Annotated in this window: 105 protein-coding genes, 3 tRNA genes, 1 other RNA gene and 6 pseudogenes (2 of these 115 only partly in view); 43 read left to right on the forward strand and 72 right to left on the reverse strand. The window is 70.0% G+C overall.

Going from position 1 to position 111,491, the window contains the following annotated elements:
• Positions 1-226: the 3' portion of a hypothetical protein gene (locus PGN25_15125; protein ID MEH3118876.1), read on the forward strand. Its footprint begins 35 nt before the window's first position; only the last 226 of its 261 coding nucleotides appear in the window; its start codon lies beyond the left edge, outside the window; it ends in the stop codon at positions 224-226.
• Positions 227-338: 112 nt separating this feature from the next.
• Here PGN25_15125 and PGN25_15130 read toward each other — a convergent pair whose 3' ends face one another.
• The 8 genes from PGN25_15130 to PGN25_15165 form a co-directional block, all read right to left on the reverse strand.
• Positions 339-662, reverse strand: a complete 324-nt coding sequence (locus PGN25_15130) for a hypothetical protein (protein ID MEH3118877.1) — start codon at positions 660-662, stop codon at positions 339-341.
• On the reverse strand, positions 659-1,036 hold the full coding sequence (locus tag PGN25_15135; GenBank protein ID MEH3118878.1) for a tyrosine-type recombinase/integrase: 378 nt from the start codon (positions 1,034-1,036) through the stop codon (positions 659-661). The genes PGN25_15130 and PGN25_15135 overlap by 4 nt, the downstream gene beginning before the upstream one ends.
• Positions 1,036-1,602 carry an Arm DNA-binding domain-containing protein gene (locus PGN25_15140; GenBank protein MEH3118879.1) on the reverse strand — a complete coding sequence of 189 codons (567 nt, stop codon included), beginning with the start codon at positions 1,600-1,602 and terminating at the stop codon, positions 1,036-1,038. The genes PGN25_15135 and PGN25_15140 overlap by 1 nt, the downstream gene beginning before the upstream one ends.
• 919 nt (positions 1,603-2,521) lie before the next feature.
• Positions 2,522-3,913 carry an L-serine ammonia-lyase gene (locus PGN25_15145; protein ID MEH3118880.1) on the reverse strand — a complete coding sequence of 464 codons (1,392 nt, stop codon included), beginning with the start codon at positions 3,911-3,913 and terminating at the stop codon, positions 2,522-2,524.
• A gap of 365 nt (positions 3,914-4,278) precedes the next feature.
• Entirely contained in the window at positions 4,279-4,833 is a 555-nt protein-coding gene (locus PGN25_15150; GenBank protein ID MEH3118881.1) for a sarcosine oxidase, read from the reverse strand.
• Positions 4,834-4,846: 13 nt separating this feature from the next.
• Entirely contained in the window at positions 4,847-7,921 is a 3,075-nt protein-coding gene (locus PGN25_15155; GenBank protein MEH3118882.1) for a sarcosine oxidase subunit alpha, read from the reverse strand.
• Positions 7,918-8,220: a sarcosine oxidase subunit delta gene (locus tag PGN25_15160; protein ID MEH3118883.1), complete on the reverse strand. Its 303-nt coding sequence runs from the start codon at positions 8,218-8,220 to the stop codon at positions 7,918-7,920. Before PGN25_15160 ends, PGN25_15155 begins: the two co-directional genes overlap by 4 nt.
• Positions 8,221-8,233: 13 nt before the next feature.
• The gene (locus PGN25_15165) at positions 8,234-9,487 is read right to left on the reverse strand and encodes a sarcosine oxidase subunit beta family protein (protein ID MEH3118884.1); all 1,254 of its coding nucleotides are present in this window, start codon (positions 9,485-9,487) and stop codon (positions 8,234-8,236) included.
• A gap of 183 nt (positions 9,488-9,670) precedes the next feature.
• On the opposite strand from PGN25_15165, the gene PGN25_15170 reads away from it, so the two are divergent.
• On the forward strand, positions 9,671-10,690 hold the full coding sequence (locus tag PGN25_15170) for a GlxA family transcriptional regulator (GenBank protein ID MEH3118885.1): 1,020 nt from the start codon (positions 9,671-9,673) through the stop codon (positions 10,688-10,690).
• 148 nt (positions 10,691-10,838) lie between these two features.
• On the opposite strand, the gene PGN25_15175 is transcribed toward PGN25_15170, so the two are convergent.
• A complete protein-coding gene (locus tag PGN25_15175) occupies positions 10,839-11,675 on the reverse strand; it encodes a 3-keto-5-aminohexanoate cleavage protein (GenBank protein MEH3118886.1) in 837 nt (278 codons plus the stop codon).
• A gap of 242 nt (positions 11,676-11,917) precedes the next feature.
• Here PGN25_15175 and PGN25_15180 point away from each other — a divergent pair.
• Positions 11,918-12,256 (forward strand): annotated as a pseudogene (locus PGN25_15180) (carbohydrate porin).
• A gap of 63 nt (positions 12,257-12,319) precedes the next feature.
• Here the strand turns inward: PGN25_15180 and PGN25_15185 are convergent.
• The 3 genes and pseudogenes from PGN25_15185 to guaA all read right to left on the reverse strand — a co-directional run bounded on the left by PGN25_15185 (position 12,320) and on the right by guaA (position 14,525).
• A pseudogene (locus tag PGN25_15185) lies at positions 12,320-12,454 on the reverse strand (IS630 family transposase).
• A pseudogene (locus PGN25_15190) lies at positions 12,443-12,739 on the reverse strand (Arm DNA-binding domain-containing protein). The pseudogenes PGN25_15185 and PGN25_15190 overlap by 12 nt, the downstream one beginning before the upstream one ends.
• Positions 12,740-12,959: 220 nt before the next feature.
• Complete coding sequence (guaA, locus tag PGN25_15195) at positions 12,960-14,525, reverse strand: glutamine-hydrolyzing GMP synthase (protein MEH3118887.1); 1,566 nt, start codon at positions 14,523-14,525, stop codon at positions 12,960-12,962.
• 170 nt (positions 14,526-14,695) lie between these two features.
• On the opposite strand from guaA, the gene PGN25_15200 reads away from it, so the two are divergent.
• Entirely contained in the window at positions 14,696-14,923 is a 228-nt protein-coding gene (locus tag PGN25_15200) for a hypothetical protein (GenBank protein ID MEH3118888.1), read from the forward strand.
• Positions 14,924-14,980: 57 nt separating this feature from the next.
• On the opposite strand, the gene PGN25_15205 is transcribed toward PGN25_15200, so the two are convergent.
• Positions 14,981-16,012 (reverse strand): alpha/beta hydrolase, encoded by a 1,032-nt coding sequence (locus PGN25_15205; GenBank protein ID MEH3118889.1) that lies wholly within the window; start codon positions 16,010-16,012, stop codon positions 14,981-14,983.
• Positions 16,013-16,126: 114 nt separating this feature from the next.
• Complete coding sequence (locus PGN25_15210) at positions 16,127-17,422, reverse strand: RsmB/NOP family class I SAM-dependent RNA methyltransferase (GenBank protein ID MEH3118890.1); 1,296 nt, start codon at positions 17,420-17,422, stop codon at positions 16,127-16,129.
• Positions 17,423-17,585: 163 nt separating this feature from the next.
• On the opposite strand from PGN25_15210, the gene PGN25_15215 reads away from it, so the two are divergent.
• Positions 17,586-17,774, forward strand: a complete 189-nt coding sequence (locus PGN25_15215; protein ID MEH3118891.1) for a hypothetical protein — start codon at positions 17,586-17,588, stop codon at positions 17,772-17,774.
• A gap of 478 nt (positions 17,775-18,252) precedes the next feature.
• Here PGN25_15215 and PGN25_15220 read toward each other — a convergent pair whose 3' ends face one another.
• From PGN25_15220 to recQ, 8 genes are all read right to left on the reverse strand, one after another.
• Complete coding sequence (locus tag PGN25_15220) at positions 18,253-19,155, reverse strand: NAD(P)/FAD-dependent oxidoreductase (protein ID MEH3118892.1); 903 nt, start codon at positions 19,153-19,155, stop codon at positions 18,253-18,255.
• A 73-nt stretch (positions 19,156-19,228) separates the two neighbouring features.
• Positions 19,229-19,564: a Grx4 family monothiol glutaredoxin gene (grxD, locus tag PGN25_15225; protein MEH3118893.1), complete on the reverse strand. Its 336-nt coding sequence runs from the start codon at positions 19,562-19,564 to the stop codon at positions 19,229-19,231.
• A gap of 41 nt (positions 19,565-19,605) precedes the next feature.
• Positions 19,606-20,115, reverse strand: coding sequence for a DUF29 domain-containing protein (locus PGN25_15230; protein MEH3118894.1), 510 nt, complete (start codon positions 20,113-20,115; stop codon positions 19,606-19,608).
• Between the two features lie 29 nt (positions 20,116-20,144).
• A complete protein-coding gene (locus PGN25_15235; GenBank protein ID MEH3118895.1) occupies positions 20,145-20,381 on the reverse strand; it encodes a BolA family transcriptional regulator in 237 nt (78 codons plus the stop codon).
• A gap of 25 nt (positions 20,382-20,406) precedes the next feature.
• Entirely contained in the window at positions 20,407-22,632 is a 2,226-nt protein-coding gene (purL, locus tag PGN25_15240) for a phosphoribosylformylglycinamidine synthase subunit PurL (protein ID MEH3118896.1), read from the reverse strand.
• 183 nt (positions 22,633-22,815) lie between these two features.
• Positions 22,816-24,027, reverse strand: a complete 1,212-nt coding sequence (locus PGN25_15245) for a hydrolase (GenBank protein MEH3118897.1) — start codon at positions 24,025-24,027, stop codon at positions 22,816-22,818.
• 164 nt (positions 24,028-24,191) lie between these two features.
• Positions 24,192-24,356 (reverse strand): hypothetical protein, encoded by a 165-nt coding sequence (locus PGN25_15250; protein ID MEH3118898.1) that lies wholly within the window; start codon positions 24,354-24,356, stop codon positions 24,192-24,194.
• 198 nt (positions 24,357-24,554) lie between these two features.
• Positions 24,555-26,402, reverse strand: coding sequence for a DNA helicase RecQ (recQ, locus tag PGN25_15255; protein MEH3118899.1), 1,848 nt, complete (start codon positions 26,400-26,402; stop codon positions 24,555-24,557).
• 110 nt (positions 26,403-26,512) lie between these two features.
• Between recQ and PGN25_15260 the strand changes: the two genes are divergently transcribed.
• On the forward strand, positions 26,513-26,746 hold the full coding sequence (locus PGN25_15260) for a type II toxin-antitoxin system VapB family antitoxin (GenBank protein ID MEH3118900.1): 234 nt from the start codon (positions 26,513-26,515) through the stop codon (positions 26,744-26,746).
• A 3-nt stretch (positions 26,747-26,749) separates the two neighbouring features.
• Here the strand turns inward: PGN25_15260 and PGN25_15265 are convergent, their stop codons facing one another.
• From PGN25_15265 to rpsT, 6 genes are all read right to left on the reverse strand, one after another.
• Complete coding sequence (locus PGN25_15265) at positions 26,750-27,361, reverse strand: LysE family translocator (GenBank protein ID MEH3118901.1); 612 nt, start codon at positions 27,359-27,361, stop codon at positions 26,750-26,752.
• A gap of 8 nt (positions 27,362-27,369) precedes the next feature.
• Positions 27,370-28,530: a DNA replication/repair protein RecF gene (recF, locus tag PGN25_15270; protein MEH3118902.1), complete on the reverse strand. Its 1,161-nt coding sequence runs from the start codon at positions 28,528-28,530 to the stop codon at positions 27,370-27,372.
• 219 nt (positions 28,531-28,749) lie between these two features.
• The gene (locus tag PGN25_15275; GenBank protein ID MEH3118903.1) at positions 28,750-28,986 is read right to left on the reverse strand and encodes a hypothetical protein; all 237 of its coding nucleotides are present in this window, start codon (positions 28,984-28,986) and stop codon (positions 28,750-28,752) included.
• 68 nt (positions 28,987-29,054) lie between these two features.
• Complete coding sequence (gene dnaN / locus PGN25_15280) at positions 29,055-30,176, reverse strand: DNA polymerase III subunit beta (GenBank protein ID MEH3118904.1); 1,122 nt, start codon at positions 30,174-30,176, stop codon at positions 29,055-29,057.
• A gap of 255 nt (positions 30,177-30,431) precedes the next feature.
• On the reverse strand, positions 30,432-31,937 hold the full coding sequence (gene dnaA / locus PGN25_15285) for a chromosomal replication initiator protein DnaA (protein MEH3118905.1): 1,506 nt from the start codon (positions 31,935-31,937) through the stop codon (positions 30,432-30,434).
• A gap of 722 nt (positions 31,938-32,659) precedes the next feature.
• Complete coding sequence (gene rpsT / locus PGN25_15290; GenBank protein ID MEH3118906.1) at positions 32,660-32,926, reverse strand: 30S ribosomal protein S20; 267 nt, start codon at positions 32,924-32,926, stop codon at positions 32,660-32,662.
• A 284-nt stretch (positions 32,927-33,210) separates the two neighbouring features.
• On the opposite strand from rpsT, the gene PGN25_15295 reads away from it, so the two are divergent.
• Together PGN25_15295 and PGN25_15300 are read left to right on the forward strand one after the other, a co-directional pair.
• A tRNA-Thr gene (locus PGN25_15295) sits at positions 33,211-33,285 on the forward strand.
• A 270-nt stretch (positions 33,286-33,555) separates the two neighbouring features.
• Positions 33,556-34,369, forward strand: a pseudogene (locus PGN25_15300) (IS5 family transposase).
• Between the two features lie 430 nt (positions 34,370-34,799).
• Here the strand turns inward: PGN25_15300 and PGN25_15305 are convergent.
• The gene (locus PGN25_15305) at positions 34,800-35,990 is read right to left on the reverse strand and encodes an acetyl-CoA C-acyltransferase (protein ID MEH3118907.1); all 1,191 of its coding nucleotides are present in this window, start codon (positions 35,988-35,990) and stop codon (positions 34,800-34,802) included.
• Entirely contained in the window at positions 35,990-37,117 is a 1,128-nt protein-coding gene (locus PGN25_15310; protein ID MEH3118908.1) for an acyl-CoA dehydrogenase family protein, read from the reverse strand. The genes PGN25_15305 and PGN25_15310 overlap by 1 nt, the downstream gene beginning before the upstream one ends.
• A gap of 215 nt (positions 37,118-37,332) precedes the next feature.
• Between PGN25_15310 and PGN25_15315 the strand changes: the two genes are divergently transcribed.
• Entirely contained in the window at positions 37,333-38,046 is a 714-nt protein-coding gene (locus PGN25_15315) for an outer membrane beta-barrel protein (GenBank protein ID MEH3118909.1), read from the forward strand.
• A gap of 51 nt (positions 38,047-38,097) precedes the next feature.
• Positions 38,098-39,033 carry a nitronate monooxygenase gene (locus PGN25_15320; protein ID MEH3118910.1) on the forward strand — a complete coding sequence of 312 codons (936 nt, stop codon included), beginning with the start codon at positions 38,098-38,100 and terminating at the stop codon, positions 39,031-39,033.
• 208 nt (positions 39,034-39,241) lie between these two features.
• Here PGN25_15320 and PGN25_15325 read toward each other — a convergent pair whose 3' ends face one another.
• Together PGN25_15325 and PGN25_15330 are read right to left on the reverse strand one after the other, a co-directional pair.
• Complete coding sequence (locus PGN25_15325; GenBank protein MEH3118911.1) at positions 39,242-40,642, reverse strand: aldehyde dehydrogenase family protein; 1,401 nt, start codon at positions 40,640-40,642, stop codon at positions 39,242-39,244.
• Positions 40,643-40,721: 79 nt separating this feature from the next.
• Positions 40,722-41,828, reverse strand: coding sequence for an NAD(P)-dependent alcohol dehydrogenase (locus tag PGN25_15330; GenBank protein ID MEH3118912.1), 1,107 nt, complete (start codon positions 41,826-41,828; stop codon positions 40,722-40,724).
• A gap of 263 nt (positions 41,829-42,091) precedes the next feature.
• Here PGN25_15330 and PGN25_15335 point away from each other — a divergent pair, with 263 nt between their 5' ends.
• From PGN25_15335 to PGN25_15375, 9 genes are all read left to right on the forward strand, one after another.
• Entirely contained in the window at positions 42,092-43,213 is a 1,122-nt protein-coding gene (locus tag PGN25_15335) for a fatty acid desaturase (protein ID MEH3118913.1), read from the forward strand.
• Between the two features lie 23 nt (positions 43,214-43,236).
• Positions 43,237-44,316, forward strand: a complete 1,080-nt coding sequence (locus PGN25_15340) for a 2Fe-2S iron-sulfur cluster binding domain-containing protein (protein ID MEH3118914.1) — start codon at positions 43,237-43,239, stop codon at positions 44,314-44,316.
• A 58-nt stretch (positions 44,317-44,374) separates the two neighbouring features.
• On the forward strand, positions 44,375-45,583 hold the full coding sequence (locus tag PGN25_15345; GenBank protein MEH3118915.1) for an acetyl-CoA C-acetyltransferase: 1,209 nt from the start codon (positions 44,375-44,377) through the stop codon (positions 45,581-45,583).
• 2 nt (positions 45,584-45,585) lie between these two features.
• Positions 45,586-47,769, forward strand: a complete 2,184-nt coding sequence (locus tag PGN25_15350; GenBank protein MEH3118916.1) for a 3-hydroxyacyl-CoA dehydrogenase NAD-binding domain-containing protein — start codon at positions 45,586-45,588, stop codon at positions 47,767-47,769.
• Complete coding sequence (locus PGN25_15355; GenBank protein MEH3118917.1) at positions 47,766-48,548, forward strand: enoyl-CoA hydratase-related protein; 783 nt, start codon at positions 47,766-47,768, stop codon at positions 48,546-48,548. The genes PGN25_15350 and PGN25_15355 overlap by 4 nt, the downstream gene beginning before the upstream one ends.
• A 13-nt stretch (positions 48,549-48,561) precedes the next feature.
• Positions 48,562-48,915, forward strand: coding sequence for a hypothetical protein (locus PGN25_15360; protein MEH3118918.1), 354 nt, complete (start codon positions 48,562-48,564; stop codon positions 48,913-48,915).
• A gap of 13 nt (positions 48,916-48,928) precedes the next feature.
• A complete protein-coding gene (locus PGN25_15365) occupies positions 48,929-50,674 on the forward strand; it encodes a long-chain fatty acid--CoA ligase (GenBank protein ID MEH3118919.1) in 1,746 nt (581 codons plus the stop codon).
• Between the two features lie 226 nt (positions 50,675-50,900).
• Positions 50,901-53,642, forward strand: coding sequence for a LuxR C-terminal-related transcriptional regulator (locus PGN25_15370; GenBank protein ID MEH3118920.1), 2,742 nt, complete (start codon positions 50,901-50,903; stop codon positions 53,640-53,642).
• Positions 53,552-54,142 (forward strand): sensor histidine kinase, encoded by a 591-nt coding sequence (locus tag PGN25_15375; GenBank protein ID MEH3118921.1) that lies wholly within the window; start codon positions 53,552-53,554, stop codon positions 54,140-54,142. The genes PGN25_15370 and PGN25_15375 overlap by 91 nt, the downstream gene beginning before the upstream one ends.
• Positions 54,143-54,408: 266 nt before the next feature.
• Here PGN25_15375 and PGN25_15380 read toward each other — a convergent pair whose 3' ends face one another.
• Positions 54,409-54,678 (reverse strand): hypothetical protein, encoded by a 270-nt coding sequence (locus tag PGN25_15380; GenBank protein MEH3118922.1) that lies wholly within the window; start codon positions 54,676-54,678, stop codon positions 54,409-54,411.
• 657 nt (positions 54,679-55,335) lie between these two features.
• On the opposite strand from PGN25_15380, the gene PGN25_15385 reads away from it, so the two are divergent.
• The gene (locus PGN25_15385) at positions 55,336-56,079 is read left to right on the forward strand and encodes a sigma-70 family RNA polymerase sigma factor (GenBank protein MEH3118923.1); all 744 of its coding nucleotides are present in this window, start codon (positions 55,336-55,338) and stop codon (positions 56,077-56,079) included.
• A 34-nt stretch (positions 56,080-56,113) separates the two neighbouring features.
• Here the strand turns inward: PGN25_15385 and PGN25_15390 are convergent, their stop codons facing one another.
• The 3 genes from PGN25_15390 to ilvN all read right to left on the reverse strand — a co-directional run bounded on the left by PGN25_15390 (position 56,114) and on the right by ilvN (position 59,623).
• Positions 56,114-56,953, reverse strand: a complete 840-nt coding sequence (locus PGN25_15390) for a class II glutamine amidotransferase (GenBank protein ID MEH3118924.1) — start codon at positions 56,951-56,953, stop codon at positions 56,114-56,116.
• 143 nt (positions 56,954-57,096) lie between these two features.
• Positions 57,097-58,866 (reverse strand): N-acetylglutaminylglutamine amidotransferase, encoded by a 1,770-nt coding sequence (locus PGN25_15395; GenBank protein MEH3118925.1) that lies wholly within the window; start codon positions 58,864-58,866, stop codon positions 57,097-57,099.
• A gap of 214 nt (positions 58,867-59,080) precedes the next feature.
• Positions 59,081-59,623 carry an acetolactate synthase small subunit gene (gene ilvN / locus PGN25_15400; protein MEH3118926.1) on the reverse strand — a complete coding sequence of 181 codons (543 nt, stop codon included), beginning with the start codon at positions 59,621-59,623 and terminating at the stop codon, positions 59,081-59,083.
• 116 nt (positions 59,624-59,739) lie between these two features.
• Between ilvN and PGN25_15405 the strand changes: the two genes are divergently transcribed.
• Positions 59,740-60,606, forward strand: a complete 867-nt coding sequence (locus PGN25_15405) for a methyltransferase domain-containing protein (GenBank protein MEH3118927.1) — start codon at positions 59,740-59,742, stop codon at positions 60,604-60,606.
• 58 nt (positions 60,607-60,664) lie between these two features.
• Here PGN25_15405 and PGN25_15410 read toward each other — a convergent pair whose 3' ends face one another.
• From PGN25_15410 to PGN25_15450, 9 genes are all read right to left on the reverse strand, one after another.
• The gene (locus tag PGN25_15410) at positions 60,665-62,440 is read right to left on the reverse strand and encodes an acetolactate synthase 3 large subunit (protein ID MEH3118928.1); all 1,776 of its coding nucleotides are present in this window, start codon (positions 62,438-62,440) and stop codon (positions 60,665-60,667) included.
• A gap of 252 nt (positions 62,441-62,692) precedes the next feature.
• The gene (locus PGN25_15415) at positions 62,693-62,962 is read right to left on the reverse strand and encodes a hypothetical protein (protein ID MEH3118929.1); all 270 of its coding nucleotides are present in this window, start codon (positions 62,960-62,962) and stop codon (positions 62,693-62,695) included.
• 232 nt (positions 62,963-63,194) lie between these two features.
• Complete coding sequence (locus PGN25_15420) at positions 63,195-64,697, reverse strand: YdiU family protein (protein MEH3118930.1); 1,503 nt, start codon at positions 64,695-64,697, stop codon at positions 63,195-63,197.
• A gap of 493 nt (positions 64,698-65,190) precedes the next feature.
• Positions 65,191-65,544 (reverse strand): HigA family addiction module antitoxin, encoded by a 354-nt coding sequence (locus PGN25_15425; protein MEH3118931.1) that lies wholly within the window; start codon positions 65,542-65,544, stop codon positions 65,191-65,193.
• A 12-nt stretch (positions 65,545-65,556) separates the two neighbouring features.
• On the reverse strand, positions 65,557-65,838 hold the full coding sequence (locus tag PGN25_15430; GenBank protein ID MEH3118932.1) for a type II toxin-antitoxin system RelE/ParE family toxin: 282 nt from the start codon (positions 65,836-65,838) through the stop codon (positions 65,557-65,559).
• 596 nt (positions 65,839-66,434) lie between these two features.
• Positions 66,435-66,524 (reverse strand) — tRNA-Ser (locus tag PGN25_15435).
• Positions 66,525-66,674: 150 nt separating this feature from the next.
• Entirely contained in the window at positions 66,675-68,180 is a 1,506-nt protein-coding gene (locus PGN25_15440) for a heme biosynthesis protein HemY (protein MEH3118933.1), read from the reverse strand.
• A 117-nt stretch (positions 68,181-68,297) separates the two neighbouring features.
• Complete coding sequence (locus PGN25_15445; GenBank protein ID MEH3118934.1) at positions 68,298-70,598, reverse strand: hypothetical protein; 2,301 nt, start codon at positions 70,596-70,598, stop codon at positions 68,298-68,300.
• A gap of 119 nt (positions 70,599-70,717) precedes the next feature.
• A complete protein-coding gene (locus tag PGN25_15450; GenBank protein MEH3118935.1) occupies positions 70,718-71,476 on the reverse strand; it encodes a uroporphyrinogen-III synthase in 759 nt (252 codons plus the stop codon).
• Between the two features lie 192 nt (positions 71,477-71,668).
• On the opposite strand from PGN25_15450, the gene tsaD reads away from it, so the two are divergent.
• From tsaD to PGN25_15470, 4 genes are all read left to right on the forward strand, one after another.
• The gene (gene tsaD / locus PGN25_15455; protein ID MEH3118936.1) at positions 71,669-72,712 is read left to right on the forward strand and encodes a tRNA (adenosine(37)-N6)-threonylcarbamoyltransferase complex transferase subunit TsaD; all 1,044 of its coding nucleotides are present in this window, start codon (positions 71,669-71,671) and stop codon (positions 72,710-72,712) included.
• 104 nt (positions 72,713-72,816) lie between these two features.
• Positions 72,817-73,842: an NAD(P)-dependent glycerol-3-phosphate dehydrogenase gene (locus PGN25_15460; GenBank protein ID MEH3118937.1), complete on the forward strand. Its 1,026-nt coding sequence runs from the start codon at positions 72,817-72,819 to the stop codon at positions 73,840-73,842.
• A 218-nt stretch (positions 73,843-74,060) separates the two neighbouring features.
• On the forward strand, positions 74,061-74,483 hold the full coding sequence (locus tag PGN25_15465) for an EVE domain-containing protein (protein MEH3118938.1): 423 nt from the start codon (positions 74,061-74,063) through the stop codon (positions 74,481-74,483).
• 106 nt (positions 74,484-74,589) lie between these two features.
• Positions 74,590-75,207 (forward strand): ParB-like protein, encoded by a 618-nt coding sequence (locus PGN25_15470; GenBank protein MEH3118939.1) that lies wholly within the window; start codon positions 74,590-74,592, stop codon positions 75,205-75,207.
• Here the strand turns inward: PGN25_15470 and PGN25_15475 are convergent.
• The gene (locus PGN25_15475) at positions 75,171-75,698 is read right to left on the reverse strand and encodes a disulfide bond formation protein B (GenBank protein ID MEH3118940.1); all 528 of its coding nucleotides are present in this window, start codon (positions 75,696-75,698) and stop codon (positions 75,171-75,173) included. The two genes, PGN25_15470 and PGN25_15475, sit on opposite strands and share 37 nt — an antisense overlap.
• Positions 75,695-76,276, reverse strand: a complete 582-nt coding sequence (locus PGN25_15480; protein ID MEH3118941.1) for a DedA family protein — start codon at positions 76,274-76,276, stop codon at positions 75,695-75,697. The genes PGN25_15475 and PGN25_15480 overlap by 4 nt, the downstream gene beginning before the upstream one ends.
• A gap of 299 nt (positions 76,277-76,575) precedes the next feature.
• On the opposite strand from PGN25_15480, the gene PGN25_15485 reads away from it, so the two are divergent.
• Positions 76,576-76,662: transfer RNA gene (locus PGN25_15485), tRNA-Leu, on the forward strand.
• A 115-nt stretch (positions 76,663-76,777) separates the two neighbouring features.
• Here PGN25_15485 and PGN25_15490 read toward each other — a convergent pair.
• Complete coding sequence (locus PGN25_15490; protein MEH3118942.1) at positions 76,778-77,500, reverse strand: YafY family protein; 723 nt, start codon at positions 77,498-77,500, stop codon at positions 76,778-76,780.
• A 70-nt stretch (positions 77,501-77,570) separates the two neighbouring features.
• Between PGN25_15490 and PGN25_15495 the strand changes: the two genes are divergently transcribed.
• The 6 genes from PGN25_15495 (at position 77,571) to PGN25_15520 (ending at position 81,223) form a co-directional block, all read left to right on the forward strand.
• On the forward strand, positions 77,571-78,143 hold the full coding sequence (locus PGN25_15495) for a glutathione S-transferase family protein (protein ID MEH3118943.1): 573 nt from the start codon (positions 77,571-77,573) through the stop codon (positions 78,141-78,143).
• A 251-nt stretch (positions 78,144-78,394) separates the two neighbouring features.
• Positions 78,395-78,751, forward strand: a complete 357-nt coding sequence (locus tag PGN25_15500; GenBank protein ID MEH3118944.1) for a hypothetical protein — start codon at positions 78,395-78,397, stop codon at positions 78,749-78,751.
• 533 nt (positions 78,752-79,284) lie between these two features.
• Positions 79,285-79,689, forward strand: coding sequence for a GFA family protein (locus PGN25_15505; GenBank protein MEH3118945.1), 405 nt, complete (start codon positions 79,285-79,287; stop codon positions 79,687-79,689).
• 256 nt (positions 79,690-79,945) lie between these two features.
• A complete protein-coding gene (locus PGN25_15510; GenBank protein ID MEH3118946.1) occupies positions 79,946-80,353 on the forward strand; it encodes a helix-turn-helix transcriptional regulator in 408 nt (135 codons plus the stop codon).
• A gap of 15 nt (positions 80,354-80,368) precedes the next feature.
• Positions 80,369-80,773: a VOC family protein gene (locus tag PGN25_15515; protein MEH3118947.1), complete on the forward strand. Its 405-nt coding sequence runs from the start codon at positions 80,369-80,371 to the stop codon at positions 80,771-80,773.
• 69 nt (positions 80,774-80,842) lie between these two features.
• On the forward strand, positions 80,843-81,223 hold the full coding sequence (locus PGN25_15520; protein MEH3118948.1) for a DUF1801 domain-containing protein: 381 nt from the start codon (positions 80,843-80,845) through the stop codon (positions 81,221-81,223).
• A 138-nt stretch (positions 81,224-81,361) separates the two neighbouring features.
• On the opposite strand, the gene PGN25_15525 is transcribed toward PGN25_15520, so the two are convergent.
• From PGN25_15525 to PGN25_15545, 5 genes and pseudogenes are all read right to left on the reverse strand, one after another.
• A complete protein-coding gene (locus PGN25_15525) occupies positions 81,362-82,318 on the reverse strand; it encodes a prolyl oligopeptidase family serine peptidase (protein MEH3118949.1) in 957 nt (318 codons plus the stop codon).
• Positions 82,319-82,463: 145 nt separating this feature from the next.
• A pseudogene (locus PGN25_15530) lies at positions 82,464-82,778 on the reverse strand (putative quinol monooxygenase).
• A complete protein-coding gene (locus tag PGN25_15535) occupies positions 82,775-83,188 on the reverse strand; it encodes a PaaI family thioesterase (GenBank protein MEH3118950.1) in 414 nt (137 codons plus the stop codon). The pseudogene PGN25_15530 and the gene PGN25_15535 overlap by 4 nt, the downstream one beginning before the upstream one ends.
• Positions 83,185-83,979, reverse strand: coding sequence for an alpha/beta hydrolase (locus PGN25_15540; GenBank protein MEH3118951.1), 795 nt, complete (start codon positions 83,977-83,979; stop codon positions 83,185-83,187). The genes PGN25_15535 and PGN25_15540 overlap by 4 nt, the downstream gene beginning before the upstream one ends.
• Entirely contained in the window at positions 83,976-84,338 is a 363-nt protein-coding gene (locus tag PGN25_15545; protein ID MEH3118952.1) for a nuclear transport factor 2 family protein, read from the reverse strand. The genes PGN25_15540 and PGN25_15545 overlap by 4 nt, the downstream gene beginning before the upstream one ends.
• Positions 84,339-84,444: 106 nt before the next feature.
• Here PGN25_15545 and PGN25_15550 point away from each other — a divergent pair, with 106 nt between their 5' ends.
• Positions 84,445-85,239 (forward strand): helix-turn-helix transcriptional regulator, encoded by a 795-nt coding sequence (locus tag PGN25_15550; protein ID MEH3118953.1) that lies wholly within the window; start codon positions 84,445-84,447, stop codon positions 85,237-85,239.
• Here PGN25_15550 and PGN25_15555 read toward each other — a convergent pair.
• From PGN25_15555 to PGN25_15585, 7 genes and pseudogenes are all read right to left on the reverse strand, one after another.
• Positions 85,220-85,924: a hypothetical protein gene (locus PGN25_15555; protein MEH3118954.1), complete on the reverse strand. Its 705-nt coding sequence runs from the start codon at positions 85,922-85,924 to the stop codon at positions 85,220-85,222. The genes PGN25_15550 and PGN25_15555 overlap by 20 nt on opposite strands.
• Before the next feature lie 84 nt (positions 85,925-86,008).
• Positions 86,009-86,620 (reverse strand): M23 family metallopeptidase, encoded by a 612-nt coding sequence (locus PGN25_15560; protein ID MEH3118955.1) that lies wholly within the window; start codon positions 86,618-86,620, stop codon positions 86,009-86,011.
• Between the two features lie 748 nt (positions 86,621-87,368).
• Positions 87,369-87,941: a hypothetical protein gene (locus PGN25_15565; GenBank protein ID MEH3118956.1), complete on the reverse strand. Its 573-nt coding sequence runs from the start codon at positions 87,939-87,941 to the stop codon at positions 87,369-87,371.
• A gap of 71 nt (positions 87,942-88,012) precedes the next feature.
• On the reverse strand, positions 88,013-89,518 hold the full coding sequence (locus PGN25_15570; GenBank protein ID MEH3118957.1) for an IS66 family transposase: 1,506 nt from the start codon (positions 89,516-89,518) through the stop codon (positions 88,013-88,015).
• A 102-nt stretch (positions 89,519-89,620) separates the two neighbouring features.
• Positions 89,621-89,968, reverse strand: coding sequence for an IS66 family insertion sequence element accessory protein TnpB (gene tnpB, locus PGN25_15575; protein MEH3118958.1), 348 nt, complete (start codon positions 89,966-89,968; stop codon positions 89,621-89,623).
• Positions 89,965-90,354, reverse strand: coding sequence for a transposase (locus PGN25_15580; GenBank protein MEH3118959.1), 390 nt, complete (start codon positions 90,352-90,354; stop codon positions 89,965-89,967). Before PGN25_15580 ends, tnpB begins: the two co-directional genes overlap by 4 nt.
• A 155-nt stretch (positions 90,355-90,509) precedes the next feature.
• A pseudogene (locus PGN25_15585) lies at positions 90,510-91,674 on the reverse strand (ISAs1 family transposase).
• 284 nt (positions 91,675-91,958) lie between these two features.
• On the opposite strand from PGN25_15585, the gene rpsD reads away from it, so the two are divergent.
• On the forward strand, positions 91,959-92,576 hold the full coding sequence (gene rpsD, locus PGN25_15590) for a 30S ribosomal protein S4 (protein MEH3118960.1): 618 nt from the start codon (positions 91,959-91,961) through the stop codon (positions 92,574-92,576).
• A 66-nt stretch (positions 92,577-92,642) separates the two neighbouring features.
• Here rpsD and PGN25_15595 read toward each other — a convergent pair whose 3' ends face one another.
• The 7 genes from PGN25_15595 to PGN25_15625 all read right to left on the reverse strand — a co-directional run bounded on the left by PGN25_15595 (position 92,643) and on the right by PGN25_15625 (position 100,900).
• Entirely contained in the window at positions 92,643-93,695 is a 1,053-nt protein-coding gene (locus PGN25_15595; protein MEH3118961.1) for a nitronate monooxygenase, read from the reverse strand.
• Between the two features lie 324 nt (positions 93,696-94,019).
• Positions 94,020-94,982: an IS110 family transposase gene (locus tag PGN25_15600; protein ID MEH3118962.1), complete on the reverse strand. Its 963-nt coding sequence runs from the start codon at positions 94,980-94,982 to the stop codon at positions 94,020-94,022.
• A gap of 535 nt (positions 94,983-95,517) precedes the next feature.
• On the reverse strand, positions 95,518-97,053 hold the full coding sequence (locus PGN25_15605) for a DegQ family serine endoprotease (protein ID MEH3118963.1): 1,536 nt from the start codon (positions 97,051-97,053) through the stop codon (positions 95,518-95,520).
• Positions 97,054-97,168: 115 nt separating this feature from the next.
• On the reverse strand, positions 97,169-98,116 hold the full coding sequence (locus PGN25_15610; protein ID MEH3118964.1) for a protease modulator HflC: 948 nt from the start codon (positions 98,114-98,116) through the stop codon (positions 97,169-97,171).
• Complete coding sequence (gene hflK, locus PGN25_15615) at positions 98,113-99,252, reverse strand: FtsH protease activity modulator HflK (protein ID MEH3118965.1); 1,140 nt, start codon at positions 99,250-99,252, stop codon at positions 98,113-98,115. The genes PGN25_15610 and hflK overlap by 4 nt, the downstream gene beginning before the upstream one ends.
• Before the next feature lie 353 nt (positions 99,253-99,605).
• Positions 99,606-100,106, reverse strand: a complete 501-nt coding sequence (locus tag PGN25_15620; GenBank protein MEH3118966.1) for a dihydrofolate reductase — start codon at positions 100,104-100,106, stop codon at positions 99,606-99,608.
• Positions 100,106-100,900: a thymidylate synthase gene (locus tag PGN25_15625; GenBank protein ID MEH3118967.1), complete on the reverse strand. Its 795-nt coding sequence runs from the start codon at positions 100,898-100,900 to the stop codon at positions 100,106-100,108. The genes PGN25_15620 and PGN25_15625 overlap by 1 nt, the downstream gene beginning before the upstream one ends.
• A 194-nt stretch (positions 100,901-101,094) precedes the next feature.
• Here PGN25_15625 and ssrA point away from each other — a divergent pair.
• Both ssrA and PGN25_15635 read left to right on the forward strand, forming a co-directional pair.
• Positions 101,095-101,470: a transfer-messenger RNA gene (gene ssrA, locus PGN25_15630) on the forward strand.
• 57 nt (positions 101,471-101,527) lie between these two features.
• Positions 101,528-102,178, forward strand: coding sequence for a ClpXP protease specificity-enhancing factor SspB (locus tag PGN25_15635; protein ID MEH3118968.1), 651 nt, complete (start codon positions 101,528-101,530; stop codon positions 102,176-102,178).
• 45 nt (positions 102,179-102,223) lie between these two features.
• Here PGN25_15635 and PGN25_15640 read toward each other — a convergent pair whose 3' ends face one another.
• Positions 102,224-103,627 carry a cytochrome P450 gene (locus PGN25_15640; GenBank protein MEH3118969.1) on the reverse strand — a complete coding sequence of 468 codons (1,404 nt, stop codon included), beginning with the start codon at positions 103,625-103,627 and terminating at the stop codon, positions 102,224-102,226.
• Positions 103,628-103,767: 140 nt separating this feature from the next.
• Here PGN25_15640 and fumC point away from each other — a divergent pair, with 140 nt between their 5' ends.
• The 3 genes from fumC to PGN25_15655 all read left to right on the forward strand — a co-directional run bounded on the left by fumC (position 103,768) and on the right by PGN25_15655 (position 105,881).
• Positions 103,768-105,186: a class II fumarate hydratase gene (gene fumC / locus PGN25_15645; protein ID MEH3118970.1), complete on the forward strand. Its 1,419-nt coding sequence runs from the start codon at positions 103,768-103,770 to the stop codon at positions 105,184-105,186.
• A 162-nt stretch (positions 105,187-105,348) separates the two neighbouring features.
• Positions 105,349-105,537 carry a DUF4169 family protein gene (locus tag PGN25_15650; protein MEH3118971.1) on the forward strand — a complete coding sequence of 63 codons (189 nt, stop codon included), beginning with the start codon at positions 105,349-105,351 and terminating at the stop codon, positions 105,535-105,537.
• Complete coding sequence (locus tag PGN25_15655; GenBank protein ID MEH3118972.1) at positions 105,534-105,881, forward strand: ribbon-helix-helix domain-containing protein; 348 nt, start codon at positions 105,534-105,536, stop codon at positions 105,879-105,881. Before PGN25_15650 ends, PGN25_15655 begins: the two co-directional genes overlap by 4 nt.
• A gap of 85 nt (positions 105,882-105,966) precedes the next feature.
• On the opposite strand, the gene PGN25_15660 is transcribed toward PGN25_15655, so the two are convergent.
• The 3 genes from PGN25_15660 to PGN25_15670 form a co-directional block, all read right to left on the reverse strand.
• Positions 105,967-106,452, reverse strand: coding sequence for an MmcB family DNA repair protein (locus tag PGN25_15660; protein MEH3118973.1), 486 nt, complete (start codon positions 106,450-106,452; stop codon positions 105,967-105,969).
• Positions 106,453-106,521: 69 nt separating this feature from the next.
• Positions 106,522-107,316 (reverse strand): cobalamin-binding protein, encoded by a 795-nt coding sequence (locus tag PGN25_15665; GenBank protein MEH3118974.1) that lies wholly within the window; start codon positions 107,314-107,316, stop codon positions 106,522-106,524.
• Between the two features lie 7 nt (positions 107,317-107,323).
• A complete protein-coding gene (locus PGN25_15670) occupies positions 107,324-107,845 on the reverse strand; it encodes a DedA family protein (GenBank protein ID MEH3118975.1) in 522 nt (173 codons plus the stop codon).
• Between the two features lie 115 nt (positions 107,846-107,960).
• Here PGN25_15670 and pdxY point away from each other — a divergent pair, with 115 nt between their 5' ends.
• The 3 genes from pdxY to PGN25_15685 are packed head-to-tail and all read left to right on the forward strand — an operon-like array spanning position 107,961 to position 110,509.
• Positions 107,961-108,812 carry a pyridoxal kinase PdxY gene (gene pdxY, locus PGN25_15675; GenBank protein ID MEH3118976.1) on the forward strand — a complete coding sequence of 284 codons (852 nt, stop codon included), beginning with the start codon at positions 107,961-107,963 and terminating at the stop codon, positions 108,810-108,812.
• Positions 108,813-108,861: 49 nt separating this feature from the next.
• The gene (locus tag PGN25_15680) at positions 108,862-109,791 is read left to right on the forward strand and encodes a PhzF family phenazine biosynthesis protein (GenBank protein MEH3118977.1); all 930 of its coding nucleotides are present in this window, start codon (positions 108,862-108,864) and stop codon (positions 109,789-109,791) included.
• Positions 109,781-110,509, forward strand: a complete 729-nt coding sequence (locus tag PGN25_15685; protein ID MEH3118978.1) for an NUDIX hydrolase — start codon at positions 109,781-109,783, stop codon at positions 110,507-110,509. Before PGN25_15680 ends, PGN25_15685 begins: the two co-directional genes overlap by 11 nt.
• A 127-nt stretch (positions 110,510-110,636) precedes the next feature.
• On the opposite strand, the gene PGN25_15690 is transcribed toward PGN25_15685, so the two are convergent.
• The gene (locus PGN25_15690) at positions 110,637-110,966 is read right to left on the reverse strand and encodes a hypothetical protein (GenBank protein MEH3118979.1); all 330 of its coding nucleotides are present in this window, start codon (positions 110,964-110,966) and stop codon (positions 110,637-110,639) included.
• A 410-nt stretch (positions 110,967-111,376) separates the two neighbouring features.
• Between PGN25_15690 and PGN25_15695 the strand changes: the two genes are divergently transcribed.
• Positions 111,377-111,491 carry the 5' portion of a 2-isopropylmalate synthase gene (locus PGN25_15695; protein ID MEH3118980.1) on the forward strand. The gene runs 1,448 nt beyond the window's last position, so only the first 115 of its 1,563 coding nucleotides appear in the window; its start codon is at positions 111,377-111,379; the stop codon falls past the right edge of the window.

A 111,491-nucleotide genomic window follows, 5' to 3' on the forward strand; every position in this document is an offset into this window, starting at 1 on the left:
CGCCAGCATCGGGGTCGCCAGCCTGCGCGATCCCGACTTCATCCGCTGGCTGACCCGGGACGCCAGCGAGAGTGAGCACGCGGATTTCCGCAACATCTTCGGCATCGTCGGCGATGCCTTTGCGGAACTGGCTCGGCGGCAAGGCATGCTGCCGACCTTCCGCGTGCCGGCGGCCGGACGCTCGGAGCCGACCCTATCCACCACCGCACGAGGCCGAGATGCGTAGCGCCAACAGCGATCGCCGGGCGCACGAGCCCTCTTCATCCGACAGGAGCATGGCAATGCCGCAGACTGACCCGGCACGACGCGTTGTGCCGTTCCAGGCGGCCGCCCGCGAGTTAGGACTGAGCGCGGCGACGCTTCGCCGGATGTGCAACGACGGGAAGGGGCCGACCCTCCTCCGTCTCAGCGAGGGCCGGCTCGGCGTCCGTCGCGGCGACCTCGACGCGTGGCTCAAGACCCGTGAGATAGGCGCCAAGCAGGTCTAGCGCCTCGCGCTTCTCCGCAGCGTAGAGCGCCCGGTTGTAGATGCCGGCCACGCCCGCCTTGTGGCCGGAGATGTGGTTCAGCACCGCCTCGACCACGTGCGGCAGCACCTTGAGGCGGTCGGCCATGACGGTGGCGGCCGTGCGGCGCAGGTCGTGGAGCCGCCAGCCCGTCACGCCGGACCGTTTGTCGAGCGAGGCCTTGGCCCGCGAGAACCCCTGGAATCCGCCCTCGCCTTGGCCGAACACGAGCGACCGCCCTCGACCCGCTCGATAGACGTGAGCACCTGCAGGGCCGGCTTCGACAGCGGCACGTCATGCCCTTGCCCGTTCTTCACCCGAGGGTCCGGCAGGGACCACACCGCGCTCGCGAGATCCACCTCCGCCCAGGCCATGTCGGCGACCTCGTCGCGGCGCTGCCCGGTCATCAGCAGCAGCCGGACGATGCGGCCGAAGTCGTCGTCTCGGCAGGCCTTCAGCACCCGCGCGATCTCATCCTCGCTCAGCACCCGCGTGCGCCGCACCTCCGGCGCCGGCTTCGGCACGCCCATCACAGGGTTGATCTCGGCCGCGCCGGTCCCGACGAGCCACGCGAAATGCGCCGACAGCGCCGCTCGGGCACGGTTGGCCGCGTGCGGGCCGGTCTCGCGGCGGATCTTGGCCAGAGCTCGGTGATCTCCTGCCGGCCGACCGTGTGCAGCGGGAGCTTGTGCAACGGCTTCCAGACGGTGCGCAGGTAGCGGCCCGCCTCTGCAAGGTAGGTCGGGCGCAGATGCGGCGCGACCGCCTCAAGGTACGGCTCGACGACGGCGCCGAAGGTGATCGCGGCACGCGCCTTCGCCTTCACCTTCTCGGCGTGCGGATCTTCGCCGAGCTTGGCCCGCGCCAGCCGCTCGCCGGCCGCGCGTCGGGCATCGGTCGCCGACAGGAGCCCGACCTTACCCAGCGATTCCCGTTTCGATTGGCCGAGCGCGTTTCGGTACTGGACGACCCACATGCGGGAGCCGCCCTTGCTCACGCTGACCCCGAAGCCGGGCAGGTCGTCGTCGAACACCACGATCCTGTCGCGCCCGGCCGGGATCTGCACCGCGGCGGCTGTCTGGTTCGTGAGGCGCATCGCCATCCCGGTAAGCACATAGTAAGCGGATGGGCGGTTCTCCACGAGAGTCCCGCCCGTATGATGAGGAGGGTACACATGCGCAAACCTCTCACAGCCCAGCGCTTCTGCGGCCCGGTAAGCAGTCCTGTCAACTGATGTATTGTATAACCCGTGTTTCGTAATGAGGGGGTCGGGGGTTCGAATCCCTCTTGCGGCGCCAATCCACAACCGATCAGAACAGAACAACGAACGTGCCGGCTGGGCTTGAGCCGTCGCGGCTCGGCGTTGAAAATAGCGGCTCCCGGCGAACGGCGTGGGCCGGATCGCTGCGAGCCGAGGCTCGATGCCGCTCCTTCGTCATCTGCCGGACGACGCGTTCCTGATCTTCTCCCGGCGACATCGCTTCGCCTATGAGGCGGCGCTCCTCGAAGTTCGCGACCGATTCTTCTCGACGGGCATCGCCTCAACCAGGATTGCCGGACCTTCTCCCGCCGCGTGGCCGGCGACAGCAAGGCGCTGGAGAGGCCGAGGCGACGGTCGTGACGCTGCTCCGCGCGACGCTCGCGATCGAGCGGTTCGGGCAACCGCTTCTCCTGTCGGGGCCATTCCTCGTCGATGGCGTCGGCTCGGGGGCCGTGCTACCCGATCTCGGCCTTCCGCCGACCGGGATCGGCCAGTTCCGCGCGACGATCGTCGGGCCGAAGGGGCTCGAGGATCGGCGCGACCTGACCGTCGGCGTGTCCCTGCCGCTGTCGCCTGGCCGCTTCCGGCACGGCGACTCGGACCGGTTCACCCCCGGCACGGGCGGGAGGCTGTACAACCCGCCGAACATCCTGCACGCCACGGCCTCGGATGCGCCGCCGCTGCTGGCGTTCTGGTGCCTCTGGATGGGAAGGCGCCGCAGCCGGGTCCGGCGCCCTCCGGCACAGAGGGCGCCTCAGCACTCCGGAAGGTTCACCGCCAGGCCGCCGAGGCTGGTTTCCTTGTACTTGTGGCTCATCTCCTCGCCGGTCTGGCGCATCGCGGCGATGCAGTTGTCCAGCGGCATGAAGTGCGTGCCGTCCCCGCGCAGGGCCAGGGACGCGGCCGCCACCGCCTTGGTGGCGCCGATGCCGTTGCGCTCGATGCACGGCACCTGCACCAGGCCGGCGACCGGATCGCAGGTCATGCCGAGATGGTGCTCCAGGGCGATCTCGGCGGCGTTCTCGACCTGGGCCGGCGTCCCGCCGAGCACGGCGCAGAGGCCGGCGGCCGCCATGGCGCTGGCCGAGCCCACCTCGCCCTGGCAGCCGGCTTCCGCCCCGGAGATGGAGGCGTTGTGCTTGATCAGCCCGCCGATGGCGGCGGCGGTCAGCAGGAATTCGGGGATCCGGGCCGCGTCGGCGCCGATGCAATGGTCGAGATAGTACCGGGCGACCGCCGGGACGACGCCCGCGGCCCCGTTGGTCGGCGCGGTGACGACCTTGCCCCCGGCCGCGTTCTCCTCGTTGACGGCCATGGCATAGACGCTGAGCCAGTCCGCCATCACGTGCGGCTGTGCCGTGTTGGAGCCGTGCTCGCGCTCGAGTTGCTCGCGGATGCGCTTCGCCCGCCGCCTGACGCGCAGGCCCCCGGGCAGCTCGCCGTCCTGAGAGAGGCCGCGCTCGACGCAGCCGTTCATCGTCTGCCAGATCCGCGCGATGCCGGCATCGACCTCCGCGGCGGAGCGGCCGACCGCCTCGTTCGCGCGCTTCATCGCGGCGATCGACAGGCCGCTCTCGCACGCCATCCGCAGCATGGCGGCCGAGGTCTCGAAGGGGTAGGGCCAGAGGATCGGGTCGGCCGCCGCGGTGGGGGGCGGCTCGTCGGCCGCGCGCTGCGCCGCCGTGACCACGAAGCCGCCGCCGATCGAGTAGTAGGTCTCGGAGAGGACGGGGGCGCCCGTGGCATCCGAGGCCGTGAGGATCAGCCCGTTCGCGTGCCCGGGCAGCGGCGGCCCGTAATCGAACACGATGTCGGCCGTGGGGTCGAAGGCGATTTCCGGCAGGTCCGCCGGCCGAAGGCTCCTGCGGTCCGCCAGTTCCGCGAGGCCGCGCTCCGCCTCGTCCATCTCGATCTCGGCCGGCCGGAAGCCGAGGAGGCCCAGCACCACCGCGCGGTCGGTGGCGTGGCCGCGGCCGGTGAAGGCGAGCGAGCCGTGCAGGCTCACCCGGATCGCGGCCGCGCGGCGGCCGGCCTCGCTGCCGCGCAGGAGATCGAGGAAGTCGGCCGCCGCCGTCATCGGTCCCATCGTGTGGGACGACGAGGGGCCGATTCCCGGCTTGAAGACATCGAACACGCTGAGGAACATCGCACACCGTCCGCCGCCGCGACTTGGGTCCGACGCGGCCTTCTCCTTGAATGCCCGAGCCCCAGGGCGGCCGCCGGCTCGGAGGCCGGAGCCCCGCCGGTGGATCGGAAAGCGGCGGCAGAGGCCGCGAACCTCATGCAAGACTGCGGCCTCCACGGCCGGATCGCCCTCCGACCCGGCCGCGGCCAGGGCGCGTACGACCTTCAGGACCAGCGCGCCGATGGCCGCGAACGCGGCCTCGCCGAACCCGCGCGTCGTCCCGGCCGGCCGATCGCGTCGGCGATCTCGGTATCCGCGAACGGGGCGTCGAGGTCGAAGCCGATCACGGGAGCGTCCGGCGCAGTGTGGTTGTCGGCAGGCCGCGGTCAGATGTCGAGTGCGATCTCGTGCGAGACCGCCGCGAGCAGGGTCCAGACGTGGTCGGCGAAGGATTGCCAGACCTCGATGCGGTAGCGGTTCGCGTCGTGCTTGATCAGCACGGCCTGGGCCTTGTCGAGGATCGTGCGGGTCGCCGAGCCCGCCGGCATGGCGTCGAGGTCGAGGGCGCAGAGGGAGGACAGGGCGAGCGTCGCGGCCGGCCCGTCCACCGCGATGCCGATCTCCCGGTGGCTGACGTCCACGAGGCTGAACGGTGCGGCCATCGCGGCCGTCAGGCGCTCGCCCGCGGCCCCGGCCTCGCCCTCGGGCGACAGCAGGAACCACTCGTCCGGGCCGAGGCGGACGGCGAGGCTCCCGCCGGCCTCGGTCACAGCGCCGATCCGCTCAGGCAGCGCGAGGCCGAGGGCCGTGCCCGCCGCCGCGCGGTCGTCGGGCCGCAGCCGCAGGACGAGGCGGGCGCAGTCCGGTGCCGGCGCCACCGTGAGACGGCCGGCGATGCCGGGGATCGCGGTGCCCCGCAGGGTCTTCCATTCCTGGATCATGTCCGCACCTCACCTATACCGCGAGCCGCTTGCCTTCGGGGTCGAGGAACACCGTGCCGCCGACCGTCGCCGCGTGGACGGTCTCGGGCATCGGCACGTGGATCGTCTGCCCCTGGAGGGACTTGCCCCCCTCGATCACCGCCATGGCGATCGACCGGCCGAGCGTCTCGCTCCAGTAGGCGGAGGTGACGTGGCCGATCATCCGGCGCGGGATCGGCCCGTCGCGCTCGGCGACGATCTGCGCGCCCTCTTCGAGCACGACCTTCGGATCCTGCGTCAGCAGGCCGACGAGGTGCTTGCGGTCGGGCTTGAGCATGTCGGGCCGGGTGAGCGAGCGCTTGCCGACGAAGTCGGGCTTGGCCTTGCCGACCGCCCAGCCGATGCCGGCATCGTCCGGCGTCAGGGTGCCGTCCGTGTCCTGGCCGACGATGATGTAGCCCTTCTCGGCGCGCAGGACGTGCATCGTCTCCGTGCCGTAGGGCACGATGTCGTAGGGGCGTCCGCTCTCGTGGATCGCCTCCCAGACCGCCCGGCCGTAGCGGGCCGGGACGTTGATCTCGAAGCCGAGCTCGCCCGTGAAGCTGACCCGGAACAGGCGCGTCGGCACCCCGCAGATGCGGCCTTCCGCCACCGCCATGTGGGGGAAGCGCTCAGGGGAGAGGTCGATCCCCTCGACGAGCGGCGCGATCACCTTGCGGGCGCTCGGCCCCTGCACCGCGATCACCGCCCATTGCTCGGTGGTCGAGGTCAGCCAGACGTTCAGCTCCGGCCACTCGGTCTGGAGGTAGTCCTCCATCATGTTGAGCACCCGCGCCGCTCCGCCCGTCGTCGTCGTGACGTGGAAGCGGTCGGGGGCCATGCGCCCGATCACGCCGTCGTCGCGGATGAAGCCGTCCTCGCCGAGCAACAGGCCGTAGCGGCAGCGCCCCGGCTCCAGCTTCGTCCAGGCGTTGGTGTACATCCGGTTCATGAAGGTCGCGGCGTCCGGGCCGACGACCTCGATCTTGCCCAGCGTCGAGGCGTCGAACATGCCGACGCTGGCGCGAGTGCCGCGGCACTCGCGGGCGACGGCCGCGTGCATGTCCTCCCCGGCCTTCGGGAAGTAGCGGGCGCGCCGCCACAGGGAGACCGGCTCGTAGACGGCGCCGTGGGCCTCGGCCCAGGCGTCGATCGGCGTGCGCCGGGTGACCTCGAACAGTCTGCCGCGGTTGTAGCCCGCGAAGGCCCCGAAGGTGGTCGGCGTGTAGGGCGGCCGGAAGGTCGTCAGGCCGACGCTCGGCGCGGCGCGCTCCAGCGCGTTCGCGGCGATCTGGAGGCCGTTGATGTTCGAGGTCTTGCCCTGGTCGGTCGCCATGCCGTTGGTGGTGTAGCGCTTGATGTGCTCCACCGAGCGGAAGCCCTCGCGGACGGCGAGGCGGATGTCCTTGGCCAGCACGTCGTTCTGGAAGTCGACGAAGGCCTTGGCGAAGCCGGCGTCGCGGTCGGTCGGCAGGTCGCGGCAGGCGATGCCGGACATCGACGCCTCGCCCCGCACCGCGAAGCTCCGGGCCTGCGCGGAAAACCCCGCATCGGTCGCCGCCGCGGCGCCGGCCGCGGCCCCGTCGGCGAGCGCCGCGTCGAGACCGAAGCGGCCGGTGCCGGCGCCCGCGCAGCGGCAGGCCTCGGTGGCCTGACCGGGGAGGAAGATCTGGTTCTCCTCGTCCCAGGTCAGCTTGCCGCCGGTATGCGAGAACAGGTGCAGGCTCGGCGTCCAGCCGCCGGACATCAGCAGCACGTCGCAGGCGACCCAGCGGCCGTTCCCGACCCTGCCGGACGCCTCGACCGGGTTCACCCGGACGCCGGAGACCCGCAGCCGCCCCTTCGTATCCGTCACGGTGCCGCCGCACAGGGTCTCGATCCCCAAGGCCCGCGCCTCGGCGAGAAGATCCGGGGACACGCTCCGCCGCAGGTCGACGATCAGCGGCACCGCGGTGCCGGCGCGGGCGAGGTCGAAGGCGGCCGCCCAGGCCGAATCGTGCGAGGTCACGACCACGGCGCGCTCGCCGACGCGGACGCCGTAGCGGTTGAGGAAGCTGCGCGCGGCGCCCGCCAGCATCACGCCCGGCCGGTCGTTGCCCGCGAAGACCAGCGGCTTCTCGATCGCGCCCTGCGCCAGCACGACCTGCTTGGCACGGACCTTCCAGAGCCGCTCCCGCGGCGCCCCCTCCGGCACGTCGGCCAGATGGTCGGTCAGCCGCTGGCACAACCCCAGGAAGTTCTGGTGATAGTAGCCGATCGCGGTGGTGCGGGTCAGGACCGTGACGTTCGGCATCCCGGACAGGGTCCGCAGCGTCTCCGAGAGCCAGGTCCAGGCGGGGCGGCCGTCGATGGTCACCGCCGGCTCGGACAGGAGCCAGCCGCCGGCCTCCGCCTGCTCGTCGACGAGGATCACCCGGGCGCCGCCGCGGGCGCCCGCGAGCGCCGCCGCGAGCCCGCCGGCGCCGGCGCCGACGACCAGGAGGTCGCAATGGGCGTAGCGGGCGGCGTAGGTGTCGGGGTCGCGTTCGGTCGGCGGCTTGCCGAGGCCGGCCGCGCCCCGGATGACCGGCTCGTAGACCTTGTTCCAGAAGGACTTCGGCCACATGAAGGTCTTGTAGTAGAAGCCCGCCGAGAACAGCATGGAGAGGCGGTCGTTGACCGCGCCGACATCGGTCCGCAGCGACGGCCAGCGGTTCTGGCTCGTGGTGCGGAAACCCTCGAAGATCTCCGCGGTCGTCGCCCGGGTGTTGGGCTCGTAGCGCCCGTTGCCGCGATCCGTGCCGACGAGGGCGTTCGGCTCCTCGCAGCCGGCCGAGAGGATGCCGCGCGGGCGGTGGTACTTGAAGGAGCGGCCGACGAGGTGGATGCCGTTGGCCAGCAGCGCCGCGGCCAGGGTGTCGCCCGCCCGTCCCGTCAGGCTGCGGCCGTCGAAGCTGAAGCGGACCGGCGCGCCGGCGGCGTTGCGGCCCCGGCCCGGCACGCGCAGGCTCTTCCCGGCGGAGCCCGTCGCCGGGGCCGCGGACGGCCGGGCTGCGGTGTCCGCGGTGTCGATCGCGCGGGAGCTGGTCATCGCCGGGCACCTTCGGGCGCGAGGGCGGAGGGGCGCGCTTCGCCGGCCTTGTAGGTCGCGGCGAACTTGTCCGTGACGGTGTCGCGGGCGGCGTTGAAGAAGCGCCCGCAGCCGTTGATGTGGCGCCAGCGCTCGAAGTGCAGGCCGCGGGTGTTGCTGCGGATGTAGAGGTGGTCGCGCCATGCCTCGTCGCCGAGGGCGGCGGGGTCGGCCGGGCGGGCGATGTGGGCCTCGCCCGCGTAGGCGAACTCGATCTCGGGGCGCGCCGCGGCGCAGTAGGGGCAGGTGATGAGGAGCACGGATGAGTCCCTCTCAGTGTGCGACGGCCGCGGCCGCCGCCTCGTCGATGAGGCGGCCGGTGGTGAAGCGCTCGATCGTGAAGGGGGCGTTGATCGGGTGCGGCTCGTCGCGCGCGATCGTATGGGCGAAGACGTTGGCGGCGCCCGGCGTCGCCTTGAAGCCGCCGGTGCCCCAGCCGCAATTGACGTAGAGGCCCGGCACGGGGGTCCTGGCCACGATCGGCGAGCGGTCGGGGGTCACGTCGACGATGCCGCCCCATTTGCGCAGCATGCGCATGCGCGTGAAGATCGGGAACACCTCGCAGATCGCCGCGAGGGTGTGCTCGATCAGCGGCAGGCCGCCGCGCTGGCTGTAGGAGACGTACTGGTCCGTGCCGGAGCCGATGACGAGCTCGCCCTTGTCGGACTGGCTCATGTAGGCGTGGACCGTGTTGGACATGACCACGCAGGGGAAGGCCGGCTTGACCGGCTCCGAGACCAGCGCCTGGAGCGGATAGCTCTCCAGCGGCAGCCGCACGTCGGCGGTTCCCATCACCACCGAGGTGCTGCCGGCGGCCGAGACCGCGACCTTCTTCGCCTTGATGAAGCCGCGCGCGGTCTCGACCCCGCTGACGTGGCCCGAAGCGTCGCGCCGGATGCCGATCACCGGGCAGTTCTGGACGATGTCGACGCCGCGCGCCGCCGCGCCGCGGGCGTAGCCCCAGGCCACCGCGTCGTGGCGGGCGACGCCGCCGCGCCGCTGCAGCGCGGCGCCGACCACAGGGTAGCGCGCGTCGGGCGCGATGTTGAGGGCGGGGCAGAAGTCCTTGGCCTGCTGCGCGCTCAGCCACTCGTTGTCGATGCCGTTGAGGCGGTTCGAGTGGATGTGGCGCCGGAAGCTCTGCTCGTCGTGCACCGTGTGCGCGAGCATCATGACGCCGCGCTGCGAGAACATGACGTTGTAGTTGAGTTCCTGGCTGAGACCCTCCCACAGCTTCATGGCGTGCTCGTACAGGCGCGCGCTCTCGTCGTAGAGGTAGTTCGAGCGGATGATGGTGGTGTTGCGGCCCGTGTTGCCGCCGCCGAGCCAGCCCTTGTCGATGACGGCGACGTTGGTGATGCCGTGCTCCTTGGCGAGGTAGTAGGCGGCGCCCAGGCCGTGGCCGCCCGCGCCCACGACGACGACGTCGTACTCGGCCTTCGGCTCGGCATCCGGCCATTGCGGCTGCCAGCCCTTGTTGCCGGTCAGCGCCTTCGCAAGCAGGGCGGGGAACGAGAAGTGGCTCATGACGGGGTCCTTGGCCGGATCGGACATCCCTAATCTCCGGCTGTCCCGCGAGACAGAACGATTGCGTCAAGTTAGGCTGATGTTCGCGACAGCCCGGACGACACCCGACCGCGTCGCGATCACAGGCTCGGTTTCCGAGCCGGTGTCCACCGTCGCCGAGGTTCCGGGAGGAGGTCTTCCGCCATGCAGCCCGACCGGCAACCCGCCGCCGGCACGCCGCCCCGCGTCCGCCTGCGCGTCGGCTTCATCCTGGCGCGGCGCTTCACCCTGTGCGCCTTCGCGAATTTCGTGGACGTGCTGCGTCTCGCGGCGGACGAGGGCGACCGCAGCCGGCCGATCCTGTGCGAATGGGTAATCCTGTCCGACAGCATGGAGCCGGTGACGTCGAGCTGCGGCGTCGTCGTCCAGCCCGATACCCGCCTCGACCGCGCGCCCCCCTTCGACTACGTCGTCGTCGTCGGCGGGCTGATCAACGAGATCCCGAATCTCGGGCTCGGCCTCGTCCGCTTCCTGCGGACGGCCGCGGCCGATCGCGTCCCGCTGGTCGGCGTCTGCACGGGCGCATTCATCCTGCACCGCGCCGGGCTGATGGACGGGTATCGCTGCTGCGTGAACTGGTTCCACCACGCCGATTTCCTGGAGCAGTTCGACGGGCTCCTGCCGGTCTCCGACCGGATCTTCGTCATCGATCGCGACCGCCTGACCTGCTCCGGCGGCGCCAGTTCGGCCCATCTCGCGGCCCATCTCGTGGAGAAGCACGTCGGCATCGCCCCGGCGCGCAAGAGCCTGCAGATCATGATCATCGACGAGGGGGCGCGGGCGGACAAGGCGCAGCCCGGGATTCCCCTGGACCTCGTGTCGGGCGACGACGCGATCAAGCGCGCGCTGCTCCACATGCGCCAGAACATCGAGACGCCGCTCACCGTCGCCGAGATCGCGCGCCGCGTCGGGATCGCGCGGCGCAGCCTGGAGCGCCGGTTCGAGCGGCTTCTCGGTCGTTCCCCGAGCGACTGCTACGTGGCCATGCGCCTGGATCAGGCCGATCTTCTTCTGAAGAACACCGATCGGACGGTCGCGGCGATCGCGGCGGCGACGGGCTTCTGCGACACCTCGCATTTCACCCGGACCTACCGCCAGCATCGCGGCTCGGTGCCCTCGCGCGACCGAAGGCGTTCGCGCGCGCCGGAGGCGGCGGCCCCGTGACGATGCGCCGGCCGGTCCACGTCCGGGATCGGTGGGAACGGGCTTCCGGGCATCCTCCCCGCCCGGTCGCCGAAGGCCGCGCGCATCGGCTCGGTCGCGAAGAGCGGGCCGAGCAGGCCCGAATCGAGGGAAGAGAGGCTCATCGCCGTCAGGCCGGAAGGCCGAGAACGGCGCGGGCTTCGGTGGGCGTCGCGATGCGGCGGCCGTGCCGGTCGGCCGCCTCGACGGCCAGGCCCACCAGTTCGGCGTTGCTGCCCGCCAGCCGCTCCCGCGTGATCCGGATGTTGTCCTCCAGCCCGGTGCGCACCGCGTCGGCGCCGCGGGCGAGCGCCCATTCCATCACGCGCGCCTGCTCGCGCCCGATCCCGGCCGCCGTCCAGGTCGCCTGCGGCAGCACTCGGCGCAATTCGCCGAGCAGGATATCGAGCAGGTGCTCCTGCGCCGGCATCGCGTTCCGCACGCCCATCACGAACTGCACGTGGGGCCGCGCGTCCATCAGCCCGGCCTCGACCAGACGCTTGGCTCCGTGCAGGTGCGACAGGTCGAAGATCTCGATCTCCGGTCGGATCGCGTACGCCTTCATCCGGGTGGCGAGGTCGGTCACCAGGGTGGTGTGGTTCTCGTAGACGATGCTCGGGAAGTTGACCGAGCCGGTCGAGAGCGAGGCCATGTCGGGCCGGTGCGCCAGGGACAGGCCGCGGCTCGCCGGATCGCGCCCGCGTCCGCCGGTGGAGAACTGGACGATCATGCCGGGGCAGTGCCGGCGCAGCCCCTCCTGTACGGCGGCGAACTTTTCCGGGTCGGACGAGGGTGTCTCGTCGTCGTTGCGCACGTGGATGTGGGCGAGCGTGGCGCCCGCCTCGAAGGCCTGATGCGTCGATTCGATCTGCTCGGAGACCGTGATCGGCACCGCCGGATTGTCCGCCTTGCGCGGCACCGAACCGGTGATGGCCACCGCGATCACGAGGGGAGCGGAGTTGGTCATGGCAAACGCCTCACAGATCGAAGAAGACGGTCTCGTCACGTCCGCGAAGGACGATGTCGAAACGGTATCGGCGGCGCATCGGCGACGCGCTGTGCGATCAGCGTCGCGCACCGCGCCTCGGGCATCGGCGAAGTAGAGCCGCGTCGCGAGCCGCTTCAGCGACCCGCGAGCGAACACCCCGACGGCGATGTGCGGAGCCTGCGGGGCGTCGCCGCCGATCCTGGCCGGAACCCGCGGCCGGGATGCAGGATGCGGAAACGGAATTCCCCCTCTGCGCTCACCGCCGCCCGGCCGAAGCCGATGAAGCCGGCTACAAGGGCTTCTGGAAGGAGCGGCCGAACGACTGGATCGGCCTCGGCTTCGGCCGGACGATCGCCAACCCGCGCCGCGTGAGAGCCTCATCCTCGCCCGACGCCTTCCTCGGCGCAGCGAACGCGATCCCGACCCAGGAGCGTTTTCTCGAAGCCTTCTACAACATCGCCCTCACCCCCGACGTCGTGGTGCGGCCCAACGTCCAGTACATCAACCACTCGAGCGGAACGACCATTCGGCCCGACGTGGTGGTGCTCTGCGTGAAATCGGCGATCGCTTTCCGAGGCCGCCGCCTCACGCCGCATTCCGCTCATACCAATCGGCATGGCTCATCACCGATAGGCCCAGTCGCGCCGTGCGAGGGACATGATCGTCCAGGCTCGTGCGATCAGCTCGTTCCAGGCCTCGCAACACGGATCGAGGATGTCCGCGTAGAAGGCGACGATCCGGTCGCCGAGCCACTTTTCGCCGAATTCCCCGAAGCTCTTGGCTTCCTTCAGCCGCCGCTTCTCGATCGCAGGGGACCGCCCTTCGCTGACGGCCCGCCTTGCATCGATGCAAAGTTCGCGAGCCCGGGCGAGTGAGATTCCGTTGCGTCCGTACTTCCCGAGATAGACGGTCTCGCGCTGCCCGTTGAGGCGAAACGACATCGCTCCCGAAGGCATGATGCGCACGTACATGCCGTCCCGATCGGCAACTTTGTACATTTTACTCTGCTGCTTCAGTGGCTTGATCGCAGCATTCGCCAGCATTTCCGCGTCACCTCCAAAAAGTACCGTCAAGGACCTTGTCTGCCCTGACCGTACTTTTGATTTCGGGGCGGATCAATATGGGCGAGACCGTTACGCGGGCCGCCAAGCCCGATCTCTGTCCACCGATAGTAGCCGATAGGCACAGGGATAATTTTTATTATTTGTCAGCGTGTTATATATTAATGTGGCGTAGTTTCGGATACTCCCAGAGGGGCAAAAATCATTCCCACTCGATCGTGCCGGGCGGCTTCGAGGTGATGTCGTACGTCACCCGGTTGATGCCCTTCACCTCGTTGATGATCCGCGTGGCGACGCGGCCGAGGAAGGCCATGTCGAAGGGGTAGAAGTCGGCGGTCATGCCGTCGACCGAGGTCACGGCGCGCAACGCGCAGACGTGGTCGTAGGTACGCCCGTCGCCCATCACGCCGACCGTCTTCACCGGCAGGATCACCGCGAAGGCCTGCCAGATCGTGTCGTAGAGCCCGGCCTGCCGGATCTCGTCGAGATAGATCGCGTCGGCCTTGCGCAGGGCCTCCAGCTTCTCGCGGGTGATGACACCGGGGCAGCGGATGGCGAGGCCCGGGCCGGGGAAGGGGTGGCGGCCGACGAAGGTCTCGGGCAGGCCGAGTTCACGCCCGAGCAGCCGCACCTCGTCCTTGAACAATTCGCGCAGCGGCTCGACGAGCCGCATGTTCATGCGCTCGGGCAGGCCGCCGACATTGTGGTGGCTCTTGATCGTCACCGAGGGGCCGCCGGAGAACGACACGCTCTCGATCACGTCCGGGTAGAGCGTGCCCTGCGCCAGGAACGCCGCGCCGCCGATCTTCTTGGCTTCGGTCTCGAACACGTCGATGAACAGCCGGCCGATGGTCTTGCGCTTCACCTCCGGGTCGTCGACGCCTTCCAGCGCGCCGATGAACAGATCCTGCGCCTGAACATGGACGAGGGGGATGTTGTAGTGGTCGCGGAACAGGCGGACCACCTCGTCGCCTTCGCCGAAACGCATCAGGCCGTGATCGACGAAGACGCAGGTGAGCTGGTCGCCGATCGCCTCGTGGATCAGCACCGCCGCCACCGAGGAATCGACGCCGCCGGACAGGCCGCAGATCACCCTCTCGGTGCCGACCTGCTCGCGGATCTTGGCGATCGCCTCCTCGCGATAGGTCCCCATGGTCCAGTCGCCGGAGCAGCCGGCGATGTCGCGCACGAAGTTGCGGATCAGGAGCGCGCCATGGGGCGTATGGTGCACCTCCGGGTGGAACTGGACGGCGTAGTAGTGCCGCGCCTCGTCCGCGACCGCGGCGAAGGGCGCGTTGCGCGAGAGCGCGATGGTGGTGAAGCCGTCGGGCAGCTTGGTGACCCGGTCGCCGTGGCTCATCCAGACCGGATATTTCTCACCCGTGTGCCAGACGCCCTTGAACAGCGGCGAGTCGGAAAGAATCTCGACCTCGGCCCGGCCGAACTCGGCGTGGTGGCCGCCTTCGACCTCGCCGCCGAGCTGAGCCGCCATGGTCTGCTGGCCGTAGCAGATGCCGAAGACCGGCACGCCGGATTCGAAGATTTTCTGAGGCGCGCGCGGGGAGAGGTCCGTGGTGACGGATTCAGGGCCGCCCGAGAGGATCACGCCCTTGGGCCGGTGCGCGTCGAAGGCGGCCTCGGCCTTGGTGAAGGGCACGATCTCGCAATAGACGCCCTCCTCGCGCACGCGGCGGGCGATGAGCTGCGTCACCTGGGAGCCGAAATCGACGATCAGGATCTTGTCGTGGTGGGAGGTGTCGATGGTCATGCTGTCTCGGGCCCTGTCCCACACCGGTTAGACGAGGGTTCGGGGCGGCGCAACGCGCGCGGTGATCGGAGGGCACATGCGGCAAGCCCGCGATCGAGGCCGTTAACCTCGCGTTCACCGGATCGAGGCGACACGGCACGCCCCTCGAAACGGACAGGAGTCATCCGACCATGAGAGCTGCCCTCTTCGGAATCGCCGTCACGATCGCAGGTCTCGGCGCCGTCGCGCCGGCCCAGGCCCTTCCCCTGGCGGGCGCCGCCCCGGCGTCGGACGGATTGTTTCAGCAGGCCCAGTACAGCCGCCGGGTCATCCGCGGCCCGCGCTGCAGGACCGTCGTCACCAAGCGCCGCGGCCGCTTCGGCCGGGTGGTCGTGACGCGCGAGCGCCGCTGCTTCTGATCCGGCTCTTCCCGACGGACGACGATGGGCGGCCCCCGGACACAGGGGCCGCCTTTTTCATGACTTCAGCATGCCGTGGCCGCGCATCCATGCCATGAACAGGGCGGGCCACGCCGCCGCGGGGCTTCCCGGCACGCCGAGGCCGAAGCCGTGGCCGCCGCGCTCGAACAGGTGCATCTCGGCGGGCACCTTCGCCGCTCGCAGGGCCGCGTACATCAGCAGCGGATGGTCGGTCACCGCGATGCGATCGTCGGAGGCCTGGACCAGGAAGACCGGCGGCGTGCGCGCATTGACCTGCACCTCCACCGAATAGGCCCGCCGCCGCGCGTCGGGCGGATCGTCGCCGACCAGAACCTTCCGGCTGGTCATGGTCCGGTCGAACGGCGCGCGCATGGTGACGATCGGATAGATCAGCCCGGCGAAGGAGGGGCGGGCGCTCAGGCCGTCGGCATCGTCCTGATCGTCGTAGAGATCCTGCTCGGCATCGGTCGCGGTCACGCCCATCAGGTGGCCGCCGGCCGAGAAGCCGAGCACGCCGATCCGGTCGGGATCGAGGCCGTACGCCTCCGCCCTCCAGCGCACCAGCCGCATCGCCCGCTGCGCATCCTGCCGCGGAGCGTCGGGGCCGTCGCGCCATTCCTCGCTCGGCAGGCGGTAGACCAGAACGAAGGCGGTGATGCCGGCCCGCGCCAGCCAATGGCCGACGGGCAGCCCCTCGTTGCCGATGTCGATGCGCAGGTATCCGCCCCCCGCCGCGATCACGACGCCCGCGCCGTTCGGCTGCGCGGGGCGGATCACCAGCAGGCAGGGCCGCACCACGCCGGTGACGACGCCGGTCAAGGTCTCGTCGAAGCGGTATTCCGAGCGGTACGGGCCGCCGCCGCCCGGCGGCAGGTCCGGCCACAGGTCGATGATTTCGAGATCCGCGCCCGGGGCCGATTGCGGCAGGGGCTGGACGACGTCGCCGGTCTGGGGGCGGACCGGAAGCCGGGTGGCGGGCGGCTGCGCCGGCTGCTGCGCCCGGGCCGCCTCGCTTCCGGTCAGCATCGCCGCCGTCCCCGCGAGCAGGGCGCGCCGGTGCAGCGTCATGGTGTCGGCCTCGCCGTCATCGGGACTCCCGCAGCTTCGCCGCGCGGGAAAATGGTCCGGGGCGAGGATCTTGATCCCCATTCCAACGAGGCAGGCGGCCTCCCGATCCAGGGTTCAAGCGGAATTGCGTGTCATCGTCGCGACATAGAAGCCATCGGTGCCGGTAAGCGCCGGGCTCATCTGGATGCCGCGGGCGGTCCTGCGGACCTTCTCGGCGAGGCCGGGAACGGACGAGAGATCGGTCGCGACGGCGTGAATCGCGCCGCTGCCGCGCCGGAGCAGGCCGTCGACCGCCGCGTCGTTCTCCTCGGGCAGGAGCGAGCAGGTGACGTAGACGAGGGTGCCGCCCGGCCGCAGCAGGCGGGCCGCCCGGTCGAGCACCTCGGCCTGCTCGGCGATCCGGCCCGAGAGGCTGCCGGGCCGCAGGCGCCACTTGGCGTCCGGGTTGCGCCGCCACGTGCCGGTGCCGGTGCAGGGCGCATCGACCAGCACGCGATCGACCGTGCCGTCGAGGTCGGCCAGAACGTCGGCCCGCGCCCGGCCGGTGCGGGGCGTGCGCACCTCGACCGTCGCCCCCGAGCGGCGCAGGCGTTCGTGGATCGGGGCGAGGCGGCGCGGATCGGCGTCGGTGGCGATCAGGCGCGCGGCGTTGCCGGTGATCGCCGCGAGCGCGAGCGACTTGCCGCCGCCGCCGGCGCAGAGATCGACCACGGTCTCGCCCGGCTTGGCGCCCGCGAGCAGGCTCGCGATCTGCGAGCCCTCGTCCTGGATCTCGAACCCGCCCTCCAGGAACAGCGGATCGACGTGGAGGGCCGGACCGCGCCCGTCCTCGCCGAGCGGCAGCCGCAGGCCGAGGGCCGAGAGCGGCGTCGCCTCCGGCCCGAGGTCGGCGAGCGCTTGCGCCGCAGCCTCGCGGCTCAGCTTCAGGGTGTTGGCACGGATGTCGAGCGGCGCCCGGCGGCCGAGCGCGCGCAGCTCCGGCAGAAGCGCGTCGCCGAACAGCTCGGTGAGCGAGGGCAGCACGAAGGCCGGCGCATCGCCCGCCACCTCCGGCGGAGCGTCCGCGAGGCTGCCCTCGGCGAGCCGCCTGCGCTCGCCATCGGCGAGGGGAGGGGGGGCGAAGCGGGCGCCGTCGAACAGCGAGGCGATGCTGGGCTCGGCCAGCCCCCGCTGCAGGCGCAGCATGCCGATGAGGATCGCGCGGCCGGTCTCCTCGCCCATGATCCAGGCGGCGGAGGCGCGCCGCCGCAGCCCGTCGTAGACGAGGCTCGCGATCGCCGCCCGATCGCCGGAGCCGGCGAAGCGGTGGGCGAGGCCCCAATCCTTCAGCGCGTCGGCGGCCGGACGGCGGCGCGCGGCGATGTCGTCCAGGATTTCGATGGCGGCGGAGAGGCGGGCGGAGGGGGTCAGGGTCGGCTCCGGAAACGTTTCGTTGAACTTGCCGCCGTGCGGCCACGCTTGGACCCGCGGTCCGTCACGATGCGGCCGAGCTTCCGGCTCTTTGCGCGCTCAGAACGGCACGATGGTCCCGTCCGTCAAGGATCATTGCAAGGACATTGCAAGAGAGAACCGCATGTCGTCCCCGAAGCCCTCCGTGAAGCCCCTCGTCAGTGCCGGTCTGCTGGCGCTGACGCTTGCCGCCTGCTCCACCGCGCCGGCCGCACCCGCCCTTGATCCGGTGCCGCCGCCCGCGCCCCGGCCCGACGCCAAGACGCAGCTCGAATACGGCAACCCGCCCCCGCCGCCGCCCGGCCGCTACTGAGTGTCTCTCAGCCCCAGCCCTTATCAAGGTGAGATTTTTTCACTAGCTCCTTGTGCTGTCGAAGGAATCACAAGGTCGTGGATCGATCTGGTCCGCGGTTGTGGACCGGTTTGAGCCTTGGGCGCCGGCGAGCGTGAGGGCACGTCCGGCGCTGGAGCAGGTCCTGCCCGCCGTGGAGCGATCCGGCTGTGGAGCAACTTGCCGGCCGAGGTGGAGGACATCCTCGATCCGTGCTGCGAGGCCTGGAACGAGCTGATCGCACGAGCCTGGACGATCATGTCCCTCGCACGGCGCGACTGGGCCTATCGGTGATGAGCCATGCCAATTGGTGTATACCAAGCGGCGCTGATCCCGACCGATGGTCGGGATCAGCGCATCCGGTGGATGGCCGCCGTCCCGCGGTCGCGGGGGCGGCCGACGATGAGTGATCCGCATCGCCGGCTGGTATCAATGTCCGCCGCCGCCTTTGCGGACGGCCTTATCGCGTCGCCTCGGCGACGAACTCCGCATTGATCGCGAACGCCGCCATCGCGCCCTCCGCCGCGGCGACGACGGCGAACTGAACCCGGCGCGAGGCGTCTCCGGCCACGTAGAGGCCGGGCACGTTGGTCTTCTCGTACTCGCGGGTCGGCACGACGCTGCGGGTCTCGTCGAGTTCGCAGCCGAGTTGGGCGATGAGCGGTGAGGGGCTGCAGGCGAACGGCATGAGGAAGAGCGCCGCGCAAGGGGTGGCGGTGCCGTCGTGAAAGCGCAGGCGGGAAGGACGCGCTCCGTCGCCCTCCAGCCGCGCGATCCTCGCCTCGATCACCCGGACGCCGTTGCGGGAAAGACGGTCGCGGTCCCCGTCGGACAGGTCGCCGTCGCCGCCGCCGGTGCAGAGCGTGACGTCGCGGCTCCAGCCGGTGAGTTCGAGGGCGAGGCCGCGGCCGCCGTGGCCGCGACCGTAGACGACCAGGGGCCGATCACGGACTTCGAAGCCGTCGCAATAGGGGCAGGAATGCACGCCCGTGCCCCAGTAGGTGTCGAAACCCTCGATTGGCGGGATGTCCTGCGCCAGCCCGGTCGCCAGGATCAGGCGCCGCGCCCGCTCGCACCGCCCATCGGCCTGGACGATGGTGAAGCCGTCGCCGTCGCGATGCGCCTCCGTCACCGCGACCTCGCGGCACTCGACCGTCTCGTAGCGGGCGAGATCCGAGCGGCCCTGCCGGCGCAGGTCGAAGGGCGGGGTGCCGTCGCGGGTGAACAGGCCCCAGGTGCGGGGCGTCGCGGCGTTGCGCGGCGCGCCGGCGTCGCAGAGCAGGACGCCGCGCCGCGCCCGGCCGAGGATCAGGGCGGCATTGAGCCCGGCCGGGCCGCCGCCAACGATGATGACGTCACGCATGTGCCTCTCCCGGCCGACCCGCCGGGAGACAAGTGCGATGAACGGGGAAGGGGTTCCCGAAGAAGGAGCGCGGTCAGGCGGCGCTCTTCACCGGAACGCCCTTCTCGGACAGGAACTGCTGCAGCTCGCCCGACTGGAACATCTCGCGGGCGATGTCGCAGCCGCCGACGAACTCGCCCTTCACATAGATCTGCGGAATGGTCGGCCAGTTGGAGAAGGCCTTGATGCCCTCCCGGACCGCCATGTCGTCGAGGACGTTCACGCCCTTGAACGGCACGCCGAGGTAGTTGAGAATCTGGACGACCTGGCCCGAGAAGCCGCACATCGGAAATTGCGGCGTGCCCTTCATGAACACGACCACGTCCTGCGAGTCGATCTCGTTCCTGATCGTGGTGTTGACGTCGGTCATCGGTGGTCCTCGTTCGCGCTTCTGATGGTCAGCCGTTGAAGTCAGGAATGTCCGGCGGATTTCAAGGCCGCCGCCTCAGCGATCCGCACCACGGCGGCGTCGGCATCGAACGAGGCCGCCAGCAGTTCCTCGGGCGTCAATGGGCAGTCGGGCGGCAGGTTCGGGAGCAGAGAGTCGCCGTAGAGTTCGAGCTCGCCGGCAGCGAGTTCGATCCCGAGGCGCCACACCTTCCGCCAATCGATCCGCTGACGCATCGACCGCTCGTAGCGGGCCTGCGCCGAGACTTGAAAGGCCGCGATCTCCCGGCGCCAATGCAGGTTCGGAGGGGAGTCCGGCGCCGAGACGCGCTTCAGCAGATGCGCGAGCATCTGGATCAGGAGCCGTTCGACCGCACGAATGTGAGACCGCCCCACGCTCTCGATCTCCTCGGCGACGTTCTCCCAATCGAGGACGTTCGAGAGTTCCGGCCGCGCAGCCAGAGCCCGGATGGCCGCCGCCTGTTCCTCGGCCCAGGTCACGATGTCGTCGTCGTAGAGGCTCGGCCGTTCCATCAGGCGACCTGCTTGGCTGGGGTTGAAGACTAATCCTGGGGAACACCGGTCGTCAGCGCAAGGGCGTGGAGCACGCCCCCCATCCGTCCCTGGAGCGCGCCGTAGACCATCTGGTGCTGGGCGACGCGGGTCTTGCCCTTGAAGGCGGAGGAGATGACGGTGGCGGCGTAGTGGTCGCCGTCGCCGGCCAGATCCTTGATCTCGACCGTCGCGTCGGGCAGCGCCTCGCGGATCATCGACTCGATCTCGCGTGCATCCATCGGCATGGGGGCTCTCCGCTCGTCGGTTTCGTCAGGCCGCCGGGGCGGCCGGCCGGCTCGCCATATAGGCGGGGAACCAGCTCTCGTGCGCCGCCTTCAGCTCGGCCACGGATATGGACTCTTCTCCCGGCAGCACCAAGCCGTCGCCGCCGACGATGCCCACGGTCGCCGCATCGATCCCCTGCGCCGAGGCGCTGTAGAGCAGGTCGGCGGCCGCTTCCGCCGGCACGGCGATCAGATAGCGGCCCTGGTCCTCGCCGAACAGGAAGGCGTGCGCCGGCACGCCGTCCGGCGCCGCAGGGAGCGCCGCGCCGAGGCCGCCGGCCATCGCCATCTCGGCGAGCGCCACGGCGAGGCCGCCGTCGGAGAGGTCGTGCACGGTATCGGCGATGCCGGAGACGATCAGGCTGCGCACGAAGTCGCCGTTGCGGCGCTCGACCGCGAGATCGACCGGCGGCGGTGCGCCTTCCTCGCGGCCGAGAACTTCCGAGAGGTAAAGCGACTGGCCGAGCCAGCCCTCGGTGCGCCCGATCAGCACCAGCACGTCGCCCTCGCGCTTGAGCGCGACGGTGGCGTGGCGCTCGACGTCGTCCATGACGCCGACGCCGCCGATGGTCGGGGTCGGCAGGATGCCGACGCCGTTGGTCTCGTTGTAGAGCGAGACGTTGCCGGACACGACGGGGAAGTCGAGGGCGAGGCAGGCCTCGCCGATGCCCTTCAGGCAGCCGACGAGCTGGCCCATCACCTCGGGCTTTTCGGGGTTGCCGAAGTTGAGGTTGTCCGTGATCGCCAGCGGGCGCCCACCCACCGCGGTGATGTTGCGCCACGCTTCCGCCACCGCCTGCCGGCCGCCCTCGACGGGATCGGCCTCGCAGTAGCGCGGGGTCACGTCGGTGGTGAGCGCGAGCCCCCTCGGCCCGTCCTCGACCCGCACGATGGCCGCGTCGCCGCCCGGTTTCTGCACGGTGTTGCCGAGGATGAAGTGATCGTACTGCTCGTAGACCCAGCGCTTCGAGGCGAGTTCCGGCGAGCCGATCAGGCGCTTGAGAGCCTCGGCGTTCGACACGCTCGCCTCGACGCTCGCGGCGGCGACGACCGGCCGGTGCGTGCCGGCGATGTGCGGCCGGTCGTAGAGCGGCGCCTCGTCGCCGAGTTCCTTGATCGGCAGGTCGGCGACGACCTCCCCATCGTGCTTGACGACGAAGCGCAACGTGTCGGTGGTGCGGCCGATCACGGCGAAGTCGAGGCCCCATTTCACGAAGATCGCCTCGGCTTCCTTCTCCATGCCGGGCTTGAGCACCATGAGCATCCGCTCCTGGCTCTCCGAGAGCATCATCTCGTAGGGAGTCATGCCCTCCTCGCGGGTCGGCACCTTTTCGAGGTGCAGTTCCACGCCGAGATTGCCCTTGGCGCCCATCTCCACCGCCGAGCAGGTCAGGCCCGCCGCGCCCATGTCCTGGATCGCGATGACGGCGCCCGAGGCCATTAGTTCGAGGCAGGCCTCCAGCAGGAGCTTTTCGGCGAAGGGGTCGCCGACCTGCACCGTCGGGCGCTTCGACTCGCTGGCCTCGTCGAACTCGGCCGAGGCCATCGTGGCACCGTGGATGCCGTCGCGGCCGGTCTTCGAGCCGAGATAGACGATCGGGTTTCCGACACCGGCGGCCGCCGCGTAGAAGATCGCGTCGGTGCGGGCGAGGCCCACCGCCATGGCGTTGACGAGGATGTTGCCGTCGTAGCGCCTGTGGAAGCCGACGAGGCCGCCCACCGTCGGCACGCCGAAGGAATTGCCGTAGCCGCCCACGCCCGCGACGACGCCCGAGACGAGGTGGCGGGTACGCGGATGATCCGGCGCGCCGAAGCGCAGGGCGTTCAGGGCGGCGATGGGTCGAGCCCCCATCGTGAAGACATCTCGCAAGATGCCGCCGACGCCGGTCGCCGCGCCCTGGTAGGGCTCGATGAAGCTCGGGTGGTTGTGGCTCTCCATCTTGAAGACGCAGGCGAGCCCGTCGCCGATATCGATCACGCCGGCATTCTCGCCGGGACCCTGGATCACGTGAGGACCCGAGGTCGGCAGGCCGCGCAGGTGCTTGCGCGAGGACTTGTACGAGCAGTGCTCGTTCCACATCGCCGAGACGATGCCGAGCTCGGTCAGCGTCGGCTCACGGCCCACGAGGGCGCGGAAGCGCTCGTACTCGTCGGGCGTCAGGCCGTGCTGGCGCACCAGCTCGGGGGTGATCGGAACATCGTTGCGAAACATCCGAAGCCCTGTCCCAAACCTCTGTCGCCGGTCCACACGGTTCGCCCGAACCGCGGACGGCAGGCCCCTCGGCCCGCTGCGACGCAAACAGACTTTGCGCATCGCTCTAGTGCGGATCAGCACCGGCTGCAAAGGGCCACCGCCGCCGCAAGAGGATTGCGCACCACCCGGTTTTTGTTTTCCCTAGGTAAATTGTTCGCTCTTCGCCGTCGCGCGCGTTGCCCGGCAGCCTTCCACCGCCTCGTGAACCGGCTCCGGCCCGGCGACGAAGGCGACGTAATCGAAGGCGTTTCGCGCCCGGCTCGACATCAGAAGCTGGAAGTGCATGCGGAACAGGTTCCAGCGCCGCCGCGCGACGAGGGCCGGTTCGATCAGGTCCGCGATGTCCACCCGCATCACCGCGAGGCGCCCGGGTGGGGCGGCCGGCAGGCCGGAGGCGCTGACCGGATCGCGCAGGTGGATCGAGAGCCAGTCCCAATCGGCACGGATATCGAGCCAGCCGATCGCGGTGTCGCGGCCGATCCGGGCCAAGGAGGCGCGCGCCTCGCCCGCCCGTGGGTCGAGGGTGATCCAGGGGATGACGCTGCCGATGGTCACGAACGTCACCGGCGTGCCGCGGCGGCCGAACGCCGGATCGGCCCTCAGGATGCGGTCGAGGCACTCGAAGCCGAGAAAGCTCGACGAGGAGTGGCCGATCACGACGATCTCGGACGCCGTGCCTTCCGCGGCGCGGATGCGCTCGGCCCAGGGCCCGAGGCGCTCGCGCATCGCGGTCTCGCGGCCGGAGGCGTGGTCGTGGGTGAACGCCGTGTCATCGACGAGATGGGCGACGTAGAGGGGCTTTCCGCGGGTGAGACGGGTGACGAGGCCGAGGATCGCGTAGGCGAAAATCGGCACGAGGACGGCGCCGGCCAGGGGCGGCAGATCCGCGAGCGGCGTCAGTGTCACCGCCGCGACGGCCGCCGCGAGGCTGAGGAGGACGAAGGCCAGGTAGAACTGGTGGACGCTGACGATGACCCGGTAGAAGCGCCGCGCCTCGCGCCGAAACGCCTTCAGGTAGCCGGAGCGCCACAGACGCCACCACAGGCCCGGCAGGCTCGTGAGCCGGCGCAGGTTGGAGCGGGGGAAGCGCGCCCGCACGATGTCGTCCCAGCGCAGCAGGCTGTAGCGCACCCGCGTTGCCTCGCCCTCGGTCTCGCTCGCGACATCCCAGTCGAGGCTGATGCCGTCGTCGGATCGCACAGGGTCGCCGACCGCGATCGCCATGCCGCGCCGCTGCGCCGTGAAGCGGCTCTCGCGGCGGAACAGGCCCCAATAGGTCTCGGGCTCGCGGGGATCGAAGCCCGGCAGGTAGAAGACCTGCCGGACCGCTGCGCTCGCCTCTTGTTTCCGCATCGCCTTTTCAGACAAGCCGGCGGCCACCTTTCGGGACGATGCTCTATCGTCGAGTTCAGGAATGGCGGACCGCCGTTCTCGCAATCGGGAAGGGCGGCCAAGGGGGCACGCCCGTTCGCCCGCTGCCTACACGATGCGGTGGTCCCGCGGCGAGGGCAAACACGTCACACCGGTCGCGTTCGACCGGCCTCGAGCCATTCCCGCAGCTTGGTCCAGCGCCGTCGCGACGCTCCCTCGCGCACGGCCATGCCGATCGCCCGGCGCTGGCCGACCAGCACGACGAGGCGGCGCCCGCGGGTGTCGGCGATCTGCTTGTCGGCGGTTCTCATGGTGCGTCCCCCGGATGTGGACAGGACCCGCGAGCGGAAGCGCGCCGCGCTCTTCGGCTGCGAATGTTCGCTTTATGTTCTTGCTGTGGACAATCTGTGGATAAGCCTTGCATGGCAAATCGCCCGCGCTGCGGCGGGCGGTCGCGGCGAGTCGCGATCGGGCGGAGATTTGCCGTCAGGGACGGAGGGTGATGGGCGTCAGCCGGCCCTCTCGGCATCGGCCAGGAACGCGCGGATCGCAGCGGTGAAGCGCTCGCCGTAGGCCTCGCGCTTGCGCTCGCCGACCCCGTGGACCGAGCGCAGCGCCCACGGATCGACTGGCTTCGAGCGCGCCATCTCGATCAGGGTGCGATCGGGAAACACCATGAAGGCGGCAATCCCCTCCGCCCGGGCGATGGTGGCGCGCAGGCCACGCAGATGCTGGAACAGCGCCTCGTCCGCTTCGCTCAGCGCGTTCGCCTCGTCGTCGCGGGACATCGCGCGGCGGCTCCTCGGCTCGGCCTTCCTCGGCTCGGGATCGGGCCTGACCTCGATCGTCTCGCGCCCGAACAGGATCGCCTCGCCCTTCTCGGTCATGACGAGGCCGCCGTACCCGTCGGCGTTCTCGGCCACCGCACCGGCGGCGAAGAGCTGGCGCAGCAGGGCGCGCCAAGCCGCCACCGGCTTGTCGGCGCCGACGCCGAAGGTCTTGAGCGCGGCGTGGCCGTTGCGGCGGATCGGCTCGCTCTCCTTGCCGTGCACGACGTCGCAGACATAGGCCGCGCCGAAGCGCTGGCCGGTGCGCACGATGGCCGAGAGCAGCTTCTGCGCCGCCACCGTGCCGTCGATGAGGGAGACGCCGCTGCGGCACAGGTCGCAGCGGCCGCAAGCGGCGCTCGCCTCGCCGAAATAGCCGAGCAGCGACTGGCGGCGGCAGGCGGCACCCTCGCAGAGCGCGATCATCGCCTCCAGCTTGCGCCGCTCGACCCGGCGCCGCTCCTCCGAGATCTCCTTCTCGTCGATCTGGCGCCGCCGCAGCGCCATGTCGTCGAGGCCGTAGAGGGTCAGCGTGTCGGAGGGCAGTCCGTCGCGGCCGGCGCGGCCGATCTCCTGATAATAGCCCTCGATGTTGGTCGGCATGTCGGCGTGGCAGACGTAGCGCACGTCCGGCTTGTTGATGCCCATGCCGAAGGCGACCGTGGCGGTCATCACCACGCCGTCCTCCTGCAGGAAGGTGTCCTGGTTCTTCGCCCGCATGCCCTGATCGAGCCCGGCATGGTAGGGCAGGGCGTTGAAGCCGTCCGCCTTCAGGCTGTCGGCGAGCTGTTCCACCCGCTTGCGTGACGAGCAGTAGATGATGCCGCTCTCCGCGCGCCGGTTGCGCAGGAAGCGCTCCAACTGGCGGGTCGGGTTGTCCTTCGGCTGGAAGGTCAGGCGGATGTTCGGCCGGTCGAAGGAGTGGACGAAGGTTCTGGGCGGGCGCCCCGCCGGGAACAGCCGCTCGGCGATCTCGGCCTGCGTCGCGGCGTCGGCGGTGGCGGTCAGCGCCAGCGTCTGCACGTTGCCGAGCGCCTCGCGGGCGCGGGCGATCTCGCGATATTCCGGGCGGAAGTCGTGGCCCCATTGCGAGACGCAGTGCGCCTCGTCGACAGCCAGCCGCCGCACGCCGGCTCCGCGCAGGGCCTCCATGCAGCCGTCCATGAGCAGTCGCTCCGGCGAAACGAACAGCAGCCGCAGGGCGCCGGAGCGGATCTTGCGCCACGTCTCGCGCGAAGACGTTTCCGCCACCGTCGAGTTCAGGGTCGCGGCCTCGATGCCGAAGGCGCGCATCTGCTGCACCTGATCGTGCATCAGCGCGATGAGCGGCGAGACCACCACGGTGAGCCCGGCATCGACCAGGGCGGGCAGTTGGTAGGTCATCGACTTGCCCGAGCCCGTCGGCATCACCGCGAACACGTCCGCGCCGTCGAGCACGGCGCCGATCACCTCGTCCTGTCCGGAACGGAAGTCGTCGTAGCCGAAGGTTTTCTTGAGCGCGGCGCGGGCCTCGTCGAGGCGTTGGGACATGGGGTCTCGAAAGCTCGGGCTAGGACTAAAAGGTTCGGCGGCTTGTGCCGGTCGGAAACGGCGCCTACCCTACAGCGGCAACGCGCTGGTTGTAGCCGAGACGTGTGCCCATGTCCCTGACGATCGACGGCGAGGAAGTCGATCAACTCGCCGAGCAACTGGCCGCTTTGTTGCAGGTCGACGAGACCGAAGCTGTGCGTATGGCACTCCTCAACGAGCTGCAACTCTGCGAAGCGTCGCTGGCGGACGAGACGAAATCGTACCCGTCGCGGCAGCGCTACGGAACTGCGGCAGCCGAGTCGGATACCGTGTTTGAAGCCGATATCCACTCCGATCCAACGTAAACCTCATCGCGCTGCAACGACGATGGCTGCCCCCGCCATCACGGTACCGGCTCCCCGGTTCACCGCCCGCCGCGCGCGGACCGAGACGAAAAGGCGTCGGACCCGAAGCGCGGCAAGCGCGTAGGCAGTCAGCGTCGTGCCGAGCACGACCACGATGGTAACGGCGATCTCCGCCATCCCGAGCGGTCTCAGATGTTCGAGATCGATCACGGTCGGCAGCAGGGCGAGGAAGAACAGGACAACTTTCGGATTGCCGAGCGTCAAGGCCAAACCACCGAGGAAGAGGCGCAGCCCGCTCTCGCCGCGGACCGGCTCGGTCGCGACGGGTTCGACGGGCGCGGTCCAAGCCCGCCACGCAAGGTAGGCAAGATAGGCCGCGCCCAGATAGCGGAAACCAATGAAGAGCGCAGCGAAGCTCTGCGCGAGCAACGCGAAACCCATCGCGGCGACGAAAAACCAGAGAAGGTCACCGACGAGGAATCCCGCGATGAAGGCGGGGACACCGCGCGTGCCGCGCGCCAGCACGCGGGCGACGAGAGCAAACACACCCGGCCCGGGGGAGGCGACCGCAACTGCGTATACGGCCGCGAACAGCGCGAGGCTTGACAGAGGCATTCCACGTCTCAGCCGGCATCCGGCGCTACGGCGCGCCCGTCCACTATCCGTACCATGTCGGCGCGGCCAGACAACTCGACGAACATGGCCGGATCGGCCCCTGTCATCCAGACCTGCCCCTCCAGGGCCTCGAGAGCCTCGAACAGCCCGCCCCGCCGCCGCGGGTCGAGATGGGCGGCCACCTCGTCGAGCAGGATCAGGGGCGTGAGTCCGCTCATCGCCCGCACCAGCCGGGCATGGGCCAGCACGAGGCCGATCAGCAGCGCCTTCTGCTCGCCGGTCGAGGCGGTCGCGGCGGGCACGTCCTTGGGGCCGTGGCGCACGACGAGATCGGTGGTCTGGGGCCCGATCAGGGTGCGGCCGGCGGCCCGGTCGCGGTTTCGGCCCTGCATCAGCGCCCGGCGGAAGCGATCTTCGGCCTCCAGCGCCGGCCAGACCGCGACGAGATCGTCGAGATCGCCTTCGAGCCGGATGGAGGCCCACGGGAAGGGCGCGGCATCGTCCCGCGTCTCGGCGATCAGCCGGTCGAGGCGCTCGACCGTCTCGCGCCGGGCGAGTGCCACGGCGACGCCGAGTTCGGCCACCTCGCGCTCGACCGCGTCGAGCCAGCGGGCATCGTCCGGCCGCTCGTCGAGCAGACGGTTGCGCGAGCGCAGGGCCCGCTCCATCGCCGAGACCCGGGCGCCGTGGCCCGCATCGACGGAGAGCACGAGCCGGTCGAGGAAGCGGCGCCGGTCGCCGGCCGGCCCGCGAAACAGCCCGTCGAGGTCCGGCGTCAGCCAGACGACCCGCAGGAACTCGGCGAAGGCGACCGGGGAGGGGGCCGGCGCCCCGTCGATGCGGCAGACCCGCATGCCGCGTCCGTCGTAGCCCGGCGGCTCGTAGCCGGTGCCGAGCCGGTGCTCGGCCTCCTCGCTTTCCAGGGTGGCCGAGACGGCGAAGCCGCCGGGGCCGCCGAGACGGGCCATGGTCGCGAGATCGGCCCGGCGCAGGCCGCGGCCGGGGCAGAACAGCGAGACCGCCTCCAGAAGGTTGGTCTTGCCCGCCCCGTTCTCGCCCACCAGCGCCACGAAGCGGCGCGCGATGGCGAGGTCGAGGTCGACATGGTTGCGGAAATCGCGGGCGATCAGGCGGGTGAGGCGGGTCGCGACGGGGGTGGACTCATTCATACGGCGACAGGCCGGATCGATCCCGAGCGGAACGAAGCACGCGGGAGAAGGATCGGATACGAGCGGAACACGAGGATGCGGACGTCCAGTGCGATTTCGGGTGCAGGGCGCCCCTGCATCGGCGTTCGGGATCGGCAGCGCTCGCGCCGTTCGGCGACGAAGCGGACCGCTCGGCTCGGATTGTCCGCTGCGATGACGAGCGGTCTCACCCGCCGGCCTTCACCCTCGCGCCGTCATGGGCGGCCATGTCATCGAAAACCGCGTCATCGAAAACCGCGTCGGCGGTTTCGTAATCGCCGCGCCCTCGCACCATGCGTCCCGCGACGCGGCGAGGCGTCTTTCGCGCGCTTTCAGCAGCCTGATGCCGTCCACGACGGCAGGCGGATCGCGCCCTGCGGCGACGAGATCGAAGGCCGATTGCTCGGGGTCGAGGATAACGGGCTTCGACATGGCCAATTCGCTTGGGGCTCCCTCGCCATCACCATATCCTCGGCGAGCGAGAGGCGCGAGGCGTCGTCCCCGCGTCACACGCGCATCGGCATCAGCACGTAGAGCGCCGGCGCCCCCTCACGGTCCTGGATCAGCGTCGGCGAGCCGGGATCGGCGAGCTTGAACAGGGCGGTGTCGGCCTGGAGCTGTGCGGTGATGTCGAGCAGGTAGCGGGCGTTGAAGCCGATATCGAGGGCGGCGGCCTCGTAGTCGACGTCCAGTTCCTCGGTGGCCGAGCCGGCATCCGGGTTGGTCACCGAGAGGGCGAGCCGGCCGTCGCCCATGGCGAGCTTGACCGCGCGTCCGCGCTCGGAGGAAATGGTCGAGACGCGGTCCACCGCCTTGGCGAAGGCGTCGCGCTCGACGGTCAGGCGCTTGTCGTTGCCGGTCGGGATCACCCGCTGATAATCCGGGAAGGTGCCGTCGATCAGCTTCGAGATCAGGGTGACGCCCCCGGCGAAGGTCAGGCGGATCTTGGCCGGCGACAGCTCGACCTGCACGCTCTCGCCGCCGTCGTCCACGAGCTTCTGGATCTCGGCGACGGCTTTCCGCGGCACGATGATGCCCGGCATGCCGCGGCTGCCCTCAGGTGCGTCGGTCTCGACCCGGGCGAGCCGGTGCCCGTCCGTGGCCACCGCGCGCAGCTTCGGCGCGCCCTCGACCTCGACGGTGTGGAAGTAGATGCCGTTGAGGTAGTAGCGCGTCTCCTCGGTCGAGATCGCGAACTGCGTCTTCTCGATCAGTTGCTTCAGCTCGGCCGCCGGGATCGCGAAGGAATGCGGCAACTCGCCCGCGGCGAGATCGGGGAAATCGTCCTCGGGCAGAGCGCCGAGCGCGAAGCGCGAGCGGCCGGAGCGGATCGTCATCTGCCCGGTGTCTCCGGAGGTCTCGAGCGAGACCTGCGCGCCTTCGGGCAACTTGCGCACGATGTCGTAGATGACGTGCGCCGGCACGGTGGTGGCGCCGGCATCGAGCACGTCGGCCGGCACCGTCTCGGTCACCTCGATGTCGAGGTCGGTCGCCTTCAACTGCAGACCGTTCTCGCCGGTGCGCAGCAGGACGTTGGAGAGGATCGGGATCGTGTTGCGCCGCTCCACGACCCGGTGCACGTGGCCGAGCGATCTCAGGAGGGCCGCGCGCTCGACTGTGACTCTCATCGGAAAACCCGTCGTCTCTTGAACAAGTGGCCCGTCCGCCCGCGATCCGGCCCGAGAACGGCGGGTTGGGGAGGGGGCGCACAGCTTGGCGAAGCGCCCCTCCGAAGGCAAGGGCGCCAGGGGGCCTGTCCCAGGGCGATCGCTTCGAGCGATTGCCCTGGGGCCCCGTCCCGCCCGCGCGGCACCGCGGACGGGTTCCTGGTGCACTCCAAACTCGGGCGCGAGGGGAAACCCACGCCCGAAGCCGGCCGGCGGTCAGTCCTGAAGCATGCGCTTCAGCAGTTCGACCTCATCGCCGAGCACCGCGTCCTCGCCGATCAGCTTCTCGATCTTGCGCACCGCGTGCAGCACCGTGGTGTGGTCGCGCCCGCCGAAGCGGCGGCCGATCTCCGGCAGGGAGCGCAGGGTCAGCACCTTCGACAGGTACATGGCGATCTGGCGCGGCTTCACCACGGCGGCGGTGCGGCGCTCGGACAGGATGTCGGAGCGCGAGACGTTGTAGCGCGAGGCCACCAGCTTCTGGATGTCCTCGATCTTCACCCGTTTCGGCTCGCGGTTCTTCACGAGGTCGCGGATCGCGGTCTCGGCGGTCTCGACCGTCACCGGCGCGCCGGTCAGCGTGGCATGGGCCAGGAGCCGGTTCACCGCGCCTTCGAGATCGCGGCCGTTGGCGGTAATCGCCCGGGCGACGTAGGCGGACACCGCCGGCGAGACCTCGAAATTCGGGTGGCTCTGGCGCACGGCGTCGAGGCGGGCGGACAGGATCGAGGTGCGCAGCCCCTCGTCGAGGCCGCCGATCTCGACGACGAGGCCGCCCGCGAGCCGCGAGCGCACCCGTTCGTCGAGGGATTCGAGTTCCGTCGGCGGCCGGTCGGAGGCGACCATCACCTGGCGGCCCGAATCGATCAGCGCGTTGAGGGTGTGGCCGAACTCGGTCTGGATCGACTTGCCCTGGATGAACTGGACGTCGTCGAGGATCAGCAGGTCGATCGCCCGCAGGCGCTCCTTGAACGCGAGCGCACTCTGCGTCTTCAGGGCGTTGACGAAGCCGTACATGAAGCGGTCGGCGGTGAGGTAGATCACCCGGCGCCCGGCCTCGCGGGCGGCGTGGCCGGCGGCGTGGAGCAGATGCGTCTTGCCGAGGCCGACGCCGGCATGGACGTAGAGCGGGTTGTAGAGCACACCCTCGCCGTCACTGCGGGCGATCCGCTCGGCGGCGGCATGCGCCAGGGCGTTCGAGCGGCCGACGACGAAGCTCGCGAAGGTCAGACGCACATCGAGCGGCGCACCGTTGAGATCGATCGCGGCCGCGTCCCCGCGGGGCGCGGCCATCTCCGGCTCGATCATCGGGCCGGGGCCCTGGAGGGCGGCCGGCGTCGCCGTGGCGTGGAGCCGGGTCAGCGGACCGCTGGTCGGATGCGGCTTCATGGGGGCGCCGGCCGCGGGCCGGGCCGACGCGGACGGACCGCGCACGCCGACCTCGATCCGCTCCACGATCTCGGCCTCGGCATGGAACGTCGTCAGCACCCGGTCGAGATAATGCGACTCGATCCAGCTCTTGAGGAAGCGGGTCGGGACGGTGAGCCGGGCGACGTTGCCGGACACCTCCTCCAGTTCGAGACGGGCGAACCAGCTCGCGAACACATCCTCACCGAGTTCCGCCCGCAGCCGCCGCTTCACCCGAGCCCAGGCCGCGGGGATGTCGGCGCCCCCCCTGCCGTTCCCGCCGTCGCCGTCCGCCATGCTGCCGTCGAGGTGCATTACCGTGTCTCCTCGCATCCCGGGCCGGCGGACCGGCGGGGGATGCGTACGCATACGCCACACGAGAGAGGCACCGCCCCGAGTCGGGCGGTGCCGAGATCGGCCTCGGCGCTGTCAAGAGCAGCGCCATCGACCATCGCTAAAGATGGCTGTGTATCAACAATCCTCTATCGTTCTCCTAACAGCGGGACGATCGGGGAAAACATCTGCACGCGCCCCGAGTCGTCGGCCCGGGGCCGAAGAGTCGAAGGCCTGCCGGCAACTTGGGGACGACTCAGGGGGTATCGGTGCTCATCTTGTCGAGTCGCCCGGTCGGCAAGGTTTCGTTAAGCTACACGGTCAGCGCGGCAGCGGGCAACAGGCGGGACCTCGAACATGGTTAACCAGGTCCTGCCGACGAGCCGGACAGTCCCTCGCAAGGGGTGATTCGGGATAACGGCACACGAAATGTGGAGAAGCGTCGGGGAACGGTGCACAACTAGAGCGCTCTCCGCCGAAGTGGACACCGGTTCGGCGTGAGAGAGCGCGTTGGCTCCAAGGCGCCGAAGGACGCCGGGCGCCCCCGAAGAAGGAAGCGCCCGCCGGGTGTATGCCGGCTTCGGACCGGTGCCTCGGCGAACGCGCACGAAAAAAGCCCGGTCAAGGACCGGGCTCGATTCGTCATCGCGGCAGCAGGCGCCGGACAGATCCCTCTCGAAGAGGCCGGCAGACCCCTCGGCGTCTCAGGCGGCGATGGCCTTCACCCGCGCGGCGAGGCGCGACACCTTCCGCGAGGCGTTGTTCTTGTGAACGATGCCGTGCTGGGCGGCGCGCATGATCTCCGGCTCGGCGGCACGGAGGGCGGCGAGGGCCGTACCCTGATCGCCGGAGGCGATCGCCTCCTCGACCTTGCGGACGAAGGTGCGCATCCGCGAGCGGCGCGAGCGGTTGATCGCCGTACGCTTGGCGATCTTGCGGGTCATCTTCTTGGCCGACACGGTGTTGGCCATGGGCATCCTCGTCTGGTCGCGGCGGCAACGACCCGACCCCGGACGATCCGGTATCGGTCAGCGCAGCCTGAATGATAAGCAAAGGCGAAACACCCGGCTGCAGGACTGCGGCCGGACGTGAAGGCCGCTCTATAGCGACGCCCCCCCGATCCGTCAACAAATCGTCACGCCACGGCTCGGTCTTGCCGTTCGTGCATTTTGTTGGCCGCAGGAGCGTTGCCAAGCGGAAAGCGATCCGCTAATGCCGCGTCCAGTTCGGCGGCGGCACCGCCCCCCGACACCGCGCTGCGGTAGCTCAGTGGTAGAGCACCTCATTGGTAATGAGGAGGTCGAGAGTTCAATCCTCTCTCGCAGCACCATCCTTCTCAGAGCCTGTTTGACAGCGGTGATCCCATCTCGCCCCTCATCCTGAGGTGCCGGAGCGCAGCGGAGGCCTCGAAGGGGGCTCCAGGGATCGCGCGGGATCTGGAACACCCTTCGAGACCGCTTCGCGGCGCCTCAGGATGAGGGTGGGGATGGGAGTTATGGCTTTCCTCTTGTCCTGCCGTTGCCTGACGAAGACACGCCAGCCGCTCAAACAGGCTCTGAAGCGTGTTATGAGCTGACGGACCGGTTTGGCGTTGTGGTTCATGCCGACCGATCTTCGCGCCTACCCGTCCGATGTGTCCGATGAGAAGTGGGCGTTGGTGGTGCCCTGTCTCGCCTTGCTGCGGGAGGACTCGGTCCAGCGCGACCACGATCTGCGCGAGGTGTCCAACGGGCTGCGCTACATCGCGAGGACGGGCGCACCGTGGCGGTTCATGCCGCACGATCTGCCGCCCTGGGCCGCCGTCTACCAGCAGACGCAGCGCTGGCTGTCCGCCGACAGCTTCGCGGACGTGGCTGGCGACCTGCGTGCGGGGCTGCGGATGGCGGCCGAGCGGGAGCCGGAGCCATCGGCGGTGATCCTCGACAGCCGGACGCTGCGCTCCTCGCCCGAGAGCGGTGAGCGGGCGGGCTACGACGGGGCCAAGCGCAAGCGGGGTGCGAAGGGGCATCTGGCGGTGGATACGCCCGACCATGTCGTGGCGCTGCACGTGACCGCCCGCCGATATCGATGACCGGGCCGAGGTCGGCCGGCTGGCCGCCGCGGTTCAGGCGCAGACGCAGGACAGCATCGAGGTGGGCTTTGTCGACCAGGGCTACTCTGGTCCCAAGCCTGCGGCCGCCGCGAAGAAGGCTCATGGCATCGAGTTGGAGGTGGACAAGGCGCCGCACGCCAAGCGTGGCTTTGTTCTGCTGCCGCGCCGGTGGGTGGTGGAGCGCTCGTTCGCCTGGGCGACCCGCTGCCGGCGTCTGGTCAAGGATTACGAGCGCTACGCCAGCACATTGGCAGGTCTTCACATGGTCGCCTTCGTCTGCATCATGCTCCGGCAAGCCGAAAAGCTCATGGAAAGTGCATAATACGCTCTAGATAATCAGAATTCCACAGATAAAGCAATATATTGATCGGATTTTAACCATAGATTATTGATTTTTCATCGGCTTTTTTCAAAAGCCGGAGTCCACCTTTCGGGACGATACTCTAGTGTCTCTCGCAAAACGCCCGCTGCGCCGTTGCGCCCGGAGCGAGCGTGATCAGTGATCGAGAGTCTTGTGAGGCACTCTTACTTCCGGATCGAAGCAGTTATCGTCTGGCGCCACGGCACGATGTGCGGGGGGCAAAGCGGCCGTCGCACGCGCCTCGGCGGCGGCGAGCAGCGACAAGCCCAGCCGCCGATCTCCATCGGTCAGGCCGTGACCGATTGCACCGATCGCCTTCGGCGCCAAAAGCGAGGATCTTCCGAGGCCGCTCGGCATCACCTCATGATGAGGGGTCGGGAGGATCGGGGCGTCAAATCGGTCCGATCATCTCCACGGCAAGGGCGGTGGCTTCGCCGCCGCCGATGCAGAGGCTGGCGACGCCGCGCCTCAGCCCGCGAGCCTGCAAGGCGCCGATGAGCGTCGCGACGATGCGCGCACCGCTGGCGCCGAGCGGGTGGCCGAGCGCGCAGGCGCCGCCGTGGACGTTGAGCCGGTCGTGCGGGATGCCGAGTTCCCGCATCGCGATCATCGGCACGAGTGCGAAAGCCTCGTTGATCTCGAACAGGTCGACCTCGGATACGTCCCAGCCGACCTGCTCCAGCAGGGTCCGGATGGCGGGAACGGGCGCGCAGGCGAAGCGGGCGGGCGGTCCGGCGTAGCCGGCCGTGCCGACGATGCGGGCGAGCGGCGCGAGTCCCGTATCCCGCGCGGACGCGGCATCGGCCAGGACCAGGGCGGCGGCGCCGTCGGAGATCGAACTGGCGTTGGCCGCCGTGACGGTCCCGTCCGGGGAGAAGGCCGGGCGCAGCGACGGGATCTTGTCGGGCTTGGCCTTCCCGGGCTGCTCGTCCTGCTCGACGCGCATCGCCCCGACCGACACGCCGACCAGTTCGCGCGCGAAGGCGTGCTCCGCCTGTGCGGCCAGCGCCCGGCGCAGGCTTTCCAGCGCGTAGGCGTCCTGATCGATACGGCTGAAGCCGTACTCGGCGGCGATCCGGTCGCCGAAGCTCCCCATCAGGCGCCCCGGCTCGTAGGCATCCTCCAGGCCGTCGTGGAACAGGCTGTCGACCGCGCCGCGATGGCCGAGCCGGGCGCCGCCGCGGAGATCCGGCAGGAGGTGCGGCGCGTTGCTCATGCTCTCCATGCCGCCCGCCACGACGAGGTGCGCGAGACCGGCCCGCAACAGGGCATGGCCGAGGATCAGCGCCTCCATGCCGGAGCCGCAGACCTTGCTCACCGTGGTGCAGGGGACCGCTTCCGGCAGCCCCGCGGCGAGGGCCGCCTGCCGGGCGGGCGCCTGGCCGAGACCGCCGATGAGCACGCAGCCCATCAGCACCCGGTCTACATCGGCGCCCTCGGCACCGGACCGGGCGAGCGCCGCACGGATCGCGGCGGCGCCGAGCCGGGGCGCGGTGAGGCCGCTCAGGCTCCCGAGCAGACCGCCCATCGGGGTGCGGGCATAGCCGAGGATCACGGTGTCGGAACGGGCGTCGGTGCGCATCACAGGGTCCTCGCGATGACGAGCCGCTGGATGTCGGAGGTGCCCTCGTAGATCTGGCACACCCGCACATCGCGGTAGATCTTGGCCACGCCGTACTCTTCCAGGTAGCCGTAGCCGCCGAGCGTCTGGATCGCCCCGGAGCAGACGGCCTCCGCCGTCTCGCTGGCGACGAGCTTGGCCATCGAGGCCTCGCGCAGGCAGGGGCGGCCCGCATCCTTGAGGGCGGCGGCGTGCAGCACGAGCTGGCGCGCCGCCTCCAGCCGGGCGGCGAGGTCGGCCAGACGGAAGCCGACCGCCTGATGCGCGATGATGGGGCTGCCGAAGCTGCGGCGTTCCTTGGCGTAGGCGACGGCGATGTCGAGGGCGCCTTGAGCCATGCCGACGCATTGCGCGGCGATGCCGATGCGTCCGACCTCCAGATTGGCCAGCGCCGTGCGGTAGCCGCCGCCGATCCGGCCCAGCACCGCGTCGTCGGGCAGTTCCAGCCCCTCGAACAGCAGCGCGCAGGTGTCCGAGGCACTCTGGCCCAGCTTGTGCTCGACTTTCTCGACGCCGTAGCCCGGCGTGTCGGTGGGGACGAGGAAGGCGGTCATGCCCTGGCGTCCCGCTTCCGGATCGGTGACCGCGACGACGAGGGCGAGGCCGGCGATGCGGCCGGAGGTGATGAACTGCTTGCGCCCGTCGAGCCGCCAGCCGCCCTCGACGCGCCGGGCCCGGGTGCGGATCGCCGCCGCGTCGGAACCGGCATCGGTCTCGGTCAGGGCGAAGGCGCCGATGGTGCGGCCGGAGACGAGATCGGGCAGCCAGCGCGCCTTCTGCGCCGCGCTGCCCTCCGCCAGCAGGCTGTTGACGATCAGGCCGTTCTGGATGCTGACGATGGTGGAGAGCGCTCCGTCGCCGGCCGCGAGTTCCATGAGCGCGAGGGCGTAGGAGATGTAGTCGGCGCCCGCCCCGCCGAATTCCTCGGGCGCCGTCATGCCCATCAGGCCGAGGCCTGCGACCGCCTCGAACACCTCCGCCGGATAGCAGCCGTCCCGCTCGAACACCCGCGACCGCGGCCGGATCGCGTCGCCGACGAAGGCGCGCACCGCGTCGCGGATCATGGTCTGCTCGTCCGTCAGGATCATCGGCCGGTTCCTCCCGGATGCGAGCTTTACGCCGCCTCGGCATCGGCGCGCCCCATCCCTTCGGCCGGGGCGCGACATCCCTCCGCAGCGGTGGTGTGGCCACGGCACAACATCTCCGCGAACCCGCCGCGGGCACGATTTTGGTATGGGCTCCTCGGGCCCGATCCCCGGCCATCCTACCCCGCGACGACGCAGGCCGGACAGGGGGGGTGGACATGGCTTTCGGGAAAGCGGTCGCGGGAGCGGCCCTGGCGATCGGGCTGATCGCGGCAGGAGGACAGGCGCGTGCGGCGGATCTCGCACCACAGCCGGCCGTTCCGAGCTTCGCGGCCGCCCCGCAGGACACGTGGTACGTCCAGGCCGGCCTCGCCAGCGTCAACTTCTACGAGCGTGCGCGGGTCTCGGCCTTCGGCACCGAGATCCCCGGCGCCCGCGCGCGGGTCGGCGACGGCGAGACCTTCGCCCTCGGCGTCGGCTATTTCTTCACGCCGAACATCTCCGCCATCGGCATCATCGGCTATCCGCCCACCACCACGATCAGCGGCACCGGCGCCATCGCCGGGCTGACGGCGGGGCGCGTCCAGTACGGTCCGGCGGTCGCGGCGCTCAACTACCACTTCCGCAATTTCGGCGCGTTCCAGCCCTTCGTCGGCGTCGGCGTGAACTACACGCTGATCTTCGACACCACGGACGGGGACATCCAGCGCCTGAAGGTGAACAACGCCCTCGGGCCGGTGCTGCGGGTCGGCTTCGACTACATGCTCACGGACAAGCTCGGCCTGTTCTTCTCGTACAACAAGGTTTTCGTCGGCACGAAGCTGAAGGGCTTCCTCAACCCGGCCATCCCCGGCCTGGGCGGCGCACGGGTCACCGGCAAGATCGACCTCGATCCCGCCATCCTGCATACCGGTCTCACCTACCGGTTCTGACGCGAGAAAGATCGGAAGCCCGGCGCCGGCAAGGAGAACGATACCGTGGCGATGCCCGCCCTCTTCCAGAGCCTGCGCCTGCCGGCCATCGCCGCGCCGATGTTCCTCACATCGGGCCCGGATCTCGTGGTCGAGGTCTGCCGCTCCGGGGTGGTCGGCACCTTTCCGGCGCTGAACCAGCGCAGCACGGACGGGTTCGTCGTCTGGCTCGACGCGATCGCGGCGCGCCTCGCCGAGCATCCGGGGGCGGCGCCCTACGGCGTGAACCTCATCGTCCACCGCTCGAACCCGCGGCTCGCGGCCGATCTCGACGCGGTGGTGCGCCACCGGGTGCCGCTGGTCGTCACCTCGCTCGGCGCGGTGCGCGACGTGGTGGACGCGATCCATTTCTACGGCGGGCTCGTGTTCCACGACGTGATCGGCCGGCGCCACGCCGAGAAGGCGGCCGCGGCCGGGGTCGACGGCATCGTCGCCGTCTGTGCCGGGGCGGGGGGCCATGCCGGCACGCTCTCGCCCTTCGCGCTGGTCGCCGAGATCCGCTCGTTCTTCTCCGGCGCGATCGCGCTCTCCGGCGCCATCTCGACCGGAGCCGACATCGCCGCCGCGCGGGCGATGGGGGCCGATCTCGCCTATCTCGGCACCCGCTTCCTCGCGACGAAGGAATCCCTCGTCGGCGAGGCGCAGAAGCGGATGACCGCTTCCGCCGGCACCGCCGACATCCTCTACACGCCAGCGATCTCGGGGGTGGCGGCGAACTTCCTGCGCCCCTCGATCGCCGCGGCCGGGCTCGACCCGGACAACCTCGTCCCCCACGGCGCCCTCGACATGGAGAACGAGGCGAGAGCCTGGAAGTCGGTCTGGTCGGCCGGCCAGGGCGTGGCGGCTTTCGACGACGTGCCGGCCGCCGCCGCTCTCTGCGCGCGCCTGACGGCCGAGTACCGCGCGGCGCTTGCCCGCCTCGCCGACGACCCGTTCACGCGCGAATAGCGTTTCGCCGTTCCTCCCGTCCTTGACCCGGACCACCTTGAGCCGTGCCGTCCCAGTGACGGCACGGTTTCTTCTTTGCCGAGGCGAAGGTGGGCTGGTTCCGAGCCGCGCGGCGATCCTGAAACGGCAGCGGCTTGCGCGATCCTTCGATCACGGAAGCCGCTCGACACGCGGAGCCTCGCACCCCGCGATGCGGATGGCGGTGGCCTCAGGCCGCGGGGCGGCGGATCGTGACGGTCTTCGGGTTGGTGAACTCCTCCAGCCCGCCGATGCCGTTCTCCTGGCCGACGCCCGACTGCTTGTGGCCGCCGAAGGCCGCGAAGGGCGAGAGCGCCAGCGCCTCGTTGATCCAGACGCTGCCGGCCTCGATCCGTCCGGCGAGCCGCAGGGCGCGGGCCTCGTCGCCGGTCCAGATCGTGGCGGCGAGCCCGTACTCGCTGGCATTGGCGCGGGCCACCACCTCGTCCTCGTCGGTGAAGCGGATCAGCGGCAGGACCGGGCCGAACTGCTCCTCCTGCACGATGCGGCTCGTCTCCTCGGGATCGTCGATCAGCGTCACGGGGATGAAGTAGCCCGGTCCCTCGGGCGCGCGGCCCGCCTCGATCACCCTCGCGCCGGAGGTCCGGCAATCGGCCAGCAGCGCCTGCACGCGCTCGTACTGGGCGCGGTTCTGCACCGGCCCCAGCGCGATGCCCTGCTGCGCGCCGTCGCCCATCGGCACCGCTTCGGCGATGGCGCGCAGGGCCGCGAGGACATCGTCGTAGATGTCCGCGTGCACGTAGGCGCGCTTCGTCGCCACGCAGATCTGGCCGCTGTTGGTGAAGGCCGACCAGAAGATCCGCTCGGCGACAGCGCGCACGTCCACGTCGGGGAAGACGATCGCCGGATCGTTGCCGCCGAGTTCGAGCGTGATCCGCTTCAGGGTCGGGGCGGCGCTCGCCATCACCCGCCGTCCCGTGGCGGTCGAGCCGGTGAAGCTGATCTTGCCGAAGCCCTGGTGCGCCGTCATCAGCGGCCCGAGTCCGTCGCCGCCGGTGACGATGTTGACGACGCCCGGCGGCAGGATCTCGCGCAGCAATTCACCGATCCGCAGCACGCAGAGCGGCGTGAACGGCGAGGGCTTCAGCACGAGGGTGTTGCCGGTGAGGATCGCGGGGGCGATCTTCCAGACCGAGAGCAGGATGGGGAAGTTCCACGGCGAGATCGCCCCCACCACGCCGATCGGCACGCGGTGCGTCTCGACCCGGTGCTCGGGCGTGTCCTCCACCACCGCGACGGGCAGTTCCATCGAGGCGATCGCGCCGCACCACTGGGCGGCCGCCGTCACCTCGAACTGCGCCTGGGCCAGCGGCTTGCCCTGCTCGCGGGTCAGGAGCCGGGCGAGCGCGTCGGCGTTCGCCGCGATCGCCTCGCCGATCCGGGCGACGCGGGCCTGACGCTCGGCCCAGGGTGTCGCGGCCCAGCCGGGGAAGGCGCGCGCCGCCGCCGCGACCGCCGCGTCGAGTTCCGCCGCACCTGCATCGGGCACCTGGGCGAAGACTTCGCCGTTGGCCGGATTGCGCACCGGGATGCGGCCGGGGGCGGCGGCGTCGCGCCCGTCGATCGTCATGGCCGTGAAGTCCAGCATCGTGATCCTCCCTCGTCGTCCAGGATTGCTCTTGTCGTCTCAGGTCGCGGGTGCCGGCGCCTCAGTCGATGCGCAGCACCGCCTTGACGCAGCGGCCGGCATGCGCGTCGGCGATCGCCTCGTTGATCTCGGAGAAGGGATAGAAGCGCACGAAGCGCTCGACCGGCAGGCGGCCGGCGGCGTGGAGCGCGACCAGTTCGGGCAGGAAGCTCTGCGGGTCGCTGTCGCCCTCGATGATGCCCTTCACCGTGAAGCCGGCCGAGATCGCCGGGACGATCGGCAGGCGTAAGGCGGCGTCGAGGGTGCCCGGCACGCCGACCATGCCGAGGGTGCCGCGCGGGCCCAGCATCGCGAGGGCGGATTCGAGCGCCACGACGTTGCCGCTGGTGTCGAACACGTAGTCCACACCCGCCGGCAGGATCGCGCGGACCGCCGCGGCGGCATCCTCCGCCGCAGGGTCGATGGCGTGGGTCGCGCCGAGTTCGAGGCCGAGCGCCCGCCGTTCCGGGCGCGGCTCGATCAGGACGATCTGCGCGCACGCGGCGATCGTGCCGCCCAGCACGGCGCTGAGACCCACCGCGCCGCCCCCCATGACGACGAGCGCCGAGCCGGCCTTTGCCGCGAGCGAGCGCAGCACGCCGCCGACGCCGGTCTGCACCCCGCAGCCGAGCGGCGCCAGCGTGCCGAGGTCGGCCTCCGCGGGCAGCTTCACCACGTTGCGGGCGCTGCCGATGCACAGGCTGGCGAAGGAGGACTGGCCGAAGAAGCGGGCAGCCACCCGGCCACCGGCCTCATCGTGTACCGGCGAGCCGCCCTCGGCGTCGACGCAGGCGAAGTTGAGGGCCATGAAGCTGTGGCAATAGGCCGGGCTCGCGCTGCGGCAGGTCGGGCAGCCGCCGCAGGAATCGAAGGTCAGCAGCACCTTGTCGCCCGGCGCGACGTGGGAGACGCCGGGGCCCACCGCCTCGACGAGGCCCGCCCCCTCGTGGCCGAGGATGAGCGGGAACGGGCTGCCCATCGCTCCGGAAGCGAAGATCAGGTCCGTGTGGCAGATGCCGGCGGCCTTGACCCGGACGCGCACCTGCCCGGACCCGGGTCCGGCGATGTCGACGGGGCGCAGGCGGAACCGGTCCTGCGGCGCGTCGAGGACGGCGGCGAGTGCCTCCATGGAATCGTCTCCCCCGAATTCTTTCGCGATTCACGATCGCGGGCCGAGCATACGCCGCGGCCGGCGCGGGCGACCCCGCCGAAAGGTCGGGTCCGGACGGGGCCTCATGCCGGTGAGGCGGCGGGCGGCGCCCGTCCCTTTCGGACCCGACCCAGACTTTGGGTTGGGGCGTGCCCCGACGGCGCTTGCCACTCTCCGGGCAATCGAGATGCCCCGGACACCGCCGCAGCGGTTCCAGGGGCGCTCCGGCCGGGAGGAGGCCCATGCTCGACTACGCCAAATACCTTCTGTCGCCCGTGCTGCTGGCGACCTCCGCCTACGGGCTCTGGCTCGGCGGTCCCCATGCCTGGCTCGGCTTCGGCATCCTGATCGGCATCCTGCTGTTCGACGCCTTCCTGGAGCCCGACCACTCGGTGCGCGACACGCGTTTTCCCTGGCTCTACGACGGGATCGTCTCGGTGCAGTTGATCATGGGCTTTGCCATGATCCTGTTCTACGCGTGGCTGGTCGGGCAGGGCCATTTCGAGACCACGGCGTCGAAGATCGGCGGCTTCGTGACGATGATGTTCACGCAGTTCGTCATCGTGGCCCCGGTGCTCCACGAGATGTTCCACCGCGAAAACCTGTTCCATCGCTGGCTCGGCCGGATCGGGATGGTGATGATCTTCGATCCCTGGCGCGAGATCACGCACGTGGTCACGCACCACATCCACACCGTGACGCCGGACGACCCCGACTACGCGCGCCGCGGCGAGAACCTCTACCGGCACCTCGCCAAGACCTTCGCCGGCCAGATCGCGGAATCGTACCATCTGGAGCGCCGGATGTGGACGAAGCGCGAGCGCGCCTGGTGGGACCCGCGCAACGCCTGGGTCTGGCGCGTCGGCATCCTCGCGGGCTTCGTCGGCCTGCTCTGGCTGATCGGCGGCGGGTCCGGGGCACTGGCCGGGGTCGGAGTCTGCCTGCTCGGCCCCCGCATCCTGCTCGAGATTTTCAACTACACCCAGCATTACGGCCTCGTCACCGCGACGCCGGGCCGGTTCGAGCCGCGCCACACCTGGAACCACCTGACCCCGTTCGTGCGCCTCCTGGCCCTGGAGATCACCAACCACACCGGCCACCACGAGGACAGCTACAAGCCCTTCTACGAGCTCGTCCCCGACCGCACCGGTCCGAAGCAGCCGCAATTCCTGATCTGCCTGCTCCTCGCGTTCGTGCCGCCGCTCTGGTTCATGATGATCCGCGAGAAGCTGCACCACTGGGACCGGCACTACGCCACCCCGCAGGAGCGCGAGATCGCCGAGGCCGAGAACATCCGTGCCGGCTGGGGCGACCTCAACGAACGCCCGAGCCTCGCCCAGGCCCGCTTCGCCGTGGCACCCTGACGGACCCGAGGGAGGACACGCCGATGTCGGTCGATACCCTCACGGTCCCGGGCGAGACCCGGGCCCCCACCCGCGAGGATGCCCGGGGCTGCCGCATCGCGGTGGCGAGCGAGCGGGGCTTCACGGTCGGGCGCAACGAGCTGCTGCTGCTCTCCGCGCTCGGCCAGGGCATCAACTACCCGCATTCCTGCCGGGTGGGCACCTGCGGGCGCTGCAAGACGCGGCTGGTCTCGGGGCGGATCAGCCCGCTGGTGGATTTCGCCCTCTCGCCGCTGACCAACCGCGACCTGAAGGACGGCTACATCCTCGCCTGCCAGGCCAAGGTGCGCTCCGACCTCGAGATCGAGGTCGGGCTGCTCGATCACCGGGTGACGCTGCCGCGCTCCATCGTCGGCGAAATCTCCGGCTGGCGCATCCTGCCCGGCGGCGTGATCGACCTGCGCCTCGCGCTCGAAGAGCCGCTGGTCTTCGAGGCCGGGCAGTACGCGGCGCTCGCCGTCTCCGGCTCCTTCGTGAGGCGCTCGTTCTCCTTCTACGACGCAGCCCCCGGGTCGGACGGCACCCGTGAGGTCGGCTTCCTCGTCAAGCATCTGCCGGGCGGGCGCTTCTCCGGCTGGCTGGGGCGCCAAGACCGGCGCGGCGTGCGCATCTGGCTCGAAGGGCCGTTCGGCCAGATGGGCCTCGACGACACCCCGCGCCACGCCCTGTGCGTGGCCGGCGGCACCGGGATCGCGCCGATCCTGTCGATCGCGGAGGATCGCCTGCGGCGCTTCCCTGCCGAGGGCATCACCATCGTCTTCGGCGTGCGGACACGAGCCGACCTGTTCGCCCTCGACCGCCTGGAACGGCTCTCAGGCCTGGCCCCCGGCCGCGTGCGCGTCGTGCCGCTCCTCTCCCACGAGCCGGCCGGCAGCGGCTGGGACGGGGCGCGCGGCCTCGTCACCGCGGCGCTCGACCGAGACCTCGGGATCGATCTGCCGGAGGCCTCCGCCTTCGTCTGCGGCGCGCTCCCGATGGTCGAGGCGGTCGAGACCCGGCTCGCCGCGCTGGGCATGCCGCGCGGGCGCATCCACGCCGACAAGTTCGAGCCCTCGGGGCTCTGAGATCCCGCTCCCGCCGCGCCCCGGAGCGCGGCGCGGAAGAACCGTTCGAGAGGACCCGATGTCGTCAGCCTATGTCTACGATCACGTCCGCACGCCACGGGGGCGCGGCAAGCCGGACGGCGCCCTGCACGAGGTCACGGCGGTGCACCTCGCCACCACCGTCCTGGCGGCGTTGCGCGAGCGCAACCGTCTGCCTGAGGACACGGTCGACGACGTGATCTTCGGCCTCGTCAGCCCCGTCGAGGAGCAGGGCCAGGTCCTGCCGCGGATCGCGGCGCTCGCCGCGGGCTACGGCGAGCGCACGGCCGGCGTCCAGATCAACCGCTTCTGCGGTTCGGGCCTCGAGACCGTGAACATGGCCGCCGGCAAGGTCGCGGCCGGCGGCGCTGACTTCGTGGTGGCGGGCGGCTGCGAGTCGATGTCGCGCGTGCCGATCTTCTCCGACGGCGGTGCCTGGAGCACCGATCCGGCGGTGGCCTTCGCCACCCACTTCATCCCCCAGGGCATCAGCGCCGACCTGATGGCCACCCGCTGGAGCTACGAGCGCGAGACCCTCGACGGCTTCGCCGCCGAGAGCCACCGCCGCGCCGCCGCGGCCTGGGCCGACGGGCGCTTCGCCCGCTCGGTGGTGCCGGTGCGCGACGTCATCGGCAACATCCTGCTGGAGCGCGACGAGGTCGTTCGCCCCGACACCACGGCGGCGAGCCTCGGCGCCCTCAAACCCTCCTTCGCCGAGATGGGCGCCAAGGGCGGCTTCGACGCGCTCGCCGTGCAGCGCTACCCCGATGTCGAGGCGATCGAGCACCGCCACCACGCCGGCAATTCCTCGGCCATCGTCGACGGCGCCTGCGCGGTGCTGATCGGCTCAGCGGAGGCGGGCGAGGCGGCGGGCCTCAGGCCCCGCGCCCGCATCCGCGCCTTCGCGGAGATCGGCTCGGAACCGACCATCATGCTGACCGCGCCCTCCTTCGCCGCCGAGAAGGCGCTGAAGCGGGCCGGCATGTCTGCGGCCGACATCGACCTCTACGAGGTCAACGAGGCCTTCGCCGCGGTGCCGCTGCGCTTCATCGAGGCGCTCGGCATCGATCCGGCCCGGGTCAACGTCAACGGCGGCGCCATCGCCATGGGCCATCCGCTGGGCGCCACCGGCGCGATCATCCTCGGCACGGCGCTCGACGAGCTGGAGCGCACCGGAGCCGCCACCGCCCTCGTCACCCTCTGCATCGGCGCCGGCATGGGCGTCGCCACCATCATCGAGAGAGTCTGACCATGGCTGCGGATCCGCGCTCCCCCACTCAGCCTACCGTGCGCCGGGAGGATTCCGACGGCATCGCCCTGCTGACGATCGATAGGCCGGACCGCAGCATGAACGTGCTGGAGCCCGGCCTCGTCGCCGAATTGCGCGCGGCCTTCGAGGCCGCTGTCTCGGACGAGGCCGTGAGCGGCATCGTCATCACCAGCGGCAAAGTTGGCGAGAAGCCGAGCTTCATCGCCGGGGCCGATCTCGGCCAGATGGAGGCGCTCGGCGCGGCCGGGCGGCCCGCCCGCGCGGTCACTGAGGCCATCGACTATCTCGGCGGCTTCTTCCGGCGCATCGAGACCTGCGGCAAGCCTGTGGTCGGCGCCGCCCCCGGCACGGCCCTCGGCGGCGGACTCGAACTGCTGCTCGCCACCCATCACCGCATCTTCGCCAACGAACCGGATGCCCGCTACGGCCTGCCCGAGGTCAAGCTCGGGCTCCTGCCCGGCGCCGGAGGCACGCAGCGCCTGCCGCGCCTCGTCGGCATCGCGGCCAGCCTGCCGCTGCTGCTCCAGGGCCGGGATGTCGGCGGCGCGGAGGCCGTGAAGGCCGGCCTCGCCCACGAGGCGGTGCCTGCCGCCGAGGTCGTCGCAGCGGCCCGCGCGGCCCTTGCGGGCGGCAAGGTCGATCCGGCCGCACCCTGGGACCGCAAGGGCTTCCGCCTGCCCGGCGGCGGCGTCTACGACCCGAAGGTCACGGGGGCCCTCGTCGCGGCGAACGCCGGCACGCATGCCGCGACGCAGGGCAACTACCCGGCCCCGCTCGCGATCCTGCGCTGCGTCTACGAGGGCACCAAGCTGCCGATCGACCGGGCCCTGCGCCTGGAGCAGAAGCACTTCGCCACGCTGGTGCAGGGCCGCCCGGCCCAGAACATGATCCGCACCCTGTTCTTCGCCAAGCAGGCGGCCGACAAGCTGGCGCGGCGGCCCGCCGCCGCGCCGAAGCGGCCGATCCGCCGCCTCGGCGTGCTCGGTGCCGGCTTCATGGGGGCGGGCGTGGCCCAGGTCTCGGCGCTCGCCGGGATGGAGGTGGTGCTGGTCGACCGCACTCCCGAGATCGCCGCGCGGGCGCGCGCGAGCATCCTGGCGCAGCTCGAAGCGGAACAGCGCAAGGGCCGCCTGAGCGAGACGGCGCGCGAGGCCGCCGCCGCCCGGATCACGGCAGGGGCCGACCACGCGGCGTTTTCCGGCTGCGACATGGTGATCGAGGCGGTGCTGGAGGATTTCGAGGTCAAGCGGACGGCGATCCGCGCCACGGAAGCCGCTCTGGGGCCGGACGCGATCTTCGCCAGCAACACCTCGGCCCTGCCGATCGACGAGCTGGCGCAGGCGAGCGCGCGGCCGGAGAACCTGATCGGCCTGCACTTCTTCTCGCCGGTGCCGCGCATGGCCCTGGTCGAGGTGGTGGTCGGCGCCAAGACCTCGGACGCGACGCTGGCCCGCGCCCTCGACTACGTGCGGGCGATCCGCAAGACGCCGATCGTGGTGCGGGACGGCTACGGCTTCTACACGACGCGCTGCGTCGACGCCTATATCCGCGAGGGCTTGCGCTGCGTGGCCGACGGCGTCGATCCGGTGCTGATCGAGAATGCCGGCGCGGCGCTGGGCATGCCGGTCGGGCCGCTCGCCCTGGTGGACGAGGTGGGCATCGACGTGATGCATCACATCGCCCACTTCTTCCGCGCCCGCGAGACCGGCCCGGCGGCCGACGACCGCCACACGGTCAACGCGCTCCTCGACGCCCTGGTCGCCGAGCGCCGCTTCGGCCGCAAGACCCGGACCGGCTTCTACGCCTACCCGGCGGACGCCCCGAAGCGCCTCGACCGCACCGCCGTCGCCGACCTCGCCCGCGGCGCGCGGAGCGAGGCCGGCGCGGCCGAGATCCGCGAGCGCCTGCTCTACGCACAGCTCGTGGAGGCCGCCCGCTGCTGGGATGCCGGCATCATCGACGAGGCCGGCGAGGCCGATCTCGGCGCGATCCTCGGCTGGGCCTTCCCGAGCTATCTCGGCGGACCGCTCGCGGCGATCGACGACATCGGCGCGGGCGCCTTCGCCGAGCGCTGTGCCGCCCTGAGTCGCGCGCACGGTGCCCGCTTCGACCTGCCGGACGCCTTCGCGAAGGCTGAGCGCCGCCTCTACGGAGCCGCCGCATGAGCCTCGCCGAACTCCGGATCGGGGCGGACGGGGTCGGGTCTCTGACCCTGAACCGGCCCGAGGCGCTGAACGCCATCGACATCCCGACCGCGCAGGCCATCCGCGACGCGGTCGCGGACTTGGCCGCCCGCGACCTGCGCTGCCTCGTGCTGCGCGGGGCCGGCCGGGCCTTCGTGGCGGGGGGCGACGTGAAGCGCTTCGCCGACGACTTCGAACGCTCGGCGGACGTGATCGACGCGTTGCTCGACTGCCTGCATCCGGCGATCCTGGCGCTCCAGTCCCTCGACGCACCGGTGGTGGCGAGCGTGCACGGCGCGGTGGCCGGGGCGGGCTTGAGCCTGATGGCGGGCGCCGATCTTGTCGTCGCCGCCGAGGGCACCCGCTTCCTGATGGCCTACGACCGGATCGGCGCGGCCCCGGATTGCGGCGGCACGTGGTTCCTGTCGCGCCGGCTCGGACCGGGCGCCGCCGCGCGGCTGATGCTGCTCGGCGAGACCTGGGACGCGGGCCGCGCCCTGGAGGCCGGCCTCGTGGATGTGGTGGTGCCGGAGGCCGAGCTCGCGGCGGAGACCGACAGCCTCGCGCGCCGGCTTGCCGCCCGGCCGACGCGGGCCCTCGGCGCCTGGAAGCGGCTGACCGCAGCGGCTTTCACGACGCCGCTCGCCCAGCATCTCGAAGCCGAGCGCGCCGCCTTCCGGGCGGCGACCGGCACCGAGGATTTTCGCGAGGGCGTGACCGCCTTCCTGAGCCGGCGCGAGCCGGTCTTCACCGGCCGATGAGGGGAGCGCGGTGATGACGCTCGAACAGGTCGCCTTCTGCCTGCTCGCGGGCGGAGCCGTCGGAGGGATGGGGCTGGCGCTGTTGCCGCGGCTGGGCCTGCGGCTGCCGCGCGGGTTCGGCACGGTCCACGGGCTGGTCGGCCTCGCGGGCCTCGCCCTGCTCTTCCTCGCCAACCTGCGGATGGAGGGCGGCGCGCCCCCCGCCGCATGGTGGGCGCTCGGGCTGATGACCGCCGCGCTGGTCGGCGGCCTGATCCTGTTCCGCACCCTGTTCCGAGGGCACAAGCCGCTGCCGCTCATCGGCCTGCACGGCGCCCTGGCCGTGGCCGGGCTGTGGCTGCTCAACCCCCTCGCCTTCGGCCTCTGAGGGTGGGGAGCCGGTGGCCGCGACCTTCGGGGTGCGACGACCGAGCAAGGTCGCGGCCGGCGCGACCACGATCCGCGGATGGGAGGACGACGTGAACGCGCTGACGGCTTTAGCGATGGACGGGCCCCGGACCGCCGAGCCCGCAATGTTCGATCCCGACCGGGTGCCCGCCCCGGCAGCGGCGGAGACCGGCGGTTTCCAGCTCCGGTTCACGCAAGGGCTCCACCGCGCCCTGCAGACGGGCCCGGACGCCGTGGCGACCCTGTGCAACGGGCGGGCGCAGACCTTCCGGACCCTGGCGGACCGGGTGACGCGCATCGCCGGGGCGCTGCGGGCCTTGGGCGTGCGGCGGGGCGACCGGGTCGCGATCCTGGCGCTCAATTCGGATCGCGTGCTGGAATACTATCTCGCAGTGCCCTGGATCGGGGCGCTGGTGGTTCCCCTGAACTTCCGCTGGTCGACGGACGAGATCATCGACGGCCTGACCGATTCCGGGGCCCGGGTCCTGTTCGTGGACGACGCCTTCGCCGCCCTGGAGCGGCCGCTGACGCAGGCCTGTCCCGGCCTGCGCCGTGTCGTGTTCTGCGGCGAGGGGGAGGTCGCTTCGGGCACCGTCTCCCTCGAAGCCCTGGTGCGCGACAACGATCCCGTGCCGGATGCCGGCATCGGCGGCGCGGAGCCCTTCGGCATCTTCTACACCGGCGGCACGACGGGCCGGGCGAAGGGTGTGGTGCTGAGCCACGCCAACGTCCTCATCTCGGCCATGGGCATCCTGGGCGAGGGCGCCTACGCCGAGGGCGCGGTCGGCCTGCACGCGGCGCCGATGTTCCACCTCGCCGACCTGATGGCGACGGCCTGCCTGCTGCTGCGCGGCGGCACCCACGTGATGCTGCCCGCCTTCCAGCCCGAGGCGGTCGCCGCCCTGATCGAGCGGCACCGCATCACCGATCTCCTGATGGTGCCGACCATGCTGCAGATGCTGGTGGACCATCCCGCCTTCACCGCAGCCGACACGACGTCGCTGCACTCGCTCCTCTACGGCGCCTCGCCGGCCTCCGAGGCGCTGATCGACCGGGCCATGCGGGCGATGCCGGACGTCGCCTTCGGTCAGGTCTACGGGATGACGGAGGCGGCGGCGACGATCTCGATCCTGCGCCCCTGCGACCACGATCCGGCCCGGCGTTCGGGAGGGCGTCTGCGCTCCGCCGGGCGCGGCTTCTGCCACACGCAGGTGCGCACGCTCTCGCCCGACGGTTCGGAACTCGGTCCCGGCGAGGTCGGCGAGATCGCCGTGCGCGGTCCCAACGTGATGGTCGGGTATCGCGACCGCCCCGACGACACGGCGGAGGCCCTGCGCGACGGCTGGCTGCACACCGGCGACATGGGCTACCTCGACGAGGCCGGCTACGTCTTCATCGTCGACCGGGCCAAGGACATGATCATCACCGGCGGCGAGAACGTCTATTCGCTGGAGGTGGAGAACGCGGTCTGCGGCCATCCCGCCGTCGCCGCCGCGGCGGTGATCGGCATTCCGAACCCGGACTGGGGCGAGAGCATCCACGCCGTGGTCGTCCTGCGGCCGGGGCAGAGCCTGACCCTCGACGAGCTCGCCGGACACTGCCGGCAGCGGATCACCCCCTACAAGTGCCCGCGCAGCCTCGACATCGTGGAGCGGCTGCCCGTCTCGGCGGCCGGCAAGCTGCTCAAGACCGTCCTGCGCCGTCCGTTCTGGGAGGGTCGGGAGCGCGCGGTGAGCTGACGCCGGGATGGCGATGACGGAGTATCATCGCCGACCCGCGCGCCAGAGCGGCGATGCAAGGACGCCGAGCGCCATCAAGCGGATTTGATCCGCGCGTGACAGCAGCCGGAAACTGATCTGGACTGCGCCGCCCGGAGGATAGACAGAGGATCGCCCGCGGTCTTCAATCCGGGCAAAGCAAGCAGGAACAAGACATCGCCAAGATGCGGTTCCGGGGAGGAAGACGATGCATGCCGAAACCGGCACGCTGACCGAAGCGCCTTGCGCCGAGGCGGGCTCCGCGCTCGTCCCTCTGCTGCGCGCCCGCTTCGAGCCGCCGGCCTACGGATTCGTGCCGGTGGAGACGCGCATGCTGCGCTCGTTCCGGTCGGGCCCTCTCACCAAGGTCACCATCGCCGTCGCGCCGACCGGGTTCGGGAAGACCGTCCTGATGACCCAGTTGCACGCGCTGCTCGCCGGCCGCGGCGAGCGCTGCATCTGGGTCGGCCTCGACGACCGGCGGATCGACCTGCCGCTTCTGCTCGGCCATATCGAGGCCGCCCTCCGGCTCGGCGGACCGCACCCTGCGCTCCCGATCATGGTCGACCCGCGCGGCGACGCCCAGGCGCGGATCGACCGCGTCGTCCAGGCCCTCGAAGCCGCCCCCGGCGACACCACGCTCTTCCTCGACAACCTCAATTCCTGCGAGGATGCGGACCTGACGCTGCTGATGGACGCGCTGGTGTTCCGCACCCCGCGCAATGTCCGCGTCGTCGCCAGTTCCACCCGGCCGATCGCGTTCGACATCGGGCGCGCCCGGGTCGAGATGAAGCTGCGCCGCCTCACCCCGATGGAACTGGGCTTCGACCACAGCGACACCGAGGCGGTTCTGCGCGCGGCGGGCCTGCAGGATGTCCCGCCCGAGACGGTGGCCGCCATCGTCGGGCGGACGGAGGGCTGGCCCGCGGCGGTGCGCCTCGTTCAGCTCATCCTGGAGGGCGAGGCGAGGGAAGCGCGTGCCATCGAGAGCTTCACCGGCGCCGACAGCGACTTCGCCGCCCTGCTCTCGCGCCGGCTGATGGGCACGTTCGATCCCGAACTCGTCGCCTTCCTGCACGACATCGCGGTGCTGCGGGTGTTCTCGGCGGATCTGGCACGCAAGGCCACCGGCAATCCCGACGCGGCCGGCTGGATACGCTACCTCGTCGAGCGCAACGTCCTCATCGTCCCGCTCGACCGGGAGCGGACCTGGTTTCGCTTCCACGCCCTGTTCCGCGAGTTCCTCCAAGCCGAGAGCGAGCGGCGCGATCCGGCGCGCCAGCGGGAGGTCGCGGTGCGGGCGGCGGCCTGGCTCGGCGAGCACGGCGAGTACGGGCACGCCCTCGACCTCGCACTCTCGGCCGGCGACGCATCCCTCGTCGCCAGCCTGCTCGATGCGACGGCGCAGCCGATGGTGCGCGACCGCGGCGAACTCTCCGGCTTCGTCGAACTGGTGCACCGCGCCGCTTCCTGCCGGGCCGAGCCCGGCCTCGACGCCCTGTTCTGGTACGCCTGGGCACAGGCCTTCACCCGGGACTACGGCGGCGCCCGCGCGACCCTGCGGCGGCTCGACGAGCGGATCCCGCTGGAGCGGCCGGCGGAAACCGTGACCGGCCCGCTCCGGCAACGGCAGCGCGCCGCCGAGATCGTCGTGAGCTACCACCTCAACGATCTGCGGGCGGTGCGCGATGGGGCCCCGATCTGGCTTGCGGCGAGCGAGAGCCAGCCGCCCTTCGACCGGGCGGCGGTGGCGGCGGCGCTCGCCCTCGCCGCGCTGACCGACAGCGATTTCGGCCGGGCACGCCAGGCGCTGCGGGAGATGGACAGCGCCATCATCCGCACCCGCAGCGACTACGGCCGGGTGTGGGCCTGCCTCGTGGCCGCGACCGTGGACGTGGCGCAGGGAGATGCGGCCGGGGCCGAGCGGCAGCTTCGAGCCATCGATCCCGACCTTCGTGCCCGCCTCGGCGGTGAGACCGGCATCGCCTCCGTGCTGATCCTGATGGAGGCGCGGGTCGCGGCCGACCTCGGAAAGACGGCGGACGCCCTGGAGCCGATCCGTGCCTGGCTTCCGCGCGGCGTCGAGAACGGCATCCTCGAGATCGCGTGGCTGGCGATGGATGCCGCCGTCGACGCCCTCTTCACCGACGCCGCGCCGTTCAGCCTCGAAGTCCTCGAAGCCTTCGCCGCCCGATTCGGGCCGCGTCTGAGTTTCCTCCTCGAAGCCGCCGCGATCCGGCGCATGCTGCGGGCGGGCTGCTTCGAGGCGGCCCAGGAACGCCTCGGGCGCACGGGCCTGATCGACCGGGACGGGCAGCCCGTCGCGACCCTGCCGGTCTCCCTCACCGCCACGGAGGCGTCCGCGGCCCGGCTGGCGCAGATCGAGTTCTGCGCCTCCGCCGGAAAGTGGCGGCAGGCCGAGGGTCTGGCAGCCGAGGCGTTGCAGGACGCGGTCCGGGAGGGGCGCCGCCGCGAGCAGGTGGACCTGCACCTGACTCTGGCCTCCCTCGCCCTGCGCTCCGCCAACGCCCCCGCCGCCCGGACGGCCTTCGCGAAGGCCGTCACCCTCGCCGCCCGTGCGGCCCTGATGCGCCCTTTCCTGCAGCGGGAGGGCCTCGTGCACGACCTGATCGCGACGACGCCGATGAAGAAGCTCGGCCTGATCCAGGCCATCGACCTCGCCTTCTTCCAGTCGGTCTGCGCGGCCGTCCGGGCGAGCCCGGCGGGCGCCGAGGCCGACGGCAGCCTCTCCTTCGATGCGGTGACGCCGCGGGAGGTCGAGCTCCTCCGCCTGCTCGATGCCGGCTACGACAACGCCCGGATCGCGGCGGAACTCTCGCTGTCGCTGCCCACCGTGAAGTGGCACCTGTCGAACATCTATTCCAAGCTCGGGGTCAGCAGGCGGTCGGCGGCGCTGGTCCGGGCACGCGCCCTGCGGCTCCTGGCGTAGGCGATCGATCCGGTCGCCGCACCGGGCAGTTCGTTCGACGCCGCGCGCGTGCAGCGATCGGAAGCGGCAGCCGATCGGTCGGTCTGGACACGGCGAGGCTCGCGTCCTCACGCCGCCCGCCTCGCCGGACCGCATCGGAGCATCGGAGATCGGCGCCTTCGGGTCGTGCCATCCGCCTCCAGGCGGAGCCGATCCGGCTCGCCACCGACAAGGCCGTGTCCCTCGGCGGCGGCGTCACCGAGCTCGTCACCAACGCCTACAAATACGCCTATCCGGCCGAGATCCAGGGCGAGATCCGCGTCCGGGTGATGCGCGAGGGGCCCGACACGCTCTCGCTCGCGGTCGAGGACGACGGCGTCGGCTGGAGCGGGGAGGGACAGGCGCAGGGGACCGGCCTCGGCTCGCGCATCATCCGCGCCATGGCCTCGAACCTGCGCTCGGTCCTGACCTACGTGCCCGGGCGGATCGGGACGCGGGCGGTGCTGTCGTTCCAGACCTGAGACGGGCCCACCGTCGGTGACCGACCGATCGGTGAACCGCGGCGGCCGGCCGATGCGGGTTTCTTTTCGTCGGGCGATTTTTTTTCGGAGTGATACGACATCCGGCTGATGACTTCGGCCTCTCCTGCGTCCTTGCGAGGCGAAGCCGTGGCAAACCAGGGCGCGACCTTTCCGGACGTGGCGCGCCCTGGATCGCTTCGCGGCCGCTCGCGATGACGGCGTGGGGTGAAACCCGAAGCGATCGATCGGAAACGGTATGAGCGGGTTCAGAACCGGCGGCAGCGGGGCGGGCCGTCGCCGGCGACGGAGGCGGGCACCACCCGTCCGCCCGCGGCCTCGCAGGTCGAACGAAACGATTTCTCCGGCCGATGGAAGCCCCAGATCGCGATCATCGGCGCGACCATGATGAACACCGTCATCCCCATGACGAAGGCCGGAAACCATTCCGGCATGCGCGGCCGAGACGGGGGCTCGGGCCGGATCGGCGGCATCGGAGCGAGAAAGACCAGGAGCGGGAGGCAGTCCGGAGCGCTCATGGTGCGGGCTCTTTCGCGGCAGCGGTGACGGGCCGCCGGGTCTGAACGTCCCCGGCCCCCGGGGCTGATCGGATCACATCGGGACGGCCCGCGACAGACGGGCGATGGGTCGCACCCGCGGGCCCCCGCCACGGCGGGGAAAGACCGCAAGGCCGGCTGGCGTCACGGAACCGGAACGTCCTCGGTCGGCCGATCGACGGACAGGCGGCAGGCGACGAGCGCCCCCTGCTCCTCGTTCGAAACGCCGGACGCGGCGTCCGCCCAACAGGCCCGGCACCGAGCACGCAACTGAATCGTGCGAAGGCCTCGACACCCGAAACGGTTCCGGAAAGCGCAGCGGAAATGACGACGATCCGAAGTGGCGCGGCCATCGTCGCGGCCGATCCATTTCGCGATGCGATCGAGAATCGCGCTGCGGCAACCACCTGCACCGGCGCTCGTTCGTTGCAACTGAAAAATAACGTAGGCTAGTTTGTTTTTTATGCGGTGCATACGTTTCAGGCCATGGGATTGTCGCGCGTCAGTTCTTTCTATGGATGGGATACGCTCTTTGTGACCTTGATAATCTATGTTGGCGCGAGCCTGGGAAATTCGCGGGACAAGTCCGCCGCTGAGGCCTCAGGCCTCGCCCAAGTCCGTGATCCACCACAGGACCTGATGCCAAAGACTGCCCTCGACGATCTCGCCCCGCTTCTCGGCGAGGCGCCCGCGCTCCCCCCGGACGTCCAACAGCGCCTCGGAATCCTTCTCGCCGAAGCCTATGAGCGCATGCCGGGCCACCCGATTGCCGAGAGCGGGCGTTTCGACGCCCTGCTCGCCCGGCTGGAGACCGTACTCGTCGCCCAGGAGGGCAAGGACGAGGAGACGTTCCGGGCCGCCATCATCGAGATGACGCCGCGCCTCTACAACTTCGCGATGTCGCTGGCCAAGAACCCGTCGGCCGCCGACGACCTCGTTCAGGACACCTTCCTGCGGGCTTGGCGCAGCCGGTCGCGCTTCACCGTCGGCACCAATCTCGGCGCGTGGCTGTTCACGATCATGCGCAACGCGTTCTACTCGCGCCACCGCAAGGAGGTGCGGGAGGTCGCCGACAGCGACGGCGATTACGCCGAGCGCCTCGCCGCGGCGCCCGAGCAATCGGGCCATGTCGATCTGATGGATGCCCAGACCGCGCTCGCGAAGCTGCCCCCGCCGATGCGGCAGGCGCTGGTCCTCGTGGCGATCGAGAACCTCAGCTACGAGGAGGCGGCCACCGTCATGAACTGCCGCATCGGCACGGTGAAGAGCCGCGTCTGGCGGGCCCGGGAGCAGCTCGCCCAGATCCTCGGCTACGGCGCGGCGGATGTCGGCTCCGACGGCATGACGCTCTCGGCCGTCGGCGGCTCGACCTGGGTGGCGTAGCGGACGCTTTCCGTCTTGCGGCGCCGAATGTCCCTCACGCACTCATCTGCAATTGCAGTTGCGGCAGGCGCGAGGGCCGGGCGAGCCCGAATTCCTTCAGCGACACCACCTCGACCCGCTCGTCCCTGCGGGCGATCACGACGCTGTTGTCCGGGACCGCCGTCCAGGTCGCGTGCTCCTTGTCGAGCGGTTCGGACACGACGACGACGCCGTCCGCGGATTGCCGATAGTACATGCTGTTGGCCGCATCGTTGGCGGCGTACCGGAAGGCATGGAGATCGCGTCCGTCGGCGAGCGCCGCGGTGAAACGGAACGGATGGCCGCCCTCGATGCCGCCGACCAGTTCGGTCACACGGGCGAGCGCCGCGGCGGTGGCGGTGATCGGGTCGCGTTCGGTCTCGCTCGCCATCAGGCCCTGGCCGAGGATCGCCAGGAACAGGGCCTCCGAATCCGTCGTGCCGTTGCGCGAGGAATAGAGCTCGTCCGGGATCAGCGCCTCGATCGGCCGGCGCAGCCGCGCCCAGTCGCCGATATAGCCGTTATGCATGAACAGCCATGGGCCGCAGGCGAAGGGATGGCAGTTCGGCCGGGTGATCGGGGTGCCGGTGGCCGCCCGCACATGGGCGAAGAACAGGTGCGAGTGCAGGTGGCGGCAGATGTAGCGCAGGTTCTCGTCGGACCATGCGGGCTGCACCTCGCGGAAGCGGCCGGGCTCGGGATGGTCGCCGTACCAGCCGAGACCGAAGCCGTCGCCGTTGGTGCTGGCGGTCGATTCGAGCGCCTTGATGCTCTGCGAGACCAGCGAGTGCGCCGGCTCGGTGACGTAGTGCTCCAGCGGGATCGTACGGCCCCGATAGGCGATCCAGCGACACATGCTCTCGGGTCTCCCCAACCGTGCGGTCTTGCCCGCCGCGCATCGCGGATGATCGTGGAGAATCCGCGTCACCTTGAGCGCAGCCGCCCGCGCCGGACGAGGGCGCTCGCGGGGCGACATGCGTCCAACGCAGGAGGCGCCGATCAGATGCCGTGCGATTGCAGCCACGCTTCGAGCAGGGCGACCTGCCAGAGCTTGGAATTGCCCTTCGGCGTCAGCGTCCCGTCGGGATCGGCGAGCAGGTGTTCGACGTAAGGCCGGTTGAAGATCCCGCGCTCGCGGGCCGCCGGCCGGTCGAGCACGTCGCGCACGAAGTCCATGAAGGGTCCACGGATGTGCTTCAGGGCGGGGACCGGGAAATAACCCTTCGGCCGGTCGATCACCTCCGCCGGCACCACCGCACGGGAAGCCTCCTTGAGGATGAACTTGCCTCCGTCGCGCACCTTCAGCTCGGCCGGAATGCGGGCGGCGAGTTCGACGAGTTCATGATCGAGGAAGGGGACGCGGGCTTCCAGGCCGCAGGCCATGGTCATGTTGTCGACCCGCTTCACCGGATCGTCCACCAGCATGATCCGCTGGTCGAGATCGAGGGTCTTGTCGATGGCGCTCGCGCTCTTCGACTCGGCGAAGAAGCGGGCGATGGAGTCGCGGCTGTAGTCCTCGTCGACGAAGTCGGGGGTCAGCGCCTCGCGCATCTCCGCGTGGTCGCGGTCGAAATAGGCGCGGGCATAGTCGGCGGTCGGGTCGGTCGAGCCCATCAGCTTCGGATACCAGTGGTAGCCGCCGAACACCTCGTCGGCGCCCTGGCCGCTCTGGATCACCTTCACATGCTTCGAGACCTCCTGCGAGAGCAGGAGGAAGGCCACCGCGTCGTGGCTCATCTGCGGCTCGGCCATGGCGTGGATGGCCGCCGGCAGGGCCTCCAGGGTGCGCGAGCCGTCCACCACGAGCTTGGCGTGATCGGTCTCGAAGCGCGCGGCGATGATGTCGGAATACTTGAACTCGTCGCCCTCGACGCCGTTCACCGCATCGAAGCCGACCGAGAAGGTCTTCAGCCCGCTCTGCCCGTTCTTCGCCAGCAGCGCGACGATGACCGAGGAGTCGAGGCCGCCGGAGAGCAGCACCCCGGTCGGCACGTCGGCGATCTGGCGGCGGGCCACCGCGGTGCCGAGCGAGTCCAGCACCGCCGCGCGCCAGTCCGCCTCGGTCATGAAGCGGTCCTCCTCGCGGGGGCCGACCGTCAGCGACCAGTAAGTCTTCTCCCTGCGAGTCCCGTCGGGCTCGAAGGTCAGGGTGGTGGCGGGGTGGACCTTGCGCACGCCCTTGAGGATCGTCAGCGGCGCCGGCACGCCCGCGTGCCAGCTCATGTAGTGGTGGAGCGCCACCTTATCGATCGCGGTATCGACGTCCCCCGCAGCGAGCAGGGCCGGCAGCGAGGAGGCGAAGCGGAAGCGCTTGCCCGTCTCGGCGTAGTAGAGCGGCTTGATGCCGAGCCGGTCGCGGGCGAGCGTGACGCGGCCCGAGTCGCGCTCGTGCACCGCGAAGACGAACATGCCGAGGAAGCGCTTCACGCAGTCCCGGCCCCAGGCATGAAACGCCTTGAGCACCACCTCGGTGTCGCTGGTGGAGAAGAAACGGTAGCCCTTGGCCGAGAGCTCCCCGCGCAGTTCCCTGTAGTTGTAGATGCAGCCGTTGAAGACGATCGACAGCCCGAGTTCGGCATCGACCATCGGCTGCTGGCCGGCCTCCGACAGGTCGATGATCTTCAGGCGGCAATGGCCGAACACGACGCCGCCCTGGCCGTGGATGCCGCCGGCATCGGGTCCGCGGGGGCGCAGCACCTCCATCATCGACCGCACGGCGCCTGGATCGGCCGCGCCGCCGAAATTGATCTCTCCGCAGATTCCGCACATCGCCGCCGGCCGTCCTCGCTCTGTCCTCGGTGCCCGAACCTGAGCGGCAGAACCGGGCGGCGCCCGACGCGTTCCCTGCCGCCCGCAAAATCCTTACCTTCGTTCCAAACCCGATGGCGGGCTCAAGCCGGCAGGGTCAGTTCCTCGCGGGCGAAGACGGCCTGCACCGCCAGGCACTCCGCCATGCGGCGGGCAACCGGAGCGGAAAGGCCCGTCACAGCGGCTCAGCGCCCCGGCCCATCGCGGCGATGCCGGTGCGGGAGATCTCCACAAGGCCGATCACGCTGAGCAGACGGATGAAGCGGTCGATTTCTTCCGTCGAGCCGGTCAGTTCGAACACGAAGGAGTTCAGCGTCGCATCGAGCGTGCGGGCGCCGAAGGCGGAGGCGAGGCGCAGGGCCTCGCTGCGGTGCTCGCCGGTGCCGGCGACCTTCACGAGGCAAAGCTCGCGCTCGAGCGCCTGCCCCTGGAGCGTCAGGTCGACGACGCGGTGCACCGGCACCAGCCGGTCGAGCTGTGCCTTGATCTGGTCGATCACCGCGTTGGTGCCGTTGGTGACGATGGTGATGCGCGAGAGGTGGCGCGCCTCCTCGGTCTCGGAGACGGTGAGACTCTCGATGTTGTAGCCGCGGCCGGAGAACAGGCCGGCGATGCGGGCGAGCGCGCCGGGCTCGTTGTCCACGATCACCGCGAGGGTGTGGCGGTTGACGGACTCGATCCGGGTCGGCTCGGGGTAGTGGGTGTTCATGGCGTTCATCGCGAAGCGTTCCTCATCCTCGATTGATCACCCGGCGCCGCGGCGCTGGACCCGCCTCCCGGCGGCGTGATACCGGCCGCGCCATGGATCGGCGCCAGCGTGTCTTGAATTTCGTCGTGCCGTACGGCCGAACCGGCGTCGAGATCGGCCCCCTCACACATCCCATCGTCCTCAAGAGCGACGGCGCGGTGCTCTACGCCGACCATCTCCCGACGGAGGCGCTGCGTCGCCAGTATCGCGGCCACCCGACCCTCGGCCCCGCCGGCGTCGACGGCATCGTGCCCGTCGACGTGGTGCTGGGGGAGGGCGGACTGGCCCAGGCGCTCGGCGCGCGCGGGCCGGTCGATTACATCGTCGCGTCCCACGTCGTCGAGCACGTCCCCGATCCGATCCGCTGGCTGCGCGAGGCGGGCGACGCCCTGCGCGAGGGCGGCGCGTTCTGCCTCATCGTGCCGGACAAGCGCTTCACCTTCGACCACTTCCGCACGCCGACGAGCGCCGGCGCCCTCGTCGCCGCCCATCTCGCCGGCCTGCGCAAGCCGCCGGTCGCCATCGTCTACGAGCACTTCGCCCGGGCCTGCCCGGTCGATGCCGGCGCCGTCTGGCAGGGCCGACCCGTCACGGCGGAGCCGATCAGCGGCGGCCCGGCGCAAGCCCTGTCGATCGCCGCCGGCATCGCCGAGACCGGCGCCTCCGTCGACGTGCACTGCGCGGTCTTCACGCCCCACAGCTTCGCCGACGTCCTCGCGGAACTGATCGGGCTCGACCTGCTGCCGTTCGAATGCGGGGCCCTGGAACCGACGCGCCCGCGGGAGGACGAGTTCTTCGTGCTCCTGCGCAAGCGGAGCGGGGGAACGGCGGCGCAGCGCGCCGCGACCGTGCCGCGCCTCGACCCCGACCGCCACGGCGCAGTGCCGCGGCCACGCTGGCCGCAGCGGGTCGCCCGGCGGTGGCGTCGGGCTCTCCCGGGGGGAAGAGCCTGACGCCTCCATTCGGTCGGTCCGGCCCATGGCCGAGGGGCGGCGTGCGATGCCGGTCCGATCAGACCAGCATCTTGCCCTCGGCCGAGATGACGTCGCCGAGCTCGACTCCGGTCTCGCCGAGATAGTCCGACAGCAGCATCTCGTTGTGCGCCTTGCCCGAGGGAATCATCGGGAAGCAGTTCTCGGTCTTGTCGACGACGCAATCGAAGATCACCGGACCGTCGAAGGCCAGCATCTCCTGGATCGCGGCGTCGAGCTCGCCGGGCTTCTCGCAGCGGATGCCCTTGGCGCCGTAGGCCTCGGCCAGCTTGACGAAGTCGGGCAGGCTCTCCGAGTAGCTCTGCGAGTAGCGCGAGCCGTGCAGCAGTTCCTGCCATTGCCGCACCATGCCCATGTACTCGTTGTTCAGGATGAAGATCTTGACCGGCAGGCGGTACTGCACCGCCGTCGACAGCTCCTGCATGTTCATCAGGATCGAGGCTTCGCCCGCGATGTCGATGACGAGCCCGTCCGGGTTGGCGAGCTGCGTGCCGATCGCCGCCGGCAGGCCGTAGCCCATGGTGCCGAGGCCGCCCGACGTCATCCAGCGGTTCGGCTCGTCGAACTTGAAGTACTGCGCCGCCCACATCTGGTGCTGGCCGACCTCCGTGGTGACGAAGGTCTTGCGGTCCTTGCACGCCTCGTAGAGGCGCTGGACCGCGTATTGCGGCTTGATGATCGTGCCCGAGGGCCAGTAGGCGAGGCAGTCGCGCGACTTCCAGCGGCTGATCTTGTTGAACCAGTCCTCCATCCGCGCCTTGTCGGGCTGCTTCGGCAGGGCGCGCCACTGGGCGAGCATCGCCTCCAGCACCGCGGCGCAGTCGCCGAGAATGCCGACATCGACCTTCACGACCTTGTTGATCGAGGAGGCGTCGACATCGACGTGGATCTTCCTGGAGAACGGCGCGAAGGCGTCGAGGCGCCCGGTGATGCGGTCGTCGAAGCGCGCGCCGATGCAGACCATCACGTCGCAATCGTGCATCGCGAGGTTGGCTTCGTAGGTGCCGTGCATGCCCAGCATCCCGAGGAATTTTTCGTCCGAAGCCGGGAAGGCGCCGAGACCCATCAGCGTGGACGTCACCGGGAAGCCGGTCTCGGCGACCAGCTCGCGCAGCAGCCGCGAGGCCTCGGGGCCCGAATTGATGACGCCGCCGCCGGTGTAGAAGATCGGCCGGCGGGCCCCCGCCATCAGTTCGACCGCGGCGCGGATCTTCTCCGAGTCGCCCTTGACCGGCGGGTTGTAGGTCTTGTGGCCGTCATGCGCGGGGCGGCTGTAGACGCCGCTGGCGAACTGGATGTCCTTCGGCAGGTCGATGACGACCGGGCCGGGGCGCCCGTGGCTCGCGACGTAGAACGCCTCGTGCAGGATGCGCGGCAGATCCTCGATCGATTTGACGAGGTAGTTGTGCTTCGTGCAGTGCCGGGTGATGCCGACGGTGTCGCATTCCTGGAATGCGTCGGAACCGATCAGGTGCGTCGGGACCTGACCGGTCACCGCGACGAGCGGGATCGAGTCCAGCATCGCATCGGTCAGGCCGGTGATGATGTTGGTGGCGCCGGGGCCGGAGGTGACGAGGACGACGCCGACCTTGCCCGAGGAGCGGGCATAGCCCTCGGCCGCATGGACCGCGCCCTGCTCGTGACGCACCAGCACATGCTTGATCGCGGTCTCGTCGAACAGCGCGTCGTAGATCGGAAGCACGGCGCCGCCCGGATAGCCGAACAGGGTGTCCACGCCCTGATCCTGGAACGCCCGGATGACCATCTGGGCCCCGGTCATGACCTCGCCGCTCATCGACTCCTCCATCAATCCGTTCTTCGTGTTCCGATCCGCATCTCGGCCCGTTGGGTTTTGCGCAATAAAAAAGGGCCCCTAGGGGACCCTGCATGCGCCACCGACCGGGCCTGTCGGGCTTGTCCTCAAGCCCGCCCCGTTCGTGGCGCTACCACTACGATAAGAACCGTGCGCATCGTCGATCCATTCGCCGCCCGCTCGCCGATCTTCGGCAAGGGGAGGGGCGCGGATTAAGCGATGGCGGCGCTCCCGTCAATCCGCGTTCGTCGTTTCGACAGGGCAATCGCTCGAAGCCGCTCGAGCGGCTTGCCGCGACAATTCGGCGGCCGGGGCCAGCACCTGGGCGGCGGCCTCGCTCTCGCTGCCCGCATCCTCGGCGCCCGGTTCCAGGCCGGCCCGAAGCCGCCGCATGCTGCCGTCGAGCGCGTCGGCCGCGCGGTCATGCATGACGGTGTGCGCCTCCATCAGCAGACAGCCGCCCACGGCAAGGATCGGGCCCAGCACGAAAAGGCTGCCGAGCAAAGCAATTCGACCGGCCCGCGACAGTCGAACTCACTTCGGGCGGTGGACGGCACCATCATGACAATTCTCCGGATCATATCTGACGACTCGACACGTCGAAATATCTGACGTTGAAGCGTCGATTTCCAAAAATATATTATAAAAACTCACTTTTGCATTATAAAACGTATCAATAAAACCAGATTCCGCCAGATCGAATTGTATGCCGGTACGGCGAGAAGCGCGATCTTCGTCACGTGCCGCAGAAGGTGCGGTAGCCGCGGCCGCCGCCCTCCGGCGCCTCGGCGTAGCGGGCGAAGCCTGGTTGGTCGTCGTAGGGACGGGAGAGCACCGAGAGCATCGTCTCGAACGGAGCAAGATCCTCCCGCTCGACCGCGGCCTCGATCATCTCCTCGACGCGATGATTGCGCGGGATGAAGGCCGGATTGACGGAGCGCATCGCCTGCCGCCGTGCGGCAGGGTCCGTGTCCGTCGGCTCGTCGGCGAGGCGCCGGTGCCAGTCTTCGGCCCAGCGGTCGTAGGCGGTCGGGTCGATGAACAGGCTGCGCACGGCTTCGACCGCCTCGGGCGCCGGCCCGCCGTCGCCTTCCGGCACGGCCTCGCCGAGACGTCGGAAGGTGAGGGTGAAGTCGGCTCCGTTCTCGGCCATGGCCTTGAGGAGATCGCCGGCGAGCGCGGGGTCGCCTTCCCGCAGAACCGTCAGCCCGAGCTTGCGGTTCAGCCCGCCGTGATAGGCCGCCTCGAACCGGCCGGCGAAGCCGGTCAGCGCCGCCTCGGCCTCGGCGACGGCCTTCGTTTCATCCTCCGACAGGAGCGGCAGCAGCGCTTCGGCGAGGCGGGTGAGGTTCCACAGGGCGATACGCGGCTGGTTGCCGTAGGCGTAGCGCCCGTGCCGGTCGATGGCGCTGAAGGCGGTCGCCGGATCGTAGCTGTCGAGGAAGGCGCAGGGGCCGTAATCGATGGTCTCTCCGGCGATCGACATGTTGTCGGTGTTCATGACGCCGTGGATGAAGCCGACGCCGAGCCAGCGCGCGACCAACTCGGCCTGCCGGCCGATCACGCCTTCGAGCAGGGCGCGGTAGGGATTGTCCGCCCGCACCGCCTCCGGATCGTGACGGGCGATGGCGTGGTCGGCGAGCGCACGCAGGCCCTCGACATCGCCGCGGGCGGCGAAGAACTGGAACGAGCCGACCCGGATATGGCTCGACGCCACCCGGGTCAGCACCGCGCCGGGCAGCACCGTCTCGCGGATCACCCGCTCACCGGTCGTGACGGCGGCGAGCGCCCGGGTGGTCGGGATGCCGAGCGCGTGCATCGCCTCGCTGACGAGATATTCCCGCAGCACCGGCCCGAGGGCGGCGCGCCCGTCGCCCCGGCGGGAGAACGGCGTCGGGCCGGAGCCTTTGAGCTGGATGTCGCGGCGGCGCCCGTCCCGACCCAGAATCTCGCCGAGCAGGATGGCGCGTCCGTCGCCGAGCTGCGGCACGAACTGTCCGAACTGATGCCCGGCATAGGCCGCCGCCAGCGGCTCCGCCCCCTCCGGCACGCGGCGCCCGGCCAGGATGTCGATGCCCTCGCGACGTTCGAGCCGCTCGGGATCGAGGCCGAGATCGGCGGCGAGCGCCCGGTTCAGCCGCACCAGCCGCGGCGCCTCGACCGGCGTCGGCGCGACCCGGGCGAAGAAGCGATCCGGCAGGCGCGCGTAGCTGTTGTCGAAGGGAAACGGGACGCTCATGCGAAATCCAAACGCGGCGAGGGAAGGGCGGACAGTGGAGCAACCGCCCGGAACGGCTCAAGGTGCCCGCGCGGGGTTTCGCGGCTCAGGCGAAGAAGCGCGCAAAGGCCGCCCCGGCTCGGCACCGACAGGGACGAGGCCGTCCCACCCGGTATCGAGCCCGACCCGATGTATCCCGGCCGAGCGCCGCCCGCTCCACGCTCCACGCTGCCTGTCGGCCGGAATCCGAGGATTCCGGTATCCTGTCCGTGGGCAGCCCGCAGTGTGTTTGATCCCGCGGTGTGGTGGTACGGTTGACCACCATGCTGCGAGGGCTGCGCTATGGGCCAAATTCTCCACGGCAGCGCCCGCACGACGGAGGCGATCCGTCGTGCAATACAGCTTCGCCCTCTCGTTGTGGATCAGGCCCATTCGCGCCGCCTACTACACCGGCATCCGATTCGCCCCCGGTACGATCCGCACCCCCACGAGCTTTCCGGTCGGCCCCCGCCGATCACGCCGCCCGCGGCACGGGCACGATCCGCTCCAGTTCCGGGCCGATCTCGGCGAGCAGGGTCTCGCGCTCGAAGCCGGCCTGGAGGTTCATCCAGAGCTGCGGCGTGGTGGCGAGCAGCTTGGCCAGCCGCAGCGCCGTGTCGGTGGAGATGCCGATCTCCTCCCGCACGATGCGCTCGATGCGCGAGCGGGGCAGGTCGAGCGCCTTGGCGACCTGGCCGGCCGAGAGACCGAGCGGCGCCATGAACTCCTCGCGCAGGATCGCACCGGGATGGACCGGCGGGGAAACCTCGGCGCAGGCGGCCGGGTCGAAGCTGGCGCGCAGAGCCTTGAGATCGAACGTGTCGGACATCGCAGCCTCCCCTCAATGGCAGTCGGTGAACTCGACCCGCTCGGGCCCCGCTTCCGTCCAGACGAAGCAGAGCCGGAACTGATCGTCGATCCGGATCGCGTGCTGTCCGGCGCGGTCACGCTCCAGGGCGCGCAGCCGGTTCCCGGGCGGGGACCGGAGATCGTCCAGGCTCGCCGCCGCGGCGAGATAGGCGAGCTTGCGGCGCGTGGCCTTGTAGAGGTCGGCCGGAAACCCCTTCGGACGCCGGCCCCGCGCCACCGCCTCCGTCACGCTGTCGTGAAAGCTCAGGATCATCGCGACAGTCTGTTGCAGAGGGTGATACATGTATCACTCAGAGCAACAACTCCGTCAAGCGGGCTGCCGCCGCGCGGCGCCCGTTTCCGAGGCCCGAGGGCCGCCATGACCTGAGGCGCCCCGGACGCAAGCGACCCCCGCCGGTCTGGACCACCGGCGGGGGCCTGTAGCCCCACCCATCCCATGTTGGAGACACGTCATGATGCAGGACCGTTCCCGCAATCGCACCCCCATGCCCGCCGCGCAACCGCCGGCCGACACCGCCCCGCCCGAGCCGGGACCCGTCCGCGCCGAGGCCGGGATCGCCCGGATGCTGGCGGCACCGGCCGGGGAGGAGAGCAGCCCCGACGCCGCGTTCCTGGCGCTCGCGCCGACGCTGCTGCCGATGCTCGACGAGTTCGACCGGCGGTGGGCGATCGCGTCCGAGGCCCATGCGCGCGCGGTCGCGGCGCTGGGCGGCGAGCCGGATCATCGCGTCGTTGGTCGGGCTGCGGCCGACGAATGGACGGATCAGCTCTACACCTCGTGCGGCTGGTTCGACTACATCGCGGCTCGCAGGCCGACCGACGCCCTCGACGCGCGCATCGAGGCGCTGGTGGCGGAGGGAGCGGGATTCGAACCCGCGATACCGTTTCCGGTATACACACTTTCCAGGCGTGCGCCTTCAACCACTCGGCCACCCCTCCGGGACCTGCCGGGGATCGCGGCGGACGCTTTTCGAGCGTGGACGCGGTCTCGTGCGACAGGTGGCGGGTCTGTAGCCGGGGCTTCGGGTTCTGGCAAGGCTGAGAATGCCGGAGAATGCGCCGCCCGGCCGGGTCGGTCGGCGCGGGGCGTCAGGCGATGCGGCGGGGACGCTCCGCCGAGGTTGCCTGCGGCGTGGGGGAGGCGTTGGCCGATGCGGGCGTCGGCAGGGCCGAGGGCGTGCTGGCGCCGGTCTGGAGGAAGCCGGGTGTCGAGGGCGCCGGGCTGCCCACGGTGACGGCGGCCGGCGCGATCTCCGCTGGCGGCTCGGCGGGCGCCGGGGCAGGGAGTTCGTCGCCCTCGGGCGCGGCCAGGATCTCGGGCGGAGTCTTCCAGACGAAGGCGTCGAGGCGGCCGGTGACCGGTGAGACCGGGGCCCAGCGCTCGGAAATCACCCCGTCGGCGATCCAGGCCGGGTCGCGCGGGGCGCGGGCGGCGCGGGCGAGCCATTCGCGAGAGCGCCCGCTCTCGGTGCCGTGCTCGGCGGTCTCGATCCGAGCCATCATCTGGCAGATCCGTACGGTCGGACGGTCGGCGAGCAGCGGCGCCAGCGCCTCGCGAGCCCGGGCGAACTCCTTGGCTTCGCTCGCGGCCTGCGCGATCACCAAGCGCGATTCCGGATCCCAGGACGACAGCTTGGCCAGGTTCTCGGCGCGGACCAGCCGGTCGCGGGCGGAATCCCCCGTGCGCAGGTGGAGGTAGAGCTTGGCGAGGTCCGGGTGCGGGGTCGCCTTCCAGGCGGACTCGACGATCTTGGCGGCCTTGCGCAGGTCGTTGCGCCGGGCGAGCAGCCTGCCGGCAATGACGGCGGCCGGGACCAGTTCGGGGGCGAGCTTGATCGCTTTCAGCGCCTGCTCGGTGGCAGTCTCCGGCTCGCCGGCCTCGCGGCTCTGCGCGGCCGCGGTGAGCAGCACCGCCCGCTGGCGGCGCGCGGCGTGCTTGTCCATCAGGCCCAGGGCCGCGCGCCGCTCCACCGTCTCGGTCGCCGCCGACCACGCGCCGTCGGCGCACTGGGCCTCCAGCACCGCCTCGTTCGCCCAGGTGACGCTCGGCGCGAGCCGGGCCGCCTCGGCGGCGTAGGCGCGGGCGGCGCCCTCGTCCTCGCGGCGGCGCGCCTCGACGAACAGGCCGCGCAGGCCGAGCACCCGCGTCTCGGGGTCGTCCGCCATGCGCTGGAAGGCGTGCTCGGCCGCGTCGCGGTCGCCGGAGATCTGGGCGGCCTGGGCCTTCAGCAACAGGGTCAGCGGCTGGCTGCCGAGCAGGCGCTCGGCGTCGCCGGCGTGACGGCGGGCGGCGAGCGGATCACCGGAACCCACTGCGATCATGCCGCGCGAGAGCGAGGCGAGGCCCTTGTCGCGCCGCCGCTCGCGCGTGGAGCGGCTGATGCTGGCGGGCAGGCCGATCACGCCGGATACGATCGCCCAGATGAGGCCGATGACGATCGCCGCCGCCAGCACGCCGGTGAGCGCGATGGCGAGGCTCATGCCGATCTCGTAGCCGTTCCAGACGACGGTCACGGTGCCCGGATGGTCGGCGATCCACACCGCGCCGTAGGCGGCGACGGCCAGGAGGGCCAGGAAAACGAGGGCGCGCCACATCGGTCAGGGCCTCCTTGGGAGCACGGGGAGCGGGCGCTCGCGGCCCGGGCAGAGTGGAAGGGGGGAAAACCGCGCGGCGCGCGGTCCGTTCGTGGTCATGGCGCCGGTCTCCGCCCGTCAGCGCGCGGGCAGCAGGCCGGTGAAGGCGTCGGCCAGCAGCGTCTGCGCCGCACGGCCCGCCTCGGCTCGTGCGGAAAGGCGGACGCCGAAATCGCCGCCCTGCGCCCGCGCCTCCTCCGGCAGGGCTGCGTAGGCCTTGGCAGCCTCGGTAAGGTCGCCGCGGTCGAGCGCCGCCTGGACCTGCGCGGTCCAGGCCCCACTGCCCGCAGGCGCCGCGGCACCGCCCTGCGCGGGCGCATCGACCCGCTTCACCTGCACGATGGAACTCGCCATGTTCATCAGGCGGTCGCCGACGCTGCCGGTCTCGGCCACCGACTTGGCTTCGGCCGCGCGCTTGGCTTCGGCGATCTTGTCCGCGATCCGGCGGAACTCCGCAGCGAGGCTCGCGGCGGTCGGCGCGCCCTTGTCGGCGAACGGCACGAGGGCATCGAGCCGCTTCGAGTCGGGTGCTTCGAGGTTGCGCAGGCTGGCGAGCGCCTCCGGATAGGGCTGGCCCGCCTCCAGCGCCGTGGCGATGCGGTCGGCGGCGGCGATCCGCAGGGCCGATTGCACGGTCGCCTGCTTGGCGCTCTGATCGACCGCCCTGTCGAGGCCGACGATCCGCTCGCCCTGTTCCTGAAGCTTGCGCTCGAGGCCCCGCACGGTCTCGTCGACGCGGCTCCGGGCGTCGGCGGCGGCCTGCTTGCCCGCCTGCGTCGCGTCCTGCACAGCCTGGGTCGCCGCAGAGACGCGGCCCTCCAGCGCCTTCTGCACCTCGTCGATGCGCCTGCCCAGCGCGGCGTCGGTGGCTTCGTCGGCCTTGACACGGGCTTCGAGGTCGCCCTGGAGCGCCGCGAGCTTGCTCGCGAGGTCGGGCGCCGCGCTCTTGGCGCCGTTCGCTTCGAGCGCCTTGACCCGGTCGTCGAGGGCAGCGAGCATCGCCGGATCGGCGGTCGGGGCGGTCTTCATCTCCGCGCTGCCGTCGCGGCCGGGCTCCTCCTGGAGCGCCGAGACGCGCTGATCGAGGGCATCGAGCCGCGCCGTGAGGTCGGCCGGAACGGCCGGGGCCGATCCGTCGGTCGCGGGGGCGGTGCCCGCCTTCATCTGGTGGAGCGCTTGGTTGGCGCGCTCGTCCGCGGTCTTGGCGGCGGATTCCGCCCGGGCGACGGCATCGGGCAGCGGCTTCAGCGCCTGCTCGTTGGCGGCGAGGCGCTTGTCGAGGGCAGCGACCGCATCCTTGGTGGCCAGCCCCGCCACCGACTTGTCGAGGGCGGCCAGGCGCGGGTCGGCCCCGCGTTGATAGGTGGTGACGCCGTAGAGCAGGCCGGCGCCGATCAGGCCGCCGATCAGGCCGGATGCGGCCATACTGCCGAAACCGGCGCCGCCGCGGGCCGAGGCCGGCTTGGCGGTGTCCCTGGCCGCTTCCTTCGCCGTGTCCTTCGGCTCGTCCTCGGACGAGGCCGGCGCGCCCGCCTTCGGACCGGACTTGGTGTCTGCCTTGGCCGTCTCCGCCGGGTCCGAGAGGCGCTTGGCCTTGAGGTCGAGGATCGGGCCGTCGGTCAGCGCGGCGGTCTCCGTCACCCGCGCGGCGCCGGGGGACGCACCGGAGCTGGCGTCGGCCTTCGCGTCCGGCTTGGCCCCGCCGGAGGCCGGTGCCTCGGGTTTCACCGCGCCGCTGCCGGTGGCGCCGGCCTTGGCAGGGGCTTCGGGCTTGGCGTCGGTCGACTTGGCATCGGCGGGCTTGCTGCCGGTCGGCACGGGCGGCACGGCGCTGCTGCCGGTCGAGCCCGGCTTGAGGGGCGCGCTTCCGCCGGGTGCGATCGGGGCGGGGGTCGTGGACGAGTCGGGGCCGGTCGACGGCTTGCCTGCTTCTCCGGGCTTGGACGCGGTGCCCGGGGCGGAGGCGTTCGCAGCGGAAGGGGCGTTGACCGCAGACACGGCGCCGCCTCCGGTCGGACCCGATTTGACCGGCTCGAACTTCGTCGGCTCGGATTTGGCGCCCTCCGGCTTGACGCCCTCCGACTTGGCATCCTGCGAGCGCCCGGACGCGCTGGCTGCGCCGGCTTCGGAGAGGGCGCTGCTGCCGGTCGGCTCCGTCTTGGCGGGCTCGGCTTTCGTCGGGGCCGAACCGGATGCGGCCGGCTTCACGTCGGAGGCGGGTGAGGATGCGTCCGCGGCCTTGCCCGTCCCCTTCGGATCGGTGGGAGTCGGACCGGTGGGCTTGGACGAATCCTTCGCCGGCTCCGAAGACTTGAACTCCGGCGGCTTGGACTCCGGCGACTTGGCACCCCCCCTGGGGCCGTCCTTGGGTGAAGTCACGGGCGTTCGCTCCACATTCAGCCGTCGTACCGGCGCGGTGCGCTCCCATAGAAGAGCGGGCCGGCGCCGTCATCCATCGGAACCGCTTCAAAGGCCCCGTCTCCGACGCTCCGGAGCCCTCACGAGCCCGTACCGGCCGCCGGCGGCACGATGCGGGCGCTCGAATCCAGAGCGGCTGCGAGACCGGCGAGAAGCGCCTCCTCGCTCGGTCGCGCCGCCACAAAATGGGCCGCGATGCCGAGCTCGACCAGCCCTGCCGCCACGTCCGGGGACAGGCAGTAATGCGCCAGAGCCCGAAACGCTCCGCTCAAACCGGCCGCACGGCACAGGCCCTCGGCGGTTTCGGCGCTGCGGCGGGAGAAGTGCAGGGCGGCCGCCGGGGGCGGGTCGCCATCCTGCCCGGCGAGCGCCCGCAAGGCCGGTTCGGGCAGCGCCGACATCGCCCGCGCGGCGTAGGCGGTCCAGGCCACGACGCGGTAGCCCGCGGCCCCGAGGCTCGCACCGGGCTCGGCCTTGCGATCCGCGCCGGCCGCGTGGAGGAGCCGACCGCCCGGCCCGACGTGTTCCGCGACCAGCCGGGTCAGGGCGACGGCGTCCCCGTCCGCGCAGAGCACCGACCGCAGTCCCGCGGCCCGGGCGCGTTCCGCCGTGCGCGTGCCGACGGCGAAGGCCGGTATGTCGGGAAGACCTGCCCCGGCGAGCGGCGCGGCGGCGTTGGCGCTGGTGAGGATCAGCCCGTCGAACGGGCCCGCCGGCGGCGGCTCGTCGGTCGGGGCGATCCGCAGCACCGGCGCGACGAGGGCGTGATGGCCGAGTTCGGCCAGCCGCCGGGCCGTGCGCCCCGCCCCTGGCTCGGGCCGCGACACCCAGATTCGCATGCGCGCGTTCCCTGTCATGCCCGTCCACAGGTTCGGCCCGAGCGCGGCTTTGCCTGTATCCGCCGGTGTTTTCGGCGTAGACGTGTCCTCGCAAGTCGCCCGGCCCTTCGCCCGGCCGGGTCTTCGCGAAAACATGGAGTAGGCGGGCCGGACCCCGGCGCGCAACTTTGCGTGGACGGCAGCGTGACACCGATGAAGATCCTCGGCATCGAGACCACTTGCGACGAGACCGCCGCCGCCGTGGTGACGCTCGATGAGGGCGAACGCGGCCGCATCCTGTCCAACGAGGTGCTGAGCCAGATCGCCGAGCACGCGGCCTATGGCGGCGTCGTGCCCGAGATCGCCGCCCGCGCCCATGTCGAGGTGCTCGACCGGCTGGTCGCCCGGGCGCTCCAGCGGGCGGGCACGACGCTGCCCGACATCGACGGCATTGCGGTCGCCGCCGGGCCGGGACTGATCGGCGGCGTGCTGATCGGCCTCGTCACCGCCAAGACCCTGGCTCTCGTCGCGCGAAAGCCGCTCCTCGCGGTCAACCATCTGGAAGCGCACGCGCTGACCCCGCGCCTCAGCGACGGGCTCGCCTTTCCCTACCTGCTGCTGCTGGCCTCGGGCGGCCACACGCAGCTCGTCGCGGTGAAGGGCGTGGGCGATTACGTGCGGCTCGGCACGACCATCGACGACGCCATCGGCGAGGCCTTCGACAAGGTCGCCAAGCTCCTCGGCCTCGGCTATCCCGGCGGCCCGGAGGTGGAGCGGCTGGCCGCCGACGGCAACCCGGAGCGGTTCGCGCTGCCCCGCCCGATGCTGGGACGGCGGCAGCCGGATTTCTCGCTCTCCGGCCTCAAGACGGCCCTGCGAATCGAGGCCGAGCGCCTCGAACCGCTGGCCGCGCAGGACGTGGCCGATCTCTGCGCGAGTTTCCAGGCCGCCGTCGTGGACGTGGTGGTGGATCGGGTGCGGGTGGGTCTGCGCGCCTTCGCGGGCGTCGCCGGGCACCCGACGGCGCTGGTCGCCGCGGGCGGGGTTGCGGCCAACGGCGCGATCCGCCGCGCGCTCGCCGCGCAGGCGGGGGAGGTGGGCTTGAGCTTCGTCGCCCCGCCGCTGCCGCTGTGCGGCGACAACGGCGCGATGATCGCCTGGGCCGGGCTGGAGCGCCTGCGGCTCGGCCTCGTCGACGACCTCACCGTGCCGGCCCGGGCCCGCTGGCCCTTCGCCGAGGCCGCGCCGGCGGCCTGACCTCAGGCGATCCGCGCGGGCCGCGAGGACGTGATCGCCGGGCGCGGACGTCGCGGTAGGATCCCGAGCCGTTTCCGACAAAAGAATCCCGGAGGAAGGCGGAGATGGGCCCAGTGGCGGACGAGCGGAACGGGTGGACTTCGGAGGCCGTCGCGGTCGTCGGCGGCGGCTCCTGGGGCACGGCGCTCGCGAACGCCGCCGCCGCGGCGGGCCGGCCGGTCACGCTCTGGATGCGCGATCCCGCCGCCGCGGCGCGGGTCGAGCGGATTCGGGTCAACGAGCGCTATCTCCCGGGCGTGGCGCTTCACCCGAACGTCCGGGCGACGGCCGAGGCCGGCGCGCTCGCGACGGCCTCGGCCGTGCTGCTCGTGGTTCCGGCTCAGACCCTGCGCGGCGTCCTGGCGGCGCTCGCGCCCGCGCTGGCGCCGGAGGCGACGGTGGTGCTCTGCGCCAAGGGGATCGAGCGGGGCAGCGACGCCTTCATGAGCGCGGTGGCCGCCGAGATCCTGCCGGCCGGTGCCCCGGTCGCGGTGCTCTCGGGACCGAGCTTCGCCGCCGACGTTGCCCGCGGCCTGCCCACGGCGGTGACGCTCGCCGCGCGGGACGGGGCCCGGGCGGCGCGGCTCGCCGGGCTGCTCTCCGGCCCGGCCTTCCGCCTCTATCACAGCGACGACGTGCGCGGCGTCGAGATCGGCGGGGCGGGCAAGAACGTGCTCGCCATCGCCTCCGGCATCGTTGCCGGGCGCGGGCTCGGGGAGAGCGCCCGCGCCGCGCTGATCGCCCGCGCCTTCGCCGAGCTGATGCGCTTCGCCCGCGCCTACGGGGGGCGGGCCGAGACCCTGATGGGCCTGTCGGGGCTTGGCGACCTCGTGCTCACCGCCTCCTCGTCTCAATCGCGCAACTTCGCCTTCGGCGAGCGCCTGGGGCGCGGCGCATCCCCCGAGGAGGCCGTGGGCGGCAAGCTCGCGGAGGGGGCCTTCACCGCCGCCGCCCTGGTCGGTCTCGCCCGGGCGCAGGCGGTCGAGATGCCCGTGGCCGAGGCCGTGGCCGCGGTGATCGCCGGAGACCTGACGGTCGATCGCGCGATGGCCCGGCTGCTGTCGCGGCCGCTCAAGGGCGAGACGGATTGAGCGCGGAGGCGGGCGGGCCGAGACAGGCCCGCGGCGCCCTTCAAGCGAAGCCGGATATTGGTTAATACCGACCGGCGATGATCCCGCTCATCGCCGGTTGCCCGCGCGAAGGCGCGGCGGCGGGCGTCCGCCGGACGCTGGGAAGACGACCATCGGTCGTCTTCCCTGCAACTTGGTTATGAGTGGAGCCGCCTTTCCCGACGGAGCCGTCCCGCGCCATGGCCTACTGGCTGTTCAAGTCCGAGCCCTCGACCTGGTCCTGGGACCAGCAGGTCGCGGCGGGGGAGCGCGGCACCTTCTGGAACGGCGTGCGCAACCACCTCGCCAAGAAACAGATGCAGGCCATGCGGGTCGGCGAGCGCGGCTTCTTCTACCACTCCAACGAGGGCAAGGCCGTCGTCGGCATCGTCGAGGTCATCAAGCCCTACTATCCCGACCACACCGACGAGAGCGGACGCTTCGGCATGGTCGACCTGCGGGCGGTGGCGCCGATGCCGCGCCCGGTCGCCCTCGACGCGATCAAGGCGGAGGCCGCACTCAAGGACATGGCGCTGGTCACCAACGCGCGCCTCTCGGTGCAGCCGGTCTCCGAGGCGGAATGGGCGACGGTCTGCGCCATGGGCGGCTGCGCGGGGGCCTGAGGGTTCCTCTCACGGGAACGTGAAGCGTGGCCGCCGCTCCCGCGCCGTGCCGGGGCGTTGCGCTCCTGCCTTCCATGAATCTGCCTTCCATGAAACGGAGACCTCGATGGCGCCGCGCGACCCCCTGCTCACCCCCGTGCCGATCGCGGAACTGCGGCCGACGCAGATGACGGTGGGCTACCGCGAGGTCGAGGAGAAGCGCCGCCGCTGGCGGGCGCACGATGCCGAGAAGAAGGCGGCCTTCCTCGGTTCGCACATGATTCCGGTGCTGCTGGGGCCGAAGAAGCGGCACTACGTCATCGACCACCACCATCTCTCCCGCGCGTTGCAGGAGGCGGGCGTGGAGAGCGTGCTGGTGACCGTGGTCGCCGACCTGCACAAGCTCGACAAGGACGCGTTCTGGACCGTGGCCGACCACAAGTCCTGGGTCCATCCCTACAACGCCGACGGCGTGCGGGTCGGCTTCGACGACATCCCGAAGGGGATCGCCGACCTTGCCGACGATCCGTTCCGCAGCCTCGCGGGCGAGCTGCGCCGGGCGGGCGGGTTCGCCAAGGACACCACGCCCTTCAGCGAGTTCCTGTGGGCCGACTACCTGCGGCGCAACCTGAAGCGGAAGGCGGTCGAGCGCGACTTCACCGCGGCGCTGGAGGAGGCGCTGCGCCTCGCCAAGGCGCCGGAGGCCGGCTACCTGCCCGGCTGGTGCGGACCGGTCGACGCCTGAGGCGAGGTCTGAGGGAAAAGGGCCGCCGCTGCGGCCAGCAGGCCGAGGGCGGCCGCGATCAGCGCGTTCCAGCCGGCGAGCGAGACCCCGAGGAAGCGCCACGCGGCCGCCGTGCAATCGACCGGCCGCACGCTCTCCAGGTTCTTCAGGAAGTCGGCGACATCCGCCGGTCCGGCGCCCGAGCCGCCGCTGCAATCGCTCGGCCCCGGCCAGAATCCCCACTCGGCCCCCGCGTGGTAGGTGCCGAGCCCGGCGCCGTAGAGCAGCACCAGCGCCACCAGTCCGAGCAGCAGGCGGGCGGGCCGCGGCGGCAGAACGGCCGCGAGCAGCGCCAGCGGGACGGCGGCGTAGTAGGGCACCCGCTCGGTCAGGCAGAGCTTGCACGGCACGTAGCCGAGGCCGTGCTCGAACACGAGGGCGCCGCCGACGGTCAGCGCGGCGCCGAGCGCCACCGCGAGCGCGGCGCCGCGAAGGGCGAGAAGGCTTCTCACAGCATCACCTTGAACGCGACGAAGCCGAGGATCACCACCGCCGCGAACAGCCCCGCGACGACGTTGAGGTGCCGGTCGAGCACGGCGCGGATGCCGATGCCGTAGCGCCCGAGCAGCCCGGCGAGCAGGAAGAAGCGCGCCCCGCGGGTGACGACCGACAGCAGGATGAACCAGAACAGCGAGTAATGGGCGAAGCCCGAGGTGATGGTGACGAGCTTGTAGGGGATCGGCGTCAGCCCTTTGAGCAGGATCACCCAGTGTCCGTAGGTGGCGTAGGACGCCTGGAAGGTCTCCGCCTTGTCGACGAGCCCGTACAGGTTGAACAGCCACCGGCCGACGGAATCGAACAGCAGCGCGCCGATGGCGTAGCCGAGCAGGCCCCCGAGCACCGAGGCGACCGTCGCGATCGCCGCGTAGAACCAGACCCGGTCGGGCCGGCTCACCGCCATCGGCACCAGCATCGCGTCCGGCGGCACGGGGAAGAACGAACTCTCGGCGAAGGCCACCGCCCCGAGCGCCCAGGGCGCGGAGGGCTTGGCGGCGAGCGCGAGTATCCACTCGTAGAGCCGGCGGATCATGGGGCCTCGTCAGGGTCCGGGAAGCGTCGCCCTTTCAGCACAGATGCGCCCCGGAGGCGAGGGCGGCGGCGGGTGCGGAAAAGATTCGCTCTGGCCCGCCGCCTCGGCTTGTGCGAAGAGGCGGGCGCGTCGCGGGTATGGCGGAACTGGTAGACGCGGGCGATCCAAAGGGGTTTGTTTAGTTCTAGACGACTTTTTTCGGTTTCTCAGCTAAAGCGGGCACTTACGGCGATCCTGAACGGCTCTCCCGGAAGTGGCGAAAATGGGCTAGGAGCCACATAGGAGCCAAGCGGCTCGATGCGGGTGTGGCGGAATTGGTAGACGCAGCGGATTCAAAATCCGCCTCTGGCAACAGATTGTCGGTTCGAGTCCGACCACCCGTACCAATAGTGGCATTCCAGCGTCGGCTTGGCTGCTGATGAGACCGGTTGACCTCTAACCCTCCTATTACTGGAACGTTGCGCGAGCCGGGAGGCATGCGCGACCTGATGCTAAGTTGCGTCAGGACAGGGTCGCCGTACGATGCTTCTTCGTCTTCCATTCCGCGGTCCGCAGCACGACATAGTCCCGTAGAAGCTTGACCCGACGCGGTCGGAAGCTGCGTCCGACCCGTTCCAGCGCTTCGATCCGCGGCACCTCGAATGTCCGATGGGCCTCGCGAAACATGCACCAGGCCACCAGCATCAGCGTTTTGGGGCTGTAGGACATGCCGAGCGGCAGGATCTCACGTTCGGTCCGCCGCTCGTTGGCGTCGCGATAGACGATCCGCACGCTGAACTCGTCCCAGCAGGCTTCGCGCAGGAGATCGAGGTCGACCGTGACGGCGGCGCGCGCCTCGGGCGGACGCCAGGATCGCATGGTCGCATGGGCTGCCTGCCGCGCCTGTCGATCGGGCAAGGTCGCGACGATCCGCGCGAGCGCGTTGCGCCCCGCCGTCGTCAGCGCATCGTCGCCGAAATCGCCAAGGCTCGCGACGCCCAGCATCAGCGCCTCGATTTCGAGGCGCGAAAAGCTCTGTGGCGGCAAAGCCGGGTCTTCGGTCAGCGTGTAGCCGTAGCCTGCCGCGCCGTCGATCAATACGCCGCCAGCGCGCAGCGTGGCGATGTCGCGATACAACTGCCGTATCGAGACCTCCGTCTCCGCCGCGAGGCGAACTGCCGTCACCGGCTTGGGAAGCCGCCGCAGCGCACCCAGCAACCGCATCAGGCGATCCGATCGTGCCATCCCTGCTGCCCGAAATTGTCAGGAGCCCCTTCGTAGAAGGATGACCTCACCCCAAGCAAGGAGGAACCCGATGCCCACCCTCTACTATTCGCCGAATTCCCGATCAGACACGGTCGTGGCGCTCGTCCCCATGCTGGGCGCCGAGATCGCAATGCGTGAGGTCACCATCGCGCGGCAGGACGGGTCGGGCGGCCGCGATCCGGTCAATCCGCACCCGGAAGGCAAGGTGCCCTATCTGACCGACGGCGAGGATGAGGTGCGCGAGCGCGGCGCGATCATGCTCTATCTGACCGATGCCTATCCCGCCGCCGGTCTCGGGCCGCTGCCAGGAGAAGCGGCGCGTGGCGCCTACCTGTCGTGGCTGTTTTACTATCAGGGCGTCATGGAACCGCTGCTCATCCTGAAATGGGCGGGCGTCACGCACCCGGCGCTCACCGCGAGCCTGCGCGACTTCGACACGATGATCGAGCGGCTGGCCGAGCCGCTCCGCCGCGGGCCATGGCTTCTTGGGGAGCGTTTCTCCGCCGCCGACATGCTGTGCAGTTCGCCGTTCTTCTGGTTCGCCGACATGACCCCTGCGGATCCGGCGATCCGCGACTGGGTCGCGCGTTGCGGCGAACGGATGGGCAAAGGCGCAAGGTAGCGGCACCCCCGCAACTCCCCCCCGGCGGCATCGTCGAAGGCGCACGCCCGGGGGCACCACGGCCTATTGCGACGGCGCATGGCCTGTCTAAAGTCCTGCCGGATTTCTGAGAGAGGATCATGCGGCGGGTTCGGAAACGGCAGTTGGCGCTTATTTCGCTCTGCTCAAGCTTGGCCACCGCCGGCGGCCTAGCAGCGAAGGTGCCTCATCCGCCACACTACGTCGATCTCGCCACACCGTTCGAAAAGACCGTGACCGAGACGGTCGGCCAGACCGAGGCCATGCGGATCGCGACGATCCGTACGCGGATGAACGCGCTGCTGCCCGGCATCTACCCGGATGGTGCAGGCACGGACCGGCGGATCGCCAGTGCCGTGCGTCAGTTCTCGGCCGACAGGCCGGGTTACGACCGCGTCATCGCCACGTTTCCGATGGCGTTGAGCGGCGCGATCGGCCGGTTCCGGAAAGTCTTTCCGGATTTCGCGGCGCCGCAGCCGATCTACCTGTATCATTCTCCGGGCCAGCGCGATGGCGGTTCGGATTATCTCCTGCCCGGCAAACGGCACGTCATGCTGTTCGGCGCCGATATGATCGCCAGATATCATTAAGATGAGTCGTTCGAGCCCTTCTTGATCCACGAGAGCTTCCACCTCGAACATGCGCGGCACTTCGTGGACTGCGATCAGCTTTGGTGCACGGTCTAGCAGGAGGGATTGGCGGTGGATGCAACCGCCACGATGATACCGCATGCGACGGATCATCAACTGTTGCTCGATATACCAACTCCAGTTCGTGCGCCAACAGAGGCTCGATGGACAGACGCCCTCTGCTTCGTCGCCGCCCACTTCGACGACACCGACAGTGCGGCAACGGCGAGCGCCCTGCAGATCGGGGGTAATCCGCCGGATAGGCTACCGGATCGCTTCGGATATCTGGTCGGTTTCCGACTGGCTCAGGCTACGGGTCTGAAGATCACCCAGCTTTCCCGGCTCGATAACATGGACGCCAGGGCTGTTGCTCGCGACGGGCTGGTCAAGCTTATGCATGACGCTCATGCTGGCTGCACGGTGCCTCCGACCGCCTCGCCGACCAGGCGTCTGCGAGCTTGAGTTGGCCGGCATGCCGATGATGAGGAAGACTCTTGAGAAAGCTGTATAACGGTTCGTGTCACTGCAAGGCGATTGTTTTCACAGCCGTGCTGGATCTGTCGTCGGGCACGTTGAAATGCAATTGCCGCCTGTGCTGGAAGCAGCGCATGTGGAAGACGAACAGGATCGCTATCGAGGACTTTTCGTTAGTCGCCCAGCCCGGACGATTGGGCGGCTTCATGGGAAAGCATCAGGGCACGCACCATTTCTGCAACGCTTGCGGCATCTCCACCCACACGCATGTTCGCCGCCCGGAAAGTGGTGAGGAGTACGTCGTGGTGCAGGTTGCAACCATCGACGATCTGCCGGTCGACGAGCTTCTCGCCGCCCCGCTGACGATCGTCGATGGCCTGCACGACGATTGGACGCATGCACCCGCGGAAACGCGCCACCTGTAGCCGACGCAGGACGACGATCCGCCGCGTTGCCGCTTCCGACCGAGCGTCGGCCGTTTGCGAGCCGAGCATGCCCCTGCCAGGCGCCGACAGGGTCTACAACTGGTGTGCAAACAGCGTTGATCGGGCCGCTCCCTGGCTTAGGGTCGCGTTGATGTCAGCAACATGCGATCCTACGGCGCTTGGCCATGCGATTGTTCGGCGCAGGAAGAGTCGGGATCCGGCGCTGTTGCGCCGCCTGCTTCGCGCCAAGGACAGCATGGACGCGGCTTCGCACGAGCCGTGGACGGTCCGCAGTCTCGCTGCGGTAAGCGGCATATCGCAGGCCCACTTCGCCCGGTCGTTCAGGGACGCCTTCGGCATACCTCCCCATCGCTATCTTCTCTCGCGCCGGATCGAGCGTGCGAAGGCCTTGCTTCGCGACACGGAAACTTCGGTCACGGACATAGCCTTCCAGACCGGCTGGAGCAGCCTCGGTACATTCGGCCGCGTATTCCGCGACATCGTCGAAGAGAGCCCGACCGACTTTCGCGCACGTGAAGGGACCAGCCCGAACGGACTGCACGAGGTGCCACATTGCTTCGTCATCGCCGCATACCGGCCCGATCTCACCAGCGCAGTTTCGGAGAAGCGCCGTCAGAACGAGGAGGATATGCTCGCCCCATGAAAGACGGAGCGGATCATGACTGATGGCGTCGGAGTTGCCGGCATCTACGTGCGCGACCAGGACGAGGCGCTCGCCTTCTACGTCGGTAAGCTGGGTTTCGTCGTTCACACGGACGCGAAAAACGGCGATTTTCGCTGGCTGACAGTGCAGCATCCGGATCAACCCGGCTTCCAGTTGGGCCTGTTCAGGCCCGGGCCGCCGATGATCGACAAAGACACCGCAGACACGCTGGACGCGGTGGTCGCCAAGGGCGCCATGCCGCCGTTGGTGCTGACCGTTGACGACTGTCGTGCCGCCTATGAGCGCTTTTCGGCAAAGGGGGTCGAATTCACGCAGGAACCGGTGAGCCGTTTCGGGAGCGTCGACGCCAGTTTCCGCGATCCTTCGGACAATGGGTGGAAGCTGGTGGAAGCGCGATGACGGGCGCGCACCGCGGGAGGCCGGAATCGTTAGGGTCGCGAGGCCCAGCGGACGAAAGGCGGCATCCGCATGTCTGACGACGTCGATGCGAAGATCGCGAGCTTGGGCGATTGGCGCGGGGCGCTGCTGACGCGCATTCGTCGCCTTATCAGGGATGCGGTGCCCGACGTGATCGAGGAGGTGAAATGGCGGAAACCGACCAGCCCGCTCGGCGTCCCGACCTGGTCGCATCACGGGATCATCTGCACCGGCGAAAGCTATAAGGATAAGGTCAAGCTGACCTTCGCCAAGGGGAGTTCGCTGACCGACCCCAGCAGCCTGTTCAATGCCAGCCTCACGGGGGTTAGACGCGCGCTCGACATTCGCGAGCATGACGAGCTCGACGAAGCGGCTTTGAAGGCGCTCTTTCAAGCGGCGGCTGCACTGAACGCGGCCGGCAGCTCCCGCTGAGAGCTACGACGGTGCGATCATCGTCGCCAGCCACGATGCCGCGTTTTTCGATGCCGTGAAGGTGAACCGGATCATTCGCCTCTGATGTGCATGTCTCGCGAACCCATTTATCGGAAAGGTCGGCCGCGCGACGTCATGCTATCGTTGAAGGAACGTCACCACCTTGGGCCACGCATCGGCGCGCGCTCGATTATTTCCCTCGGATGTTCCCCCGAGCGAAGCCAACGAGCGATACCCCGCCGTGTCCGTCTGGACCGGCGGGCCGAACACCGCGTGACCCGCGTCGTCGTACGCCAGGACGAGGGCCGTTCTGCCCATCTTGCGCTTCACTAGTTGGGCCATCGGGCAGGACGGCCACAAGGTGTCGGCGCGACCGCAGATGAGCATGACCTTCGCCTTGATCCTCGCCACCGGAATGGCCGCGTCGCGATGCGCCGGCAGTGTGGCGAAGCCGGTTCGATACCCGTCGAAGGTGCTGGTGGCGCCTTCTCCATAGCGGAGATACGGAAGGGGGTGTCCGTCCACGGTCCAGGACGAGCCCGTGTCCCCGCCGGAGAAATCGATCCCCGGCCAGACCGCGGCCGACGGCGCACCGACGACCACGGCGCGGAGTTCGGGGTGGCGCGTCGCGATGAGCAAAGCGGCTTCAGCCCCCTTGGACGCACCGACGACGGCTATCCGCTTGGGATCGACCCCCGGCTGCCGTTTGATCCAGGCCAGCGCCTTGTCGAAATAGGAGAGCGGGACGAGGTCCAGCTTCGACGGCAAGCCGGGTGCGCCAAAATAGGCGAGCTGCAAAACCGCTATGCCGTGCGCTGACAGATCAGCGGCTTGGCGTGCGGCACCGCTGCCGATCCCGCCCTCGGACCCGCCGAGGAGCAAGACCGCCGGGACCTTCTCATCGCGCGCTGGACCCGCATACCAGTTGGCGAAAAGGCCCTGCTCCCCGATGCGGACACCGCCGTTAGAGGGCTGCACCAGTTCGGGTGGAGGCATCTGAAACGGTTGCTGCGCCACCGCAGGAAGCGCGAAGATGCCAAGCGCAGTCAGCGAGAGCGTCCGCCATCCTAATTTTGCTAGCCCGTGCATCATCATCTTAAGATGTCCTATTTCGAAATGTGTCGATGTCCGCTCTAGGGAAAGCCGGCTGCGTCTGCGATAGTCCACTTGCAAGCGCTCGCTGCTCGCCTCCTTTGTGCACCGGCACCGGGTAGATCTGCATGCACAGCGGGATCAGACATCAATCGGCTCGCACGACCGTCCAGATGGCGAACTGACGAGGCTCGGCCAGCATGTCGTCCATGCCGGCATGCCAAGCTTGCCGATAAGGGCGATTGAGTTGCACCTCGAGAACATCGTTGCGATCGGTCTAGGTTTCATGGAGCTGGAAGACGTTCGGCCGCTCGGGATCGACGTGCAACGTCGCTCGGACGAAGGTTGGTTCGTGACGCATCGCGTCGAGCACCGGGTCGAGGAGCGCGCGAAAGCGATCCACTTGATCGGGTTTGACGTGGAAGGTGATGACGTAGGTTTCCGGGTTCGACTGCAAGGTCATACGAGCACCACCTGTACCAGAGCCTCTGCGACGGGGGCGCCATCGTTGCCTGCAATCCGGACTCGTATGGCATGCTGCCGACTGCCGCTGCGCAACGCTATGCCGGTCGCGATAAGATCGCAGCCGTCTGCCGGGGCAAGGTAGGTGATGCTCAAACTGCTGGTCGCTCCGCCTGATGGCGCGGCCTTCGCGCCCGACACCGCTGTGGCGACGGCCGCCACGTCGGCGAGGGTGGCGATGACGCCGCCGTGGATGACGGTTCTCTCCGTTACGTTCGTGGCTGCGAATGGTAGGCGCAGCCGGACTGAACGCGGCTCGATGCTGTCGATCGCCAAGCCTAGCGAACGCGCAACGGGCGAGCCCAGCAGCCTGTCGAGGACGATGGCCTCAGCGGTTGACGGTTCGATCATGCCGACACCGACCGGGCGATATCGTTCGCGAGCTTGAAAGCGTGCGTTACCATCACGCCGTGCGCCACGCCGTCGTAGACGATCAGCTTCGCGTCCGGAATCGTCGCGGCGTAGACGCGACCACTGCTGTCCAGCGGCGCAGACACGTCGCGGTCACCGTGGATGATGGTGACCGGCAGATCGAGCGCAGCGGCTTCCGCCGAGAGGTCGCTCAAGGCAATCGTACGCTGAAATTCGACCACGGCACGGCGGGAGCAATCGAGCACCATCGCCGCCATCCACTCGTTGATCCGGCTCGGTGCGCCGGGGGCGAAAGGGTCGATGTTGGCGTCGATCCAACCTGACAAGTCGGAGGACAACTGCGCGCACAGTCCGTCCACCATCTCGGGTGTGATCCCGTTCTCGCCGATAACCCGCGGCCCCGTCGCCCCCACGAGAATGAGCCTCGCGATCCGCGAGCGGCCATGTCGCGAGAGATAGCGGATCGCCTCGCCGCCGCCACCGGAATGGGCGACCAGCGTGACGCCTGTCAGGTCGAGCGTTTCCAGTAGCGAGGCGAGATCATCGGCGAGGCTGTCGTAGTCGTAGCCCGGCCGATCGGTGGATCGCCCGTGTCCGTTGCGATCGTAAGCGATCGTGCGGAAGCCAGCGGCGTTGAGGTGGAGCATGGTCTCGCCCCAGATCCGGCCGTCCATCGCCCATCCGGCCATCAGGACGATGGGTGATCCAGCGCCCCAGTCGCGAACGAACAGCCCATGGCAGTCGCCACGCGGAATAGAGGCCGGGCTCATGCGGCATCCTTGTCGAGGAAACCGATCACCTCGGCGATGAGACCATTCTGTGCGAGCCGGACGATGTCGGTTCCGCCGGCGATCGGCGCGCCGTGTTCGGGCGCCAGCGTCCAGGAGAAGCGCGCGAAGGGGCCATGCGCGTCGGGGGTGCCGCGGAGCGCGAAGACGTAGCCGGGGAACTGGGCGCGGGCAGCCGAGATCATGGCGGCGATACCGTAATGGCCTTCACCCGTCATCATCGGATCGGCGTAGCGGGCATCGGAGGTCCAGCCCTCGGATAAGCGACGATCGCGCGAGGCTGCATCGGCATCGTTCCAAAGCGCCAGATAGTTGCGCGCCAGTGTGTCCGGGTCGGTCATCGTCCGTCTCCTCGTCGTTGATGGACCGAGGATGCGGCTGCCAATCAGGCAAGGCGATTACCTGACAGGTAATGGCATTGGGGCCGTGCCGCGGTAGAGTGCGGCCATGGCGACACGAACGACCACCGTAGGGGACGTACTGCGCGACTGGCGCGGAAGGCGCCGATTGAGCCAGCTCGAGCTTGCCGGTGAGGCGGAGGTATCGAGCCGCCACCTGAGCTTCGTCGAGAGCGGGCGCGCGGCGCCCAGCCGTGAGTTGCTGCTGCGTCTTGCCCAGCCATTGGCGATGCCGCTGCGTGAGCAGAACCGGCTGTTACTCGCCGCGGGTTATGCGCCCATGCATGGCGAACAAGCGCTCGAGGCGCCCGACATGGTGGCCGCGCTGACGGCCGTCGAAGCGATCCTGCGCGCGCATGCCCCGTTTCCGGCGCTGGCGGTCGATCGCCATTGGAATCTCGTCCGCGCCAATGATGCGGCAACGGCGATGCTATCGGGCGTCGACCCCATGCTCCTGGCACCGCCGATCAACGTGTTGCGAGCCACGCTGCATCCCAAAGGATTGGCCGCGCGCATCGCGAACCTCACCGAATGGCGACACCATCTGCTGGCGCGTCTGCGCGTCGATAGCGACCGTTCGGGCGATCCTGAACTCGCGGCGCTCCATACCGAATTGGCTCGCTTTCCGTGTCCGGTCAGTCGTCAGCCGGCAGGCTCGTTCGCAAGCATCGCGGTGCCCCTCGCGATCCACAGCGAGGCGCATGGTCAGGTACTCTCATTCCTGTCGACGACGACTGTGTTTGGCACCGCGACCGACGTAACGTTGGCGGAACTGACGCTGGAATGCTTCTACCCGGCCGACGATGCCACCCGGCACGCTCTGCTCAGCGTCCCACGTCCGTGATCGAGCGCGCGATGTGCCCCTGATCGTCGAGGAAATTGATCGTTGCGTGTCCGCTCGCCGCGACTTTCAGTTCCAGCCGCTTGCGACCGTCACCATCACGCAGTGCAAGCACCGACGACCTGTCCTCGGTACGGCCGAGAAACGCACGCGGCGCTATCCCGACGCCGGCGGCGCGAATGGAAGCGTCGCGCTCGGCGCTGGCTGGCTCGCGAACCAGCCGGGCGACGGTCGGGAAATCGACCGGCCGATCGGGGCGATCGTTGATGGCAAGCCCCGCCTGCCGCGTGTCTCCCGCTTCTTCGCTGCTGAGCGAAACCGTCTGATCCTGCCGCCACCGATCGAAGGACAAGGCGCCGAGGTTAGTCGGCTTGCCGTTCTTCAGCGCGCCGGAGAATACCAGCCCGCCGTTTTCCGTTCCTTCGTCGTTGTAGAAAATCATGCCTGCCTGTGCGCGATCGGGGTGAGGCGTCTCGCGCCCGGCGACGATGATACCCGGCATGCGGTCCCGCGACGCAATCGTCATGCGTAAGGTGCCGTCGGGCTCGCGGACGTTGATGCGCTGGATGTCGATCGTGTCGAACGTCGCAGGCTTGGGGCCGGCATTCGCGCCAAGCGTCAGCCAGGCGAGGGCGAGCGTGGTGACGGCCGCATAGGCGCCGATCGCTCGTGAGGCATCGAGTTTCATGGGCAATGTTTCCCTGGATTTCCCGTAATTGACCTTGTCAGGCACGACCCAGTTGCTGACTCCTCAGCCCAGCCCCGAGTCGCTTCATTCGTCCGTCTTCGCGAAAGGCGCCGTCTTCGCCAGAGCACGCAAATCCCATCGGATTTGAAGTGGTTCATCCGTAGCCTCGCGGTAGGCGCCGATATGGATGTGCGGTGCCCGGGCATTGCCGTTGTTGCCGTCGATGCCCAACACCTGACCCGCCTCTACCCTGTCGCCGACATGGACCCGAACGTCGGCAAGGTGTCCCATGGTCACGATCACCCCATCCGCGGTTCGGATGCGGACCGTCCCAGCCGGCGGCGGTCCCAGTGTGCCCGGCGTGTTGACCCTCGGATTGTCGTAGACGAATGCGACAACGCCGTTGATCGGGGCCAGGACGTCGGCGTGCCATCCGTACCAGTTCGCGTTGGCGCGACCGTCGCCGCGGTAGAGCTTGGCAAAACCGATATCCCCATCCATGCCCCCGAAGACGAGACAATCCGCTCCCAGCGGGTCACCCGCATATTCCAACTCACCTACCGGATGCTCCGAGCACATGAATCGAAAGCGGAAGATTGGCGCCAAGGTGACTTCCTGGATCGCTCCCCTCGGCATCAGGGCCTTGGGCGGAGGGCCAGGCATGGCGGAAAGAAGTGCGACAATGATGGGAAGCATATTCGTCTCGACTCCGTTATGTTCTTGCGATCATTCCTTCGTGGCTCGCGTAGGTGCGAGAGCGCTGCGATCGCATCAGTTGCGAAGCGGGCGGCCGTCCTCGAACACATTTGCGAAAGCGACTCGCCAATGCTCTCACGTTACTTTCCCTCACCGAAGCTTGCCCTTCGCTTATTCCATCAACGGCCGTTCAAGCGGCAGTCGATCGTCCCACGCCCCGTCGAGGCATCCCAGTCGAGGAAGGTAACGGTCACGGCGTGCATGCGGCCTGCGCCGTCTCTCGCCATGCACTGCTGCGATGCGCCGGGCCGCGTGGGCAGGTAAAGCGGGCACTCCACATGATTGGTTCGCAACCCGGCTTTCCAGAGCGGTGTCATGCAAGCCGGTCCGACCTGCCCCGAAGGCATCATCGTTCCCCTAGGTCCTGGCCGACCTAACCGCTGGCGCTGAACACCGTAGGGTCGAGGCAATCCGGCATTCGCGTCGCCGACATGAGACCTGGGACCAAAGCGAGGAACCGGGGCGACCGGTTCCACGACCTGTGCAATGGCCGCGCTACCGACCAAGATGCCGGCGGCAGAGAATAGGGCTAGTCTGGCGTTAATCGACCGGAAGGTACGATCAGAACTGGTGCTTTGACCTTGGTATTTCCTCGGAATTATCTCCGGACATGATTGATGCAAGGGACGCGGGGTAGATCAGGATTGGCATTCGAGAATGGTCGCGGACGCGCTTGCGCAGCTCGTTATCACGACGAGATCCATTTCTTTGCGCCGAGCCATCGCGCGACCGCACGCTCCGGATCGGGGCCGTCCGAACCAGGGACCATCGCCAATTCGCGCCCATCGGGCTTGACGATGACGAAGGGGTCGAACGACCCGTTGCCGTCCTGGCGATAGCGATGCTGTTGAACGATCAGGAAGCCCCGCCACGGGCCGCTGCGCAACACGCCGTAGAGGGCGCCGTCAGTGACGTAGCGGATCACGCCTGTGCGAACCGCGACCTGATGGATCGCAGGCGAGGTCGCGTAGGCGTCCGCCTCGACATAGACATAGCCGCCGTCGAGCGAGAAGTCGGGATTGGCGAGGCTAGAAAAGTTGCGCTTGGGATCGTTGGAGTAACGGCCGCGGTACAATTCGCGGCTGCGCCCCGTGCGCGTGTCGGTCAGCCACAGCGACGCGGGCGCCTGGCCGCTGGCGCCGGCCGTGCCACGCGTCGGCCGGGTTGAGGCGACGAACTGGCCATCAGGAGAGCGCGCCCTGGGGCGATCTGCGGCCGACGCGGCTGACGACAGCATCACGGTCGAAGCGACGACAATCATCGTCCTTCGTGAGGTGCGCATAAGAGATGTACGCTTCCGGTGAAGGCCGCGTTGTCCTCTGAGGTGGTGTGTCAGGCGGCGACCTGCTTGGGTTGAGGCGGGGTCCAGTTCCAGGGCAGCAGATCGTCGATGTGCCGGGTCGGATGGCCGGGCAGACGGCTGAGGATGTCGGCAAGCCAGGCTTGTGGGTCGGCACCATTGAGCTTGGCGGTCTCGATCAGCGTGTAGAGTGCCGCAGCGCGATGGCCGCCCGCGTCTGAGCCGGCGAAGGTCCAGTTGCGGCGGCCTACCGCGATCGGCCGGATCGCCCGTTCGGCGGCGTTGTTTGAGAGGCAGGCGCGCCCGTCGTCGAGGAAGAGGATGAAGGCGCTCCAGCGCTTGAGCATGTAGTCGATCGCTTGCGCCACCGGAGCCTTGGCCGAGAGCTTGGCACGGTTGGCCAGCAGCCACGCCTTCAACTCGGCGACGAGGGCGGCCGAGCGGGCGCTTCGATGCGCACGGCGGTCGTCCGGTCCGAGGCCAATGATGGTGCGCTCGAGCGCGAAGATCGCGTCGATCCGCGCCACCGCTTCGATGGCGATCGGAGCCTTCCTCAGGTCAGCCAGCTCGAAGAACTTGCGCCGGGCATGCGCCCAGCAAGCCGCCTCGCGGAGCGGGCCTGGTTTGCGACCGGGCTCGTACAGCCGACCGAACCCGGAGAAGGCATCCGCCTGCACGATGCCGTGGAAATCGCCCAGCCAGGTCTCGGCATGCGCGCCAGAGCGGTCGGGGGAGTAGAAGTAGGCCACAGCCGGCGGCTCGGGACCGCCGAAGGGTCGGTCGTCACGCACCACCGTCCAGAGCCGCCCCGTGCGGGTCTTGCCCTTGGCCAGGACCGGTACGGGCGTGTCGTCGAGATGCAGGCGCTCAGCCCCTCGAACATGGGCCTCGATCCGGGTGACCAGGGGCGACAGGGCGGTCGTCACCGCTCCGACCCAGCCGGCCAGCGTCGAGACGTCGATCGGTACGCCCTCGTGGGCGAAGCGCTGGCTCTGGCGATGCAGCGGCAGGTGCAGGCCGAACTTGGCCATCATCACCTCGGCGAGGAGGTTCGGGCCCGCTCGTCCGCGCGGGATCGGATGGAACGGGGCCGGAGCCTGCGCGATCGTCTCGCAGTCGCTGCACGAGAAGCGCTCGCGTACGTGCTGGATCACGACCCAGCGCGCCGGGATCCGCTCCAGGGTCTCGGTGACGTCCTCGCCGAGGTGACGAAGGCGCGTTCCGCCGCAACACGCGCAGGTCGTCGGGCCGGGATGGACGACGCGCTCGCGCGGCAGGTGCTCGGGCAGAGGCCGGCGGGCGGGCTTGCGCCGCGAGGAAGCCGCACCGGAGAGTGCTTCGGGCTCGGCGGCCGCCTGCGCTTGGGTCTCGGCCAGCGTCTCCTCCAGATCCTCCAGGACGAGTTCGAGCTGGTCGATCCGGGCGCTGCGCTCCGAGGAGGTCCCGAACCGTTCTCGCCGCAGCCGGGCGACCTCCAGCTTCAGCCGTTCGACCGCGATCTCCGAGGCAAGCCGGGCCGCCCGCTCGGCCAGGATCATGGCGTGGGCGGCGGCAAGATCCGTGGGAAGCGGCGGGGGCTCGGGCGCGTTCGGCACGCTTGAGAGAAGAGCATATTCTTCAAGCGCTGTAACGCGTTATCCTCAGCCGAGAGCGCTCGGACGCCAGCTCTCCTGCGGCATCCGCCAGTCGATACCCGAGAGCAGGTAGCCGAGTTGCGCCGTCGAGATCGTCACGGCTCCATCCGCCACCGAGGGCCACAGGAAACGGCCGCGGTCGAGCCGCTTTGTGTAGAGACACGCGCCCTGGCCATCGTGCCAGATCACCTTGATCAGGTCGCCGCGCCGTCCGCGGAACACGAACAGATGCCCGCCATGGGGATCGCGCTTGAGCGTCTCCTGGACGATCAGGCCCAAACTGGAAAAGCCTTTGCGCATGTCGGTGTGGCCAGTGGCCAGCCAAACCCGCACGTTGGCCGGCAGCGGGATCATCGGCCCTCCAGGGCGTCGAGCACCCGCCGAAGCGCCGCGGCATCGACGTCGGAGCCGACCCGAACGCGCCGGCCTCTGCCGAGATCGATCTCGATCACCCCGCCGGAGCGACGGCCGCGGTTGGGCTCTCGACCAGGCTCGACCGTCATCGCGGCGGGCGTGGGAGCGATCACGACGGGGACTAGCGCTGGCGTGGGAGCACCGACACGCTCGCACAGCAACTTGCGCCAGCGGAACAGCTGACTGACGTGGAGACCGGCCCGGCGGGCGACATCCGAGGTCGACACACCCGGTTCAAACGAAGCGGCAACCAACCGCTCCTTCTCCGCCCGCGTCCAGCGTCGACGCCGCTCGGCTCTCACCAGTTCGATACCCGCCTGGGTCATGCTCAAGGTCCTAGGATTACTCCTATGACCTCAGCCTCAACGGGCCAGCTCACAAGGTGGCCTTCGCCGGATGCGTACTAAGAGATCCTCCTGCCAAACGGTGAATGCGGTCTTGTCGGCGCCGATGGGCGTGCACCCGGGACAGGGGAATCGCTTCAGGTTTCTTTCGCTTGGATGGGTGTCTGTCGGACGAGGGCTTCGAGGTAGTCGGGATTGAGATTAGCGAGCTTTCTGCGGACCTTGAGGCTGTGACGGTCGTGTGGAGCGCGGACGAGGTTCATGGCCATGTGGCGCACGACCGCCATGTTCTGAGGTCCTGATCCGGTTCGCAGGCGCACGAGGTCGTCATGGACGACGACGTCGAGCACCCAGTGCAGGCGATTTTCGATCTGCCAATGGGCGCGCACGGCCGTCGCGAAGGTCTTGGCATCGAGCTTGGCCGACGAGAGATAGTAGCGCCGCTCGCGCTCGATCCTGCCGGCGCGCTCGACCTGTGTCTCGACCAAGCCGATCATCGCCAGATGGGGCCTGTGCGGCTCATCGGGATAGCGGCGATCCGAGGTGAGCCAAGTCACGTCGTGGCCCACGCTGGCGCGGCGGCGTTCGAGACGGCCATGGTCGTTGTCGATGGTCTCGTCGGTGTCCGCGATCAACGCGCCTGGGTCGGCGAAGAAGCGCACGATGTCGTTGTGGAGGGTGGGACGGTTACCCTTGAGCGCCAGCAGATAGTCGCCGCCCCGGGCCACGATGGTTTCGGCGATGGCGGTCTGGGTCCCCATCGCATCGAGGGTGACGAGTGCCCCCCTGAGTTCGAGCCGCTCCAGGAGGCAGGGGATGGCGGTGATCTCGTTGCTCTTGTCGGCGACGGCCTCCTGGCCCAGCACGAGACGCTGACGGGCGGCCCAGGCCGAGACGGTGTGCAGGGCGGCCCGGCCGGCGGACTTGGCGTGGCAGCGCCGCGAGGTTTTGCCCCTCATCCTGAGCCTGTCGAAGGACGATGGCCATGAGATCGGGCTCGGCCTCGCGCAGGCTCTCGACCCAGGCCGTGAAGCAGGCCTTGAAGAGGTCGGCGTCGAGCGCGTTGACGACGTCGTTGAGGGTGTCGTGGGCGGGCAGGCCGCGCTCGTAGGGCAGGAAGCGGCGCAGGAAGCTCAGGCGCTGCTCACCCCAGAGCCGGATCTCGACGAAGTCGTCCATGCCACAGAGCGTGGCGCACAGGATCAGCAGCAGGATTTCGGGCAGCGGGTAGACCACGCGCCAGCGCTGGCGCGGATCCTCCAGGGCGGAGAAGTGGTCGAGGATCGACAGAGAGGACGGCATGGGCGGCTCACCAGAGGCGAGCCACCGCGTGAATCACAAAACGCCCATCCCGCGAACCAAGGCCTCCTCACGCTGAAGCGATTGCCCTGTGCAGGAGCGGCGGCGGCATTGACGGTGCCGGCGTTCTCGTCTAGGCACCCGCTCGTGTTCGGGGCTCCGGTTTGGAGCCCCGTCGCATTTCATGCGCACCCGCGGGCGGTAACAGCCGCCCTGTCGCCCTCGCCGCTCCGGCGGAGAGGGAGAGGAGGGCGCGTTCCTCAAAAACGTGTTCCAGAGGAACAGCGATGTCGAAACGCGTCCAGGCGAAGCACAAGCTCGATCGCCGCATGGGCCAGAACATCTGGGGCCGCCCGAAGAGCCCCGTGAACCGCCGCGAGTACGGCCCCGGCCAGCACGGCCAGCGCCGCAAGGGCAAGATGAGCGACTTCGGCACGCAGTTGCGCGCCAAGCAGAAGCTCAAGGGCTACTACGGCAACATCACCGAGAAGCAGTTCCGCCGCTACTACGCCGAGGCGATCCGCCTGCGCGGCGATTCCGGCGAGAACCTGATCGGCCTGCTCGAGCGCCGCCTCGACGCCGTGGTGTACCGCTCGAAGTTCGTGGCGACCCCGTTCGCCGCGCGCCAGTTCGTCAACCACGGGCACATCAAGGTCAACGGCCGCCGGGTCAACATCCCGAGCTTCCAGGTCAAGGCCGGCGACGTGATCGAGGTGAAGGAAGCCTCCCGCCAGCTCGAGATCGTGGTCGTGGCCTCGCAGCTCGCCGAGCGCGACGTGCCGGACTACATCGAGGTCGATCACCAGAAGATGACCGCCCGCGTCACCCGGATCCCGGGCCTCTCCGAGGTGCCCTACCCGGTGCAGATGGAGCCGAACCTCGTCATCGAGTTCTACTCGCGCTGATCGGTTCGGGATTTTCCTCGGAATGCGAAAGGGCCGCCCCTCGGGGCGGCCCTTTCTCGTCGCGGCTCATCGCGGAACGCCGCCCGCCAGCAGGCGGGTCAGTTCGGCGGCCGGGCGTTCCCGCGAGAGGCCGACGGCCTGCCCCGACCAGAGCGGGGAGAAGTCGCCCGAACCCCGGGCCTCGGCCGCCATGCGCAGGGGCTGGAGCGCGACCGCCGCGCCGGGAAAGGCCGGCGCCGCCGCGCTGACGGGTCCGAGTTCCCGCACCGCGCGGGTGAGCAGGCCGCGGGCCGGGCGGCCGGTGAGCACGTTGGTCAGCGCCGTGTCCTCGTCGCGGGCCGCGTTCAGGGCCGCGCGGTAGGGCGCGGAGATCCCGGCTTCCGGGCAGCGCAGATAGGCGGTGCCGACCTGCACCGCGCCGGCACCGAGGACAAAGGCCGCGGCGACGCCGCGGGGATCGCCGAGGCCGCCTGCCGCGATCACCGGCACGTCCACCGCATCGACGATCTGCGGCACCAGGGCGATGGTCCCGACCTGCGAGGCCGCCGCGTCGGTGAGGAACATGCCGCGGTGACCGCCGGCTTCCGCCCCTTGCGCGATCACCGCGTCGACGCCGCGCTCGGCGAGCCAGCGCGCCTCCCGCACGGTGGTGGCCGAGGACAGGATCAGGCAGCCCGCCGCCCGTACCCGCCGCAGCAGCGCTTCCGCCGGCAGGCCGAAGTGGAAGCTGACGACGCGGGGGCGCAACTCCGCCACCACGTCTGCCGTCGCCTCATCGAACGGGGCGCGGTCGGCCATCGTCACCGGCGCCGCCGGGTCGAGGCCGAGTTCGCGGTAGTAGGGCGCGAGAAGGGCCCGCCACGCGGTCTCGCGGCTCGTGTCCGCCGCGGGCGGCTCGTGGCAGAAGAAGTTCAGGTTGAACGGCGCGTCCGTCTCCCGGCGGATCTCGGCGACCTCCGCGCGGATCCGGTCCGGGGTCAGCGCGGCGCAGGCCAGCGAGCCGAGGCCGCCGGCCGCGCTGACGGCGGCGGCGAGACGCGCCTTCGGACCGACCATGGGAGCCTGGACGATCGGAACCGCGATCCCGATCAAACGGGCGAAATCCGTATGCCCCGTCATGACGGCCTCCTCAAGCTGCTGAAGGCCATGGCATGGCGGTCATGCCGGCCAGCGTCGCGGAACTGGATTGCTTCGCCTGACGGCTCGCAATGACCGTTTGAGACCGTTTCCGATTGATTGCTTCAGGGTTTCGCCCCACGCCGTCATCGCGAGCGGCAGCGAAGCGATCCAGGGCGCGACACGTCCAGAAAGGTCGCGCCCTGGATTGCCACGGCTTCGCCTCGCAATGACACAGGAGAGGCCGAAGTCTTCAACCGGATATCGTATGAGTCTGCCTCTTACGTCTTTGCGAGGCGGAGCCGAAGCGATCTACCGTGTCTCAGGTCAAGCGGTCTGGAAGGTCTTTCCGGCGCGGACCATGGCGTTGAGGGTGGTGACGAGCTTTCGCACGACGGCGATGAGGGCGAGTTTGTGGGGCTTGCCGGCTTGGCGCAGGCGCTCGTAGAGGCGGCGGAAGACGGGGTTGTGGCGGCTGGCGGTCAGGGCGGCCATGAACATCACGTCGCGCAAGGCTTTGCGTCCGCCGGTGATGCTGGCCGAGCGGATCGAGGAGCCGCTGTGGCAGGTGATGGGCGCCACGCCGACCAGAGCCGCGACCGTGCGCCGGTTCAGGCGGCCGAGTTCCGGCAGCCACGCCAGCAGGGCACGACAGGCCACGGGTCCGACGCCCTTGCACGTGCGCAACAGGGCGGGGGTGCGAGCCAGTTCGGCATCGGCGGCGATGGCTTCGTCCAAGGCCGCGCCGATCGCGGCGATCTGGCCGTCGAGCAGGGCGAGGCTGGCGGTGATCGAGGCGCGCACGATCGTGCTCTCGGTGCGTTCGGCCCGGCACTGCTCGGCCTGTCGCTGATCCTTGAGCTGGCCGAGCCGGGTCATCAGTTCGGCGAGCGCGCGCTGAGCCGGGCTCGGCAGCGGCGGGGCGACTTCGTCCACGGTAAAGGCCGCCAAGGCGGCCAGGACGGCGGCGTCGATCCGATCGGTCTTGGCCAGCCGCGCCTGGGCGCGGGCGAACGCCCGGGCGCGGCCGGGATGGATCCGGCGGATCGGCAGCCCCAGCGCCGTGGCGGCTTCGATCAGCGGCCACTCGTAGCCGCCGGTGGCTTCGCACACGAGGTTGGCGCAGGCGCGCCAGTGCGGCTTGGACAAGGTGGCCGTCAGGGCCGCGACCGTGTTGTCGATGCGGGCGGTGCGTCCGCGCGTGTCGGCCAGATCGACCCAATCCTTCGAGACATCGGCGCCGAGAAAGCAAGGGGAGGCTGGCGCGGTGTGGGCTGGCGAGGCTACCATGACGAGGCCTTTCGCGAGACAGGCAAGGTCCTCTGGCACGGGATTGTAAGCTCGGGCTGCGCCCGCTCTACCGTTCGTGCTCAAGACCGTGGAGGCGCCGCCGACGGATCAAGATTGCTTGCGACCTCGCAGTCGATCCAGAAGCGATCCCGCCGGCGGCCCTCCCGTTGTCGCTCCGGTTCCGTCGCCGGAAAAGACCGACAAACCCAACGTACAATCCAGAACGCGACGAGAGCCGGATCAGACTATCAGTCGTCGCTGCGCGTTGAAGGGACGGCGGATCCGTTCCGTCATCCGACCGGCGGTAACGCGATCCGGCACCGTAGAGCTACCGGATCGGCGAAAGGATCCCCGAGGCGTGAGCCGCCTCATACCGTTTCCGCTTGATCGCTTCGGGTTTTGCCCCACGCCGTCATCGCGAGCGGCCGCGAAGCGATCCAGGGCGCGACAGGTCCGGAAAGGGCGCGCCCTGGATCGCCACGGCTTCGCCTCGCGATGACGCAGGAGAGGCCGAACTCATCAACCGGATATCGTATCACTCCAGCCCGATGGCGACGAAGCGCACGTCGCCGCTGGCGCTGGCGACCAGCAGCAGCACCGACTTGCGGCCCTCCTTCTTCAGGGCCTCGACGCGCTTGCTCACGTCGGCGGGGTTCGCCACCGTCTCCTGGCCGACCTCGACGATGACCTCGCCGGGCTGGATGCGCTTGTCGGCGGCCGTCGAGTTCGGATCGACCTTGGTGACGACGATGCCGCTCTTGACGCTCTCCTTGATGCCGTAGCGGCGGCGTGCCTCATCATTGAGAGTGGAGAGATTGAGGCCGAGAACCTGGCGGTTGACCGTTTCCGCCTCCGGCTGCTTGGCGTTGGCGACCTGGGTCTTCTCGCCGTCTTCCAGGCGCCCGAGCAGGACCGACTTCGTCTGCTCCTCGCCCTTGCGCACCACCTGCACGTCCACGGTCTTGCCGACCGGGGTCGCGGCGACGATGCGCGGCAACTCGCTCGAGGACTTCACCGGCACGCCGTTGAACTTGACGATCACGTCGCCGACCTCGAGGCCGGCGGTCTTGGCCGGGCCCTTCTCGTCCACGCCCGCGACCAGCGCACCCTTGGCGCCGCCCTTCAGGCCGAGCGCCTCGGCGGTGGCCTCGTCGACGTTCTGGATGCGCACGCCGAGCCAGCCGCGGCGGACCTCGCCGAACTGGCGGAGCTGGTCGATGACCGGACTCGCCGTGCCGGAGGGCACCGCGAAGCCGATGCCGACCGAGCCGCCCGAGGGCGACAGGATCGCGGTGTTGATGCCGATCACCTCGCCGTCCATGTTGAACAGCGGACCGCCGGAATTGCCCTTGTTGATGGCCGCGTCGGTCTGGATGTAGTTGTCGTAGGGGCCGGACTCGATGTTGCGGCCCCGGGCCGAGACGATGCCGGCGGAGACCGAGCCGCCGAGGCCGAACGGGTTTCCGATCGCCATCACCCAGTCGCCCGGGCGCATCTTGTCGGAATCGCCGAAGGGCACGGCCTTGAGCGGGCGCTCGGCCGTCGGCTTCACCCGCAGCAGGGCGAGGTCGATCTTCGAATCCCTGCCGATGATCTCCGCCTTCAGCTTCGTGCCGTCGTGCAGGATGACCTGGATGTCGTTGGCGTCGCCGATGACGTGGTTGTTGGTCACCACGATGCCGGAGGCATCGATGATGAAGCCGGAGCCGAGCGAGTTCGACTTGCGCGTCGGTGCGCGCGGGCTGTCGTCGTCGCTGCGGGGACTGCCCTGGCCGCGCCGCTTGAAGAACTCCTCGAACAGATCCTCGAAGGGCGTGCCCTGAGGCAGTTGCGGCAGGCTCCGGCCGCCGCGGCTGTTGGCCTCGACCGTGGTCGAGGCGGAGATGTTCACCACCGCGTCCGTCACCTTCTCGGCGAGGTCGGCGAGCGATTCCGGGCCGCGGGCGAAGGCCGGAAGGGGCAGGGCGGCGACCGTGACCGCGACCCCCAGGACCGCGGCCGCCAGGACCGATGAGGCACGCCGGGCGAGCGACGGCTTTCGGCCCCGGACGGCGTTCGCGGCGACTCTCATGGACGTTTCCTCGATCTGCGGAACTGCCTGTTTCTGGCAGGCCTGTAAATTCGGCGGCCGGCAGCCCCGATCAAGGGTGCCGGCCGTGACGGGCCGTCTCGACCGGCCTCGTCGCTCAGCGCACCGCGCCCGTGGTCGTGGCCGGTTCGCCGCCGCCGCTGCGCGCGCTCTCCGAACGGCGGCCCTGCGGATCGCCGAAGTAGCGGAAGAAGTCGGAGTTGGGACTCACGACCAGCCGCGTGTCCTGCCCTTTGAGCGCCTGCTCGTAGGCCTGCATCGAGCGGTAGAAGGCGAAGAAGCCGGGGTCGGCGCCGAAGGCTTCCGCCAGGATGCGGTTGCGGTCGGCCTCGCCCTGGCCGCGCAGCTCGTCGGCCTTCTGCGTGGCCTCGGCGAGAATCACGGTGACGTCGCGGTCGGCCTTGGCGCGGATCAGCGTGGCGGCCTGATCGCCGTTGGCGCGGATGTCGGTCGCCTCCTTCTTCCGCTCCGAGGTCATGCGGTCGTAGACCGCCTGACTGTTCTTGGCCGGAAGATCGACGCGGGTCATGCGCAGATCGACGATCTCGACGCCGAGCCCCTTCGCCTGCCGGTTCACGTCCTCCTGAATCGTGTTCATCAGGTCGGATCGGTCGGTGCGGACGATGGCGTCGCGGCTCGAACGGGCGAGCACGTTGCGCAGGGACGAATTGGTGAAGCTCGCCAGGCGCTGGTTGGCCAGGGCGATGGTGCCGACCGACTGATAGAACTTCAGCGGATCGACGATGCGGTAGCGGGCGAAGGCGTCCACTTCCAGGTTCTGCCGGTCGGCCGTCAGCAGGGTCTGCACCGGCAGGTCGAGGTCGAGCACCCGCTTGTCGAACAGCACGACGCTGTCGGTGAACGGCACCTTGAAGTAGAGGCCGGGCTTGTTCTGGCCGGTCGGGTTCAGCACGTCGCGGACGCGGCCGAGCTGGAGCACGAGGGCCTGCTGCATCTGGCCGACGGTGAAGACCGAGGCGTAGAGCCCGATCGCGATCGCCGCGGCGACGACGATCAGGCCGGTGCGGAGGGCGGGACTGTTCATCGGCTCTGTGCTCCGCTCGTCTGGGTCCGGCCGCCATCGGTCAGCGGCAGGACGGGCAGCACGCCCGCGGCATTGGCGCCAGCGACGCCGCCGCTCTGGTCGATGATGGTCTTGTGCACGGAGCCGAGCACCTTCTCCATGGTCTCGAGGAAGATGCGCTCGCGGCTGATCTCGGGCGCAGCCTTGTAGGACTGGTAGACCTGCTGGAAGCGCGCGGCCTGACCGGTCGCCTCGGCGGTGGCCTGGGCGCGGTAGGCCTCGGCCCCCTGCACGACCTGGCTCGCCTTGCCTCGCGCCTCGGGCACGACGCGGCTCGCATAGGTCTCGGCCTCGTTGCGCACCTGCTGGGCGTATTGCTGGGCGGCGTTCACGTCGATGAAGGCCGGCCGGACCTCCGGAGGCGGATTGACGCTGGTGAGCTGCACCACCTCGATGCGCACGCCGGCGCCGTACTCGTCGAGCGCGCTCTGGACGATCTCCTTGACCTCCTGGGCGATGCTCGACTGCTCGTTGGTCAGGATCGCCTGGATGTTGCGGCGCCCGATCACCTCGCGCATGGCGCTCTCGGCGATCGCCTTGATGGTGCCGTCCGGGTTGGCGAGGTTGAAGACGTAGTCCTCGGCCTTCAGCGGGTTGACGCGCCACTGCACCTCGAAATCGAGGTCGACGATGTTCTCGTCGCCCGTGAGCATCAGGCTCTCTTCCGGCACGTCGCGCTGGCGCGTGGTGCCGCCGGCGGTGATGTACCCGATCGGGATCGAGTTCACGACGCCGACATTGGGCTTCTGCACCGAACCGATCGGATAGGGGAAGTTGTAGCGCAGGCCTTCGCCGGACTGGCCGGTGTAGCGCCCGAAGATCGTGTTGATGCCGACCTCGTTCGGCTTCACCGTGTAGAAGCCGGTGAGCAGCCACAGGCCGAGCACGAAGCCCGCCGCGAGGAGAAGCCCCTTGCCGCCGCCGAAGCCGCCGCCCGGCATCACGCCGCGGAGCCGGTCCTGACCGCGCCGGAGCAGATCCTCGAGATCGGGGGGCGTCTTGCCGCCGCCCCCGCCTCCCCAGGGACCGCCGCCATTGCCGCCGCCGGGACGGCCCCAGGGGGCGCCTCCGCCGCCGCTCTGATTGCTCCAAGGCATTCTCGACGTGAACTCCTGCTGAAGCCGATCCCCGCGGATGCGGAAGACCCTCGCCCTGGAGCATCGTTCCGGAACGATGCTCCAGCTTCTTGTTCCGACATCGTCTTTTTCCGAAAGCCGGAGGCCACCTTTCGGGACGATGCTCTAAACCCGATCCGCCCCGCCGAGGGGCGGAAAAGGCCGGTTTTCCCAGCCGCCAGAACGCGTTTGCGGTGCCGCGCGGACGGTGCGCACCTGAGTGGCCCCGCCCCGTCCTGTCAAGGCTGGCAGGTGGGCCCGCATCGCGTCAACCGCAACGGCCACGGATGGACCGAAGCCGGCCTTGCGCCTGCGGCCAATGCGCTCCCCGACCGTCAACGCCCGGCCACGCGCTCGAAATCCACGAATTCGAAGGCGAATTCGTCGCGCTCGCCCGGTCCGTGCGCCTCGCGGAAGGTCTCGCGGAAGGCGGCGCGGTCGAAGGTGGGAAAGTACGCATCCCCATCCGGCGCCGCGTCGACCTCGGTGAGATGCAGCCGGTCGGTGTGGGGCAGGGCGAGGGCGTAGATCTCGGCGCCGCCCACGACCATCAACGCGTCCCCCCTTGCCGCCGCGCGTGCCTCCTCCCAGTCGTGGACGACCTCCACGTTCGGGATCGCGAGAGAGCGGTCCCGCGTCAGCACGAGGCTGCGCCGGCCGGGCAGGGGGCGGCCGATCGAGTCCCACGTCTTGCGGCCCATCAGGATCGGCTTGCCCATGGTCAGCGCCTTGAAGCGCTTCAGGTCGCTGGAGAGCCGCCACGCGAGGCCGTTGTCGCGGCCGATCACGCCGTTGCGGGCAATGGCGGCGATGAGGGCGATGCGGGGCTTCGACATCAGACGGCCACCGGTGCCTTGATCGCGGGATGCGGCGCGTAGCCCTCGATGGCGATGTCCGCGAACCGGACACCGAACAGCGAGCGGACCTCCGGATTCAGCCGCAGCCGGGGCAGGGGCCTCGGCTCGCGGGTGAGTTGGAGACGCGCCTGCTCCAGGTGGTTCACGTAGAGATGGGCGTCGCCGAGCGTATGGACGAAATCACCCGGGGCGTAGCCTGTGACCTGCGCCATCATGACGGTCAGCAGGGCGTAGCTGGCGATGTTGAAGGGCACGCCGAGGAACACGTCCGCCGAGCGCTGGTAGAGCTGGCAGGAGAGCCGTCCGTCGGCGACGTGGAACTGGAACAGGCAGTGGCAGGGCGCGAGTGCCATCCGGTCGAGATCGGCCGGGTTCCAGGCCGAGACGACGAGGCGGCGCGAGTCGGGATTGCGGGCGATCTCGTCGAGAACCCAGGCGATCTGGTCGACGGTGCCGCCGCCGGGCTTCTCCCACGAGCGCCACTGCTTGCCGTAGACCGGGCCGAGATCGCCCTCGGCATCGGCCCACTCGTCCCAGATCGTGACGCCGTTCTCCGTCAGATAGGCGATGTTGGTGTCGCCCTTGAGGAACCACAGCAGCTCGTGGATGATCGAGCGCAGGTGGAGCTGCTTGGTCGTCACCAGGGGGAAGCCGTCGGCCAGATCGAACCGCATCTGATGGCCGAAGACCGAGAGCGTGCCCGTCCCGGTGCGGTCCTCCTTGCGGACGCCCTCGGACAGGATGCGGTCGAGCAGATCGTGATAGGCGCGCATGGCTCCTCAGATCTGGCGGGGCCCTCCGCCGATGTCGAGTCGCGACGAGGGCACCGTCCCGTGTTTCCCGCGGCCTTGGTTACGCGGGACCGACCGGCGCCCCACCCGGACGCGGGAGAAGGCGGACATGCGCCGGCGGGCATGGGCGGCATATCGGCCACGCTCGCAACGCGGAGCGGGTCTGAGCGCGGATCGCTCTTCAAAACCGCCGTCGGCCTCTCTATATTCGCTTGGCCGGTCGCAAGGCCGGCTATGGCGATAAACGTTCTTCGCAATAAACCTATCGGACCCGGGGGCGGTACCCGGCGCCTCCACCCGAATCCAGGACCGAGGGCCGCACGGCATGCGGGCTGGCTTCCGGCGGGGGCGAAATAGGATCGACGAGGGCGTAAAGGGTGAGCTTTCGCTCGGCATGGTTCCGCCGTTATCGGGCCTTTGCAATAGTTGCCAACGACAACTTTGCTCCGGTGGCTGTCGCCGCGTAAGCGGTGCCAAAAACCGACCTGAAGTCCTAGCGGGTAGCACCGCATAGGCGGGGTTCGGAGGTACCTGGCAACAGAAACCTCCACTCAATGTCCACGACCCGGCGCAGCCGCCTCCCGGCCGTGACCGGCTGAGCGAGCGCCGATGGCCGAAGATCTGATCCGTTACGATCTCCTGGTTCAGGACGCCCTGCGCGGCGTCGTGCGCAAGGTGCTGACCGATGCCGCGCGCGACGGCCTCTCGGGCGAGCACCATTTCTACATCTCCTTCCGCACCGAGGCGCCGGGCGTTCGCATGTCGCAGCGCCTGCGCGAAAAGTACCCGCAGGACATGACGATCGTCCTGCAGCACCAGTTCTGGGATCTCGGCGTGACCGAGCACAGCTTCGAGGTCGGCCTGTCCTTCTCCGGCGTGCCCGAGCGCCTGCTGATCCCGTTCGACGCCCTGTCGGGCTTCTTCGACCCGTCCGTGCAGTTCGGCCTCAAGTTCGATCTGAACGAGGGCGCGGAAGCCGAGGAGGCGGAGGAGCCGCAACCGAGCGCGCCGGCCAAGGCCGGGCCGCGCGGGGCGGCGTCCGAACCGGCCGAGATCAAGCCGAAGGGCACCGGCCTCGCGACGATCCAGGCCGGACCGAAGATCGTCCCGGCGCTGCCGGCCGCCGGCAAGAAGGCGGATGCGAAGTCGGACAACAGGTCCGAGGACGCCGCCGAGCCCAAGCCCGAGGCCGACGAGAAGGTCGACCGCGACGGCACCGCCGAGGTCGTGAGCCTCGACGCTTTCCGCAAGAAGAACTGACTTTTCAGTTCTCTCCTCCCTGTCGCGGGGAGGGGCCTGCCCGCGTCACCCCCGCCGCTGCGCCACCATGCGCAAGCCGTCCTTCGGTCGCAGCGTGACGCGGTGGAGCGGCGTGACCGGCGGGTGATCCTCGGGCAGGGTGAGCCGCACCGCGCGGGCGACCCGGGCCAAGACAAGGGTCGCTTCCTGCACGGAGAAGCTCTGGCCGATGCAGACCCGCGGGCCCGCCCCGAACGGCAGGTAGGCGAAGCGCTCGATCGTCTCGCGCTCATGGCCGAAGAAGCGTTCGGGCACGAAGGCATCGGGCTCCTCCCACAGCTTGCGGTGCCGGTGCATCACCCAGGGCGCGATGATGACGGTGGAGGCGCGCGGAATCTTCACGCGCCCGATCCGGTCCTCGCGGATCGCCTGGCGGCTGAGGAAGGGCACCGGCGGGAACAGCCGCATGGTCTCCTCCATCACCGCCTTGGTGAAGGGGAGCCGGTCGAGACTCAAGGCTCCGTCCGAGCCGGCGGCGGCATCGGCTTCCGCTTCGACGCGGGCCCGCGCGGCCTCGTCCTGCGACAGGCAGTAGAGCGCCCAGGTGAGGGCGTTCGCCGTGGTCTCGTGGCCGGCGGCGATGAAGGTGACGATGTTGGCCTTCACTTCCAGATCGGAGAGGCCGCGTCCGGTCTCGGGGTCGTGGGCTGCGAGCAGCAGGGTCATCAGGTCGTGGGGCGCCTCGCCGCGGGCGAGCGCCGCCTTGCGCTGCTCCAGCAGCGTGTCCACCACCTCCGCGAAGAAGCGCAGGGCCGGCCGTGCCCGCAGGCGCCCGAGCCGCGGCACGAAGGCGGGGAAGCCGAACACGTCGAGCGGGTCGATCGGGCCGATCGATTCGAGCAGCCGGGTGATGGCGCGGCCGAGCGCGTCGGGATCGCCGGGAAGGCCCTGCGTAAAGATCGTCCGTTCCAGCACGTCGAGGGTGGCGCGGGTCATCTCCAGGGCCACGTCGACCGTGGCGCCGTCGCGCCGGGCCAGCCGCCGGCCGAGGCGGGCGCCGGCCGCATCCATCTGCGCGACGAAGCCGGCGACGTGGCGCGCGGAAAAGATCGGCGCCAGCGTGCGCCGCTGAAGCCGCCACTCGTCGCCCTCCGCCGTCAGCAGGCCGTTGCCCAGTCCCGGCGCCAGGACGCGCTTCTGAAGGTCGTCCTTGCGGTAGTTGGCCGCCCGTTCCACCAGCAGGTAGCGCACCAGCGCGGGATCGCTCACCACGGTGACGCGCCCCATCGCCGTCTCGCCCGCGACGACGAAGTCTTCGAAGTGCGCATCCATCCAGGTCGCGATCGGATTCTCGCGCACCGCCTTGAGGAAGGCGAACAGCCCGAGCGGCCGGGTCAGCGGCGGCGGCACCTTGGGCCGGAACGGCGGCGTGTCCTTGGGAAAGGGCGCGAGGGGCAGCGTATCCGGCATCGGCAGGCGAGCAACCTTGAGACGAGCGACCTTGGCGGTGACGGCGCGGACGATGCGTCACCCGCGTTTCCGGGGCGGCATCGCGCTTGGAAGCGTGCTTCGTTAAGTAGGGCCGCATCCGAGCCAACGAAGAGGCTGCGATGTCGCCGCAAGAGACGCCCGCCGGGGAAACCCGCACCGAATCCGATACCTTCGGCCCGATCGAGGTGCCGGCCCACCGCTACTGGGGCGCGCAGACGCAGCGCTCGATCCAGAACTTCAAGATCGGCACCGAGCGCCAGCCCGCGCCGCTCGTCCATGCGCTCGGCATCGTCAAGCAGGCCGCCGCCCTGGTGAACAAGGATCTCGGCGCCCTCGACCCCAGGATCGCCGACGCCATCGCCGCATCGGCCGCCGAGGTGGTGGCCGGCCGGCACGACGACGAGTTCCCGCTCGTGGTGTGGCAGACCGGCTCGGGCACGCAATCCAACATGAACGCCAACGAGGTCATCGCCAGCCTCGCCAACGAGCGGCTGGGCGGCAAGCGCGGCGGCAAGTCGCCGGTCCACCCGAACGACCACTGCAACCGCGGCCAATCCTCGAACGACACCTTCCCCACCGCGATGCACATCGCCGTCGCCCGCGAGGTGCAGGAGCGGCTCCTGCCGGCCCTGTCCCACCTGCACGGCGCCCTCGACGCCAAGGCGAAGGCGTTCGAAGCGATCGTCAAGATCGGCCGCACCCACCTTCAGGACGCGACGCCGGTCTCCCTCGGCCAGGAGTTCTCCGGCTACGTGGCGCAGGTCGCGCTCGGCGGCGCCCGCATCGCCGCCGCGCTCCCCGGCGTCCTGGCGCTGGCCCAGGGCGGCACGGCGGTCGGCACGGGTCTCAACGCGCATCCGGAGTTCGCGGAAAAATTCGCGGCCAAGGTCGCGGAACTCACCGGGCTGCCCTTCACCTCGGCCGAGAACAAGTTCGAGGCGCTCGCCACCCACGACGCCCTGGTGTTCCTCCAGGGCGCGCTGACCGCCCTGGCCTCGGGCCTGTTCAAGATCGCCAACGACATCCGCCTGCTGGGATCGGGCCCGCGCTCGGGCCTCGGCGAGCTGTCGCTGCCGGAGAACGAGCCCGGCTCCTCGATCATGCCGGGCAAGGTCAACCCGACCCAGTGCGAGGCGCTGACCATGGTCTGCGCCCAGGTCGTCGGCAACGGCACCACGGTGAGCTTCGCCGGCAGCCAGGGACATTTCGAGCTCAACGTGTTCAAGCCGGTGATCGCCAACGCGGTGCTGCAATCGGTGCGGCTCCTGGCCGACGCCTCGGTCAGCTTCACCGACAATTGCGTGGTCGGCATCGAGGCCAACACCGACCGGATCGCCGACCTGATGAGCCGTTCGCTGATGCTGGTGACGGCGCTCGCGCCGACGATCGGCTACGACAAGGCCGCCGAGATCGCCAAGACCGCGCACAAGAACGGCACCACCCTCAAGGAGGAGGCGCTGCGGCTCGGCTACGTCACGGACGCGGAGTTCGAGCGCGTGGTGCGGCCCGAAACCATGCTGGCGCCGAGCGCGGAATAGGCGCGAGAGCCTCGTCCCGGATATCGGATCCGGGAGGATGCTCCCGGTTTCCGATTTTGCATCGTCTTTTCGGACAAGCCGGTAGCCACCTTTCGGGACGATGCTCTAGGTTCGATGCCCGGCGCGGATCTCCCGCGCCGGGTCGACCGGAGGGCTGTCGCGGTGGCCGAGATCATCAACCTGCGCCAGGTGCGCAAGGACCGTGAGAAAGCGGCGAAACAGGTGAAGGCCGCGGAGAACCGCATCCTGTTCGGTCGGCCGAAGAAGGCGAGGACGCTGGCCGAGACGCGCAAGGCACGCGAGCAATCCCGGCACGAGGGGCATCGCCTGAACGATCCCGACAAGGAATGACGGCAGAGACCCCTCAGGGTGTCGCCAAGCGTTCGGTGATGATCGCCGGCCACCGCACCAGCGTCTCGCTGGAGGCGGAGTTCTGGGCCGCGCTTCAGGAGATCGCACGGAGGCAGGGGCAATCGGTCCAGGCGCTGATCGGGGCGATCGATGCGGCGCGCGGCGGGAGCAACCTCTCTTCGGCGATCCGGGTGTTCGTGCTCCGCTCGGTTCAGGCGTGCTCCGGCCCCGCTCCCGTCACCGCGTGCGACGGCGAAGCCGTCCGGCAGCGCGACGCCTCGGAGCAGGGCAGCGGAGGCGAACCAGCCGCGTCGCCGGCCGGCCCTCGCAATCATCGACCATGATCGGAACGACGGGTCACCTGTTCGTCGTCACCGGCGGCCCCGGCTCGGGCAAGATCACCCTCGTCGAGGCGCTGGCGGCCGAGCGCTACAGCGCTCCCTCGCGGATCGCGCCGGGATCGGCCAGCGCGTGCAGCAGGCCGGCGGCGGAATGGGCGAAGCGTAGGGTCACCGCCTTGCGGCGCGGCCCGCTCAACGGGTGATCGGCCGGCTCGCGCAGGATCGCCGCGCCGAAGGAATCGGCGACGATCAGCCCGCACGCCTCCGGGATCAGCGTCTCCGGCACCGTCTCGGGGATCGCGAAGAAGAAGCGATCGCAATAGTCGCGGTAGTCCGGCCATTTCCGGTCGGCGCGGAAGTCGGCGATGCTCGACTTGATCTCGACGATGGTGAGCCGCCCCGCCCCGCACAGGGCGATGAGGTCGGCGCGGCGCCCGTTGGCGAGGGAGAATTCCGGCAGGCTGACGCAGCCCAGCTCGGCGAACAGCCGCCGCACCCCACGCTGGATGTTCAGCGCGGTGGGCGACTGGCGGCGGTCGGGCGGCAGGACGACGTTGGCGAGGGCGGTGGACATGGCGGGGCGATGGCGTGCGGATGCGGCCGAATCGAGTCCGCGCATCCTGCCAGGGGGACGGCGCCGGAGTCACCGGCCGCCTTGCCGCACGGCCAGCGCGGCGCGAATCGCCTCGAACCCATCGGTGAGCGCCGCCGGTCCGGGCTGGAGGATCAGCGGCGACTTGATCTCGTGGATGCGGCCCTGCGCCACCGCGGGAATGGCATCCCAGCCCGGCCGGGCGCGGATACGATCGACAGCGACGCGCTTGCCGCACCAGGAAGCGAGGATCACGTCGGGCGCCGCCGCGATCACCTGGTCCGAGGTGACGATCCGGTCCCTGGCCGCCGGCTCGCGGCTCAGCGTCGCAAACACGTCCTGGCCGCCCGCGTGGGCGATCAGGTCCGAGACCCAGCCGATCCCGGAGATCGTCGGCTCGTCCCATTCCTCGAAATAGACCTTCAGGCGCGGCTGGCCCGCTGTCTCAACCGCGGCCCGCGCGAGGCGCTCTTCGTAACCCCGGGCCAGCGCCTCGGCCCTCTCGGGAGCGCCGACCAGGGCGCCGAGCGTGCGGATCATCGCGAGGCAGCCGGCCAGGTCGCGCTGGTTGAACAGGTGGACCGCCACGCCCGCCCGGGCGAGACGGGCGACGATCTCCGCCTGAAGATCGGAGAAGGCGAGGACGAGGTCCGGTTCGAGGGCGAGGATCTTTGGAAGATCCGCGCTGGTGAAGGCCGAGACCCGCGGCTTCTCCCGGCGCACCTGCGGCGGGCGCACGGCATAGCCCGACACGCCGACGATGCGATGATCCTCGCCCAGGAGGTAGAGCGTCTCGACGGTCTCCTCCGTCAGGCAGACGAGGCGTTCGGGCGGGAAGCGGCGCATCGCAAACTCAGCCCCTGAACCACGTCAGCAGGCCGGCGCCCGGAGCGAGCAGCACGAAGGCCCAGGCGAAGGCGGACGTCCAATTGGCGATCTGGAACGGAATCCGGTTCACGCCGAAGCTGCCGGCGACCAGCGGCACCACCGCCCGCGCCGGGCCGATGAAGCGTCCGATGAAGATCGCCCCGGCGCCCCAGCGCCGCAGAAAGTCCTCGGCCTTGAGCGTCGTCTCCGGATGGCGGCTCATGGGCCAGAGGCGCTTCACCCCGTCCTTGAAATAGTGGCCGACCTCGTAGGAGACCCAGTCACCCAGCCCCGCGCCGATCGCCGCGCCGATCACCAGCGGCCAGAACGGAAGGTCGCTGCCGCCGATCAGCGCGCCGATGCCGAGCAGGATCGCGGTGGCGGGCACGAGAAGCGAGAGCACGGCGAGCGACTCGCAGAAGGCGAGCACCCCCGTCACCAGCGGTGCCCAGGCCTTGTACGTCTCCACGAAGGTGAGGATGGACTGGCGGACGGCGTCGAAATCCATGCTCGCTCCGGGCGATGGGCCTGTCTGGCCGAGCCGTAACGCTTCGCCGCACGGATCGGATGCGCGCGGGCATCGGCCGCGCTATCACGGCGGGAGGAGCGGATACCGGAGCATCATGAAGGTTCTGTCGATCCAGTCGCACGTCGCCTACGGCCATGTGGGCAATTCGTCCGCCGTCTTTCCGATGCAGCGGCTCGGCGTCGAGGTCTGGCCGGTGCACACGGTGCAGTTCTCCAACCATACCGGCTACGGCGATTGGCGCGGCCGCGTGTTCGACGGCCCGGTGGTGGAGGAGGTGGTGCAGGGCGTGGCCGAGCGCGGCGCGCTGAAGGCGTGCGACGCGGTGCTCTCGGGCTATATGGGCTCGGCCGACATCGGCACCGCGATCCTGCGGGCGGTGGCCGCGGTGCGGGCGGCCAACCGGGAGGCGCTGTATTGCTGCGATCCGGTCATCGGCGACACCTGTTCCGGCGTCTACGTGCGCCCCGGCATCGCCGACTTCATGCGGGCGCAGGCGGTGCCGGCGGCCGACATCCTCACGCCCAACCAGTTCGAGCTCGACCTGATCTCGGGCCGGCCGAGCGACACGCAGGAGGCCGCGAAGGCCGCGGCGGCCTCGGTCCAGGCGCTCGGCCCCCGCGTCCTCCTCGTCACCTCGCTGACCACGGCCGAGACGCCGCCGGACGCCATCGACATGATGGCGGCGGAGGATGGCTCGTTCTGGCGGGTGCGCACGCCGCGGCTCGACCTGAAGGCGGTGTCGGGGGCGGGCGATGCGGTCGCCGCGCTCTATCTCGTGCACTACCTGCGCACCCGGTCGGCGGCCCTGGCGCTCGGCATGGCGGCGGCCTCGATCCACGGCCTCCTGCGCCGAACCGCGGAAGCCGGCGCGGAGGAGCTTCTCACCGTCGCGGCGCAGGAGGAGTTCGTCGCGCCGAGCGCGGCCTTCCCCGTGGAGAGCGTCTGACCCCGTACAAGGAACCCCCCGAGGAAGCCCGGAACCCCAAGGAAGCTCGATGACCGACCGCCGCTTCGCTACCCTCGACGTGTTCACCGACACGCCGCTCGCCGGAAATCCGCTGGCGGTGGTGCTCGACGCCGAAGGTCTCGACGGCGACGCGATGCAGGCGATCGCCCGCGAGTTCAACCTGTCGGAGACGGTCTTCGTGCTGCCGCCGGAGGAGCCGCGCCATCGGGCCCGCCTGCGCATCTTCACCCCGGCCCGCGAACTCCCCTTCGCCGGCCATCCGACGATCGGGGCCGCGGTGCTGCTGACCCTGCGCGACCGCGCCGAGCCGCGGCCGGCGGCGCTCGCCGATGCCGCCGCCTTTGGGCTGGAGGAGGGGATCGGCATCCTTTCCTGCGTCGTCGAGGCGGCGGCGGACGGGCGTACGGCCCGCGCCCGGTTCAAGCTGCCGGTGCTGCCGACCTATCTCGGCAAGGCGCCGTCGACGGAAGCGCTGGCCCATGCCCTCGGGCTGAAGGTCGGCGAGATCGGCTTCAACCGCCATCAGCCGAGCCGGCACGGGGCCGGCCCTTCCTTCACCTTCGTGCCGCTCGCCTCCGCCGAGGCGCTGACCCGGGCGCGGCTGGAGGCCGGCCGGTTCGAGCGGTTGTTCCACGGGGCACAGGCCGACGCGCTCTACCTCTACGCCCTCGATCCCGAGGGGCTCGGCCAGAGCTACCAGGCGCGGATGTTCGCGCCCCATCTCGGCGTGGCGGAGGATCCGGCGACGGGCAGCGCCGCCGCGGCCTTCGCCGGGATGCTGATGCAGTTCGAGCCGCTGGGCGACGGCACGCACGACGCGGCGATCCGCCAGGGCGTCGCCATGGGCCGCCCGAGCCTCATCGACCTTCAGGTCGTCATCGCCGAGGGCGGCCTGCGCTCCGTCGAAATCGGCGGGCAGGCGGTGGTGGTGAGCGAGGGCGTGCTTCGTGCCGGGTGAGAGCGCGCAGGCCGCGCCCGGATTCACGATCACGCCGCTCACCCGAGTCTCGGCGCGGCGCGTCGATCACGATTGGGCCTGGGCGCGGGACAACTGCGAGGCGATCGACCGCAACTGGGAGCGGCGCCGGGCGAAGACGCCGGGCCTGTTCGACGGACCGGTCTTCCTCGCCAGCGGCTGCACCATCGCCGACGGCGCCTGCGAGGCGGCCCTGTTCGAGGCGCGCTACTCGCGCTTCATCGCCTTCCGCGACGCCGGCGTGCCCGACGCGCTGGTCGCCAACGCCTTCGCGGCGATCGTGCCGCACAGCGCGGACGGGGCGGTGCTGCTCGGGGTGATGGGGGCCCACACTGCGAACGCCGGCCAGATCTACTTCCCCTGCGGCACGCCCGACCGCGGCGACCTGCGCGAGGACGATACGGTCGATCTCGCCGGCAGCGCCGGGCGCGAGTTTCTGGAGGAGACCGGCCTGACCCTGCCCGAGGGCGCGGCGGAGGAGTGGGTGCTGCTGCGCGGCGACGGCCAGCTCGCCTTCCTGCGCCCGGTCCGGTTCGGCCTCGACGCCGAGGCGCTGAAGGCCCGCATCGAAGCCCATCGCGGGCACGAGGACGAGCCGGAACTCGCCCGCAGCGTCATCGTCCGCTCGCGCGTCGAGATCGATGCCGCCCGGATGCCGGGCTTCGTGCAGGCCTATCTGGCGAGCGTCTTCCCGCCGTAGGGATGCGCCTCATACCGAGCTGCAGGGAATTCCGACCGATGGTCGGCTTCCCTGCGTCCGGCGGACGCCCGCCGCCGCGCCTTCGCGCGGGCAACCGGCGATGAGCCGGGATCATCGCCGGTTGGTCTTACCGATACCCGTAGCGCGCCTTGGCCGCCGCCAGCAGATGCATCGCCTCGCCCTCGTGGCCGGCCGCGCAGGCGGCGGCGGCCTTGCCGAGATCGGCGCTGAAGCGCTTGCCGACCGCGTCCGACAGATCGCCGGTCCTCACGTCGGCATCGACGATGGCCTGTGTCCGCGCGACGCCCGGACCGCACCCGGCGCTGGCCGGCAGGGGGGCGATGGCGGCGGGTGCCGCGGCGACGGCGGCCACCGGCGGGGGCGCGCTCGACTGGCAGGCGCTGAGGCAGCCACCGAGGGCGAGGATCGACAGGGCTCGGGAAAGCGGCGCGGGCACGACGGGTCTCTCCGGTCGCGAGAGGAGGTTCGTTGCAGCCAAGCTTGGCCGCAGGCTTGTGCGCCCCGTCGGCGGAACGGTCAATCGCGAGGCTCCCCTGCGCTTGTCACGATCCCCGCCAATCGGTACATAGCGCCGCCCTGGTCGCTTGGCGGGTCTGCCGGCGAGTCAGCCTCTGAGGAGAATCGAGCGTGGCCCCTGGCCGCCCCGCGCAGACGAACGGTGGTGCCGCTTTCGCGGCCGTACCGTCGTGCGCGCGCCTTCTCGTCGGCCTGCTTCTTAGCCGCCCCTGAGGGCCGTCCGGGCGTGGTCGCCTGGGCCCTCAGGGGACGGGCTCGAACACGGAAGACAGGTTTTCAGGCGCCGCTCCTGCCCGAGCCGAGCGCGCCGGCGGCTTCAAGGGACGGACCATGACCAACACCCGGCAAGGATCGAAGGACCGCGTCGTCATCTTCGACACGACGTTGCGCGACGGCGAACAATGCCCCGGCGCCACCATGACCTTCGACGAGAAGCTCGCGGTCG

This window comes from Methylorubrum populi (genome assembly GCA_036946625.1).
GTDB lineage: Bacteria > Pseudomonadota > Alphaproteobacteria > Rhizobiales > Beijerinckiaceae > Methylobacterium > Methylobacterium populi_C.

What these genes read in the sequence shown, in the direction of transcription:
- PGN25_15135 (MEH3118878.1), bottom strand. Translation starts at nt 1,036, where the DNA reads ATGGGCGTGCCGAAGCCGGCGCCGGAGGTGCGGCGCACGCGGGTGCTG.
- PGN25_15140 (MEH3118879.1), bottom strand. Translation starts at nt 1,602, where the DNA reads ATGCGCCTCACGAACCAGACAGCCGCCGCGGTGCAGATCCCGGCCGGG.
- PGN25_15145 (MEH3118880.1), bottom strand. Translation starts at nt 3,913, where the DNA reads ATGTTCCTCAGCGTGTTCGATGTCTTCAAGCCGGGAATCGGCCCCTCG.
- PGN25_15150 (MEH3118881.1), bottom strand. Translation starts at nt 4,833, where the DNA reads ATGATCCAGGAATGGAAGACCCTGCGGGGCACCGCGATCCCCGGCATC.
- PGN25_15155 (MEH3118882.1), bottom strand. Translation starts at nt 7,921, where the DNA reads ATGACCAGCTCCCGCGCGATCGACACCGCGGACACCGCAGCCCGGCCG.
- PGN25_15165 (MEH3118884.1), bottom strand. Translation starts at nt 9,487, where the DNA reads ATGAGCCACTTCTCGTTCCCCGCCCTGCTTGCGAAGGCGCTGACCGGC.
- PGN25_15170 (MEH3118885.1), top strand. Translation starts at nt 9,671, where the DNA reads ATGCAGCCCGACCGGCAACCCGCCGCCGGCACGCCGCCCCGCGTCCGC.
- PGN25_15175 (MEH3118886.1), bottom strand. Translation starts at nt 11,675, where the DNA reads ATGACCAACTCCGCTCCCCTCGTGATCGCGGTGGCCATCACCGGTTCG.
- guaA (MEH3118887.1), bottom strand. Translation starts at nt 14,525, where the DNA reads ATGACCATCGACACCTCCCACCACGACAAGATCCTGATCGTCGATTTC.
- PGN25_15200 (MEH3118888.1), top strand. Translation starts at nt 14,696, where the DNA reads ATGAGAGCTGCCCTCTTCGGAATCGCCGTCACGATCGCAGGTCTCGGC.
- PGN25_15205 (MEH3118889.1), bottom strand. Translation starts at nt 16,012, where the DNA reads ATGACGCTGCACCGGCGCGCCCTGCTCGCGGGGACGGCGGCGATGCTG.
- PGN25_15215 (MEH3118891.1), top strand. Translation starts at nt 17,586, where the DNA reads ATGTCGTCCCCGAAGCCCTCCGTGAAGCCCCTCGTCAGTGCCGGTCTG.
- PGN25_15220 (MEH3118892.1), bottom strand. Translation starts at nt 19,155, where the DNA reads ATGCGTGACGTCATCATCGTTGGCGGCGGCCCGGCCGGGCTCAATGCC.
- grxD (MEH3118893.1), bottom strand. Translation starts at nt 19,564, where the DNA reads ATGACCGACGTCAACACCACGATCAGGAACGAGATCGACTCGCAGGAC.
- PGN25_15230 (MEH3118894.1), bottom strand. Translation starts at nt 20,115, where the DNA reads ATGGAACGGCCGAGCCTCTACGACGACGACATCGTGACCTGGGCCGAG.
- PGN25_15235 (MEH3118895.1), bottom strand. Translation starts at nt 20,381, where the DNA reads ATGCCGATGGATGCACGCGAGATCGAGTCGATGATCCGCGAGGCGCTG.
- purL (MEH3118896.1), bottom strand. Translation starts at nt 22,632, where the DNA reads ATGTTTCGCAACGATGTTCCGATCACCCCCGAGCTGGTGCGCCAGCAC.
- PGN25_15245 (MEH3118897.1), bottom strand. Translation starts at nt 24,027, where the DNA reads ATGCGGAAACAAGAGGCGAGCGCAGCGGTCCGGCAGGTCTTCTACCTG.
- PGN25_15250 (MEH3118898.1), bottom strand. Translation starts at nt 24,356, where the DNA reads ATGAGAACCGCCGACAAGCAGATCGCCGACACCCGCGGGCGCCGCCTC.
- recQ (MEH3118899.1), bottom strand. Translation starts at nt 26,402, where the DNA reads ATGTCCCAACGCCTCGACGAGGCCCGCGCCGCGCTCAAGAAAACCTTC.
- PGN25_15260 (MEH3118900.1), top strand. Translation starts at nt 26,513, where the DNA reads ATGTCCCTGACGATCGACGGCGAGGAAGTCGATCAACTCGCCGAGCAA.
- PGN25_15265 (MEH3118901.1), bottom strand. Translation starts at nt 27,361, where the DNA reads ATGCCTCTGTCAAGCCTCGCGCTGTTCGCGGCCGTATACGCAGTTGCG.
- recF (MEH3118902.1), bottom strand. Translation starts at nt 28,530, where the DNA reads ATGAATGAGTCCACCCCCGTCGCGACCCGCCTCACCCGCCTGATCGCC.
- dnaN (MEH3118904.1), bottom strand. Translation starts at nt 30,176, where the DNA reads ATGAGAGTCACAGTCGAGCGCGCGGCCCTCCTGAGATCGCTCGGCCAC.
- dnaA (MEH3118905.1), bottom strand. Translation starts at nt 31,937, where the DNA reads ATGCACCTCGACGGCAGCATGGCGGACGGCGACGGCGGGAACGGCAGG.
- rpsT (MEH3118906.1), bottom strand. Translation starts at nt 32,926, where the DNA reads ATGGCCAACACCGTGTCGGCCAAGAAGATGACCCGCAAGATCGCCAAG.
- PGN25_15305 (MEH3118907.1), bottom strand. Translation starts at nt 35,990, where the DNA reads ATGCGCACCGACGCCCGTTCCGACACCGTGATCCTCGGCTATGCCCGC.
- PGN25_15310 (MEH3118908.1), bottom strand. Translation starts at nt 37,117, where the DNA reads ATGATCCTGACGGACGAGCAGACCATGATCCGCGACGCGGTGCGCGCC.
- PGN25_15315 (MEH3118909.1), top strand. Translation starts at nt 37,333, where the DNA reads ATGGCTTTCGGGAAAGCGGTCGCGGGAGCGGCCCTGGCGATCGGGCTG.
- PGN25_15320 (MEH3118910.1), top strand. Translation starts at nt 38,098, where the DNA reads ATGCCCGCCCTCTTCCAGAGCCTGCGCCTGCCGGCCATCGCCGCGCCG.
- PGN25_15325 (MEH3118911.1), bottom strand. Translation starts at nt 40,642, where the DNA reads ATGACGATCGACGGGCGCGACGCCGCCGCCCCCGGCCGCATCCCGGTG.
- PGN25_15330 (MEH3118912.1), bottom strand. Translation starts at nt 41,828, where the DNA reads ATGGAGGCACTCGCCGCCGTCCTCGACGCGCCGCAGGACCGGTTCCGC.
- PGN25_15335 (MEH3118913.1), top strand. Translation starts at nt 42,092, where the DNA reads ATGCTCGACTACGCCAAATACCTTCTGTCGCCCGTGCTGCTGGCGACC.
- PGN25_15340 (MEH3118914.1), top strand. Translation starts at nt 43,237, where the DNA reads ATGTCGGTCGATACCCTCACGGTCCCGGGCGAGACCCGGGCCCCCACC.
- PGN25_15345 (MEH3118915.1), top strand. Translation starts at nt 44,375, where the DNA reads ATGTCGTCAGCCTATGTCTACGATCACGTCCGCACGCCACGGGGGCGC.
- PGN25_15350 (MEH3118916.1), top strand. Translation starts at nt 45,586, where the DNA reads ATGGCTGCGGATCCGCGCTCCCCCACTCAGCCTACCGTGCGCCGGGAG.
- PGN25_15355 (MEH3118917.1), top strand. Translation starts at nt 47,766, where the DNA reads ATGAGCCTCGCCGAACTCCGGATCGGGGCGGACGGGGTCGGGTCTCTG.
- PGN25_15360 (MEH3118918.1), top strand. Translation starts at nt 48,562, where the DNA reads ATGACGCTCGAACAGGTCGCCTTCTGCCTGCTCGCGGGCGGAGCCGTC.
- PGN25_15370 (MEH3118920.1), top strand. Translation starts at nt 50,901, where the DNA reads ATGCATGCCGAAACCGGCACGCTGACCGAAGCGCCTTGCGCCGAGGCG.
- PGN25_15380 (MEH3118922.1), bottom strand. Translation starts at nt 54,678, where the DNA reads ATGAGCGCTCCGGACTGCCTCCCGCTCCTGGTCTTTCTCGCTCCGATG.
- PGN25_15385 (MEH3118923.1), top strand. Translation starts at nt 55,336, where the DNA reads ATGCCAAAGACTGCCCTCGACGATCTCGCCCCGCTTCTCGGCGAGGCG.
- PGN25_15390 (MEH3118924.1), bottom strand. Translation starts at nt 56,953, where the DNA reads ATGTGTCGCTGGATCGCCTATCGGGGCCGTACGATCCCGCTGGAGCAC.
- PGN25_15395 (MEH3118925.1), bottom strand. Translation starts at nt 58,866, where the DNA reads ATGTGCGGAATCTGCGGAGAGATCAATTTCGGCGGCGCGGCCGATCCA.
- ilvN (MEH3118926.1), bottom strand. Translation starts at nt 59,623, where the DNA reads ATGAACGCCATGAACACCCACTACCCCGAGCCGACCCGGATCGAGTCC.
- PGN25_15410 (MEH3118928.1), bottom strand. Translation starts at nt 62,440, where the DNA reads ATGAGCGGCGAGGTCATGACCGGGGCCCAGATGGTCATCCGGGCGTTC.
- PGN25_15420 (MEH3118930.1), bottom strand. Translation starts at nt 64,697, where the DNA reads ATGAGCGTCCCGTTTCCCTTCGACAACAGCTACGCGCGCCTGCCGGAT.
- PGN25_15425 (MEH3118931.1), bottom strand. Translation starts at nt 65,544, where the DNA reads ATGTCCGACACGTTCGATCTCAAGGCTCTGCGCGCCAGCTTCGACCCG.
- PGN25_15430 (MEH3118932.1), bottom strand. Translation starts at nt 65,838, where the DNA reads ATGATCCTGAGCTTTCACGACAGCGTGACGGAGGCGGTGGCGCGGGGC.
- PGN25_15440 (MEH3118933.1), bottom strand. Translation starts at nt 68,180, where the DNA reads ATGTGGCGCGCCCTCGTTTTCCTGGCCCTCCTGGCCGTCGCCGCCTAC.
- PGN25_15450 (MEH3118935.1), bottom strand. Translation starts at nt 71,476, where the DNA reads ATGCGAATCTGGGTGTCGCGGCCCGAGCCAGGGGCGGGGCGCACGGCC.
- tsaD (MEH3118936.1), top strand. Translation starts at nt 71,669, where the DNA reads ATGAAGATCCTCGGCATCGAGACCACTTGCGACGAGACCGCCGCCGCC.
- PGN25_15460 (MEH3118937.1), top strand. Translation starts at nt 72,817, where the DNA reads ATGGGCCCAGTGGCGGACGAGCGGAACGGGTGGACTTCGGAGGCCGTC.
- PGN25_15465 (MEH3118938.1), top strand. Translation starts at nt 74,061, where the DNA reads ATGGCCTACTGGCTGTTCAAGTCCGAGCCCTCGACCTGGTCCTGGGAC.
- PGN25_15470 (MEH3118939.1), top strand. Translation starts at nt 74,590, where the DNA reads ATGGCGCCGCGCGACCCCCTGCTCACCCCCGTGCCGATCGCGGAACTG.
- PGN25_15480 (MEH3118941.1), bottom strand. Translation starts at nt 76,276, where the DNA reads ATGATCCGCCGGCTCTACGAGTGGATACTCGCGCTCGCCGCCAAGCCC.
- PGN25_15490 (MEH3118942.1), bottom strand. Translation starts at nt 77,500, where the DNA reads ATGGCACGATCGGATCGCCTGATGCGGTTGCTGGGTGCGCTGCGGCGG.
- PGN25_15495 (MEH3118943.1), top strand. Translation starts at nt 77,571, where the DNA reads ATGCCCACCCTCTACTATTCGCCGAATTCCCGATCAGACACGGTCGTG.
- PGN25_15510 (MEH3118946.1), top strand. Translation starts at nt 79,946, where the DNA reads ATGGACGCGGCTTCGCACGAGCCGTGGACGGTCCGCAGTCTCGCTGCG.
- PGN25_15515 (MEH3118947.1), top strand. Translation starts at nt 80,369, where the DNA reads ATGACTGATGGCGTCGGAGTTGCCGGCATCTACGTGCGCGACCAGGAC.
- PGN25_15520 (MEH3118948.1), top strand. Translation starts at nt 80,843, where the DNA reads ATGTCTGACGACGTCGATGCGAAGATCGCGAGCTTGGGCGATTGGCGC.
- PGN25_15525 (MEH3118949.1), bottom strand. Translation starts at nt 82,318, where the DNA reads ATGATGATGCACGGGCTAGCAAAATTAGGATGGCGGACGCTCTCGCTG.
- PGN25_15535 (MEH3118950.1), bottom strand. Translation starts at nt 83,188, where the DNA reads ATGATCGAACCGTCAACCGCTGAGGCCATCGTCCTCGACAGGCTGCTG.
- PGN25_15540 (MEH3118951.1), bottom strand. Translation starts at nt 83,979, where the DNA reads ATGAGCCCGGCCTCTATTCCGCGTGGCGACTGCCATGGGCTGTTCGTT.
- PGN25_15545 (MEH3118952.1), bottom strand. Translation starts at nt 84,338, where the DNA reads ATGACCGACCCGGACACACTGGCGCGCAACTATCTGGCGCTTTGGAAC.
- PGN25_15550 (MEH3118953.1), top strand. Translation starts at nt 84,445, where the DNA reads ATGGCGACACGAACGACCACCGTAGGGGACGTACTGCGCGACTGGCGC.
- PGN25_15555 (MEH3118954.1), bottom strand. Translation starts at nt 85,924, where the DNA reads ATGAAACTCGATGCCTCACGAGCGATCGGCGCCTATGCGGCCGTCACC.
- PGN25_15560 (MEH3118955.1), bottom strand. Translation starts at nt 86,620, where the DNA reads ATGCTTCCCATCATTGTCGCACTTCTTTCCGCCATGCCTGGCCCTCCG.
- PGN25_15565 (MEH3118956.1), bottom strand. Translation starts at nt 87,941, where the DNA reads ATGATTGTCGTCGCTTCGACCGTGATGCTGTCGTCAGCCGCGTCGGCC.
- PGN25_15570 (MEH3118957.1), bottom strand. Translation starts at nt 89,518, where the DNA reads ATGATCCTGGCCGAGCGGGCGGCCCGGCTTGCCTCGGAGATCGCGGTC.
- tnpB (MEH3118958.1), bottom strand. Translation starts at nt 89,968, where the DNA reads ATGATCCCGCTGCCGGCCAACGTGCGGGTTTGGCTGGCCACTGGCCAC.
- PGN25_15580 (MEH3118959.1), bottom strand. Translation starts at nt 90,354, where the DNA reads ATGACCCAGGCGGGTATCGAACTGGTGAGAGCCGAGCGGCGTCGACGC.
- rpsD (MEH3118960.1), top strand. Translation starts at nt 91,959, where the DNA reads ATGTCGAAACGCGTCCAGGCGAAGCACAAGCTCGATCGCCGCATGGGC.
- PGN25_15595 (MEH3118961.1), bottom strand. Translation starts at nt 93,695, where the DNA reads ATGACGGGGCATACGGATTTCGCCCGTTTGATCGGGATCGCGGTTCCG.
- PGN25_15600 (MEH3118962.1), bottom strand. Translation starts at nt 94,982, where the DNA reads ATGGTAGCCTCGCCAGCCCACACCGCGCCAGCCTCCCCTTGCTTTCTC.
- PGN25_15605 (MEH3118963.1), bottom strand. Translation starts at nt 97,053, where the DNA reads ATGAGAGTCGCCGCGAACGCCGTCCGGGGCCGAAAGCCGTCGCTCGCC.
- PGN25_15610 (MEH3118964.1), bottom strand. Translation starts at nt 98,116, where the DNA reads ATGAACAGTCCCGCCCTCCGCACCGGCCTGATCGTCGTCGCCGCGGCG.
- hflK (MEH3118965.1), bottom strand. Translation starts at nt 99,252, where the DNA reads ATGCCTTGGAGCAATCAGAGCGGCGGCGGAGGCGCCCCCTGGGGCCGT.
- PGN25_15620 (MEH3118966.1), bottom strand. Translation starts at nt 100,106, where the DNA reads ATGTCGAAGCCCCGCATCGCCCTCATCGCCGCCATTGCCCGCAACGGC.
- PGN25_15625 (MEH3118967.1), bottom strand. Translation starts at nt 100,900, where the DNA reads ATGCGCGCCTATCACGATCTGCTCGACCGCATCCTGTCCGAGGGCGTC.
- PGN25_15635 (MEH3118968.1), top strand. Translation starts at nt 101,528, where the DNA reads ATGGCCGAAGATCTGATCCGTTACGATCTCCTGGTTCAGGACGCCCTG.
- PGN25_15640 (MEH3118969.1), bottom strand. Translation starts at nt 103,627, where the DNA reads ATGCCGGATACGCTGCCCCTCGCGCCCTTTCCCAAGGACACGCCGCCG.
- fumC (MEH3118970.1), top strand. Translation starts at nt 103,768, where the DNA reads ATGTCGCCGCAAGAGACGCCCGCCGGGGAAACCCGCACCGAATCCGAT.
- PGN25_15655 (MEH3118972.1), top strand. Translation starts at nt 105,534, where the DNA reads ATGACGGCAGAGACCCCTCAGGGTGTCGCCAAGCGTTCGGTGATGATC.
- PGN25_15660 (MEH3118973.1), bottom strand. Translation starts at nt 106,452, where the DNA reads ATGTCCACCGCCCTCGCCAACGTCGTCCTGCCGCCCGACCGCCGCCAG.
- PGN25_15665 (MEH3118974.1), bottom strand. Translation starts at nt 107,316, where the DNA reads ATGCGCCGCTTCCCGCCCGAACGCCTCGTCTGCCTGACGGAGGAGACC.
- PGN25_15670 (MEH3118975.1), bottom strand. Translation starts at nt 107,845, where the DNA reads ATGGATTTCGACGCCGTCCGCCAGTCCATCCTCACCTTCGTGGAGACG.
- pdxY (MEH3118976.1), top strand. Translation starts at nt 107,961, where the DNA reads ATGAAGGTTCTGTCGATCCAGTCGCACGTCGCCTACGGCCATGTGGGC.
- PGN25_15680 (MEH3118977.1), top strand. Translation starts at nt 108,862, where the DNA reads ATGACCGACCGCCGCTTCGCTACCCTCGACGTGTTCACCGACACGCCG.